104 protein-coding genes and 3 pseudogenes (2 of these 107 only partly in view) are annotated in these 112,894 nt (G+C 73.5%); 51 read left to right on the forward strand and 56 right to left on the reverse strand.

Going from position 1 to position 112,894, the window contains the following annotated elements; translation table 11 throughout:
- Together AC5L34_RS00785 and AC5L34_RS00790 are read right to left on the reverse strand one after the other, a co-directional pair.
- Positions 1–608, reverse strand: partial view of a UPF0182 family membrane protein gene (locus AC5L34_RS00785; RefSeq protein ID WP_494823634.1) — the start only. The gene continues 2,437 nt to the left of window position 1, outside the view; 608 of the gene's 3,045 nt are visible here — the first part of the coding sequence; it begins with the start codon at positions 606–608; the stop codon falls past the left edge of the window.
- Between the two features lie 178 nt (positions 609–786).
- A complete protein-coding gene (locus AC5L34_RS00790; RefSeq protein WP_441175671.1) occupies positions 787–1,800 on the reverse strand; it encodes a YlbL family protein in 1,014 nt (337 codons plus the stop codon).
- Positions 1,801–1,913: 113 nt separating this feature from the next.
- On the opposite strand from AC5L34_RS00790, the gene AC5L34_RS00795 reads away from it, so the two are divergent.
- Positions 1,914–3,221 (forward strand): zinc-dependent metalloprotease, encoded by a 1,308-nt coding sequence (locus tag AC5L34_RS00795; protein ID WP_441175670.1) that lies wholly within the window; start codon positions 1,914–1,916, stop codon positions 3,219–3,221.
- A 156-nt stretch (positions 3,222–3,377) separates the two neighbouring features.
- On the opposite strand, the gene AC5L34_RS00800 is transcribed toward AC5L34_RS00795, so the two are convergent.
- On the reverse strand, positions 3,378–3,989 hold the full coding sequence (locus AC5L34_RS00800) for a hypothetical protein (protein ID WP_494823635.1): 612 nt from the start codon (positions 3,987–3,989) through the stop codon (positions 3,378–3,380).
- A 230-nt stretch (positions 3,990–4,219) separates the two neighbouring features.
- On the reverse strand, positions 4,220–4,750 hold the full coding sequence (locus tag AC5L34_RS00805) for a M48 metallopeptidase family protein (protein ID WP_088998547.1): 531 nt from the start codon (positions 4,748–4,750) through the stop codon (positions 4,220–4,222).
- A gap of 547 nt (positions 4,751–5,297) precedes the next feature.
- Here AC5L34_RS00805 and AC5L34_RS00810 point away from each other — a divergent pair.
- The 3 genes from AC5L34_RS00810 (at position 5,298) to AC5L34_RS00820 (ending at position 8,212) form a co-directional block, all read left to right on the forward strand.
- On the forward strand, positions 5,298–5,465 hold the full coding sequence (locus AC5L34_RS00810) for a DUF5679 domain-containing protein (RefSeq protein ID WP_012014940.1): 168 nt from the start codon (positions 5,298–5,300) through the stop codon (positions 5,463–5,465).
- Between the two features lie 248 nt (positions 5,466–5,713).
- Positions 5,714–6,766 (forward strand): TOMM precursor leader peptide-binding protein, encoded by a 1,053-nt coding sequence (locus tag AC5L34_RS00815; protein WP_494823636.1) that lies wholly within the window; start codon positions 5,714–5,716, stop codon positions 6,764–6,766.
- A gap of 78 nt (positions 6,767–6,844) precedes the next feature.
- A complete protein-coding gene (locus AC5L34_RS00820; RefSeq protein WP_441175667.1) occupies positions 6,845–8,212 on the forward strand; it encodes an ABC1 kinase family protein in 1,368 nt (455 codons plus the stop codon).
- 467 nt (positions 8,213–8,679) lie between these two features.
- On the opposite strand, the gene AC5L34_RS00825 is transcribed toward AC5L34_RS00820, so the two are convergent.
- The 3 genes from AC5L34_RS00825 to AC5L34_RS00835 all read right to left on the reverse strand — a co-directional run bounded on the left by AC5L34_RS00825 (position 8,680) and on the right by AC5L34_RS00835 (position 11,722).
- Entirely contained in the window at positions 8,680–9,045 is a 366-nt protein-coding gene (locus AC5L34_RS00825; protein WP_088998544.1) for a WhiB family transcriptional regulator, read from the reverse strand.
- 129 nt (positions 9,046–9,174) lie between these two features.
- Positions 9,175–9,432, reverse strand: coding sequence for a hypothetical protein (locus AC5L34_RS00830; RefSeq protein ID WP_441175666.1), 258 nt, complete (start codon positions 9,430–9,432; stop codon positions 9,175–9,177).
- Between the two features lie 127 nt (positions 9,433–9,559).
- Positions 9,560–11,722, reverse strand: a complete 2,163-nt coding sequence (locus tag AC5L34_RS00835; RefSeq protein WP_494823637.1) for an ATP-dependent DNA helicase UvrD2 — start codon at positions 11,720–11,722, stop codon at positions 9,560–9,562.
- A 92-nt stretch (positions 11,723–11,814) separates the two neighbouring features.
- On the opposite strand from AC5L34_RS00835, the gene AC5L34_RS00840 reads away from it, so the two are divergent.
- Positions 11,815–12,057 (forward strand): mycoredoxin, encoded by a 243-nt coding sequence (locus tag AC5L34_RS00840; protein WP_089003216.1) that lies wholly within the window; start codon positions 11,815–11,817, stop codon positions 12,055–12,057.
- Between the two features lie 83 nt (positions 12,058–12,140).
- On the opposite strand, the gene AC5L34_RS00845 is transcribed toward AC5L34_RS00840, so the two are convergent.
- Complete coding sequence (locus AC5L34_RS00845; RefSeq protein ID WP_494823638.1) at positions 12,141–13,499, reverse strand: MFS transporter; 1,359 nt, start codon at positions 13,497–13,499, stop codon at positions 12,141–12,143.
- Positions 13,500–13,727: 228 nt separating this feature from the next.
- On the opposite strand from AC5L34_RS00845, the gene AC5L34_RS00850 reads away from it, so the two are divergent.
- The 3 genes from AC5L34_RS00850 to AC5L34_RS00860 all read left to right on the forward strand — a co-directional run bounded on the left by AC5L34_RS00850 (position 13,728) and on the right by AC5L34_RS00860 (position 15,509).
- Positions 13,728–14,708 carry a helix-turn-helix domain-containing protein gene (locus tag AC5L34_RS00850; protein ID WP_494823639.1) on the forward strand — a complete coding sequence of 327 codons (981 nt, stop codon included), beginning with the start codon at positions 13,728–13,730 and terminating at the stop codon, positions 14,706–14,708.
- 74 nt (positions 14,709–14,782) lie between these two features.
- The gene (locus tag AC5L34_RS00855) at positions 14,783–15,019 is read left to right on the forward strand and encodes a DUF397 domain-containing protein (protein WP_363893944.1); all 237 of its coding nucleotides are present in this window, start codon (positions 14,783–14,785) and stop codon (positions 15,017–15,019) included.
- Between the two features lie 214 nt (positions 15,020–15,233).
- On the forward strand, positions 15,234–15,509 hold the full coding sequence (locus AC5L34_RS00860; RefSeq protein ID WP_101415224.1) for a hypothetical protein: 276 nt from the start codon (positions 15,234–15,236) through the stop codon (positions 15,507–15,509).
- 188 nt (positions 15,510–15,697) lie between these two features.
- On the opposite strand, the gene nudC is transcribed toward AC5L34_RS00860, so the two are convergent.
- From nudC to AC5L34_RS00875, 3 genes are read right to left on the reverse strand one after another with little or no spacing between them, the layout of a single operon-like run.
- Positions 15,698–16,636, reverse strand: coding sequence for an NAD(+) diphosphatase (nudC, locus tag AC5L34_RS00865; protein ID WP_441175662.1), 939 nt, complete (start codon positions 16,634–16,636; stop codon positions 15,698–15,700).
- Positions 16,633–17,976: a M16 family metallopeptidase gene (locus tag AC5L34_RS00870; protein WP_441175661.1), complete on the reverse strand. Its 1,344-nt coding sequence runs from the start codon at positions 17,974–17,976 to the stop codon at positions 16,633–16,635. Before AC5L34_RS00870 ends, nudC begins: the two co-directional genes overlap by 4 nt.
- A complete protein-coding gene (locus tag AC5L34_RS00875) occupies positions 17,973–19,283 on the reverse strand; it encodes a M16 family metallopeptidase (protein ID WP_441175660.1) in 1,311 nt (436 codons plus the stop codon). The genes AC5L34_RS00870 and AC5L34_RS00875 overlap by 4 nt, the downstream gene beginning before the upstream one ends.
- Positions 19,284–19,546: 263 nt before the next feature.
- On the opposite strand from AC5L34_RS00875, the gene AC5L34_RS00880 reads away from it, so the two are divergent.
- Genes AC5L34_RS00880 through AC5L34_RS00895 form a run of 4 tightly spaced genes read left to right on the forward strand, consistent with a single transcriptional unit; the run spans position 19,547 to position 22,712 of the window.
- Positions 19,547–20,611, forward strand: coding sequence for an ABC transporter substrate-binding protein (locus AC5L34_RS00880; RefSeq protein ID WP_494823640.1), 1,065 nt, complete (start codon positions 19,547–19,549; stop codon positions 20,609–20,611).
- Entirely contained in the window at positions 20,608–21,387 is a 780-nt protein-coding gene (locus AC5L34_RS00885) for an ABC transporter ATP-binding protein (RefSeq protein ID WP_441175658.1), read from the forward strand. Before AC5L34_RS00880 ends, AC5L34_RS00885 begins: the two co-directional genes overlap by 4 nt.
- Positions 21,377–22,261 (forward strand): ABC transporter permease, encoded by an 885-nt coding sequence (locus AC5L34_RS00890; RefSeq protein WP_494823641.1) that lies wholly within the window; start codon positions 21,377–21,379, stop codon positions 22,259–22,261. Before AC5L34_RS00885 ends, AC5L34_RS00890 begins: the two co-directional genes overlap by 11 nt.
- A gap of 1 nt (position 22,262) precedes the next feature.
- The gene (locus AC5L34_RS00895) at positions 22,263–22,712 is read left to right on the forward strand and encodes an RrF2 family transcriptional regulator (protein WP_441175656.1); all 450 of its coding nucleotides are present in this window, start codon (positions 22,263–22,265) and stop codon (positions 22,710–22,712) included.
- A gap of 47 nt (positions 22,713–22,759) precedes the next feature.
- Here the strand turns inward: AC5L34_RS00895 and AC5L34_RS00900 are convergent, their stop codons facing one another.
- The 7 genes from AC5L34_RS00900 to AC5L34_RS00930 all read right to left on the reverse strand — a co-directional run bounded on the left by AC5L34_RS00900 (position 22,760) and on the right by AC5L34_RS00930 (position 33,671).
- Positions 22,760–22,948 (reverse strand): hypothetical protein, encoded by a 189-nt coding sequence (locus tag AC5L34_RS00900; RefSeq protein WP_441175655.1) that lies wholly within the window; start codon positions 22,946–22,948, stop codon positions 22,760–22,762.
- A 172-nt stretch (positions 22,949–23,120) separates the two neighbouring features.
- Positions 23,121–24,458 carry a DEAD/DEAH box helicase gene (locus AC5L34_RS00905; RefSeq protein ID WP_441175654.1) on the reverse strand — a complete coding sequence of 446 codons (1,338 nt, stop codon included), beginning with the start codon at positions 24,456–24,458 and terminating at the stop codon, positions 23,121–23,123.
- 222 nt (positions 24,459–24,680) lie between these two features.
- Positions 24,681–24,884, reverse strand: coding sequence for a transcription antiterminator/RNA stability regulator CspE (gene cspE / locus AC5L34_RS00910; protein ID WP_007464836.1), 204 nt, complete (start codon positions 24,882–24,884; stop codon positions 24,681–24,683).
- 205 nt (positions 24,885–25,089) lie between these two features.
- Positions 25,090–28,623, reverse strand: coding sequence for an ATP-dependent helicase (locus tag AC5L34_RS00915; protein WP_494823642.1), 3,534 nt, complete (start codon positions 28,621–28,623; stop codon positions 25,090–25,092).
- The gene (locus AC5L34_RS00920) at positions 28,620–32,177 is read right to left on the reverse strand and encodes an ATP-dependent helicase (RefSeq protein ID WP_494823643.1); all 3,558 of its coding nucleotides are present in this window, start codon (positions 32,175–32,177) and stop codon (positions 28,620–28,622) included. Before AC5L34_RS00920 ends, AC5L34_RS00915 begins: the two co-directional genes overlap by 4 nt.
- Before the next feature lie 88 nt (positions 32,178–32,265).
- A complete protein-coding gene (locus AC5L34_RS00925) occupies positions 32,266–32,811 on the reverse strand; it encodes an LOG family protein (protein WP_494823644.1) in 546 nt (181 codons plus the stop codon).
- Entirely contained in the window at positions 32,811–33,671 is an 861-nt protein-coding gene (locus AC5L34_RS00930; protein ID WP_441175651.1) for an LOG family protein, read from the reverse strand. The genes AC5L34_RS00925 and AC5L34_RS00930 overlap by 1 nt, the downstream gene beginning before the upstream one ends.
- A 290-nt stretch (positions 33,672–33,961) precedes the next feature.
- Here AC5L34_RS00930 and AC5L34_RS00935 point away from each other — a divergent pair, with 290 nt between their 5' ends.
- Positions 33,962–34,123, forward strand: coding sequence for a hypothetical protein (locus AC5L34_RS00935; RefSeq protein ID WP_441175650.1), 162 nt, complete (start codon positions 33,962–33,964; stop codon positions 34,121–34,123).
- An 86-nt stretch (positions 34,124–34,209) separates the two neighbouring features.
- On the opposite strand, the gene dapE is transcribed toward AC5L34_RS00935, so the two are convergent.
- Positions 34,210–35,283, reverse strand: coding sequence for a succinyl-diaminopimelate desuccinylase (gene dapE, locus AC5L34_RS00940; RefSeq protein WP_441175649.1), 1,074 nt, complete (start codon positions 35,281–35,283; stop codon positions 34,210–34,212).
- Positions 35,284–35,412: 129 nt separating this feature from the next.
- On the opposite strand from dapE, the gene dapD reads away from it, so the two are divergent.
- Complete coding sequence (dapD, locus tag AC5L34_RS00945) at positions 35,413–36,369, forward strand: 2,3,4,5-tetrahydropyridine-2,6-dicarboxylate N-succinyltransferase (protein WP_101412659.1); 957 nt, start codon at positions 35,413–35,415, stop codon at positions 36,367–36,369.
- Between the two features lie 53 nt (positions 36,370–36,422).
- Here the strand turns inward: dapD and AC5L34_RS00950 are convergent, their stop codons facing one another.
- Complete coding sequence (locus AC5L34_RS00950; RefSeq protein ID WP_441175648.1) at positions 36,423–39,791, reverse strand: S8 family serine peptidase; 3,369 nt, start codon at positions 39,789–39,791, stop codon at positions 36,423–36,425.
- A gap of 98 nt (positions 39,792–39,889) precedes the next feature.
- Between AC5L34_RS00950 and AC5L34_RS00955 the strand changes: the two genes are divergently transcribed.
- Positions 39,890–40,447 carry a sugar O-acetyltransferase gene (locus tag AC5L34_RS00955; RefSeq protein ID WP_441175647.1) on the forward strand — a complete coding sequence of 186 codons (558 nt, stop codon included), beginning with the start codon at positions 39,890–39,892 and terminating at the stop codon, positions 40,445–40,447.
- 80 nt (positions 40,448–40,527) lie between these two features.
- Complete coding sequence (locus tag AC5L34_RS00960) at positions 40,528–43,182, forward strand: hypothetical protein (protein WP_494823645.1); 2,655 nt, start codon at positions 40,528–40,530, stop codon at positions 43,180–43,182.
- 74 nt (positions 43,183–43,256) lie between these two features.
- Here the strand turns inward: AC5L34_RS00960 and AC5L34_RS00965 are convergent, their stop codons facing one another.
- From AC5L34_RS00965 to fdxA, 5 genes are all read right to left on the reverse strand, one after another.
- Positions 43,257–43,907 carry a nucleoside/nucleotide kinase family protein gene (locus AC5L34_RS00965; protein ID WP_441175645.1) on the reverse strand — a complete coding sequence of 217 codons (651 nt, stop codon included), beginning with the start codon at positions 43,905–43,907 and terminating at the stop codon, positions 43,257–43,259.
- A complete protein-coding gene (locus tag AC5L34_RS00970) occupies positions 43,907–44,551 on the reverse strand; it encodes an SIMPL domain-containing protein (RefSeq protein ID WP_441175644.1) in 645 nt (214 codons plus the stop codon). Before AC5L34_RS00970 ends, AC5L34_RS00965 begins: the two co-directional genes overlap by 1 nt.
- Before the next feature lie 158 nt (positions 44,552–44,709).
- Positions 44,710–45,762: a prephenate dehydrogenase gene (locus AC5L34_RS00975; protein ID WP_494823646.1), complete on the reverse strand. Its 1,053-nt coding sequence runs from the start codon at positions 45,760–45,762 to the stop codon at positions 44,710–44,712.
- 5 nt (positions 45,763–45,767) lie between these two features.
- Positions 45,768–46,874 carry a succinyldiaminopimelate transaminase gene (gene dapC, locus AC5L34_RS00980; RefSeq protein WP_441175782.1) on the reverse strand — a complete coding sequence of 369 codons (1,107 nt, stop codon included), beginning with the start codon at positions 46,872–46,874 and terminating at the stop codon, positions 45,768–45,770.
- Positions 46,871–47,197 (reverse strand): ferredoxin, encoded by a 327-nt coding sequence (fdxA, locus tag AC5L34_RS00985; RefSeq protein WP_091422126.1) that lies wholly within the window; start codon positions 47,195–47,197, stop codon positions 46,871–46,873. The genes dapC and fdxA overlap by 4 nt, the downstream gene beginning before the upstream one ends.
- Positions 47,198–47,276: 79 nt before the next feature.
- On the opposite strand from fdxA, the gene AC5L34_RS00990 reads away from it, so the two are divergent.
- Positions 47,277–48,236 (forward strand): GNAT family N-acetyltransferase, encoded by a 960-nt coding sequence (locus AC5L34_RS00990; protein WP_441175642.1) that lies wholly within the window; start codon positions 47,277–47,279, stop codon positions 48,234–48,236.
- Positions 48,237–48,260: 24 nt separating this feature from the next.
- Here the strand turns inward: AC5L34_RS00990 and AC5L34_RS00995 are convergent, their stop codons facing one another.
- The 3 genes from AC5L34_RS00995 to mshB all read right to left on the reverse strand — a co-directional run bounded on the left by AC5L34_RS00995 (position 48,261) and on the right by mshB (position 50,188).
- On the reverse strand, positions 48,261–48,728 hold the full coding sequence (locus AC5L34_RS00995; protein WP_441175641.1) for a hypothetical protein: 468 nt from the start codon (positions 48,726–48,728) through the stop codon (positions 48,261–48,263).
- Between the two features lie 78 nt (positions 48,729–48,806).
- Positions 48,807–49,244, reverse strand: coding sequence for a hypothetical protein (locus AC5L34_RS01000; protein WP_441175781.1), 438 nt, complete (start codon positions 49,242–49,244; stop codon positions 48,807–48,809).
- Between the two features lie 17 nt (positions 49,245–49,261).
- Positions 49,262–50,188, reverse strand: a complete 927-nt coding sequence (mshB, locus tag AC5L34_RS01005) for an N-acetyl-1-D-myo-inositol-2-amino-2-deoxy-alpha-D-glucopyranoside deacetylase (protein ID WP_494823647.1) — start codon at positions 50,186–50,188, stop codon at positions 49,262–49,264.
- Between the two features lie 87 nt (positions 50,189–50,275).
- On the opposite strand from mshB, the gene AC5L34_RS01010 reads away from it, so the two are divergent.
- Complete coding sequence (locus AC5L34_RS01010; RefSeq protein WP_441175640.1) at positions 50,276–52,417, forward strand: S9 family peptidase; 2,142 nt, start codon at positions 50,276–50,278, stop codon at positions 52,415–52,417.
- A gap of 175 nt (positions 52,418–52,592) precedes the next feature.
- On the opposite strand, the gene AC5L34_RS01015 is transcribed toward AC5L34_RS01010, so the two are convergent.
- The 5 genes from AC5L34_RS01015 to AC5L34_RS01035 all read right to left on the reverse strand — a co-directional run bounded on the left by AC5L34_RS01015 (position 52,593) and on the right by AC5L34_RS01035 (position 58,640).
- Entirely contained in the window at positions 52,593–54,338 is a 1,746-nt protein-coding gene (locus AC5L34_RS01015) for an ABC transporter substrate-binding protein (protein WP_494823648.1), read from the reverse strand.
- Between the two features lie 108 nt (positions 54,339–54,446).
- The gene (locus tag AC5L34_RS01020) at positions 54,447–55,433 is read right to left on the reverse strand and encodes an ABC transporter permease (protein ID WP_494823649.1); all 987 of its coding nucleotides are present in this window, start codon (positions 55,431–55,433) and stop codon (positions 54,447–54,449) included.
- Positions 55,434–55,445: 12 nt separating this feature from the next.
- A complete protein-coding gene (locus tag AC5L34_RS01025; RefSeq protein ID WP_151455021.1) occupies positions 55,446–56,447 on the reverse strand; it encodes an ABC transporter permease in 1,002 nt (333 codons plus the stop codon).
- Positions 56,444–57,529: an ABC transporter ATP-binding protein gene (locus tag AC5L34_RS01030; RefSeq protein WP_441175637.1), complete on the reverse strand. Its 1,086-nt coding sequence runs from the start codon at positions 57,527–57,529 to the stop codon at positions 56,444–56,446. Before AC5L34_RS01030 ends, AC5L34_RS01025 begins: the two co-directional genes overlap by 4 nt.
- Positions 57,530–57,584: 55 nt before the next feature.
- Positions 57,585–58,640: an ABC transporter ATP-binding protein gene (locus AC5L34_RS01035; protein WP_441175779.1), complete on the reverse strand. Its 1,056-nt coding sequence runs from the start codon at positions 58,638–58,640 to the stop codon at positions 57,585–57,587.
- Between the two features lie 275 nt (positions 58,641–58,915).
- Here AC5L34_RS01035 and AC5L34_RS01040 point away from each other — a divergent pair, with 275 nt between their 5' ends.
- The 4 genes from AC5L34_RS01040 to AC5L34_RS01055 all read left to right on the forward strand — a co-directional run bounded on the left by AC5L34_RS01040 (position 58,916) and on the right by AC5L34_RS01055 (position 63,618).
- A complete protein-coding gene (locus AC5L34_RS01040; protein WP_494823650.1) occupies positions 58,916–59,464 on the forward strand; it encodes a Uma2 family endonuclease in 549 nt (182 codons plus the stop codon).
- A 304-nt stretch (positions 59,465–59,768) separates the two neighbouring features.
- Complete coding sequence (gene sdhC, locus AC5L34_RS01045; RefSeq protein ID WP_441175635.1) at positions 59,769–60,575, forward strand: succinate dehydrogenase subunit SdhC; 807 nt, start codon at positions 59,769–59,771, stop codon at positions 60,573–60,575.
- A gap of 12 nt (positions 60,576–60,587) precedes the next feature.
- Positions 60,588–62,516: a fumarate reductase/succinate dehydrogenase flavoprotein subunit gene (locus AC5L34_RS01050; protein ID WP_441175634.1), complete on the forward strand. Its 1,929-nt coding sequence runs from the start codon at positions 60,588–60,590 to the stop codon at positions 62,514–62,516.
- A 4-nt stretch (positions 62,517–62,520) separates the two neighbouring features.
- Positions 62,521–63,618 carry a succinate dehydrogenase/fumarate reductase iron-sulfur subunit gene (locus AC5L34_RS01055; protein WP_441175633.1) on the forward strand — a complete coding sequence of 366 codons (1,098 nt, stop codon included), beginning with the start codon at positions 62,521–62,523 and terminating at the stop codon, positions 63,616–63,618.
- 77 nt (positions 63,619–63,695) lie between these two features.
- Here AC5L34_RS01055 and AC5L34_RS01060 read toward each other — a convergent pair whose 3' ends face one another.
- Entirely contained in the window at positions 63,696–64,133 is a 438-nt protein-coding gene (locus AC5L34_RS01060; RefSeq protein ID WP_441175632.1) for a (deoxy)nucleoside triphosphate pyrophosphohydrolase, read from the reverse strand.
- A 183-nt stretch (positions 64,134–64,316) separates the two neighbouring features.
- Here AC5L34_RS01060 and AC5L34_RS01065 point away from each other — a divergent pair, with 183 nt between their 5' ends.
- A complete protein-coding gene (locus tag AC5L34_RS01065; RefSeq protein WP_441175631.1) occupies positions 64,317–64,622 on the forward strand; it encodes a 4a-hydroxytetrahydrobiopterin dehydratase in 306 nt (101 codons plus the stop codon).
- Between the two features lie 207 nt (positions 64,623–64,829).
- Positions 64,830–65,168 (forward strand): hypothetical protein, encoded by a 339-nt coding sequence (locus AC5L34_RS01070; RefSeq protein ID WP_441175630.1) that lies wholly within the window; start codon positions 64,830–64,832, stop codon positions 65,166–65,168.
- A 113-nt stretch (positions 65,169–65,281) separates the two neighbouring features.
- Here the strand turns inward: AC5L34_RS01070 and AC5L34_RS01075 are convergent, their stop codons facing one another.
- Both AC5L34_RS01075 and AC5L34_RS01080 read right to left on the reverse strand, forming a co-directional pair.
- Positions 65,282–65,674 carry a VOC family protein gene (locus tag AC5L34_RS01075; RefSeq protein ID WP_441175629.1) on the reverse strand — a complete coding sequence of 131 codons (393 nt, stop codon included), beginning with the start codon at positions 65,672–65,674 and terminating at the stop codon, positions 65,282–65,284.
- Positions 65,671–66,033: a DUF1801 domain-containing protein gene (locus tag AC5L34_RS01080; RefSeq protein WP_441175628.1), complete on the reverse strand. Its 363-nt coding sequence runs from the start codon at positions 66,031–66,033 to the stop codon at positions 65,671–65,673. The genes AC5L34_RS01075 and AC5L34_RS01080 overlap by 4 nt, the downstream gene beginning before the upstream one ends.
- Before the next feature lie 86 nt (positions 66,034–66,119).
- On the opposite strand from AC5L34_RS01080, the gene AC5L34_RS01085 reads away from it, so the two are divergent.
- The 4 genes from AC5L34_RS01085 (at position 66,120) to AC5L34_RS01100 (ending at position 69,150) form a co-directional block, all read left to right on the forward strand.
- On the forward strand, positions 66,120–67,004 hold the full coding sequence (locus AC5L34_RS01085; protein ID WP_494823651.1) for a LysR family transcriptional regulator: 885 nt from the start codon (positions 66,120–66,122) through the stop codon (positions 67,002–67,004).
- 33 nt (positions 67,005–67,037) lie between these two features.
- Positions 67,038–67,775: a class I SAM-dependent methyltransferase gene (locus AC5L34_RS01090; RefSeq protein WP_494823652.1), complete on the forward strand. Its 738-nt coding sequence runs from the start codon at positions 67,038–67,040 to the stop codon at positions 67,773–67,775.
- A 34-nt stretch (positions 67,776–67,809) separates the two neighbouring features.
- Positions 67,810–68,172, forward strand: a complete 363-nt coding sequence (locus AC5L34_RS01095; RefSeq protein WP_494823653.1) for a PH domain-containing protein — start codon at positions 67,810–67,812, stop codon at positions 68,170–68,172.
- Positions 68,173–68,421: 249 nt separating this feature from the next.
- The gene (locus tag AC5L34_RS01100; RefSeq protein ID WP_441175626.1) at positions 68,422–69,150 is read left to right on the forward strand and encodes a class I SAM-dependent methyltransferase; all 729 of its coding nucleotides are present in this window, start codon (positions 68,422–68,424) and stop codon (positions 69,148–69,150) included.
- A gap of 156 nt (positions 69,151–69,306) precedes the next feature.
- Here the strand turns inward: AC5L34_RS01100 and AC5L34_RS01105 are convergent, their stop codons facing one another.
- The 3 genes and pseudogenes from AC5L34_RS01105 to AC5L34_RS01115 form a co-directional block, all read right to left on the reverse strand.
- The gene (locus AC5L34_RS01105; protein ID WP_494823654.1) at positions 69,307–70,542 is read right to left on the reverse strand and encodes an RNA polymerase sigma factor; all 1,236 of its coding nucleotides are present in this window, start codon (positions 70,540–70,542) and stop codon (positions 69,307–69,309) included.
- Positions 70,535–70,870, reverse strand: a complete 336-nt coding sequence (locus AC5L34_RS01110) for a YciI family protein (protein WP_441175777.1) — start codon at positions 70,868–70,870, stop codon at positions 70,535–70,537. The genes AC5L34_RS01105 and AC5L34_RS01110 overlap by 8 nt, the downstream gene beginning before the upstream one ends.
- Before the next feature lie 105 nt (positions 70,871–70,975).
- Positions 70,976–71,210: pseudogene (locus tag AC5L34_RS01115) on the reverse strand (hypothetical protein); the annotation flags it as partial.
- A 196-nt stretch (positions 71,211–71,406) separates the two neighbouring features.
- Between AC5L34_RS01115 and AC5L34_RS01120 the strand changes: the two are divergent.
- Positions 71,407–71,613: pseudogene (locus tag AC5L34_RS01120) on the forward strand (hypothetical protein); the annotation flags it as partial.
- On the forward strand, positions 71,529–71,774 hold the full coding sequence (locus tag AC5L34_RS01125) for a hypothetical protein (RefSeq protein WP_494823807.1): 246 nt from the start codon (positions 71,529–71,531) through the stop codon (positions 71,772–71,774). The pseudogene AC5L34_RS01120 and the gene AC5L34_RS01125, both read left to right, overlap by 85 nt.
- A 142-nt stretch (positions 71,775–71,916) precedes the next feature.
- Here AC5L34_RS01125 and AC5L34_RS01130 read toward each other — a convergent pair whose 3' ends face one another.
- From AC5L34_RS01130 to AC5L34_RS01140, 3 genes are all read right to left on the reverse strand, one after another.
- The gene (locus AC5L34_RS01130) at positions 71,917–76,206 is read right to left on the reverse strand and encodes a DUF5005 domain-containing protein (protein WP_494823655.1); all 4,290 of its coding nucleotides are present in this window, start codon (positions 76,204–76,206) and stop codon (positions 71,917–71,919) included.
- A gap of 1,902 nt (positions 76,207–78,108) precedes the next feature.
- On the reverse strand, positions 78,109–78,624 hold the full coding sequence (locus AC5L34_RS01135; protein WP_441175622.1) for a DUF3995 domain-containing protein: 516 nt from the start codon (positions 78,622–78,624) through the stop codon (positions 78,109–78,111).
- Positions 78,611–79,072, reverse strand: coding sequence for a hypothetical protein (locus AC5L34_RS01140; RefSeq protein WP_441175621.1), 462 nt, complete (start codon positions 79,070–79,072; stop codon positions 78,611–78,613). Before AC5L34_RS01140 ends, AC5L34_RS01135 begins: the two co-directional genes overlap by 14 nt.
- Positions 79,073–79,402: 330 nt before the next feature.
- Here AC5L34_RS01140 and AC5L34_RS01145 point away from each other — a divergent pair, with 330 nt between their 5' ends.
- From AC5L34_RS01145 to AC5L34_RS01175, 7 genes are all read left to right on the forward strand, one after another.
- The gene (locus tag AC5L34_RS01145; protein ID WP_441175620.1) at positions 79,403–80,029 is read left to right on the forward strand and encodes a superoxide dismutase; all 627 of its coding nucleotides are present in this window, start codon (positions 79,403–79,405) and stop codon (positions 80,027–80,029) included.
- Positions 80,029–80,292, forward strand: a complete 264-nt coding sequence (locus AC5L34_RS01150; RefSeq protein WP_334606875.1) for a superoxide dismutase — start codon at positions 80,029–80,031, stop codon at positions 80,290–80,292. Before AC5L34_RS01145 ends, AC5L34_RS01150 begins: the two co-directional genes overlap by 1 nt.
- Before the next feature lie 30 nt (positions 80,293–80,322).
- Entirely contained in the window at positions 80,323–80,658 is a 336-nt protein-coding gene (locus tag AC5L34_RS01155) for a YnfA family protein (protein ID WP_121399763.1), read from the forward strand.
- A 41-nt stretch (positions 80,659–80,699) separates the two neighbouring features.
- Positions 80,700–81,095 (forward strand): hypothetical protein, encoded by a 396-nt coding sequence (locus AC5L34_RS01160; protein WP_441175619.1) that lies wholly within the window; start codon positions 80,700–80,702, stop codon positions 81,093–81,095.
- Between the two features lie 131 nt (positions 81,096–81,226).
- A complete protein-coding gene (locus AC5L34_RS01165) occupies positions 81,227–81,721 on the forward strand; it encodes a GNAT family N-acetyltransferase (protein ID WP_441175618.1) in 495 nt (164 codons plus the stop codon).
- Positions 81,722–82,054: 333 nt separating this feature from the next.
- Positions 82,055–82,240 carry a hypothetical protein gene (locus tag AC5L34_RS01170; protein WP_441175617.1) on the forward strand — a complete coding sequence of 62 codons (186 nt, stop codon included), beginning with the start codon at positions 82,055–82,057 and terminating at the stop codon, positions 82,238–82,240.
- A 51-nt stretch (positions 82,241–82,291) separates the two neighbouring features.
- Positions 82,292–82,501: a hypothetical protein gene (locus AC5L34_RS01175; protein WP_441175616.1), complete on the forward strand. Its 210-nt coding sequence runs from the start codon at positions 82,292–82,294 to the stop codon at positions 82,499–82,501.
- A gap of 39 nt (positions 82,502–82,540) precedes the next feature.
- Here AC5L34_RS01175 and AC5L34_RS01180 read toward each other — a convergent pair whose 3' ends face one another.
- From AC5L34_RS01180 to AC5L34_RS01195, 4 genes are all read right to left on the reverse strand, one after another.
- Positions 82,541–82,996: an Rv0361 family membrane protein gene (locus AC5L34_RS01180; protein WP_441175615.1), complete on the reverse strand. Its 456-nt coding sequence runs from the start codon at positions 82,994–82,996 to the stop codon at positions 82,541–82,543.
- A gap of 638 nt (positions 82,997–83,634) precedes the next feature.
- Positions 83,635–84,720: a redox-regulated ATPase YchF gene (gene ychF, locus AC5L34_RS01185; RefSeq protein WP_441175614.1), complete on the reverse strand. Its 1,086-nt coding sequence runs from the start codon at positions 84,718–84,720 to the stop codon at positions 83,635–83,637.
- 135 nt (positions 84,721–84,855) lie between these two features.
- Positions 84,856–85,623, reverse strand: coding sequence for a Type 1 glutamine amidotransferase-like domain-containing protein (locus AC5L34_RS01190; protein WP_441175613.1), 768 nt, complete (start codon positions 85,621–85,623; stop codon positions 84,856–84,858).
- Between the two features lie 91 nt (positions 85,624–85,714).
- Positions 85,715–86,218, reverse strand: coding sequence for a MarR family winged helix-turn-helix transcriptional regulator (locus AC5L34_RS01195; RefSeq protein ID WP_441175612.1), 504 nt, complete (start codon positions 86,216–86,218; stop codon positions 85,715–85,717).
- Positions 86,219–86,311: 93 nt separating this feature from the next.
- On the opposite strand from AC5L34_RS01195, the pseudogene AC5L34_RS01200 reads away from it, so the two are divergent.
- Positions 86,312–87,079: pseudogene (locus tag AC5L34_RS01200) on the forward strand (EamA family transporter); the annotation flags it as partial.
- A gap of 128 nt (positions 87,080–87,207) precedes the next feature.
- Here AC5L34_RS01200 and AC5L34_RS01205 read toward each other — a convergent pair.
- Complete coding sequence (locus AC5L34_RS01205) at positions 87,208–87,690, reverse strand: hypothetical protein (RefSeq protein ID WP_441175611.1); 483 nt, start codon at positions 87,688–87,690, stop codon at positions 87,208–87,210.
- A 141-nt stretch (positions 87,691–87,831) separates the two neighbouring features.
- On the opposite strand from AC5L34_RS01205, the gene AC5L34_RS01210 reads away from it, so the two are divergent.
- The 6 genes from AC5L34_RS01210 to valS all read left to right on the forward strand — a co-directional run bounded on the left by AC5L34_RS01210 (position 87,832) and on the right by valS (position 98,026).
- Complete coding sequence (locus AC5L34_RS01210; RefSeq protein ID WP_441175610.1) at positions 87,832–89,382, forward strand: DNA-3-methyladenine glycosylase 2 family protein; 1,551 nt, start codon at positions 87,832–87,834, stop codon at positions 89,380–89,382.
- Positions 89,379–89,879, forward strand: coding sequence for a methylated-DNA--[protein]-cysteine S-methyltransferase (locus AC5L34_RS01215; RefSeq protein WP_441175609.1), 501 nt, complete (start codon positions 89,379–89,381; stop codon positions 89,877–89,879). Before AC5L34_RS01210 ends, AC5L34_RS01215 begins: the two co-directional genes overlap by 4 nt.
- Before the next feature lie 48 nt (positions 89,880–89,927).
- Positions 89,928–91,745: an ABC transporter ATP-binding protein gene (locus AC5L34_RS01220; RefSeq protein ID WP_441175608.1), complete on the forward strand. Its 1,818-nt coding sequence runs from the start codon at positions 89,928–89,930 to the stop codon at positions 91,743–91,745.
- The gene (locus AC5L34_RS01225; protein ID WP_441175607.1) at positions 91,742–93,613 is read left to right on the forward strand and encodes an ABC transporter ATP-binding protein; all 1,872 of its coding nucleotides are present in this window, start codon (positions 91,742–91,744) and stop codon (positions 93,611–93,613) included. Before AC5L34_RS01220 ends, AC5L34_RS01225 begins: the two co-directional genes overlap by 4 nt.
- A 131-nt stretch (positions 93,614–93,744) precedes the next feature.
- Entirely contained in the window at positions 93,745–95,373 is a 1,629-nt protein-coding gene (locus AC5L34_RS01230) for a trypsin-like serine protease (protein WP_441175606.1), read from the forward strand.
- An 88-nt stretch (positions 95,374–95,461) separates the two neighbouring features.
- Positions 95,462–98,026: a valine--tRNA ligase gene (valS, locus tag AC5L34_RS01235; protein WP_441175605.1), complete on the forward strand. Its 2,565-nt coding sequence runs from the start codon at positions 95,462–95,464 to the stop codon at positions 98,024–98,026.
- 22 nt (positions 98,027–98,048) lie between these two features.
- Here the strand turns inward: valS and AC5L34_RS01240 are convergent, their stop codons facing one another.
- Positions 98,049–98,762: a TetR/AcrR family transcriptional regulator gene (locus tag AC5L34_RS01240; RefSeq protein WP_441175604.1), complete on the reverse strand. Its 714-nt coding sequence runs from the start codon at positions 98,760–98,762 to the stop codon at positions 98,049–98,051.
- 98 nt (positions 98,763–98,860) lie between these two features.
- Here AC5L34_RS01240 and AC5L34_RS01245 point away from each other — a divergent pair, with 98 nt between their 5' ends.
- Entirely contained in the window at positions 98,861–99,613 is a 753-nt protein-coding gene (locus tag AC5L34_RS01245; protein ID WP_494823656.1) for a siderophore-interacting protein, read from the forward strand.
- 55 nt (positions 99,614–99,668) lie between these two features.
- Entirely contained in the window at positions 99,669–100,151 is a 483-nt protein-coding gene (locus tag AC5L34_RS01250; RefSeq protein WP_494823657.1) for a DUF6640 family protein, read from the forward strand.
- Between the two features lie 131 nt (positions 100,152–100,282).
- Here the strand turns inward: AC5L34_RS01250 and AC5L34_RS01255 are convergent, their stop codons facing one another.
- From AC5L34_RS01255 to AC5L34_RS01275, 5 genes are all read right to left on the reverse strand, one after another.
- On the reverse strand, positions 100,283–100,933 hold the full coding sequence (locus AC5L34_RS01255; RefSeq protein ID WP_441175601.1) for a hypothetical protein: 651 nt from the start codon (positions 100,931–100,933) through the stop codon (positions 100,283–100,285).
- 91 nt (positions 100,934–101,024) lie between these two features.
- Entirely contained in the window at positions 101,025–101,735 is a 711-nt protein-coding gene (locus AC5L34_RS01260; protein WP_494823658.1) for an ABC transporter permease, read from the reverse strand.
- Between the two features lie 4 nt (positions 101,736–101,739).
- Positions 101,740–102,699 (reverse strand): ABC transporter ATP-binding protein, encoded by a 960-nt coding sequence (locus tag AC5L34_RS01265; protein ID WP_441175599.1) that lies wholly within the window; start codon positions 102,697–102,699, stop codon positions 101,740–101,742.
- Positions 102,696–103,574, reverse strand: a complete 879-nt coding sequence (locus AC5L34_RS01270) for an ABC transporter permease (RefSeq protein WP_441175598.1) — start codon at positions 103,572–103,574, stop codon at positions 102,696–102,698. The genes AC5L34_RS01265 and AC5L34_RS01270 overlap by 4 nt, the downstream gene beginning before the upstream one ends.
- On the reverse strand, positions 103,567–104,481 hold the full coding sequence (locus tag AC5L34_RS01275; protein ID WP_088998477.1) for an ABC transporter ATP-binding protein: 915 nt from the start codon (positions 104,479–104,481) through the stop codon (positions 103,567–103,569). Before AC5L34_RS01275 ends, AC5L34_RS01270 begins: the two co-directional genes overlap by 8 nt.
- A 201-nt stretch (positions 104,482–104,682) precedes the next feature.
- Here AC5L34_RS01275 and AC5L34_RS01280 point away from each other — a divergent pair, with 201 nt between their 5' ends.
- The 4 genes from AC5L34_RS01280 (at position 104,683) to galT (ending at position 108,875) form a co-directional block, all read left to right on the forward strand.
- Positions 104,683–105,234: a DM13 domain-containing protein gene (locus AC5L34_RS01280; protein WP_494823808.1), complete on the forward strand. Its 552-nt coding sequence runs from the start codon at positions 104,683–104,685 to the stop codon at positions 105,232–105,234.
- Between the two features lie 109 nt (positions 105,235–105,343).
- Complete coding sequence (gene cysC, locus AC5L34_RS01285) at positions 105,344–106,873, forward strand: adenylyl-sulfate kinase (protein WP_494823659.1); 1,530 nt, start codon at positions 105,344–105,346, stop codon at positions 106,871–106,873.
- A gap of 104 nt (positions 106,874–106,977) precedes the next feature.
- A complete protein-coding gene (locus tag AC5L34_RS01290; protein WP_441175595.1) occupies positions 106,978–107,802 on the forward strand; it encodes a DeoR/GlpR family DNA-binding transcription regulator in 825 nt (274 codons plus the stop codon).
- Positions 107,799–108,875, forward strand: a complete 1,077-nt coding sequence (gene galT, locus AC5L34_RS01295) for a galactose-1-phosphate uridylyltransferase (RefSeq protein WP_494823660.1) — start codon at positions 107,799–107,801, stop codon at positions 108,873–108,875. Before AC5L34_RS01290 ends, galT begins: the two co-directional genes overlap by 4 nt.
- A 578-nt stretch (positions 108,876–109,453) precedes the next feature.
- Here galT and AC5L34_RS01300 read toward each other — a convergent pair.
- Positions 109,454–110,671: an NADP-dependent isocitrate dehydrogenase gene (locus AC5L34_RS01300; protein ID WP_101412708.1), complete on the reverse strand. Its 1,218-nt coding sequence runs from the start codon at positions 110,669–110,671 to the stop codon at positions 109,454–109,456.
- Positions 110,672–110,808: 137 nt separating this feature from the next.
- Here AC5L34_RS01300 and AC5L34_RS01305 point away from each other — a divergent pair, with 137 nt between their 5' ends.
- Positions 110,809–111,615, forward strand: a complete 807-nt coding sequence (locus AC5L34_RS01305) for an MBL fold metallo-hydrolase (RefSeq protein ID WP_494823661.1) — start codon at positions 110,809–110,811, stop codon at positions 111,613–111,615.
- Between the two features lie 56 nt (positions 111,616–111,671).
- Here AC5L34_RS01305 and mdh read toward each other — a convergent pair whose 3' ends face one another.
- Complete coding sequence (mdh, locus tag AC5L34_RS01310; protein WP_088998471.1) at positions 111,672–112,622, reverse strand: malate dehydrogenase; 951 nt, start codon at positions 112,620–112,622, stop codon at positions 111,672–111,674.
- A 168-nt stretch (positions 112,623–112,790) separates the two neighbouring features.
- Positions 112,791–112,894: the end of a bifunctional methylenetetrahydrofolate dehydrogenase/methenyltetrahydrofolate cyclohydrolase gene (locus AC5L34_RS01315; RefSeq protein WP_441175592.1), read on the reverse strand. The gene runs 757 nt beyond the window's last position; 104 of the gene's 861 nt are visible here — the last part of the coding sequence; the start codon falls outside the window, past its right edge; it ends in the stop codon at positions 112,791–112,793.

Consider the following 112,894-nt stretch of genomic DNA (forward strand, 5'->3'; position numbering starts at 1 on the left):
ATCCGGTCGCCGACGCCCTGGAGTCGGACGCCGCCGAAGATGTAGTGCACGGCGAGCGCGCCGATCACGGAGAGCACCACCGCGGTGAAGCCCACCCCGAGCAGGTAGCGCAGGAACGGCAGCTGGAAGACGTAGAAGCCGACGTCGACGCCGAACTCCGGGTCCTTCACGCCGAAGTCCCCGCCGTTGCGGAAGAGCAGCCACTGGTTCCACCGGCTCTGCGCCGACAGCCCGGCGAAGAGGCCGACCACGGCGGCGACCAGCGCGATCCACAGGCCGAGCCGGGGGCCCAGCAGCATCCGGTAACGCTCCAGGGTGGCCTGCTCGGGCGAGTGCGGGCGCATGCGCGGGCGCAGCCGTTGGGCCAGCCAGAGGTTGCCGCCGACGATCAGCGCCATGCCCAGGCCGACGACGAAGAAGAGCAGCAGCCGGGTCGTCAGCACCCCCGTGAAGACCCCGGTGTAGCGGACCTCGTCGAACCACAACCAGTCCGTCCACGCCTGGACACCCCAGCCCAGCAGGGTGAAGAGCACGAACACCCCGACCAGGACACCGATCGTGACGCGTCCGCGTCGGCTCATCCTCGGCAGGGGGCTGCTGCTCTTCATGACCACTGTTGGCTCCGCACGCTCGATGTGATCGGCTCCGACCAGGCACCCAGAGTACGGGGTGTTTCTGAACGTGTCGGTCCAAGGTCACACGGCGTCGCGCCGCGCGGCGGAAGAGTCGATGCACGGGCGGCCGGTGCGGGCCCGCCACGTACGCCGGGAGCGCCCGCGCGCGTGGTCAGCAGCGGGCCGGCTGGCCCCCGGCGCGCAGCGCCTCCAGCGCGGTCAACGCCTCGTCCAGCGAGCCGACCCTGAGCAGGGGCAGCCCGGGCTGCGGGTTGCGTACGGCCTCGGCGCAGTTCGCCGCCGGCACCAGGAACGCCACCGCGCCGGCGTCCTTCGCGCCCACCAGCTTCTGGGCGATGCCGCCGATCGGGCCGACCTGCCCGGAGTCGTCGATCGTGCCGGTGCCAGCGATGATCTTCCCGCCGGTCAGGTCCTCCGGGGTCAGCTTGTCGACGATGCCGAGGGCGAACATCAGGCCGGCGCTCGGCCCGCCGATGTCCTCCAGGTCGATGTTCAGGGTGAACGGGTGCGGCTGCTGCTGCTCGATCTCCACGCCGATGCGGGGCCGGTTGTCCTGCTCCCGGCTGGTGACCTTCGCCGTCGCGGCGACGCCGCCGCGGGTGTAGCCGATCTCCAGCGCCGTCCCGGCTGGCTTCGCCCGGATCAGCTCCGTGAGGCGGACGGCCACCGGCACCGGCTGCCCGTCGACCGAGGTCAGCACGTCGCCGGGCTTGAGCACACCGGCCGCCGGGCCGTCGGCGGCGACGGTCTTCACGACCACCTGCACCGGGTAGCCCAGTTCGCGCAGCGCCGCGGTCTCCGCGCTGGTCTGCGAGGTCTTGAAGTCCTCCGCGTTGCGCTCCTCGACCTCCTCGCGGCTCTCCCCCGGCGGGTAGACCAGCTCGCGCGGCACGACCGCCTCGTCGTCGGAGAACCAGCCCTGGATGGCGGAGCGCAGCTTGACCGAGGGCTGCACGCCGACCGTGGTCAGCCGCAGCTGCCCGGCGGAGGTGGACGTCTCCCGGCCGGTGATCTGGATGACCTCCTTGCCGTTCTCCTTGCCCAGCGTGTTGACGGTCGGCCCGGGGCCGAGCACCACGTACGGGATGGGCGCGCCGAGCACGCCGATGCTGAGCAGAGCGGTGAGCAGAGCACCGAGCAGGACGGTCACGCCGCGACGTCTCATGCGGCAGAGCGTACCGACCGGGATCGGGGCCTCCGGCGGGTGAATCGCGACTTCGCCCTCAGCGCAACGCCAGCGGCGGCTACCTGGGGCGCGGCGCGCGTACCGTAGACGTCGTGCCTGATATTCCGTTCGGTTTCGCGCTCCCGGGTGGGCAACCACCAGACCCCAACGATCCCGCGCAGATGCAGCAGTTCATGTCGCAGTTGCAGCACCTGCTCTCCGCGTCGGGCAGCGGGCCGGTCAACTGGGACCTGGCCCGGCAGGTGGCCGCCAGCCAGCTCGCCGCCGCGGGCGACCCGGCGGTGTCGCCCTTCGAGCGCAACGCGGTGGAGGAGGCGTTGCGGCTCGCCGACCTGTGGCTGGAGCCGGCCTCCGCCCTGCCCTCGGGGATCCAGACCTCGCTGGCCTGGAACCGCAACGAGTGGATCTACAAGACGCTCGACGTCTGGCGCAAGCTCTGCGACCCGGTGGCCAGCCGGATGGTCGGCGCGATGGGCGACCTGGTGCCGCCGGAGGCGCGCGCCCAGCTCGGCCCGATGCAGTCGATGGTCGCCACCCTCGGTGGCGCGCTCTTCGGCGGCCAGCTCGGCCAGGCGCTCGGCTCGCTCGCCGCGGAGGTGCTCTCCGCCGGCGACATCGGGCTGCCGCTCGGCCCGGCCGGCACGGCCGCGCTGATCCCGGCCAACATCCGGGCGTACGGCGAGGGCCTGGAGCTGCCCGAGGACGAGGTACGCCTCTACGTGGCCCTGCGCGAGGCGGCCCACCAGCGGCTCTTCCAGCACGTGCCGTGGCTGCGCGGGCACGTGCTCAACGCCGTGGAGATGTACGCCGCCGGCATCCGGGTCAACCGGGAGGCGATCGAGGAGGCGATGGGCCGGGTCGACCCGACCGATCCGGAGTCGATGCAGGCGATCGCGCTGGAGGGCATCTTCACGCCGGAGGACAGCCCGGCGCAGAAGGCGTCCCTGGCCCGGCTGGAGACCGCCCTGGCCCTGGTCGAGGGCTGGGTGTGCCACGTGGTGGACAGCGCGGCGAGCGGCCGGCTGCCCAACGTCGTGAGCCTCGGCGAGGCGTTCCGTCGTCGCCGGGCCGCCGGTGGCCCGGCGGAGCAGACCTTCGCGGCGCTGGTCGGCCTGGAACTGCGTCCGCGCCGGCTGCGCGAGGCGGCGGCGCTGTGGGCGGCGCTCACCGAGCACCGGGGCATCTCCGGCCGGGACGCCCTGTGGGGCCACCCCGACCTGCTCCCCTCCGACGACGACTTCGCCGACCCGGTGGCCTTCGCGATGTCCGAGTGGGACCTCGGCGAGTTGGAGAACTTCGACTTCAGCGCGCCGGGCGGCCCGGAGGAGAAGTCCCCGGGCGAGCCGGGGCAGCGGCGCCCGGACGACGGCACCGAGGACGGCGACACCAGCCGCCCCTGATCGCGTCGACGACGAGGGCCGCCCGACCCACCGGGGTTCGGGCGGCCCTCGTCGCGCGATCCGGCAGCCCACGTCGGGCGGCCCTCGTCGCGCGGTCGGGCAGCCCGGCCGTGGTCCCGAGCGGGTCAGCGGGGGCCGAGCCCGGTCAGCGCTCGGTCAGGACCGGGCGGCGCCGGAGAGCAGGGCGCGGGTGGTCTCCCACCCCTCCACCGCCGGGTCCAGGAAGGCCAGGTCGTCCGGCCCGCGCAGGCGCCGCCAGGTGGGGGTGACCGCGAGGTCACCGGGTCGCGGCGCCGCCGCGCGCACGGCCGCGGGCCGGGCGGTGTCCAGGTCCAGCGCCGGGAGCCAGCCCGGTACGGGCAGTCGCGCGGCCACGCCGAGCAGCCCCGGTGCACCGCCCTCGACCGGCGCGACCGCGACCGGCCGGGTGGTGAGCGGGCGCAGCAGCTTGCCGATGGTCAGGCCCGGCACGTCGGGCGCGTCCCCGGCGATCACCGCCGCCTGGTCGTAGCCGGCGCCGGCGAGGGCGGCGAAGACGGCGTTCGGCGTCGCCTCGGGCACCTCGTACACGGCCGTGTCCGGCCAGATCACCGCGTCGGCCAGCGACCGGTCGGCTGCGGTGACGGCGACGGCCGTCTCCACCTCGTTGAGCGTGGCGAGCAGGTCCACCACGTCCTCGGCGAGCGCGGCCCGCCACTCCACCGGGTCGGTGCCGGGAGGCGCCCAGGCCACCGGTCCGAGCAACGCCACCACCACACGTCGGGCCACGCCCCGACCCTAGCCGGCTGCCCGGACGACGGCCGGACCGACGTCCGGCTGCCCGGCTGCGCCGGCTGTTTGCCGCGCGACGCGTGCAGAACGAGTCTTCGAGATCTTGGTAGGAACCGGCCCCTGGAGGGGCCGGTTCCTACCAAGATCTGCCGTCTCCGTGGAGCGAGCCGGCGCTGAGCGAGCCGACGCGGAGCGAGCCGACGCGGAGCGAGCCGGCGCAGACGGCGTCAGTCCGATGGCGGGGTGCCGGAGGCCGCTGCCACGCCCTCCAGGTAGCCGCGCGCCCGCTCGGTCTTCGGGTAGCGCGCGACGAGCGCCCAGAACCGGGCGTTGTGGCTGGGCACGATGAGGTGCGCGAGCTCGTGCATGAGTACGTAGTCGATCACCCAGTCGGGCATGTCCCGGACGCGGTGCGAGAGGCGGATCGTGCCGTCGTCGGGGGTGCAGGACCCCCACCGGCCGTTCTGGTTGGTGACCCAGCGGACGCTCGTCGGTACGGCCTGCGTGCCGTGCTCGGCGAGGTAGAGCTTGATCAGTCGGGTGGCCCGGGCCAGCAGTTCGGCGTCGGACCGGGCGAGGCGCCCCTCCCGGGCGGCGAGCCGGGCGAGCATCCGGTCGACCCACTCGCTCTCCTCGGCGCGGGAGAACTGGTCGGGGATGAGGACGACAACCCGTTCACCGTCGCGGTACGCGGACACCGTGCGTCGCCGACGCTGGCTGCGCCGCACCTCGACGACCGGCTTCCGCGTCCCTGCCATCAGTGGGCCGCGCAGCCTCGGATTCCTGTCACGAAGGAAAGCTAATGCGTACTGACCAGGGGTCCGCAAGGGTCAACACCCCGACACTCGCCCGGAAAATGGTGATTGGTCGGCAGGAGTCCCAAAAAATCTTTTGCCGGGCCCTCGCAATACGCCGCCGTCACCCTTCGTGGCGGCCGATTTCGGCGCGACGGGTCGGACCTGCGGTTGCCGCCGGCGGGAGCGGGGCGACACCTCCACCGTAGGTGATCTCCGCAGCGCGCGCAGCTCGGGGTGCCCCGCACGGGGCATCTGACCGGGTTCGGTCGGCGTGTCCCCGCCAAACTGACTTATCCGACGTAATTCGCCGTGCACACTCTCGACGTCGACTTGCTCACAGTGACGAAGCACAGCTGACATGGAACTGCCCAGACCTGGGTAGGGTCCGCGGACCAGCGGTCACGAGCGTGGCCGTGGGAGAACGACCCAGCGCCGGTGCCCGAGTGGCCCCGCCGCCGGGAACCCCGCCGGGACGGCATCGGCCGGCGGACGAGACGAGGAGGGCACCGTGGCCGACCAGGCCCAGACCTACAACGGTTACTGCGTCAAGTGCAAGGAGAAGCGGGACTTCGAGGGCCGCGTCGAGGTGTCGAAGACCGGGATGAACATGGCCAAGGGCAAGTGTCCGGTCTGCGGCACAACAGTGAACCGCATCCTGGGCAAGGCGAAGGTCTGACCCGTACGGATGCGTCGGAGAGGGCGGCCGTCGGCCGCCCTCTCCGGCATGGCCACACCTGATCCGGGTCGGCCGCCCGGCGGCCGGCTCACCCCGGGCGAACCGGCCGGGAACACTGTCGGCTCGCCGACATGGTTACCGGCGAGTTGTGGATATCCCCGGATTTCCTGTGGACAGCCCTGGACAGGGCACCGCGCACCTGTGGACAACGATCGACGGTCAGCACGGACACGGTCACGATTCGTGTCATGCGCCGTGCCACGCTGCCCCGGCCCACGCTGCTGCCGGGCCTCACCAGACTCTGGCGGGACCGCCACACCCTGCAACTCGGCGTCGAGCCCGGCCGCGCCGTACTGCTGGAGATCGCCGATCCCCGGGCCGCCCGTCTGCTCGACCTGCTCGACGGCACCCGTAGCGAACGGGTCGTCCTGGCGCACGCCGTCGCCGCCGACGTGGCGCCGGACGAGGCCCGTACCCTGCTCGACGCGCTGCGGGCCGCGGGCCTGGTCGTACCCGCGCACACGCTGCTGCCGAAGGACCTGGCCGGCCCGCCCCGGGCCCGGCTCACCGCGGAGGCCGGGGCGCTCGCCCTGGCCGCGCCGCGGCTTCCCGGCACCCCCGCCCAGGTGTTGCGCCGGCGGCTGGCCGCCCGGGTGGTGGTCAGCGGCACCGGCCGCCTCGGCGCCCCCGTCGCCCTCGCGCTGGCCCAGGCCGGGGTCGGGCACGTGCACGCCGACCTGGCCGGCCCGGTGCGGCCGGCGGACCTGGTCGGCACGGGCATCCCGGCCGCCGCGCTCGGCCGCCCGCTCGCCCCGGCGGTACGCAACGCCGTCGAGCGGGCCGCCCCGGGCACGGCCACGGGCCCGCTCCGGCGGGCGCGGGTCGACCTGGTCGTCCAGCTCGGTACGGACCGGCCGGCCGCCCTGCTCGCCGCCGGCCACGCCCAGCGCCGCCAGCCGCACCTGCTGCTCGGCCTGCGCGAGGGAGTGCCCGTCGTCGGCCCTCTCGTCCGCCCGCCCGCCGGGCCGTGCCTGCACTGCCTCGACCTGCACCGGACCGACCGGGACCCGGACTGGCCGGCGCTGGCCGCCCAGCTCGCCTCGGACGCCGGCGAGCAGGCGTGCGCCACCGCGACCCTCCTGGCCGCCGGGGCGTACGCGGCGGCCGAGGCGCTGGCACAGCTCGACGGGGGCACCCCGGAGACCCTGGGCTGCGCGGTGGAGATCACCGGGGCGGGACGGTTCCGCCGCCGGGCGTGGCCGCCGCACCCCTCCTGCGGATGCTCCCGACGACGCCGGTGACGCCCCGGAGAGCGGGGCCGGGCAGCCAGCCCGCCGGCAGAGCAGCCGCGGGACCCCGGAGTCGGTAACAATGGCCGGGTGACCGACATCCCGCGCCGGGCCGTGTCCCGGACCGCCAAGCTCGCCGCTCTGCCGCTCGGCTTCGCCGGTCGGACCGTCCTCGGCATGGGTAAGCGCGTCACCGGGCTCGCCTCCGACGTGATCTCCGCGGAGATCCAGCAACGCACCGCCGAGCAGCTCTTCAGCGTGTTGGGGCAGCTCAAGGGCGGTGCGATGAAGTTCGGCCAGGCGCTGTCGGTCTTCGAGGCCGCCCTGCCCGAGGAGATCGCCGCCCCCTACCGGCAGGCGCTGACCAAGCTCCAGGAGGCCGCGCCGCCGCTCCCGGCGGCCAGCGTGCACAAGGTGCTCGCCGAGCAGCTCGGCCCGGACTGGCGGGACCGGTTCGTGGAGTTCGACGACACCCCCGCCGCGGCGGCCAGCATCGGTCAGGTGCACCGGGCGGTGTGGCGGGAGCCGGGCTACGGCCCCTCGGGCGCGCCGAACACCCGCGACGTGGCCGTCAAGATCCAGTACCCGGGCGCCGGTGAGGCTTTGCTCGCCGACCTCAAGCAGCTCTCCCGGCTCGGCGGGATGTTCCGGGCGATCCAGCCCGGGCTGGACGTCAAGCCGCTCCTGGCGGAGCTGCGGGAACGGATCACCGAGGAACTCGACTACGAGCTGGAGGCGGAGTCGCAGCGCGCCTTCGCCGCCGCGTACGCGGACGATCCGGAGATCCACATCCCGGCGGTGGTCTCGGCGTCGCCCCGGGTGCTGGTCACCGAGTGGGTCGAGGGCACCCCGCTGGCGGAGATCATCCGCGAGGGCACGGAGGAGCAGCGCGACGAGGCCGGTCGGTTGATGGCCATCCTGCACCTGTCCGCGCCGCAGCGGGCCGGGCTGCTGCATGCCGACCCGCACCCGGGCAACTTCCGGCTGCTGGCGGACGGTCGCCTCGGGGTGATCGACTTCGGCGCGGTGGCCCGGATGCCGGAGGGCACGCCCGAGCCGATCGGGCGCATCGCCGGGCTGGCGCTGCGGGGCGACGCCGACGGGGTGGTGGCGGGCCTGCGCGCGGAGGGCTTCATCGGCTCCACCGAGGAGATCGACGCCCAGGCGGTGCTCGACTTCCTGCGTCCGATGCTGGAGCCCATCGCCGCCGACGAGTTCCGGTTCACCCGGGCCTGGCTGCGCGCGGAGGCGACGCGGTTGGCCAGCCCCCGTTCGCCCGCCTACCAGTTGAGCCGCCAGCTCAACCTGCCGCCGTCGTACCTGCTCATCCACCGGGTGACGCTCGGCTCGATCGGCGTGCTCTGCCAACTGGAGGCGAAGGCGCCCTACCGGGGCGTCCTGGAGCGCTGGCTGCCCGGCTTCGCCCCGTCGACCGAGCAGCCCTCGACGGGCGGCTGAGGGACCGTCCCGCACCGGCGCCGGATCGACCGAGCCAAGACTGCGGCGCAGTCGGCCGAGCCAGGCTGCGGCGGAGTCGGCCGAGCCTCAGGCGGGGTCGACGGGCGGCGGCCGGGTCGACTCGGCCACGCAACGGCCGCGTCGGCCGGGCGGGTCGGTCCGCTGCGGACGCGTCGAGGGGCGGTGGCCGGAATCCGGCCACCGCCCCTCGACATTCGGTGGGGTACTAGAGAACGCCCAGGTCGCGCGCCGCTCGGTTGCGGCTGTTCATGGCGACGGTACGGGCGGAAAGGGTTGCCTCAGTGCTCGCGGTGGTACGACCGGCCTGAGGCTGGCGCATTCGAGCCCGGGACAACGCTTCGTGAAGTAGTTGCATCTCGGCGACTCCGTCAAGAACGTTCAGCATGGTGGTCAGCTCTCTCGTCGCCGGCGTGACACCGGCGTGGGTGGATTGGATCGGGTGCATGTCAGGCCGCCAGCCGGACCGTGGTGCGCGACTCGGACAGCCCACTGGCCGCCAGTCGTGCCTCGGCCTCGACCCGGAGCGCCGCGTCGCGGGCGAGGTCCTCCTTGCGCGGGCGGCCACGGGGCCGCTTGCGCGGGACGACCGCGCCACGCTCGAAGATCTCGCCGCCCCAGACGCCCCAGGGCTCGGCCCGCTCCACCGCCCCGGCGAGGCACTCGACGCGCAGCGGGCAGTCCCCGCAGAGCGACTTGGCCAGCTCGAGCTCGGCGGGCGAGTCGGAGAACCACAGGTCGGGGTCGAACTTCCGGCAGGGCAGGTTCGCCTCCACTTCGACGCTCACGTCGAGCGGGGCCAACGCCAGACTCATCGCCCGGTCACCTCTCTCTCACTTCGATCTCGTGGATCGCATTTCCGACGTACTTGGCGGGCAAAAAACTGAGGCCGCGGATCCCGGTAGCGGGTTCCGCGGCCTCGAGGTGAGCCGGTGGTCTGAGGATCAGACCGGTCTACCTCGAGGTGGAACTCCGCGGACGTCCATGTGACGCTTGGCAGCATCGACGCCCTTGCCCGTGAAGCCACTGGTGCCCTGGATTCCGTTCGGCGCGGGGGCGAGGATCAGCTCGGCCTGAGCCTCGACCTGGCGCACCTGGGAAACCGACGGTCGCGCAGCGGCGAGGGCCACCCGGACAGCCGACAGCGGAGCGACGACAGCGGGCAGCGCCGCCGGACGCTCGCAGATGTAGACGATCTCCATGGGGGCCACCTCCTCTGACGTTCACTCGTGCCGATACGGTCTCTACCCCTCGTGAGCAGCCGAAATGGCGCCGCTCGCGAGGTGTGCCATGAGGCTATTCCTCGTCACGGGGCGAGGGCAAACGAATTTACGGCGAGATTTCGAAAGTTTTCTCCGAGCAGACGTCGTCGACCGCCGCGCCCGCCACCAGGGCCAGCACCGCCTCCCCGTAGAGGCCGAGCTTGCGGGGCCCGATGCCGGCGATGGCGATCAGCTCCTCCGCCCGGCCGGGGCGCCGCTCCGCGAGCGCCACCAACGTGGCGTCGGTGAAGACCACATAGGCCGGCACCCGCTGCCCGCCGGCCACCCGCTGGCGCCACTCCCGCAGCCGCTCGTGCAGCTCCTCGTCGATGTCCGAGGGGCAGGTGGGGCAGCGACCGAGCTTGCGGTCCGGCCCGGCCAGCAGGGTCGCGCCGCAGATCCGGCAGGAGACGATCTGGGTCCGGCGGCGCTCCGGCCGGCGCGCCGCCGGCGAGGCCCCGGCCCGCTCCGCCCCGCCGGAGCGGTCGAGCTGCGGCAGGAACCGCGAGGGCCGCCGGGCCCGCCCGCCCGGGGAGCGGGCCGAGGCGTACGACAGCCAGAGCCACTCCCGTGCCCGGGTGACGCCGACGTAGAGCAGCCGGCGCTCCTCCTCGACCTGTTCGACGGTCTTGGCGTACGTGGTGGGCAGGGTGCCCTCGGAGAGGCCGACCAGGAAGACCGCGTCCCACTCCAGGCCCTTGGCGGAGTGCAGCGAGGCCAGGGTCACCCCGTCGACCGTCGGCACGTGCTGCGCGGCGGCCCGGCGGGCCAGTTCCTCGTTGAAGTCGGCCAGGGTGACCGGGCGCTCGACCGAGGCGGCGGGCCCGATCGGCAGCACCTGCGGGGTGGCCGCGTACTCCTCGGCGAGCTGCACCAGCGCGGCCAGCGCCTCCCACCGCTCGCGGACGGCGCCGCCGGACGGGGCCGCGTCGGGGGCCCAGCCGACCGCGGTGAGCGCCTCCACGACGGCGGCGGGCAGCGGGGTCTCCCCGGGGATCGACCGGGTGGCGGCCCGCAGGGCGACCATCGCCTGCCGGACCTCGACCCGCTCGAAGAACCGCTCCGCCCCCTGCACCACGTACGGCACCTGCGCCTCGGTCAGCGCCTTCTCGTACGCCTCGGACTGCGCGTTGGTCCGGAACAGCACGGCGATCTCCTTCGCCGGGGTGCCGGCGTCGACGAGGGCGCGGCAGCGCGCGGCCACGGCGTTGGCCTCGGCCGGCTCGTCGGTGAAGATCCGCAGCTCCGGTTCGGGGCCGGGCGGACGCTGGCCGACCAGTTCGAGTCGCAGCCGCGCCTCGGCGCCCCGCGCCTGGGAGATCACCGCGTTGGCCAGCCCGACGACCTGCGGGGTGGAGCGGTAGTCGCGGACCAGCCGGACCACCGTCGCGCCCCGGTGCCGGCGCGGGAAGTCGACCAGGTAGGACGAGGTGGCCCCGGTGAAGGAGTAGATCGTCTGGCTGGCGTCGCCGACCACGGTCAGGTCGTCCCGCCCGCCCAGCCACGCGTCCAGCAGCCGCTGCTGGAGGGGGTTGACGTCCTGGTACTCGTCGACGACGAAGTGCCGGTACTGGGCGCGCACCTGCTCGGCGACGTCCCGGTGCTCCTCGATGCCCCAGACCGCGGCGCGCAGCATGTCCTCGAAGTCGATCACACCGTTGGAGCGCTTGAGTCGCTCGTACGCCGCGAAGACCTCAGCGACCCGGGCCGGCTCGTGCGGGGTGTCCCGCATCGCCTTGGCCGCCGCGACGACGTACTCCCCCGGCTCCACCAGCGACGACTTCGCCCACTCGATCTCGCCGGCGAGGTCGCGCGCGGCCGCCCGGTCGGTACGCAGGCCCGCCTTGGCCGCGGCGAGGGTGACCAGCCGGACCTTGCTGTCCAGCAGCTCGGGCATCGCCCGACCCTCCAGCAGCCGGGGCGCGAAGTAGCGCACCTGGCGCAACGCGGCGGCGTGGAACGTCCGCGCCTGCACGCCACCCACCCCGAGCGCGGTGAGCCGGGCCCGCATCTCGGCGGCGGCGCGGGCCGTGAAGGTCACCGCGAGCACGTGCCGGGCGGAGATGTCGCCGGAGAGCGCCCGATGGGCGATCCGGCAGGTGACCGCGCGGGTCTTGCCGGTGCCGGCGCCGGCCAGGATGCAGACCGGACCGGCGGGGGCGGTCACCGCCGAGCGCTGCTCCGGGTCGAGCCCCGCGAGCACGCGTTCGGATGCTGAGTGAACCGCCACAGCGAGGAATTGTCTCAGCTCCGCCGGACGTTGCAGCGATTAGCCTGGGCTTGATCGGCAAGCCGCCGTGCGGACCGTTGGAGGACCTGACCATGCTGACGATGTATTCCACCCCCTGGTGCGGCTACTGCCACCGGCTGAAGTCGCAGCTCGACCGGGAGGGCATCGGCTACGAGGTGGTCGACATCGAGCAGGACCCGAAGGCCGCGGAGTTCGTGATGAGCGTCAACGGCGGCAACCAGACCGTCCCGACGCTGCGTTTCGCCGACGGCAGCGCCCTGACCAACCCCTCGATCACCCAGGTCAAGCAGCACCTCGCCACGATCGACGCCTGACCGACGCAGCACCGACGACGAGCGGCCGCCCACCCGGGCGGCCGCTCGTCGCGTTCCCGCCGCGGCGGGGAGGTCAGGACGGCTCAGCGCCCCGGGCTCGGTGGCGTGGTGCCGACCACCTCCTGCCCCCCGGCCTCGCCCCGCCACCCCTCGGTCCCGGCCCGCTGGCCCCCGGCCCCGCGCCACTGGCTGCCGGCCCCGGCCGGGTCGGCGGGGGCCGGCCCGTCGGCGGGCCGGCGGGGCGCCGGGATCCTCGCGGGCGGCGGAGGGCTGAGCGTACGGCCGTGCCAGAGGTAGCCGCCGGCGAGCAGGGTGGCCACCCCGATCAGGGCGAACAGGACTCGGTAGTCCAGCACCCCGACGAGCAGGGCCCCCGCGCCGATGGAGAGCGCCTGCGGGCCGCTCACCACCGCCTCGGAGGCCGCGGCGACCCGGCCGAGCAGCCCCGGCGGGGTGCGCCGCTGGATCAGCGTGTGCAGCCCGACCATCGTCAGCGGCAGCGAGACGCCGGCCAGCAGCACCGCGACGAAGCCGAGCCAGAGGTTCGGGTACACCAGCGCCAACGAGGCCGGACCGAAGAACGCCACCCCGGCGGCGAGCGTGCCCACCTCGCCGGCGCGGCGCACCACGGCCGGGGAGAGCAGCCCGCCGACCAGTCCGCCGACGCCCTGCACGGTGACCAGCACGCCGACGAACGCGGCGTCGCGGCGGAGCCCCTGGTCGACGTACGCGAAGATCAACGACTCGCTGAAGCCCATCGCCAGCGACCCCAGCCCGTAGCCGAGCAGCGCCCGGCGCAGCGCCGGCTCCCCGGCCAGGTGCCGCAGCCCGGCGCTCACCTCGGCCGGCCAGCTCACCCCGGCCCCGGCCCGCGGCGTCTCCGTCGTGCGGATCAGGCCCACCACGACGGCGGCCGACAGGAAGCCGACCATCCCGATGACGGCCAGCATCCAGCCGCCCACGGCGGCGTAGAGCCCGGCACCGGCCAGCGGGCCGACCAGGCGCAGCCCCTGGCGCACGGTCTGGAGCACGCCGTTGGCCTCGGCCAGCAGCTCCACCGGCACGAGCTGACGGATCAGGCCGCTGAGCACCGCGCTGAGGGTGATGTACGACAGGCCGTAGAGGGCGGCCACCACGTAGATGATCCACACGTCGGTCCGGTCGCGCACCGCGAGGAGCGGGGTGAGCAGCACGGCCGTCGCCAGGTTGGCCGCGACGAAGAACGGGCGGCGGGGATAGCGGTCGACGATCCACCCGACCAGCGGGGCCAGGGTCATCGGGGCGATGACGGCGAAGATGGTGGCGCCGGCCAGCCCGTCCGATCCGGTCAGGTCCTTCACCCAGATGGCGAGGGCCAGCAGCAGGATCGACTCGGCGGCCATGCTGGCCAGCAGGCCGCCGAAGAGCAGACGGAAATCCGGGCGGCGCAGGACGGTGCGCATGGGGTCCCTCCGGCGGGGGTGGTGCGCGGCGTGGCGCGGTCGGGGGTGGCGCGGGCGGGCCGACGGCGTCGTACGGGCCGCCGCACCCTTCCCACGGTCCTCTTTTCTGCGAGACACGCCCCCCACCGGGGCCTCCGACGGGAGGCGCGCCGTCCATACTGACCGTGGGGGGCGAATTTCATACAGTTACCGTCGCGTCTGCGGCGGTCCACGGGAAAAGAGGACGTCGTGCCTCCTGCCTCACCCAGCCCGATCCTGCGCCGACGCAGGCTGGGCACCGAACTGCGCCGACTGCGCGAGGCCGCGGGTCTCACGGGAGACCAGGTCATCGAGCGGGTCGGCTGGGCGTCCGCGTCCAAGTTGTCCCGGCTGGAGAACGGCCGCAGCCGCCCGGACCCGGACGACGTCCGCGCGCTGCTGGATCTCTACGGCGCCGACGAGGCGCTTCGCCGGGAGCTCCTCGGCATCACGCAGGAGGCCGGCGACATCCGCGGCTGGCTGCGGAACTACCCGGTGATGACCCAGCAGCAGCGCAGCTTCGCCGAGCTGGAGGCGGGCTGCGCGGAGATCTCGGAATACAACCCGGTCCTGGTGCCGGGCCTGCTCCAGACGGCGGCATACGCCTCGGTGCGGATCGCCTCGGCCCGCCAGGTCGGCGAGGAGGCCGGTGATCCGGAGGCCGGGGAGGACATCGACACCGAGGTGCGGGCCCGGCTGGCCCGCCAGTCGCTGCTCACCCGCGCCGTCGACGCGCCCCGCTACACGGCGGTGCTGGAGGAGGCGGCGCTCGGCGGCCGGACCGCGCCGCCGGAGGTGCTGCACGAGCAGCTCGTGCAGCTCTGCGAGCTGGCGATGCTGCCGAACGTCACGCTGCACGTGCTGCCGCGCGACACCCAGATCGGCGACTGGTACCTCCCGCCGACCGCGTTCTCGGTCTACCGGTTCGCCGATCCGCTCGATCCGGAGACGCTCGCGATCGAAGGGGGGTTCACCGACGTCATGTCGACCGAGGTAAACGCCCTAAATCGCTATAAAGTGGTGTTCGAGTGGCTATGCACGGCAGCGCTCTCCGAGTCGGACACCCTCTCCTGGCTGATCGAGGCGACGGGGCGGCTGCCCGGCACGGCGACCGCGTCCACGGTGGCGTACGGGTCGGCAACGGCGCCGACCCAGCGTCGCCGGCACTCCGGGCGCCTGACGGAGCGGTGATCACGGGGGACCCAACCGCCGGGTCGTGCGGCGCCACTCGTTCCATCGGAGCAGTTCACCTCAGGAGTGGCACGATGAACGAGATCCGCAACACGCCGGCCGTGATCAACCAGCTCGCCGACGCCCCGTGGCGTAAGAGCACGCGCAGCCAGACCTCGAACTGCGTCGAGGTCGCACCACTGAGGACCGGGCCGGCCGCGGTGGCCCTGCGCGACAGCAAGGACCAGTGCGGTCCGGTGCTGCTGTTCAACCGGGCGGGCTGGCTGGGCTTCATCGCCGGCGCGAAGAACGGACAGTTCGATCTGAACTGATCCGTCGACCGTCGCGGGGCCGCCGGCAGGGTGCCGGCGGCCCCGCCGTGTCTACGCCGTACCACCCCGCCGACCAGGCATCCGCTGATCGGACGAGCCTCCGGACCAATCGTCGCGTTTCACTTGATGAGACGACCGCGCGGCGTAACATGACGGCAGAGTGACGTGGAACTTCCACCCGTTCCCCACCGTCGCGACTCATCCGGAGACCCGCATGCGGTTCCTGATCGTTCGCACCGACATCCGCGCCGCCGCCGACGTGGACATCGCCGCCGCCTGGGCGTGCGGTGGCCGCCTGCGGGACGAGACCACGGCGCCCGAACCGCGCCGCCAGATCGTGCACGCCGAGGAGCGCGACGCCGCGCTGCTGCTGGCCCGGGCCCTCGCCACCGTCGGCGCGGTCCGCTCCGGCAGGCAACGGGTCAAGGTGCTCCCGCTCGACGAGCCGGGCGGCGGGCTCCGGGCCGCACCCGACGACCGGGGCAGCTGACCCCGCACCCAGACGTCCGTCGTGGTCGGACCGGCTCCCCCGCCGTGTTCCTTGCCCCAGCCGACCACGACGGCCCGTGTTCCCGGTCCGTGACCGTCGCGGCAACGGCGGCCACGGGCCGGGACCGCACGACCTCCCGGCCACCGACCGGCCTCCGGCGGTCCGGGCCACCACCGGCGGCACCGGGTTCAGCAGTGCCCGTCGAGCCAGCGGTGGATCAGGAAGAGCGCGATCGACGACGGCGGCGGCAGCACCAACCGGGCCCCGCCGACCTCCACCGGCCGCCCCGCCAGGGCCGTGCCGATCTCCCGGCGCGAGAACCAGCGGGCGTACGCGATCTCCGTCGGGTCCACCTGCACCGGATGCGCCGGGTCCGCGGTGGCGAGGAAGCCGAGCATCAGCGAGCCGGGGAACGGCCAGGCCTGGCTGCCCACGTACGCGATGTCGTCGACCGGGACGCCGACCTCCTCGCGGACCTCGCGCAGCACGGCGGCCTCGGCCGACTCCCCCGGCTCGACGTAGCCGGCGAGGCAGGAGAAGCGCCGCTCGCCGGCGGTGTGCGGCCAACTCGCGTTGTTGCCGAGCAGGCACCGCCCGTCCAGGCCCGGGACGCCGTCGTGCACCAGCACGATCATCGCGGGATCGGTACGCGGCCAGATCCGCTCCCCCGCCGGGTCCACCCGGGACCAGCCGGCCTCGTCCACCTCGGTCGGGTGCCCGGTGGCCGATGAGTAGCGGTGCCGCAGGTGCCAGTTGACCAGCGCCAGCGCGGTGGTGAACAGACCGGCGTCGCGATCGCCGAGCAGGTGCCCGACCTCGCGCAGGTGCGTCGCCCGGGCCCCCGGCACCGCCGGCAGCGGGGCGTCCACGGCGAAGACCGGCACCCCGTCCGGCTCGACGCCGAGGAAGATCGGTGCCGTCGGCTCGGGCAGCCCGGCCGGATCGAGCAGCACCAGCGTCGGCGGCGACGTGTCGGTACGCACCAGGGCCCGGCCGCCGTCGCCGGAGTCCAGCACCAGCACCCGGGCCTGATTCCATGCCTGCGCCAGCCAACCCGGGTCGGTACGCCGGTGGGCCGCCCGGTCCAGGGTGGACCGGGCCAGCGGCGGGGCGGCCTCCCCGTTCACGGCCGCGCCGGCTCGGTGGTCACCGGGACCAGCGCCGCGAGCTGCGGCCCGATCCGTTCGGCGTCCCCCAGCACCACCGTGGCCCCCCGGGCCGGGGCGAGGTAGCGGGCCGCCACCTCGGCCACGTCCGCCACCGTCGCCTTCGCCAACCGGGCGGCGTGCTCGGCCAGGAACTCCAGGCGCAGCCCGCTGCCGGCGTACGCGCTGGTCAGGGAGGCGAGCCCGGCCTGGGTGGAGATTCCGAGCTGGAGGGTGCCGAGAGCGTACTGGCGGGCCTGCTCCAGCTCGTCCTCGCCGGGCGGGAGGGTAGCCAGCCGGCCGAGTTCGTACGTCGTCTCCAGCAGCGCCGGCCCGGTGACCTCCGTCGCCACGTCGGCGGCGGCGACCAGCACGGATCCGGCCACCGAATGCTCGACGACGGAGTGCCCCCCGTACGTGTAGCCCTTGTCCTCGCGGATGTTCTCCGTCCAGCGGGAGGAGAAGTAGCCACCGAAGATCAGGTTGGCCAGTTGCAGCGCGGCGTGGTCGGGGTGGGTGCGGGGCACCGCCGGCAGCGCGATCCGCAGCGAGGACTGCACGGCCCCGGGGCGGTCGACCAGCAGCAGCGGCCCCGGCTCCAGCGGCGGGGCGGGCGGCAGGTCGGCGGTGTGCCCGGCGCCGTTCCACCCCGAGAGCGCCTTCTCGGCGGCGTCCAGCGCCCGCTCCGGCTGCACGTCACCGACCAGCACCAGCACCGCGTCGGCGGGGTGCACCCGCTGGGCGTGCAGGGTCCGCAGCACCGCCGGCCGGACCGCCCGGACCGCCTCCGGTTCGGGGGTCTGCACCGCGTACGGGTGCGCGCCGTAGACCCGCCGCAACAGGGCGGTGCGGGCCAGGTGCGCCGGCTGGCTGCGCGCCACCTGGATCCGGTCGACCAGCCGGTCCCGCTCGGTGGCGACGTCGTCGTTCGGGTAGCTCGCGTCGGTCAGCACCTCGGCGAGGATCTCCAGCATCCGGTCCAGCCCGGTGACCAGCCCGGCGCCGGAGAGCATCAGCCGGTCCGGGTCGATCCCGGCGGAGAGCCCGCCGCCGACCTTCTGCAGCTCGGCCGCGATCCGCACGCTGGACATGGTCCGCGTGCCGGAGAGCAGGGTCTGCGCGAGCATGGCGCCCCGGGCGAGGTGGGCGCGGCCGAACGGCATCCACAGCCGCACCTCCACCAGCGGCACCGCCGGCCGGCGTACGGCGATCACGGTCAGCCCGTTGCCCAGCGTGCGCTCGGCCTGCTTCGGCAGCTTGAGCCGACGGTTCGGGCCGAGCGGCGGCAGCGCCCGGGGCGCGGCCTGTGCGGTTGCCGTCACTGGTGACCTCCGGCGATGACCTCGATGGACGCCCGGCGCTCGGGCCGCAGGCTGGCCGCGGCGGCGCGGACCTGCTCGTCGGTGACCTCACCGACGAGCCGGGGCAGGTCGTTGAGCAGCCCCGGCTCGCCGCGCTGCTGCTCCAGCACGGCCATCTGCAACGTCCGGCCGAGCACCGCGTCGGTGTCGCGCAGCAGGTGGGTCGCCATCCGGGCCTGGGTACGGGCCAGTTCGCCCTCGGCCAGGCCGTCGGTGGCCAGCCGGTCCAGTTCCTCGTCGACGGTGCGCAGCACCTTGTCGACGTCCCCGCTCGGTGGCAGGTGTGCCTGGAGCAGCAGCGCCGTGGGGTCCCGCACGTCGAACGGGTCGCCCATGAAGCCGACGTAGCCGCCGAGGCTGGTCACCGCCCGGTCGCGCTGGACCAGCCGCTCGACCAGCCGGGACGCGTCGCCGTCGGTGAGCACCTCGGCCAGGACGACGTAGGGCAGGTAGGCGGCGAAGTCGGTGATCGGGTCGGGCACCCGCCAGGCGCCGGCCACCGCCGGCAACGGGGCCAGCTTGTCGGTGTACGAGGTGCGCCGCTCCCCGGTCAGGTCGGGCTCGGCGAAGTCGGGTCGCTGCGGGGCGGGGCGGGCCGGCACGTCGCCGAAGTGCCGCTCGATCAGCGTGGTCGCCTCGGCGACGTCGATGTCCCCGCCGACCGCCAGGACCGCGTTGCCGCTGGCGTAGTAGCGGCGGAAGAAGTCGGCCGCGTCGGCGACGGTGGCCGACTCCAGGTCGACGAAGGAGCCGTAGCCGTCGTGCGCGTTCGGGAAGGTGTCGAACAGCACCGGCGGCAGGGTCAGCCAGGGGAAGCCGCCGTACGGGCGGTTGAGCACGTTGACCCGGATCTCCTCCTTGACCACGTCGACCTGGTTGCGCAGGTTCTCCTCGGTCAGCCGGGGGCCGCGCATCCGGTCGGCCTCCAGGAACAGCGCCCGCTCCAGGGCGTTGCTCGGCAGGGTCTCGAAGTAGTCGGTGTAGTCCAGGTGGGTGGAGCCGTTGAAGGTGCCGCCCGCCCCCTGCACGTGCCGGAAGTGCGCCAGCTTCTCCAGGTTCTCCGAGCCCTGGAACATGAGGTGCTCGAAGAGGTGGGCGAAGCCGGTGCGCCCCTCCGGCTCCGAGCGGATGCCGACGTCGTAGACGACCGCCACCCCGATCACCGGGGCGCTGCGGTCCGGCGTCAGCACCACCCGCAGGCCGTTGTCGAGGGTGAACCGCTCGACCGGGTACTTCGTCGTTGGAATTCTCGATCTCCGGGCCGCCACGGGATCGACCCTAGCGCGTCGGCACCTCCGCCACCGGCGACCTGTCGCCAGCCGCCCCGGCCGGCGCCCCGGGGGCCGCGACCGCCGTTCCCCCCGACCGTTGGCGGCGCCGGGGACAGTAGCCGCATAACCCACTCAATCAGTAGGGATTGCCGCCTTTTCTGGGATGCCGGTCCCGGCATGTGGTTGCCCCTTGACGCCAGTCCACCGCCTCACCCAGTCTTCCTACCAACTAAGTAGGAATACTGCGGATTGGATGGACGATGAGACGGCTCCCCCTGCGTCGGTGGGTCTCCCTGGCCACCCTCGCCGTCGTCGGCGCGGCGACCCTGGGCACCGCCGCCGCCTGCGGCGACGACAGCGAGAGCGCGGGCGGCGGCTCCGGCCCGACGACGCTGCGGCTCGGCTACTTCCCCAACATCACCCACGCGCCGGCCGTGGTCGGCGTGGAGAAGGGCATCTTCGCCGAGAGGCTCGGCGGCGACGTCAAGCTGGAGACGAAGACCTTCAACGCCGGCCCCGCCGCGATCGAGGCGATCTTCTCCGGCGCTCTCGACGCCACGTACATCGGCCCGAACCCGACCGTGAACGCCTTCTCGAAGTCCAAGGGCGAGGCGGTCCGGGTCATCTCCGGCGCGGCCTCCGGCGGCGTCGCGCTCGTGGTCAAGCCCGAGATCACCTCGGTGGAGCAGCTCCGGGGCAAGAAGATCGCAACCCCGCAGCTGGGCAACACCCAGGACGTGGCCATCCGCTACTGGCTCAAGGAGAAGGGCCTCACGACGACCAAGGAGGGCGGCGGCGACGTCAGGATCATTCCGCAGGAGAACGCCCAGACGGTGGAGACGTTCAACAGCGGGGCCGTCGACGGCGCCTGGGTGCCCGAGCCGTTCGTGTCCCGGCTGGTCAACGCGGGCGGCAAGGTGCTCGTCGACGAGCGCGACCTCTGGCCGGACCGGAAGTTCGTGATCACCAACCTGATCGTCAGCACCAAGTTCCTCAAGGCCCACCCGGACGTGGTCAAGAAGCTGGTCGAGGGCCAGGTGGCGGCCAACGAGTTCGTCAACACCAAGCCCGACGAGACGCACCAGGCCATCTCCGACCACATCGGAAAGATCAGCGGCAAGCCCCTCGACCTCAAGCTGATCAAGCAGGCCTGGCCGACGCTGGAGTTCACCAACGACCCGATCGCCTCGTCGCTGAAGACCGGGCTCGACCACGCCGTCGCGGTCGGCCTGACCCAGCCGGTCAGCCTCGACGGTCTCTACGACCTGACCCACCTCAACGAGGTGCTGAAGGGCCACGGCAAGCCCGAGGTCGGCCAACCATGACGTCGACCACGACGACGCCACGCAGCGCGACCGGCTCGGTCGCGCTGCACGGCGTCACCAAGGTGTACGGGCGCGGGGCGAACGCCGTCGTCGCCTTGGACGGGGTCTCCCTCGACGTCGCGCCCGGCGAGTTCGTCTGCCTGGTCGGTGCCTCCGGCTGCGGCAAGAGCACCCTGCTCAACCTGGTCGCCGGCCTGGACCGGCCCAGCGGCGGACGGATCGCCCTCGACGAGGGCGTCGACCCGGGACTGATGTTCCAGGAGCCCGCCCTCTTCCCCTGGCTCACCGTCGAGGGCAACGTCGAGGTGCCGCTGAAACTGCGCGGGCTGCCCCGGGCCGCCCGGCGGGAGCGGGTCGCCGAACTGCTGGCCGCCGTGCACCTGGCCGACTTCGGCCGCAAGCGCCCGCACGAGCTCTCCGGCGGCATGCGCCAGCGGGTGGCGCTGGCCCGCACCCTCGCCCTGGACACGCCGGTGCTGCTGATGGACGAGCCGTTCGGCGCGCTCGACGCGATGACCCGGGACATCCTGCACGACGAGCTGGAACGGATCTGGACCGAGCGGCGGCTCACCGTGCTCTTCGTGACGCACAACGTCCGCGAGGCGGCCCGGCTCGCCGACCGGATCATCCTGCTGTCCAGCCGGCCCGGCCGGATCATCTGGTCCACCCCGGTCGACGTGCCCCGGCCGCGCCGCATCGACTCCCCCGAGGTCGCCGCGATCGCCGCCGAGGTCACCGACCGCCTGCGTACGGAGGTGGGCCGCCATGGCCGGTGACACCCTCGCCACCGCCCCGCGTACCGACGCGGAGATCTCCGGGCTGGACGCCCTGGAGCTGGCCGGGCGGGATCAGAGCCGCACCCGGGCCAGCCGCCTCTGGGCGGCGACCTGGCCGAAGCTGGCCGCCCTCGCCCTCGCCCTCGCCGCCTGGCAGGTCGTGGTCTGGACCGGCTGGAAACCCGAGTACTCGCTGCCCGGCCCGGCGGCCGTGGGCCGGGAGCTGCTCCGGCAGGTCAGCGGCGTACAGCTCTGGGACGGGTTGGCCACCACCCTGCGCCGGGCGGCTCTCGGCTACCTCTTCTCGGTCGCCGTCGGCCTGCTGCTCGGCCTGGCGGTGGCCCGGTCGCGCATCCTGCGGGCGGCGATCGGCTCGATGATCACCGCGTTGCAGACCATGCCGTCGATCGCCTGGTTCCCGCTGGCGATCCTGCTGTTCGAGCTGAGCGAGAAGGCGATCTTCTTCGTGGTGGTGCTCGGTGCCGCGCCGTCCATCGCCAACGGCGTCATCGCCGGCGTGGACTACGTGCCGCCGCTGCTGCTGCGGGCCGGCCGCAACCTCGGCGCCCGGGGGCTGAACCTGTACCGGTACGTCATCGCCCCCGCCGCGCTGCCGGCCATCGTGGCCGGCCTCAAGCAGGGCTGGGCGTTCTCCTGGCGCAGCCTGATGGCCGGCGAGCTGATCGTGGTCGGCATCTCGCAGACCTCGCTGGGCGCGCAACTGACGTACTCGCGGGAGCTTTCCGACTCCCCCTGGCTGATCTCCACCATGATCGTGATCCTGGTGCTGGGCCTGGTGGTCGACGCCGCGTTCGGGGCGGCGGACAAGGCGATCCGGCGGCGCTGGGGCGTGCTGGACCAGGCGGGTCAGTGACGTGTACGTCTCCGCGCGCAGCGACTACGCGCTCCGGGCCATGCTCGCCGTCGCCGCCTCGGCTCCGGTCGGCGGCGGCGAGCTGGTCAAGGCGGGCACGCTGGCCGACACCCAGGGCATCCCGCTGAGCTTCCTCCAGGGCATCCTGGTCGATCTGCGCCGGGCCGGCCTGCTGGTGAGCCACCGGGGCACCGAGGGCGGGTACGCCCTGGCCCGGTCCGCCGTGGAGATCAGCGTCGGCGACGTGCTCCGCGCGGTCGGCGGGTCCCTGACGACCGTCCGTGGCCTGCCGGCCGAGCTGGCCGGCTACGCGGGTGTGGCCACCGGACTGCGGGACGTCTGGCTGGCCGTGCACGGCGCGATCGCCCTGGTGGTCGACCGGACCACCCTCGCCGACCTGCTGAACGCGGAGCACCGCCCGGCCGGCGCCGGGGAGACCCGCGCCCGCTGACCGCGCACCGGCTCCTCCGGCGACGGGCAGGCGGGGCCTCGTGACGGTCAGCCGGTGGTGGTGGCCGGCTGCTCTGTCGGGCTGCGTAGCTCGACGGGAGCGGCGGGCGCGGCCCCGTCCGGGGCCGCGTGCCACGGTGTGAACACCGCGACCACTGCGAGCAACAGCCCGGCCAGCGCCACCGCGAGCACCAGCAGCAGTTCCCGCGCCGCGCCCGAGCCGGCGTCGCCCACCATGGTCACCCCTCCCCGCCGGGCGCTTCCGCCCGGGTCTTCCCCCGCACCAAGCCTTCACCACCCGGGGCGACGGAAACAGCCGCCGATCGGACGCAACATGTGCTGATTCCAGACTCAACCGGCTCCGGGCACGGGTGCCCGGAGCCGGTGGGAGGAGCGGGGAGAACGTCGATCAGGAGGCGTGCGGGGCGCGGGGACGGCGGGAGCGGCGCGGCCGCCCCGAGGCGCGGTGCGGAGCCCGAGCGCCCTCGCCGGCACGACCGCCCTCACCGCCCCGGCCGGTCGACCGGCCCCCGGCGGAGGCGGCCTGCGGCGGCGGCGCGATCGTCACCGGCACGCCGGACGGTTCCCGGGCACCGGTCACCCGGGCCAGGGACTCGTCGCCGAGACGCACCTGGACGGACTCGGGACGGATACCGGCGGTCGACATCAGCCGGGACACGTCCCGGCGCTGCTCCGGCAGGACCAGGGTGACCACGGTGCCGGACTCCCCCGCCCGGGCGGTACGCCCACCACGGTGCAGGTAGTCCTTCGCCTCGGTGGGCGGGTCCACGTTGACCACCATGTCCAGCCCGTCGACGTGGATGCCCCGGGCCGCCACGTCGGTGGCGACCAGCGCCGTCACCTGTCCGGTGCGGAACTGCTCCAGGATCCGGGTGCGCTGCGGCTGCGACTTTCCGCCGTGCAGTGCGGCCGCGCGTACCCCCTTGGACAGCAGCTGCCGGGCGAGCCGGTCGGCACGGTGCTTGGTGCCCATGAACAGGATGGTGCGGCCCTCGCGGGCGGCGATCCAGGTCAGGGCGGTCGGCTTGTCCACCGCGTCCACGTGCAGCACGTGGTGGGTCATCGCGGTCACCGTGGCGGTGCCCGGGTCGACCGAGTGCGAGACCGGGTTGCTGAGGAAGCGCCGCACCAGGCGGTCCACGCCGCCGTCGAGGGTGGCCGAGAAGAGCATCCGCTGCCCGTTCGGGGCGACCTGCTCCAGCAGCTTCGTGACCTGCGGCAGGAAGCCCATGTCGGCCATCTGGTCGGCCTCGTCGAGCACGGTGATGCCGACCTGGTCCAGCCGGGCGTCCCCGCGGTTGATCAGGTCGTGCAGCCGGCCGGGGGTGGCCACGACCAGCTCGGCGCCCGCGCGCAGGGCGTCCGCCTGGCGTTGCAGCGAGAGCCCGCCGACGACGGTGGCGCAGCGCAGCCCGACGGCGCGGGCGTACGGGTCGAGCGCGGTGGTGACCTGCTGGGCCAGCTCGCGGGTCGGCACCAGCACCAGGGCCAGCGGTCGGCCCGGGCGGGCCCGGCGGCCGGCGGTGCGGGACAGCAGGGGAAGCCCGAAGGCGAGCGTCTTGCCGGAGCCGGTGCGGCCCCGGCCGAGCACGTCGCGGCCGGCCAGCGAATCAGGCAGCGTCGCCGACTGGATCGGGAACGGCTCGGTGATGCCCTGGGCGGTCAACTCGGCGAGGAGCGCCGGGGCCAGCCCGGTGAGGGCGAACGAGGGTACGACGGTGGTCATGCGGAAGCCTTCCTCGACGCGGCACGTGTCGAGGGAGGGCGCCGGAGGCGGCGCTGTCACCGGCGGACCAGGCCGCGGGTGACTCACAAGCACGAACCGAAAGGGGTACGGGCCCCGGCCCGCCGCCGTTCGCCGCCTGCTCACGCAGGTCGACGGTGCGGCGGGCCGGTCCCGTCACCGCGCCCGGAGGGCGCGGTGGGTGTTACCTGGAAGATCCGGAGATCAGAGCGGGCGGATGTTCTCCGCCTGCGGGCCCTTCTGGCCCTGGGTCACCTCGAACTCGACCCGCTGGTTCTCGTCCAGGCTCCGGTAGCCGGAGGACTGGATGGCCGAGAAGTGGGCGAAGACGTCGGCGCCGCCGCCGTCCGGGGTGATGAAGCCGAAGCCCTTGTCAGCGTTGAACCACTTGACGGTGCCAATAGCCATTTTTGTTTCGTCTCCTTGACGGAACGTCGAACCCGCACTTGTTGCGGGCTCGAAGAGGAGCGCGCCACGCGGAACTGCCTGGCTCGCTTGTCGCTTCTGGTCGCCCCGCCCGGAGAACTCCGGACACAACAAAGAGCGCCTGGGCCACAATCCTCCAGGCGCACACAGAGTCTCTGGGAACCATAACTGCAACGCGACCAACCTATCACGGATTCGGCCGGGCACCACCGTCTGCCGCAATTTCCGGTACGGAGGCGATCAGCGCGGTCAGGCCGTCCGCGTCGAGCAGGTCCGCCGGGCGGACCGTGACCCCGTCCCGCACGTAGTGGAACGCCGCGCCGACCCGCTCCACGGGCACGCCGGCCAGCTCGGCCCAGGCCAGCCGGTAGACCGCGAGCTGCACGGCGGCCACGTCGGCGGCGGTGCCGGCGGGCTGCCGGCCGGTCTTCCAGTCGACCACGTCGAACCGCCCGCCCGGCCGGGCGAACACGGCGTCCATCCGCCCCCGGACCACCACCTCGGCGATCACTGTGGCGAAGGGCACCTCCACCTCGACCGGCACCCGGTCGGCCCACTCGCTGGCCAGGAAGCGCTCCTGGAGCTCGGCCAGCGCCTCGTCGGGCGCCGCGTCCGCGTCGGCCGCACCGGGCAGCTCGTCCAGGTCGAGCAGCCGGTCGGCACCGAAGCGCTGCTCCAGCCAGGTGTGGAAGGCGGTGCCCCGGCGGGCGTACGGGTTGGGCTCGGTGGGCACCGGGCGGCGCAGCGCGCGGGCCAGCGCCGCCGGATCGCGGCGCAGCGCGACCAGCTGGGTGACCGACAACTGGCCGGGCAGCGCCACCACGATCGCGCCGGACTGCCGGGTCAGCTCGGCCCGCTCGGCGAGCAGCAGATCGGCCTCCCGCCGCCACCGTGCCACGTCCGCGTCACCCACCGACGGGTCCGCGCCCGCCCCGGCGGTGTCGTCGCCGGCCACGGGGCGGGCGGGCGTCTCGCCGTCGGGCAGCGTCCGTCCGGCGGTGTCGTCGCCGGACAGCGTCCGTTCGGCCGGGTCGCCATCGGACAGCGTCCGTTCGGCCGGGTCGCCGTCGGACAGTGGGCGGGCCGCCGGGTCGCCGTCGGTGAGGAAGCGGCGGACCAGGGCGGCCGCCTCGGCCAGCGCCGGCCTGCGGGCGCCCAGCGGGTCGGCCGGCCACTCGGCGCGCAGCACCACCTCGGTCGTCGGGTTGACCGCGTCGCCCGGCGGCTCCGGCGTCCACTCGTCGACCAGGTGCCCCGCGCCCCCGTCCAGGCAGGCGTCGTGCACCTCCCGCAGCAGCACCGACGGGCCGCGCGGCCGTTTGGTGCCCTCCCCCCACCAGTAGCCGGAGCAGAGCAGCAACCGCCGGGGGCGGGTCACCGCCACGTACGCCAGCCGGCGCTCCTCCCGCTCGTCGTGCGCCCGCCAGGCGTCGGTGAAGTCCTCCAGCGCCCGGGCCACCCCCCGCTGGTCCTCGGCCTCGGCCAGGCCCAGCTCGGGCAGCCCGTCGGCGTCGCCGCGCAGCGGGAACGGCAGCACGCCCAGCCCGCCGAGCCAGTGGTCGGAGTTGCGTACCGGCCCCGGCCAGACGCCCCGACTCAGCCCGGCCACCGCGACCACGTCCCACTCCAGGCCCTTCGCGGCGTGCGCGGTGAGGATCTGCACCGCGCCCTCGACCACCTCCACCTCGCCCGGCGTGAGGCCGCGCTCCTCGTCCTCGGCGGCGGCCAGGTAGGCCAGGAACCCCGACAGGGTGGCGCCCGGCGTCTCCCCGCTGAACCGGGCGGCCACGTCGCCGAGCGCGTCCAGGTGGCCCCGGGCCAGGCCGGCGTCCCCGGCCCCGTCCCGGCCCGCCCGCACCGCCACCTCCACGTCCAGGCCGATCGTCCGCTCGATGTCCGCGATCAGCTCCGGCAGCGACTGGTCCAGCCGGTAGCGCAGCAGGCCCAACTCCCGGGCGTACGCGCGCAGCCGCGCGTAGCCCTCCGCCGAGTACGCATGCGCCGGGCCCAGGTCGGCCAGCGCCTCCACCAGGGTCGCCTCGTCGAGCAGGTCCGGGCTGATCTCGGGGGTGCCGTCGTCGGCGAGCCTGCGCCGGGCCGCCGCGATGGCCTTCGCCCGGCGGTGCAGCGCCACCAGGTCGCGTGGCCCGATCCGCCAGCGCGCGCCGGTCAGCAGGCGCAGCAGCGCGGCCCCGTCCGTGGGATCGGCCAGCACCCGCAGGGTGCATACCACGTCGCGTACCTCGGGGGTGTCCAGCAGGCCACCCAGGCCGACCACCTCGACGGGCAGGCCGCGCTCGCGCAGCGCCGACTCGATCGCGGGGATCTGGCTGCGCAGCCGTACGAGCACGGCGGTCGTGGGCCGCAGCGGCACCGGGATGTGCTCGGGCAGCACGCCGGGCATCCCCGCAGCTCCCCGCCAGGCGTGCAGCACGCTGTCGGCGATCCAGTCGGCCTCGTCGGCGTACGTCCGCAGGAGGGCGCAGTGGACGGTGCCGCCGGCGGCACCGCGGGCGCTACGGTGCGGGACCGGCTCCCGGACGCTCATCGCCGCGTGCAGCTCCGGCACCCGGGCGCCGGCGGCCCGCAGCGGGGTGGCCAGGGCGTTGGCGACGCCGAGGATCTCGGGCCGGTTGCGCCAGCTCGTCGTGAGGCTGAGCACCTCGGCCGGCGCGCCGTCGGCGCGGGCGAACTCCGTGGGGAAGCGGTCCAGGGTGCCGGCGCTCGCGCCGCGCCACCCGTAGATCGACTGGCACGGGTCGCCGACCGCCGTCACGGGGTGCCCGCCGCCGAAGAGCGCGTTGAGCAGCACCACCTGGGCGTGGCTGGTGTCCTGGTACTCGTCGAGCAGCACCACCCGGAAGCGGTCGCGCTCGATCTCGCCGACGCCCGGGTGGTCCCGGGCCACCCGGGCCGCCCGGGCGAGCTGGTCGGCGAAGTCCATCGCCTCGAAGTCCTCCTTGCGCCGGGCGTACGCACGCACCAGCGGGAGCAGCTTCAGGCGGGTCTGCTGGATCTGCAGCGCCTTGCGCACGTCGGCGTAGACCCGGCCGGGCCGCGCCTGCACCTCGGCGAAGAAGCGGCCCGTCCACGCGGCCAGCGCGTCCGGGTCGACCAGGTGCTCGTCGAGTTCCCCGGCGAGCGCCAGCACCGCGTCGGTGACGGTGCTCGGCATCCGGTCCACCTCGGACATGTCGCCGTCGTAGTTGCGTACCAGCAGGTCGACCAACTGCCAGCGGGACGCCTCGGTGAGCAGCCGGGTGGACGGCTCGTAGCCGGCCCGCAGCCCGTGCTCGGTGACGATCCGGCCCGCGTACGAGTGGTAGGTGGAGACCGTCGGCTCCCCCGCCAGCGGGTCGTCGAGCGGGTCGCGCCCCCGCCGCCCGAGCCGCCGCACCAACTGGTCCAGCCGCGTACGCACCCGGTGCGCCAGCTCCCCGGCGGCCTTGCGGGTGAAGGTGAGCCCGAGCACCTGCTCCGGCCGCACGTACGAGTTGGCGACCAGCCAGACCACCCGCGCGGCCATCGTCTCGGTCTTGCCCGAGCCGGCGCCCGCGACCACCAGCAGCGGCTCGACGGGGGCCGCGATGATCGCCGCCTGCTCCCGGGTCGGCGCGGGCAGCCGCAGCAGCTTCGCCAGCTCCACCGGCGTGTACCGGGGACCGGCGTCGGCGACCCGGGGCGCCGGGGTCACGCCGCTGAACAGGGCGGGCTGCGTCAAGGCGTCTCCGGGCGGCGGGCGGTCGGCGGCTCGACCACCTGGCGGCCCTGCCCGGAGACCGGGCAGCTCGTCCGCACCGGGCAGACCCGGCACTTCGAGTTGGCGACGGCAGCGAAGGTGGCGGCAGCCATCGTATCGGCGGTGCGCCGCACCAGCGCGGTCGCCCAGCCGGCCTCCGGGCCCTCCCCGGCCGGCGGTTGGCTCTGCTCCTTCGCGTCCTTCGCACCCGTGCCGAGCTGCACCAGGGCCGCCCCGCCGGACTCCTCGCCGAAGTCGGCGAAGGCGCCCGCCTCCACCGCCGCCTGGTAGGCGCCGAGCTGCGGGTGCTCGGCGAGGTCGTGGGCCGTGACCGCCGTGGACTTGCCGGTCTTCAGGTCGATCACGACCAGCCGGCCGTCCTCGTCGACCTCCAGCCGGTCCACCCGGCCGGCCAGCTCGACCGGCCGCTGCGGGTCGTCGAGGCGTACGGCGAACTCGTGCTCGATGGCGAGCAGCCGGCGCGGGTTCGCGGCCAGCCAACGCAGCAGCTTGTCCACCATCGCCTCGGCGCGGCTGCGTTCCGGCCCGACCATCCAGCGGGCCGCCAGCTCGATCGCGTCGAACCGGGCGGCGACGTAGTCCAGCAGCGCCCCCCGGTCGGCGCTGGCGTCCTCGGCGAGCATCGCGGCGGCGTGCACCAGGTTGCCGACCCCCTGGGCGGCGCTGGCCGGCGGGCTGCCGCCGTGCCGCTCCAGCAGCCAGCGCAGGCTGCACCGCAGCGCGCTCTCCATCGCCGACGGCGTGACCCGGACCGGCGCCCCCTCGTCGACCAGCGGGCGGTCGTCGGAGAGCTGCCGCAGCCCCCACCAGTCGTCGGGGTGCGCGCCGGCCACCCCGGCGGCGGCGAGCCGGGCCAGCTCGGCAGCCGCCGCCTGCCGCCGGGCGTACGGCGCGGCGGGGTCGCTGACGGCCGTACGCAGCTCCGCCACCAGCGCCGGCAGGGTCAGCGCCCGGGGCGGCCGGCTCACCGGCAACGCGCCCGGTCGGTCCGGTTCCTCCTCGACGTCGGCGCTCCCGTCGCCTCCCGGCCGCTGCGGCGCGTCCCGATCGGGCCGGGCCGGGTCGGGGCCGTCAGGGCCGTCGCCGGACGGCGGAGGGCCGTCGCCCGGGGAGGGCGGGCCGGGCGGCGCGGTCGGGTCCGTCGGGCCCAGCTCGTAGAGGAAGCGGCTCGGTTGCTCCTCGTGGTCGTCGCCGCCGACCGCGGCGGAGGCGACCGCGCTGACCAGCAACCGTCGTCGGGCCCGGGTGACCGCGACGTGGAACAGCCGCCGCTCCTCGTCGAGCAGCGCCGAGCTCTGCCCGACCAGGGTGGCCACCACGCCGGCCCCGGCCGTCCGGCCGGCGAGCACGTCGACCAGACGCTCCGAGCCGAGCAGGCTGCCGCGCAGCCGCAGGTCGGGCCAGACGCCCTCCTGCACCCCGGCGACCGCCACGAGCTCCCACTCCAGTCCCTTCGCGGCGTGGGCGGTGAGCAGCCGCACCGCCTCCCCCCGGTCGGCGGTCGGGGCGAGGGTGTCGGCCGGCAGGTCCTGCGCGAGGACGTGGTCGAGGAAGACCTCCGTACGCGCGCCGGGCAGCCGGTCGGTGAAACGGGCCGCCGCGTCGAACAGCACCATCACGGCGTCGAGGTCGCGGTCGGCCGCCTCGGCGCGGCGACGCCGCGCGACGTCGCCCTCGCCGGCCACCGTCTGGCCCCGGCCGGTCGCCGCCGACCACAGCTCGGCGAGCCCGCTGGCCCGCCAGACCGCCCAGAGCACGTCCTCGGCGGTGGCCCCGGGCCGCTCGGCGGCCTCCCGGGCGACGGCCAGCAGGCCGGCCACCGTCTGCGCCGGCTCCGCCCAGTGCCGCTCGATCCCGGCCAGCTCGGCCGGGTCGCGCAGCGCCTGCACGATCAGCTCGCCGGAGGGCCGCCGGTCGCCGCCGGCCAGCGCCAGGGCCCGCAGCCCCTGCCGCAGCCGCCGCTCGGCCAGCGGATCGGCGCCGCCGAGCGGTGAGTGCAGCAGGGCCACGGCGGCCTCCTCGTCGAGCCGCTCGGGCTCCAGGGCGCAGCGCAGCAGGAGCAGCAGCGGCGCGACCGCCGGTTGCAGGTGCAGCGGCAGGTCCTCGCCGTGCACGACGGTGGGCACCCCGGCGGCGTGCAGGGCGCGTTGCAGCGAGGGCAGCTGCCGCCCGGTGGAGCGCACCAGCACGGCCATCTCCGACCAGGGCACGCCGCCGAGCAGGTGCGCCTCGCGCAGCGCGTGCGCCAGCCAGGCCGCCTCGCTGGTGGCCGAGCGGAAGGTGCGTACCTCGACCGCGCCGGGCGGCGCGTCGGGCAGCGGGTGCAGCCGGCGGTGCGCCGCCGGGCCGCGCAGCCGACGCGCCAGCCGGCCGGACGCGGCGAGCAGCCGGGCCCCGGCCCGGTAGGAGGTGGTGAGCACCACCTGGGCCGCGGGAGCTCCGGAGGCGGTGCGGAAGCGGTGCGGGAACGTGGTCACCCCCGCCGGGTCCGCGCCACGGAAGGCGTACGTGGACGAATCCGGGTCGGCGAACGCGACCAGGGGCTTGCCGCCGCCGGCCACCGTCGCGAGCAGGTCCTGCTGGGCCGGGTCGGTGTCGGCCAGCTCGTCGACGTAGACGTACGCCAGCCGGCGGCGCTCGGCCGCGAGCAGCTCGGGATCGTCGAGCAGCATCCCGGTGGCGGCCCGCACCAGTTCGGCCGGGTCGTACGCGACGGAGCCCCGGTTGCTGACGTCGCGCAGGGCGAGCACGGCCACGTACTCCCGCAGGAAGCGGGCGGCGGCGGGCCAGTCGGCGCGGCCGAGCTTCTCGCCCAGCCGGGCCAGCTCGACGGGGCCCACGCCCCGCTCGGCGGCGCGCATCAGCAGGTCGCGCAGCTGCGCCGCGAAGGCCCGCGTACGCAGCGCGGGGCGCAGGTCCTCCGGCCAGCCGACCGGGTCGTCGTCGGGCTCCTCGCCGACCACGTCGAGCAGCTCACGGATGATCAGATCCTGTTCCGGGCCGGTGAGCAGCCGGGGCGACGGCTCGCCGCGCTCGGCCGCGGCCCGGCGCAGCAGCCCGAAGGCGTACGCCGGAAGGGTGCGCACCAGCGGCTCGCGCAGCGCGCGGTGGCCGTCCTCGGCGACCCGGGCCTCGATCCGCTGGCGTAGCGCGGTGGCGGCCCGGCGGCCGAAGGTGAGCACCAGGATCCGCTCCGGGTCGACGCCCTCGGCCACCCGGGCGGCGACCGCCTCGACCAGCGTGGCGGTCTTGCCCGTGCCGGGGCCACCGAGCACCAGCATCGGCCCGTCGGTGTGTGCCACGATCTCGGCCTGGTGCGGATCGGTCAGCCGCGCCGCCGCGCGCCGCGCGCCCGTGGACTCTCCGGAGCGCCGCTCGCCGCCGATCGGCCCCTCGGAGCGCCGCTCGTCACCGGTCGGCCCCTCGGACCGACCGTCCCCCCGGGCCGGCCCGCCGGGCCGCTGGTCCCCCCGGACCGCCTCGGCAGGCCGGCGCACCAGCCGGTACGCCTGCATCCGCCCATCCCACCACGCCGGTACGACACCCCCGCCCCGCCACCCCGCCCTCTTCCGGCGCGGGGGCACGGGGGCGGGTGGGGTGGGGTCAGGTCAGCTGGCGTTCCATGGCGTCCAGGGCGGCGGGGACCGTGTCGGTCACGGTGAGCAGGCCCAGGCCGGCGGGCTTGAGGAAGGTCTGGTCGGCCAGCGCGCCCAGCCAGTCGAGCACCGGGCGGTAGAAGCCGTCGGTGTCGACCAGCACCATCGGCTTGGCGTGCAGGGCGAGGGTGGCGGTCGTCCAGACCTCGAACAGCTCGTCGAGGGTGCCGAGCCCGCCCGGCAGGGTGAGGAACGCGTCCGACTTGTCGATCATGACAGTCTTGCGGCTGGCCATCGAGTCGGTGATCAGCAGCTCGTCCGACGCCAGGTCGGCGACCTCCAGGTCGACCAGCGACTGCGGGATCACCCCGACCGTCCGACCGCCGGCGGCCCGCGCCCCGTCCGCCAGCGCGCCCATCATGCCGACGCACCCGCCGCCGCTGACGAGCGTGTGCCCGCGCCGGGCGATCTCCGAGCCCGTCTCGGCCGCGAGGTCCAGCCAGCGCTGGTCGAGCGTACGGGAGGAGGCGCAGAACACGCAGATCGCCGCCATCAGCGCTCCCGGTTCTCGTCGCCCGCCTCGGCGGCGGCCTGCTGGTCGGCGGCGGTGACGGCGACGGCCTCCTCGCGGACCGCCTCCTGCTCGACGTTGAGGGCGGCCTCGGCCTCCACGATGTGCCGGACGGCCGCGTCGACGTCGTCGGTCACGCGAATCAGGTCCAGGTCGACCGGACCGATCTTGCCGTCGGCGGCCATCGTGCCGCGCAGCCAGTCGAGCAGGCCGCTCCAGTACTCCGCGCCCATCAGCACCACGGGGAAGCGGGTGACCTTGCCGGTCTGCACCAGCGTCAGCGCCTCGAAGAGCTCGTCCATGGTGCCGAACCCGCCGGGCAGCACGACGAACGCCTGGGCGTACTTGACGAACATGGTCTTGCGGGCGAAGAAGTAGCGGAAGTCGATGGCCAGGTCGACCCAGTCGTTGAGGCCCTGCTCGAAGGGGAGCTCGATGCCGAGACCAACCGAGAGCCCCCCGGCCTCGCTGGCGCCCCGGTTGGCCGCCTCCATCACGCCCGGCCCGCCGCCGGTGATCACCGCGTAGCCCGCCCGGGCCAGGGCGGCGCCCAGCGCCTCGGCCAGCTGGCACTCCGGGCTCTCCGGCCGGCTGCGGGCGGAGCCGAACACGCTGACCGCCGGGGGCAGGTCGGCGAGGGTGTCGAAGCCCTCGACGAACTCGGAGAGGATGCGCAGCGCCCGCCAGGCGTCCTTGGTCTTCCAATCGCCACGCCCCCGCGAATCGAGCAGGCGCTGATCGGCCGTGCTACTCGTGATCGCCTGTCGGCGCAGCGTCACGGCCCCCCGGTGCCGTTCCTGTCCCGGCTGGCGGCCGGACTCCCGCCCGTTGCTCTGACCCATGGGAGCCACCGTAGTGGAGCGGCACCCGCCAGGTGCGGGCACCACGAGCCGGACCTGCGCCGACCGGCGGAGGCGGCTCTCGGGCGACGCTCGGCGACGCGCCGGACGACGGCGGTGCGGCGGACGACGGCGGTGCGGCGGACGACGGCGGTGCGGCGGACGACGGCGAGCTCCGGCGGCGACGACCGGAAAATAATCTCCGATCTTGGGCAACTAATTCGGTCGCACGGACGTCTTACTATTCACATACCGGGTATGCCCCGGCGCGCGCCTTCGGGGGAGGAGTCAGCGTGATCAGCAACAGCGAGATGATCCGGATCCGGCGGCAGATGCAGCGCCGCATCCGCGACGTGGTGGCCGAGCGCCGCCGCGCCCGCCTGATGGAACCGTCCACCGATCAGGGCGGCCAGACCGACGCCCGGCCCGCCGCCGAGGCGTCGACCACCGTCTGAGCCGCACCGGCAGCACCGTGAGCGGAGGGTCCGCGTCGTCCGACGCGGACCCTCCGTCCATGCGAGGAGGCCACCCGCCCCGGGCGTCAGGCGGAGGCGAGCCAGCGGTGCAGCGTGGCGGCGCCGTCCCGGATCTTGCTGATCTCGACGTGCTCGTCCGGGTGGTGGGCCAGGTTCGGATCGCCCGGGCCGAAGTTCAACGCCGGGACGCCCATCGCGGCGAACCGGGCCACGTCCGTCCAGCCCAGCTTGCCGATCGGCTTCGCGCCCACCGCCGCCACGAACTCCTTGGCGGGTGCCGCCTCCAGCCCGGGCGGGGCGCCGGCGGCCGAGTCCGTGACCCGCACGTCGAAGCCGGCGAAGACCTCGCGCAGGTGCGCCTCGGCCTCGGCCGGGGTCCGGTCCGGCGCGAAGCGGTAGTTGACCTCGACCTCGCACCGGTCGGGCACCACGTTGCCGGCCACGCCGCCGTGGATGCGGACCGCGTTCATCCCCTCGCGGTAGTCGCAGCCGTCGATGGTGACCCGCCGCGCCTCGTAGTTGGCCAGCCGGTCGAGCACCTCGCCGGCCGCGTGGATCGCGTTCACGCCGTGCCAGGAGCGGGCCGAGTGGGCGCGTACGCCGGTGGTGGTGACGACCGAGCGCATGGTGCCCTGGCACCCGGCCTCGACGATGCCGTACGTCGGCTCCAGCAGCAGCGCGAAGTCCGCCTCCAGCCACTCCGGGTGCGCCTCGGCTACCAGGAAGAGGCCGTTGTACTTCGACTCGATCTCCTCCGCCTCGTAGAAGAAGTACGTCACGTCGTAGCGCGGGTCGGGCAGGCTCACGGCCAGGTGCAGCGCGTACGCCACCCCGGACTTCATGTCGGAGGTGCCGCAGCCGTACATCAGGTCGCCGCGCATGGTCGACGGGAAGTTGTTGTTCAGCGGCACCGTGTCCAGGTGACCGGCGAGCACCACCCGCTGGTCGCGGCCCAGGTCCGTCCGGGCCATCACCGTGTTGCCGTGCCGGTACGTGCTCAGGTGCGGTACGCCCCGCAGCACCTGCTCCACGCAGTCGGCGATCGCCTTCTCGTTGAGGGACACGGACTCCATGTCGACCAGCGCTCGGGTCAGCGCCACCGGATCGGCCAGGACCTCGGGGGTCAGCGGGTTCTCCATGGTTCGCACGGTACCGTCAGGTCGGGCGCGTGAGGAGCGAGCGTTCCGGGCGGCCGGCGTCAGAGCGCGCGGCCGCGCGGGGCACCTGGTGACCCGCCCGCCCGGCAGCCACGAACGAGAGGTGAATCAGTGACGTCCGAATCCGCCTGGGGCATCGGCCTGGCCACCGTGACCGCTGACGACCAGGTGCTCGACACCTGGTACCCGACCGGCAAGCTGGGCCTCGGCAAGCTGCCGCTGGTCGCCGGCGAGGACGAGGCGGACGTGCTGGACCTGCCGCCGGGAGCGGTCGGCGACCGGGCGCTGCCCGGGCTGCGTACCGTCCAGGTGGTCACCGTGATCGACTCGCTGGACGACCCGATCAAGGATGCCGCCGACGCGTACCTGCGGCTGCACCTGCTCTCCCACCGCCTGGTGCGACCCAACGAGCTCAACCTCGACGGCATCTTCGGCAAGCTGGCGAACGTGGCCTGGACCTCCGCCGGGCCGTGCCCCCCGGAGCGGGTGGACGAGCTGCGGGTCATCGAACGGGCCGCCGGCCGCCACCTGGCCGTCTACGGGGTGGACAAGTTCCCCCGGATGACCGACTACGTGGTGCCGTCGGGCGTGCGGATCGCCGACGCCGACCGGGTCCGGCTCGGCGCGCACCTGGCGGCCGGCACGACGGTCATGCACGAGGGCTTCTGCAACTTCAACGCCGGCACGCTCGGCACCTCCATGGTCGAGGGGCGGATCGTGCAGGGCGTGGTGGTCGGCGACGGCTCCGACATCGGCGGCGGCGCCTCGATCATGGGCACCCTCTCCGGCGGCGGCACCGACAAGGTCCGCATCGGCGAGCGCAGCCTGATCGGCGCGAACGCGGGCGTGGGCATCTCGCTCGGCGACGACTGCATGGTGGAGGCCGGCTGCTACATCACCGCCGCCTCCAAGATCACCCTGCCGGACGGCCGGGTGGTCAAGGCCCGCGAGCTGTCCGGGGTGGACAACCTGCTGTTCTGGCGCAACTCGGTGACCGGTGCGCTGGAGGCGAAGCAGCGCGCGGGCCGGGGCATCGAGCTGAACGCCGCGCTGCACGCCAACGACTGACGGGTCGCCCCCGCCGGGCCCGCGATCGGCCGCGGACCCGGCGGGGGTACGCCTCAGCGCAGGCGGTACGCCTGGATGACGCGCTGGGTGACCGTGTTGCCGGCGGTGTCCCGGGCGGTGGCCCGCAGCGAGACGTGCCCGGTGCCGTCTGGGTGCCGCACGGTGGCCGTCCAGCCGTCCCCGCCGGGGCGGACCCGGGCCCGCTGCCAGGTCTTCCCGCCGTCGTAGGAGGCGTCGACGGTCAGCGCGGCGATCCGGGTCCTGGGCGCGCCCGGCTGCCGCTGCACCTCCACCGGGATCGCGAAGCTCCGGCCCGCCGGGGCGGCATTGTCCCGGTCCAGCCGGGGCGCGAACCGGATCGCCGACGCCGGCAGCGCGACCGGGTCGTCCCCGCCGACGTGCCGCGACCGGAACGTCCACGTGGCCGCCACCTCGGTGGCGAGGTCGGTGAAGCTCCGCTTCGACGACACCTCCAGCCGGTAGTCGGCCGCGCCCGGCGGCACGTCGAACCCGCCGTACGCCGGCTCGGGCGTCTCCCCGACCAGCACGCCGTTGCGGTAGAGGGCGGTGCGGGCGGTGTCGGCGACCGAGCCTCCCGCGTGCCCCTCGGCGTCGCTGTGCAGCGGCAGGCCCACCTCGATGCGGTCGCCCTGCCGGGTGATCCCCGCCGCCGGGAACGACGGCCCGTACGGCGCGCTGTTCCAGCTCTCCCGGTAGTGCCGCCCGGGACGCAGGCTGCGCGCCTCGGAGAAGAGGATCGCCTTGAGGTCGGCCCAGCCCTCGTCGGTCGGCACCCCGAAGTCCAGCTCGGAGGACCAGCGCACGCCCCGGGTGTTGTAGTGCTCGACCCGCTGCCCCGGCGTGGCGGTACGCAGGCCGACCGCCCAGCCGCCGAGGTCGGGATCCCGGTGCGCGAAGACCAGCCGGTCGGTGACCAGCCCCGGGCTGCCGCCGTTGAACCGGTGGGTGACCGTGGCCAGGTCCTTCGCCCGGTAGTGCCGGACGAAGCCGGTCGGCATCCGGCCCGGCACGGCCTCGCTGAGGGCGTAGAGGTAGGGGCTGCTCGCCGCTTCCAGGTCGGCCCACTGGCTGCTGACCGTGGCGACGAACCGTTGTGCGGGCACCGGTTGCCCGAGCCCGGCGGTGAAGAGACCGCCGAAGTCGGAGTCCAGCAGGCCGAAGGTGTAGCTGCCCGTCTCGGCGAGGAAGCTCGCCTCGGTGACGACGAGCGCCGGGGTGGCCGAGCGCTGCGGGACGCTCATCCGGACCGGCTTGCCCCGTCGGGCGTCGAGGGTGATCCGCGTGTCCCCGCCGACCACCAGCTCCGGCTGGACGAGCTGGGTGGCCGCGGTCAGCTCCTCGCCGTCCACGTCGAACACGTAGCTGACCAGCCCGTACCGGCCCTTGGGGACCCGCAGCTCGGCGGTGCCGTCCGGGTCGTACAGGTCGAACGGGTTCAGCTCGTCCAGGGAGACCAGCGTGGTGCTGTGCTCACCGGCGGGCGCGCCGGCGCGGTTCAGGTGCCGGGCGGTCACCGTGTAGCTCTCCACCTCCCGGTGCACCGCCACGGGGGTCACGGCCACCACCGCGCCGCCGGAGCGGGCCACGATCCGGCCGGTGTAGTGACCGTCCGGGCCGTCGACCCGGGTGTCGGCGGTGATCGTGGCGCTCGCCGTGCCGCCGCCCGGCACGCTGATCCGGCTCGCGCCGAGGGTGAACATGCCCACCGGGGCGGGCCTGCCGTCCGGGCCGGTCGCCTCGACGGTCAGCTCCAGGTCGGTGGCGGCGCCGTCGTTGCGCCAGGTCACGGTGCGGGTGATCGGGGTGTCGTCGTGGTGCGGCCAGAGTGCCCGTCCGAGCGACACGCTCGGCGGGTCGCTGGTCACCGTCTGCCGGACCGCGCTGGCCAGGTCGACCCGCCCGGCCCCCTGCTCGTACGCGGTCAGCTCGGGGTTCGGCTTCGCCGAGGACATCAGGAGGGCCTTGAGCCGGTCGGCCTTCCAGTCGGCGTGCTGCTGGGCCAGCAGCGCCGCCGCGCCGGTGACGTGCGGGGCGGCCATCGAGGTGCCGGAGAGCGAGACGTACCCGTCGCCGGCCGGCTCGCCGATCACGCCGTCACGGCTGCGCGCCGCCACGATGTCCACCCCGGGGGCGGTGATGTCGGGCTTGAGCGCGTCGTCACCGGTGCGGGGGCCACGGCTGGAGAAGTCGGCGAGGCTGTCGTCCCGGTCGACGGCGCCCACCGAGAGGGCGGCGTCGGCGGTGCTGGGGGAACTGACCGGCGCGAACCGGCCGGAGTTGCCGGCGCTGATCACGAAGAGGGCGCCGGTCTGCGCGGTGAGCGTGTTGACGGCCTCCTCCAGCGGGTCGACCTCCGGGGTGTCGTAGCCGCCGAGGCTGAGGTTGACCACGTCGGCCCGCTGCTCCACCGCGGCCCACTGCATGCCGGCGAGGATCGCCGACTCCGGGCAGCCGTACGTCTCGCAGACCTTGCCGTCGAGCAGCGTCGCGTCGGGGGCGACGCCCCGGAGGCGACCGCCGGAGGCGGCGCCGCTGCCGGCGACGATCGAGGCCACGTGGGTGCCGTGCCCGACCACGTCGCCCGCCGCCGACTCCTCGGTGAAGTTGCGCACCTCGGCCACCCGGCCGGACAGGTCGGGGTGCGTGGCGTCGATCCCCGTGTCCAGCACGGCGACCCGCACGCCCCGACCGGTGAATCCGGCCCGGTGGGCCTCCGGCGCGCCGATCTGCGGCACGCTGCGGTCGAGCGTGAGCTGACGCCGGCCGTCGAGCCAGATCCGGTCGGCGCCCCCTGCCGCGCCGACGCGTGCACCGGCGGCGGTGACCGCCGCCCAGACCTCCGTGGCGCGCCGCTTGCTCGCCGTGGCGGCGAGGCCGCCGACGGCGGGCAGCTCGCGGGTGACCGTCACCCCGCCGGGCACGGCCGAGCGCCGGGCCGCCCCGTTGCCGCCCGTGATCAGCAGGGGCAGGTGGTCGCGCCGGGCGTCGTCGTAACCGGCGGCGACCAGCTCGGTGACGTCGAACAGCCGCCGGTCGACCCGTCCCTCGCGGATCGGCGCCACGGCGTCCTCGGGCACCACCGAGAGGTGGCCCCGATCGCGTCGGGTGAGGAAGCGGACGTCCTCACGCCCTGGCGCGGGGCGCACGCTGGCGCGGGAGCCGGTGACGGTGACCCGGTCGCCGGTGAGCAGGGTGACGGTGACCGGGCGGTTGCCGGTGCCCGCCGCCGGGGCCGACGGGGCCGGGACGGGACGGGGGGCCGGATCGGCGGGCGCCTGGGCAACGGCCATGCCGGGGGTGCCGAGCACCACGCCGAGCACCAGACCGAGACCGACCAGTTTTCTTCTTCGCTGCAACGGATCCTCCTCGTCGGGCGTTACTACCTGTAGGGATGGACGCATTGACAGTCATCAGGATTGCATACCGAGTATGCAAAATGAAGACACGAAGATGACGGACCAGCCAACGATCGGGCCCCGTCATCGGGGATGATCGGCCGGTGACCTCCATGAAGGAACGCATGCTGGCCGGCGAGCCCTACATCGCCGAGGGCCCGGAGATCGCCGCCGACCTGGACCGGGCGACGCGGCTGATGGAACGCTTCAACCGCAGCCCCGCCGCCGATCCCGAGGCCCGGCTCGCCGCCCTGCGCGACCTGCTCGGCGAGGTGGGCGAGGGCACCCACGTCCGACCGCCGCTGTACGTCGACTACGGCCGGTACGTCCGGATCGGACCGCGCAGCTTCGTCAACTTCAACGCGGTCCTCCTCGACGTCGCCCCGATCACCATCGGCGCCGACGTCCAGATCGGACCGAACGTGCAACTGCTCACCCCCACCCACCCCGTCGAGCCCGGGCCCCGCCGCGACAAGTGGGAGGCGGCCAAGCCGATCACCATCGGCGACAACGTCTGGCTCGGCGGCGGGGCCATCGTGCTCGCCGGCGTCACCATCGGGGAGAACACCGTCGTCGGCGCGGGCGCCGTGGTGACCAGGGACCTGCCGGCGAACGTCGTCGCCGTGGGTAACCCCGCCCGGGTCGTACGCCAGCTCGACTGACCACGATCAAGCCCACCACCTGCACAAACACCCTCCAAGCCCTGGCGTTTCGCACCCGGCACCCGGCACTGTGGGTGGTGATGTCGTCACCAGGGGGCGAGATGGTCGGTCGGGTTCTCGAACTGCGCGTGCACGGGGTCTCCAACACTCCCCCGGGCCAGATCCTCGGCCTGCGCCCGGCCCCCGGCGAAGACGCGCCCCTGCCGCCCTGGCTCGTCGCGGGCGGCCCGGTCACCGGCTTCTACCGCTCCCCCGCCGCCGAGCCCAACGACCCGGTCGTCGTCGAGGCGTACAGCTGGGGGCAGTTGACCTCCGGCGCGCGTACCGCGCGCGACGTCGAACGCGCACTGTGGACGCTGCTGCTCCCGTTCACGCTGGCCAACGTCGCGCTGCACGCCCGGCCGTCCATCCCGGCCGACCCCGGCACCGAACGCTGGCACAGCACCTCGGGGATCACGGCGTGGTTCATCCGGCTGTTCTGCCTGAGCCTCACCGGCACCCTCGCCCTCACCCTCACCGCCGTCGGGGTCGACCTCGTGGGCTGGCAGTGCGTCGACCAGGACTGCCTGCGCCGGATCCCGGGCCCCTGGGAGTTCCTCGGACGGGGCTGGTGGAGCGAGGGCACCAGACCGATGGCCGTCGGCCTGATCGTGCCCCTCGGCGCGCTGGCCCTGCTCGGCCTGGTGAGCTGGCGCACCTACCAGTACGAGGCACAGATGCCCGCCGAACCGGTGCCCCCACCGAGGGCTCCGCGGCCCGCCGACGCACCGCCGGACGGACCGCAGCAACCCGAGGCGGGCCCGGCCGCACCGGACCCACCCCCCGGCCCGCCCGCGAACCCGTTGCAGGACCGCACCTTCTGGATCGGCGAGGGTCAGCTGCGCAGGGGCGCCGTGCTGCACCTGTGCACCGGCGTGGTCGTCGCCGCCGCCGTACCGCTGGGGGTGGTCCTCGCCCTGGACCCGCCCCGGGGCGCGCGGGCGGTCGTCGCCTGGTCCACCGTGGCGGCCCTCGCCGCAGTCGTGGTCGTCGCGGTCGTGGCCCTCGCCGGACCCGACCTGACGCGGCGCGCGGGGGCCACCCCGCTCGGCCGGTGGAGCATCACGGTCGCCGCGCTCACCGGGGTCGGGCTGGCCGGCACGGTGCTGATCCTGCTGCTGCCCGACGGCCCCGCCGGTACGCCCCTGGCCGACCTGCGCCCGGCCCGCGGCTGCGCCCGCACCGCCGGCGCGCCGGCCTGCCCGGCCGACCGGTCGCTGCCCGGTCTGAACTGGATCGTCGCATGGCTGGGCACGGGACAGTTGCTGCTGCTGATCGCGATCGGCGCGGTGGCCCGGTCCGGGCGGCGGGCGCTGGCCGCGCCGGCGGCGGCCGCCCTGCTGCTCGTTCCCGGGTTCGCCTGGTTCACCGGGTGGCTGCCCGGGCTGCCACCCGCGCCCGCCGCGCTGGAGTTCTGGACGGTCGTCGTCCTGATCGTCGCCCTGGCCGCCACCGGGCTGCTGCTGCCGCGCGTCCCGGTGCCGCTCGGGCGACAACCCCTGGGGCCCCACACCGACCTGGCCTGGGGCGGGCGCGCGCCGGCGCTCCTCGCCGGCTTCGGCTGGATGCTCTGCGTCTCCTACAGCGCCGGGCTGCTCTACTGGGTCACCGGCCGGCTCAACGGCGGCCCGGCCACGGGCGGGTCCTCCCCCGTCGCGCCCCCGGTTCCGGTGCTGTGGGCCGGGCTCGTCTTCGCCGCCGCCCTGCTCGCGCTCGCCGCCACCGTCGTCCGGGCCGCGCTGCTCTACCTGCGCCTGCGCCGCCACGAGTACGCGGAGGCGACGGCGCGCACCGGCGTCCCCCTCTCCGCGCACGAGCTGCGGCGCTGCCGCGACGTCGCCGCCTGGCGCGCGCTGCACCGACTGGTCGGCGAACACGCCGTACGGCTGGTCGGCTGCTACGCAGCCGTGTCGCTCGTGCTGGCGACCCTCTCCTGCGCCGCCCTGCTCAACCACAGCCCACCGCACCCCACGGTGGCGACCGGCGGCGCGGCGGTGGTCGAGTGGATCTCCGAGATGGGTGGGCGGCTGCTCGGCTGGCTGCCGGTGCTGATCGCCACGGTGGGCATGCTGGTCTACCGCAACGACGTCGTCCGCCGCTCCGTGGGCGTGGTCTGGGACGTGGGCACCTTCTGGCCCCGGACGGCGCACCCGCTGGCCCCGCCCAGCTACGCCGAGCGGGCCGTACCCGAGTTGCAGACCCGCGTCGCCGGACTGCTGGCGCTCCCCGAGCACGACCCCCGGGGCGTGGACGGGATCATCCTCTCCGGGCACAGCCAGGGCACGGTGCTCTGCGCGGCGGTGCTCCTGCAACTGCCGGCCCGCGCACGCCGGCGGATCTGGTTCTTCTCGTACGGCTGCCAGCTGACCCGGCTCTACGGGCGGGTCTTCCCCGGCTACTTCGGCCCGGACCGGCTGCCCGTACTCGCCGACGCGCTGACCCCGCCCGGCGACAAGGTCCGCTGGACCAACTTCTGGCGCGACACCGACCCGCTCGGCTGGCCGGTCACCGCCGGGGAACGGGACCTGCCCGTACGCGACCCGGAGGCGCTGCACCCCAGCGACGGGGAGGTGGCGGACCCCCCGATCCGCAACCACAGCGGCTACCCCGAGGCGCCGGAGTTCCACCGGGAACGCTCGCGGGTGGCGTGGCTGCTGCGCCGGGGCGTCCCGGTACCCCGGCCCGGCTCCGGCTGACGCCGCGTCGACGCCGTCGGAGCGCTGTCAGGGCGTCGCCGGGGAACGGCGACGGCGCTGAGCGTGGATCCCCGTCAGGGCGTCGGTGGCGGCTCGGCGAGGCGGACGACCAGGTCGGCGCGGTGCGCGGTGCCGGCGACCAGGGCGGCGTTGGCCTCGTCGCTGCCCGTCGCCCACGCCCGGGCCTGTTCCGGCGACCGCCCGTACGCCTCGTGCCGGGCGGTCAGCCGGCGCAGCCGCAGCTCGGCGTCCAGGTCGAGGAACCACGCCTCGTGCAGCAGCTGCCGCACCTCGTCCCAGGGGGTCGCGTCCACCAGCAGGTAGTTGCCCTCGGTGACCACCAGCCGCACCGACGGCGGCACCTCGATCGAGCCGGCCACCGGCTCCTCCAGGTCCCGGCGGAACGCCGGCACGTAGACCGCCGTCGGCTCCAGCCGCCGCAGGCGGCGCAGCATCGACACGTAGCCGTTGGCGTCGAAGGTGTCCACGGCACCCTTGCGCTCCGCCCGGCGCAGGCGGCGCAGCTCGGCCTGAGCGAGATGGAAGCCGTCCATCGGCACCAGCCGGGCCGTCGGGCCGACCTCCTCGACGATCCGCTCCGCCAGCGTCGACTTGCCCGCGCCGGGCGGCCCGGCGATGCCCAGCAGCTGCCGCGGGCCGGCCTCGGCGAGCGCGCGCGCCCGCGCCACCAGCTCGCCGGTCCCGACGACCCGGCCGGCGGCCATCAGCCGAGGACCGGCTCGCTGATCGCGAACCGCGCGTGCACCGCGGCGTGCACGGTCTGCGGCTGCGGGTCGAGCTCCAGCTCCGGCGGAGCGCTCTCCGCGCCGTCGGCCGCGTACGCCATCCGGCTCATCATCGGCTGCTCCGCCGCGCCCGCGTCGGCCAGCTCGATCAGGGCGGTGACCCGGGCGCCGAGGGCCTCCGCGTACTCGCGGGCCCGCAGCAGGGCGTCGGCGAGCGCGGCGTGCCGGGCCTCCCGGTGGGCCGGGCTGCCCGGCCGCAGCGCCCACCACGGCCCGGCCACCTCGATCTGGTCCTGGTCGGCCAGGCGCAGCATCAGCTCGCCGAGCGCGGTGAAGTCGCTGACCGTCACGGTGGTGGTCACGCTCCCGCTGTACGCCACCACCCGCTCGCCGGAGCGTCGGGTCTCCGGCCGTACCCGCAGCTCACCGGTCTCCCGCCGGTCGATGCCGGTGCCCTCGGCGTCGAGCAGCACCCGGACGGCGGCGGCCCGCTCGGCCAGCCGGGTCAGGGTGGCCTCCCGTTCGCGGTCGCGCGCCCTGGCGGTCACCGCGAACCGGGCGATCTCCGGAGCCACCTCCCGGTACGCCTCGCCGCGCACCGCCACCACCGGTCCGTCCACCATGCCCTCACCCTAACCGCGCACCCACCGACCCGCCCGCCGTCCGGAGCACGCCGGACGGGGGCTGGCCCTGCACGTCGGCACGTACCGGCTGCCCCACGGGTCGCGGGCGGCGGGGACGTCGACCGTGCCCGCGCCACGGCGGCGGAGCCGGTCGCGGGTCAGGCCGGCGCGGTGCCCGCCGGGGCGTGCGCGGTGTAGGAGACCGTGCCGGCCGCGACCCGACAGGCGCTCAGGTGCCCACCGCCCGCGCCCAGCCGCCGCAGCCAGGCGACCTCGGCGGCGTGGTCGCCGCCCGCCGGGAACTCCCGTACGGAGGTGTCGAACGGGCGGGCGAGCAGCGCCGAGCGGGTCGCCTCGGCCTCGGCGTACAGGGCGGTGAGGGAGGCGGCGTCGCCGGCCCGCAGCGCGCCCGCCAGCCGGTCGAGGAAGGCGGTGACGCCGACGAGGCCGTCCAGCACCCGGTCGCGGTTGCCGAGCAGCATGCTGGCGGTACGCGCGGCCGGGGTGCCGGCGACGCGGGTGCCGTCCCGGAAGCTGCCGGCGGCGAGCGCGAGGACCGCGTCGCCCAGGGCGGCGTGCCGGGCCGCCCCCGCCAGCGCCCCGGCGAGCAGGTGCGGCACGTGGGAGGCGAGCGCGGCGGCCTCGTCGTGCTCCTGCGGGGACATCGGCACCACCCGGGCGCGGAACACGTCGACGACCAGGGCCGCGAGCCACCGGAACGCGGCCGTCGCCGGGCCGTCGGACGGGCAGAGCACCCAGGCGGCGGAGTCGAGCAGCGCGGCCGTGGCGGAGGTGAGCCCGGCGGAGTCCGCGCCGGCCATCGGGTGACCGGGCACGAACCGGTCGACGAGGCCGTGCCGCGCGGCGAAGGCCGCCAGCTCGGCCTTCGTGCTGCCGACGTCCGTCAGTACGCAGTCGGGCGGGGCCGCCCGGGCGACCCGCAGCAGGGTGTCCGCAAGGGTGGGCAGCGGGCCGCAGAGCAGCACCACGCGGCGCCCGGCCACCGCCTCGTCGAGCGTCTCCGGGGCCTCGACGCCCTGCCGCCGGGCGTACCGGCGGGTCGCGGGGTCCGGGTCCCAACCGGCGACGTCCAGGCCGGCCGCGCGCAGCCGGAGCAGGACGGAACCGCCGATCAGGCCGGTGCCCACGACCGCCGCCCGGACCCCGGCCCAGCGCCCGGCCGGGTCCGGCGCCGACGCGTCGGTCGTCATCGCGCTCAGGCGCGCAGCCGGCCGGCGACCGCCGCCACGTGCTCGTCGGACTCGGTCAGCGCCACCCGCACGTGCTGCCGACCGCCCGGACCGTAGAAGACGCCGGCGGCCGCGAGGATGCCCCGCCGGGCCAGCCAGTCGACCGTCTCCCAGCAGTCCTCGCCCCGGGTCAGCCAGAGGTAGAGCCCGGCCTCGGAGTGCTCGACGGTGAAGCCCGCGCCGGTGAACGCGGCGTGCAGGACCTCGCGCCGGGCCCGGTAGCGCTCCCGCTGCTCGTCGGCGTGCCGCCCGTCGCGCAGCGCGGCCACCATCGCCGCCTGCACCGGCGCCGGCACGATCATCCCGGCGTGCTTGCGGACCTTGAGCAGCTCCGCCACCAGCGCCGGGTCGCCCGCCACGAAGCCCGCCCGGTAGCCGGCCAGGTTCGACCGCTTGGAGAGCGAGTGCACGGCCAGCACCCCGTCGTACGAGCCGCCGCAGACCTCGGGCGAGAGCACCGAGACGGGCTCGGCGGACCAGCCCAGCGGCAGGTAGCACTCGTCGCTGGCGACCACCGCGCCGCGCTCCCGGGCCCAGTCGACCACCTTGCGCAGGTGGGCCGCCGGCAGCACCCGGCCCGTCGGGTTGCCGGGCGAGTTGACCCAGACCAGGCGTACGCGTGGGGTGGGGCCGACGGCCGTCAGCGAGTCGGCGCGTACGACGGTGGCACCCGCGAGCCGCACCCCGTCCTCGTACGTCGGGTAGGCGATCGAGGGCACCACGACGACGTCGCCGGGGCCGATCCCGAGCAGGGTCGGCAGCCAGGCGACGAGTTCCTTCGAGCCGATCGTCGGCAGCACGCCGAGGCCGTCGACGCCGGCGCCGCAGGCCCGCGCGACCCAGGCCGCGATCGTCTCGCGCAGCACCGGCGTCCCGGCGGTCAGCGGGTAGCCCGGGGCGTCGGACGCGTCGGCCAGCGCCCGCCGGATCACCTCGGGCACCGGGTCGACCGGCGTACCCATGGAGAGGTTGATCAGACCCTCAGGATGCGCCGCGGCCAGCGCGGCCGCGGCGTCCAGGGTGTCCCAGGTGAACTCCGGCAGCCGCGACGAGACCGGCGCCGGCCGGTTCAGTGGCCCTCGCCGCGCGGCGGCTGCGCGGCGACGAAGGTCGCGTCCTTCTCCACCTTGCCGATCTTCGAGGCGCCACCGGGCGAGCCCAGCTCCTCGAAGAACTCGTAGTTGGCGCCGGTGTAGTCCTTCCACTGCTCCGGCACGTCGTCCTCGTAGAAGATCGCCTCGACCGGGCAGACCGGCTCACAGGCACCACAGTCGACGCACTCGTCGGGGTGGATGTAGAGCATCCGGTTGCCCTCGTAAATGCAGTCGACCGGACATTCCTCGATGCAAGCCTTGTCGAGCACATCCACGCACGGTTCGGCGATGATGTAGGTCACCGGTCTTCTCCTCCGCAAGACACGCCGCGATCACCCGCGACGGTAAGAGCCTAGTATCTCGCCGGGGAGGGGGTCGATCGTGCTCCGACAGCAGGATGTGGGACACCGGATCGTGGTTCGCCGGATCGTGGGCATCCGCGAGGGCCGGCCGCTCTTCTCGGACGCCCTCGGCGAGCTGGTCGAGCTGAGTGAGACCCACCTCACGCTCGCCACCGAGCAGGGCCGGCTGCGGGTCCCGGTGGCCGAGGTGCACCGGGCCAAGCGGGTGCCGCCGGCCCGCCGGCCCACCGCCGCGGCGGTGGTCGAGCTGGAACTGGCCGCCGACGAGGCCTGGCCCGCAGCCGTACGGGGTCGGCTCGGCGACTGGCGGCTGCGCGCCGCCGACGGCTGGACCGGCCGGGCCAACTCGGCGCTGCCCGTGGGCGACCCGGACCGGCCCCTGCCCGCCGCGCTGGACGCGGTGGAGCGCTGGTACGCCGACCTCGGGCAGCCGCCGATGGTCAACACCCCGCTGCCGCTCGCCGCGCCGGTCGGCGCGGAGCTGGACGCCCGCGGCTGGGTCGGCCGGCCGCCCGTACTGGTGCAGACCGTGCCGCTGGCGGGGCTGCCGCCGGCCGCGCCGGAGCACGCCGGGGCGCCGCCGGTCGCGCTGGCCACCGCGCCGTCGGACGACTGGCTCACCGTCGCCGCCGGCCGCAAGGGCGGGCTACCGGACGCCGCCCGGCACGTGCTCACCGCCGTGGACCAGGTCCGCTTCGCCCACGTGTACGCCGACGGCGCGCTGCTGGCCATCGGCCGGGGCACGGTCACCGGGCCGGGACGCTGGCTCGGGCTCAGCCTGATCGAGGTGCTGCCGGAGGCGAGGCGGCAGGGCCTGGCGGGCCGGATCATCCGCGCCCTCGTCGACTGGGGCGCCGCGGCCGGCGCCTCCCGCGCCTTCCTCCAGGTCGAGCAGCGCAACACGCCGGCCGTGGCCCTCTACCGCTCCCTCGGCTTCACCACCCACCACACGTACCTGACCCGCACCCCACCGGCCTGACCCGTCCGGCCACGGCGGGGCGGGTCAGCGGCGGACCACGCGGCGGGGCTTGGTGGCCCGGAGTTCGGCGTAGCGCTTGAGGGACTGGGAGCGGTGGTCCAGGCCGAGCGCCGTGAGCAGCAGGTAGCCGAGCAGCACGCCCACGCCGGCCGCCGCGAGGTAGAGCCAGATCTGGGCGAAGAAGGTGCCGGCGCCCCCGCCGAACGGGTTGTCACCGACCAGCAGCGGCCCCACCAGCACCGTCAGCAGCAGCGCGACCCCGACCGCGGCGGCCAGGTCCGCACCCCAGGCGGCCACCGGCTGACGCCTGCCCCAGACGAAGGCGACCGCGGCCAGGACCAGCCCGATCACCACGAACATCCCCAGCGACACCCGGTCGGCGGCGGCCGTGTCGTCGCCGTCGAAGCCGAACCGGGTGACCAGCCGGGCGACCACGTTGACCGCGAACAGCGCGACCGCGAGAACCGCCGTCCCGCGCCACCGCTCACTCATCGCACGCCTCCCGCCGTACCGCCCGCCCCGGCGGCGGGCCTCCTGGCAGGAATGTCTACCACCGGAACCGGTGCGGCGTCAGTCCCCCGAAGGGACCGGCGGCGGCGCCAGGATCTGCCGGAAACCCATCACCGCGAAGGTCATCGCGCCGGCCACGATCATCGCCAGGCCGACCCAGTTGTCGCCGGAGACCAGCAGGTCCCCCTCGGCGGTGCGGACCGCCGCCACCGCCATCAGGACGAACCAGGGGGTCGCGGGCAGCGCCACCGCCCACCGGCGGCCGACGGCCTCGTGCGCGAACCAGCTCAGCGCGATGTTCGCGCCGATGGCGACCAGCACCGAGACGCCGATCAGTTGGCCGCCGACCCGGAGCGTGGCCAGCAGCAGCTCCAGCACCGCGGTGAGCGTCCCGCCGAGGACGGCGATCAGCCCGCCGGCCACCCGCAGGGCGAGGTCGAGCAGCCGCCGGGACCGCACGGGCGGCGGCGGGGCGGTCTCCTCCGGGGCGGCCGACATCGACGCGACGGGCAGAGTCACCGGAGACCGGCAGCCGCGACCGGGGACCGGTCCGGGCCGTCGGCGACGTCGAGCCCGGCGAAGAGGTCGTCCTCCCAGCCGTACGGGCCGCTGCCCGGCCCCTTCTCCCCCAACGCGAGGGTGTAGTACTCCACGCCCATGAACTCGCTGCCGAAGTTGCCGGCGATCGAGTAGAGCCAGGAGGCGTCGGGGATCTGGGTGGCGTGCGCGCGCATCGCCGCCTCCTTGGCGGCGTGCTGCTCGGTGGCGTCGATCCGGGCGGCGATCTGCGCGTCCGGGGTGCCGAAGGGCAGCTCGGAGATGTCCTGGATGCCGGCGAAGGGGTTGTCGGCCGCCTCGGCGAAGTGGGTCAGGCCGGCCTCCAGCACGCTGAGCGGCATCGCGGTCCAGTAGACCTTCGCCGGGGCGAAGCCCTCCGCGCCGGCCAGCTCGTACGCGCGCATCGCGACCCGGTGCGCCTGGATGTGGTCCGGGTGGCCGTAGAAGCCGTTGTCGTCGTAGGTGACCATGACCTGCGGGCGTACCTCCCGCATGATCTCCACCAGGTGCCCGGCGGCCTCGTCGAGGTCGGCCTGCCAGAATGCCCGGGGGTGCTCGTTGGTGGCGAGGCCCATCATGCCGGAGTCGCGGTAGCGGCCGGCCCCGCCGAGGAAGCGGTGGTCGGTGACGCCGAGCGCGGCGCAGGCGGCGTTCAGCTCGGCGATCCGCCAGCCCCCGAGCTGGTCGGCCTCGGCTGCGGCGAGCTGGGCCAGCGCCGGTACGTGGATCTCGCCCTCCTCGCCGAGGGTGCAGGTCACCAGGGTGACGTGGGCGCCGGCGGCGGCGTAGTGCGCCATCGTCGAGCCGGTGCCGATGGACTCGTCGTCGGGGTGCGCGTGGACCAGCAGGAGGCGGCGGTCAGGCAGCGTCGTCACGCCGGTCACTCTATCCGGCGGTTCTCCTCCGCCGACCCTGACGCGTCCGCGCAGGTCGGCCACATCACCCCCGGTCACCGCTCTACGATCTGGTCTGTGGACTTTCCGGAGCTGGCTGCCCGCACCCGCCGGTTCAGCCGCGGAGCGCCGCGGGCGGTCACCGTGGCCGACGACGGCTCCCGGGTGGTCTTCCTGCGCTCGGCCGGCCCGGAGGACCCGGCCGACGCCCTCTGGCTGCTCGACGTGGCAACCGGCGAGGAGCGGCTGGTCGCCGACCCGGCGACGCTGCTCGGGGCCGACGCCGATCCCGCCGCGCTGAGCCCGGGCGAGCGCGCGCTGCGCGAGCGGCTGCGGCTGAGCGCCTCCGGCATCGGCTCGTACGCCCTCGACGGCGCCGGGCGGGTGGCGGTCTTCGCGCTGGCCGGGCGGCTGTTCCGCGCCGACCTGGTGCACGGCGACGTGGTCGAGGTGGCCACCGTCGGTCCGGTGCTCGACCCCCGGCCCGACCCCACCGGGCAGCGCCTGGCGTACGTCACCGACGCCGCCGAGGGGGTCCGCCGGGGGCAGCTGCGGGTGGTCGAGCACGACGGCACGGACACGCTGCTGGCCGGCGAGGACTCCGGGGTGACCTGGGGGCTGGCCGAGCACATCGCGGCCGAGGAGTTCCACCGCTTCCGCGGCTACTGGTGGGCGCCGGACGGCCGGTCGGTGCTGGCCGCCCGGGTGGACGAGTCCCGGGTCGAACGCTGGCACCTGCACGACCCGGCCGACCCGGCGAGCCCGCCGACCACGGTCGCGTACCCCCGGGCGGGCAGCGCGAACGCCGAGGTCAGCCTGCACCTGCTGGACCTCGACGACGGCTGGGTCGACGTGCACTGGGACCGGGAGACCTACCCGTACCTGACGGCCGTGCACTGGGCCGAGGGCGGGCCGCTGATCACCGTGCTGCGCCGTTCCCAGCAGCACGGCCTGGTGCTGGCGATCGACCCGCGTACCGGCGAGACCCAGGTGCACGCCGAGCTGGCCGACCCGCGCTGGGTGGAGCCGGTCCCCGGCACCCCGGCGCACCTGCCGGACGGCCGGGTGCTGGTCGGCGGCGAGCTGGCCCACGACGGGTACGACGCCCGCTGCCTCTTCGCCGACGGGACGCTGCTCACCCCGCCGTCGCTCTACGTGCGGCGGGTGGTCGGGCGGCTGCCGGACGGCACCGGCCCGGCCGACCTGCTGGTGGAGGCGAGCGACGGCGAGCCGAGCGAGCGGCACCTGTTCCGGGTGCGCACCACCATCGGCGGCGGCGTGGACGCCCGTCGGATCACCACCGACCCGGGCTGGCACACCGCCGCCGTGGGCGGGGACGTGCTGGTGGTGGGCAGCGCCTCGCTCGACCATCCGGGCACCCGGTGGACGGTGCGGCGCGGCGGGCAGGAGGTGGCCGTGCTGCGCTCGCTCGCCGCCACCCCGCCGTACTCGCCGCTGCCGCTGCTGGAGCGGGTCACCGACCGGCGGCTGCCGACGGCCGTGCTCTACCCGGACAACTACGTCACCGGCCGGCGGCTGCCGGTGCTGCTGGACGTCTACGGCGGGCCGGGGCACCAGGAGGTGCTGGCCGCCCGTGGGGCGTGGCTGGAGCGGCAGTGGTGGGCCGACGCCGGCTTCGCGGTGGTCACCATCGACAACCGCGGTACGCCGGGCGTGGCCCCCTCCTTCGAGAAGGCGATCCACCGCCGGGTGGCCGACGTGGTCCTGCTCGACCAGGTGGACGCGCTCACCGCGCTGGCCGGCAAGCATCCGGACCTCGACCTGGAGCGGGTGGCGGTGCGGGGCTGGTCGTTCGGCGGCTGGCTGGCCGGCCTGGCGGTGCTGCGGCACCCGGAGCTGTTCCGGTGCGGCATCGTCGGCGCACCGGTCACCGACTGGGCGCTGTACGACACCGCCTACACGGAGCGCTACCTGGGCCTGCCGGACGACGGCACGGACATCTACGCGCACCACTCGCTGGTGGAGCTGGCCGGCGAGCCCGTGCCGGCCGGGGAGGCGGCCCGGCCGCTGCTGCTGGTGCACGGCCTGGTCGACGACAACGTGGTGGCCGCGCACACGCTGCGGCTGTCCGCCGCGCTGCTGGCGACCGGCCGGCCGCACTCGGTGCTGCCGCTGACCGGGGCCACCCACATGGCCGCCGGCGGCATCGCCGAACGCCTGCTCAGGCTCGAACTCGACTTCGTCCGCCGCCACCTCTAGCCGCGCCCCGACGTGGCCGTCCCCGCCGCCGGCCGGCTCCCGCCGGGCGGTGGCGCCGCCGAGCAGGTCGCGGGTGGGCGGCCCACAGACACGGCGACCCCCGGCCGACGACGTTGTCGACCGGGGGTCGGTCCGTGCGTGTCACCGCTGGGGTGTCATCGCGGCACGGGCGGTGTCACTGCTTGACGTACGCGTCCACGAAGCTCGGCCAGCCGAAGATGCTGCCGATGAAGACGCCGCCGGCCTTCTCGCCGTGCGCCAGGGAGACCACCTCGACGTAGAGCGGCACCGCCGGCGCCGTCTCCTTCATCAGCCGCTCGTCGATCTTGCTCCACTCGTCGGCCTGCTTGGCCGGGTCGAGCGCGAGGATCCGGTCGAACTCCGCGTTGAGCGCCTCGTTGTTGAGCTGCGAGGTGTTGCTGTTGCCCTCGGCCTTGATGCCACGGCCGTCGAAGAGCACCGGCAGGATCGACGCGCCGCTGGGCCAGTCGGCCGCCCACGAGTCGACCCAGATGTCGTACGGGTTGTCCTTCTTCTTCACCGTGTCGAGGTAGCCGTCCTCGGGGATCGTCTTGATCGTGACGGTGAAGCCGGCCTTCTCCAGCGCGTTCTTGATCTGGGTGGCCCGCTCCTGGGAGCTGGTCACGTCGGAGGTGAGCAGCACCAGGTTCTGCGTCTTGCCGGCGAGCAGCTCCTTGGCCTTCTCCGGGTTGCCGCTGTCGCCGGCCGGGTAGGCGTCGAACTGCTTGTAGCCCAGCGTGGTGGGCGGCAGCAGCGTGGTCATCGGCACGGCACCGTAGGGGCCGCCGAGGTTCTTGGTGATGCTGGTGCGGTCGATCGCGTGGTTGATCGCCTGGCGCACCGACAGGTCGGTGACCCGGGCGGTGTTGATGCTCAGGCGGTACGCGTTCGGCGTGGCCGCGACGATCATCCGCTCCTTGAGCTTGGGGTCGCCGGTGACCTTGGCGATCAGCTCCGAGGGGACACCGCCGGTGGCGACCGCCGCGGCGTCGTTGCCGGTGCCGGCGAGCACCCGGTTGGTCTGGGCGGCCTGGTCCGCGCCGAGCGACCAGACGAACTTGTCCGGGTACTGGTGGCGCACGGCGTCGGTGGCCGGGTCCCAGTGCTCGTTGCGCTCGAGCACGATCTCGACGCCCGGGGTGTGCTTGGTGAACTTGTACGGGCCCGACGAGAACGGCTGGTTGTCCAGGTTGACGCCGGTGTCCTTGTCGGCCGGCAGCGGCGCGGTGGCCGGCAGCGAGACGGCGAACGGCAGGTCACAGCGGGGCTTGTTGAACTCGAAGCGCAGGGTGCGCTCGTCCGGCGTGGTCAGCCCGGGCGGCAGCGAGGTCTTGTTGGCCTTGAAGTCCCACTTGGTGTCGTACTGCGGGCTGTCGACCAGCCACTCCTGGAGGTAGGTCGGGCCGCCGGTGAGGTCCGGGTCGAAGGACCGGGCGATGCCGTACGCGATCTCCTTGCTGGTGATCGGGCGGCCGTCCTCGAACTTCACCCCCTGCTTGACCTTGAACTCCCAGACCTTGCAGTCGTTGTTGACGTTGGTGCCGGGGGTCTCGGCGAGGTCACCGACCAGGGTGACGTTGCCCTTGCCGTCGTCCTTGAAGGTGGTGAGGAAGCGGGCGTAGAGCTGGCTTCCCATCAGCCCGGCGAACGAGTAGATCCGCTGCGGGTCCATGTGGGAGATCTTGTTCTCCCGCAGGATGTAGAACGTGCCGCCCTTGGCCGCGCCGGGCACCTCCGGCGCCGGGCCGAGGGAGTCCTTGGGGTCGGTCGCGATGGCGCCGGTGCGCGGCTTGGCGGTGTCCACCCCGCCGGTGTCGTCACCGGTGTTCTCGCTGCACGCACCGAGGGAAACCATCAGTGCGATCGCACCGCCCAGGGCGGTGACGCGTCTTGCTCGCATACTCACTCCTCCGGATCGCCGATGAAGGAAAGCTTCGCTCAGCCTTCAATGACGGTAAATTTCGAGCAGATAACGGGGCTACAACGATCGGCCCCGAGGCCCCGCGGGTCAGCCGAGGCGCACCCGGGGGTCGATGAACGCGTAGAGCAGGTCGACGACCATGTTGGCGACGACCACGAACAGCGCGGCGATCAGCACGGTCGCCATGATGGTCGGCAGGTCCCCCTGGCGGACCGCCTCCACCGCCGTACGCCCCAGCCCCTGGATGCCGAAGGTGGTCTCCGTGATCACCGTGCCGCCGAGCGCCGCGCCCACGTCGAGACCGGCGATGGTGACGATGGGAGTGATCGCCGCGCGCAGCGCGTGCTTGCCGTACACCTGCCGCTTCGGCATGCCCTTGGCCCGCGCCGTGCGGACGTAGTCCTCCGAGAGCGTCTCCAGCATCTGGGCCCGGGACAGTCGGGCGTAGATCGCGGAGAACAGCAGGGCCAGGGTCACCCAGGCCAGCACCAGCCCCCGCGCCCACTCCACGGGATTCTCGAACAGCGACGTGTAGCGGGGCGTGGGCAGGATCTTCAGGGTGTAGACGAAGACCAGCAACAGGACCGCGCCGACGAAGTAGAGCTGGAGCGAGGCGAAGGTCAGGGTGAGGCCGATCGAGATCCGGTCCAGCAGCGAACCGCGTCGCAGGGCCGAGACCATGCCGAGCCCGACGCCGATGGCGAGCCACAGCACCGCTGCGGGCAGGACGATGCTCAACGTCACCGGCAGCACCCGGGCGAAGGTGTCGGTGACCGCCTCGCTGTTGACGTACGAGTAGCCGAGGCAGGGCGCCGCGCACTCGCCGCCCTGCGCGCTGCCCAGGTCGCGGCCGACGAAGATGCCCTTCATGTAGTCGGCGTACTGCTGGACCTTCGGCTCGTTGAGCCCCAGCTCCGTCCGCACCCGCTCCAGACGCTCGGCGTTGCAGTTCTTCGGGCACATGCCGGTCACCGGGTCAGCGGGCAGCGCGAAGAACAGCAGGAAGCTGACCACACTCACCGCGAACAGCACCGAGATCGCCAGCAGCACCCGCTTCAGCAGGAAGCGCAGCATGCGCAGTACCCCTTACCGTGACGACTTCGGGTCGAGCGCGTCACGCAACGCGTCGCCGAAGAGGTTGAACGCCAGCACGAGCGCGAAGATCGTGATGCCGGGGAAGAACACGTAGGCCGGGTCGGTCTGGAGGTAGTCGATGCTCCGGTAGATCATCCGGCCGAAGCTGGGCACCGACTCGGGCAGCCCGACGCCCAGGAAGGACAGCGCCGCCTCGCTGGTCACGTACGACGGCACCAGCAGCGAGAACGACACCAGGATGGGGGCCCAGATGTTCGGCAGCAGCTGCCGGAAGAGCATGTGCCCCAGCCCCGCGCCGCTGGCCTTGGCCGCCTCCACGAACTCGCGTTCGCGCAGCGAGACCACCTGCCCCCGGACCAGCCGGGCGGTGCTGGTCCAGCCGAAGGCGGTGAAGACCACGATCAGCGTGGTGACCGCGAACCAGGTCGGCACCTCGTCGCGCGGACCGTAGAAGCGCAGCGAGAACGTCGGCACCACGGCCAGCGCGAAGATCAGGAACGGCATCGCCAGCGCCACGTCGGTGATCCAGCTGATCACCGCGTCCACCACCCCGCCGAGGTAGCCGGCGAGGATCCCGAGGACCACGCCGATCGTGGTGGTGATCAGGGCCGCGCCGAGCGCGATCAGCAGCGAGGTGCGGATGCCGTAGATCATCCGCATGAAGATGTCCCGGCCCAGGCCGGGCTCCAGGCCGAACCAGTGGTCGCCGCTGATCCCGCCGACGTAGCCCAGCGGCATCCCGGTGCTGTCCAGCAGCTCGCCGAACTGCTCGTTCGGCGTCACCCCGTAGAGCCGCTGGACCAGGGGCGCGCCCACCGCCAGCAGTACGAAGAAGACCAGCACCACGCCGCTCACCAGGGCGGTGCGGTCGCTGCGCAGCCGGCTGCGGACGAGCTGGCCCGGCGAGCGGCCGACCAGCGTCTTCCCCTCGCCGGCGTCGCCGCCGGACTCGATCTCGGCCAGCGCCGTGCCCTCGACCGGGGACAGGCTCACTTCGACACCTCCTCGACGGTCGTGCCGGCCCCGGCCGTCCCGGGGCCCGCCGGCGCCGCGTCGTCACCGGCCGGTCCGGTGGCGGCGCCGACCGGCCCCGTCTCCGGGAAGTGGCAGGCGGTGGCCTGGTCGCCGCCGCGCGGCACCAGCGCCGGCTCCTCGGTGGCACACCGCTCCTGCGCCTTCCAGCACCGGGTGCGGAAGCGGCAACCCGACGGCGGGTCCAGCGGCGTGGGGACGTCCCCGGAGAGCCGGATCCGACCGGCCGCGCCGAGCTGGGTGACGTCGGGGATCGCCGAGAGCAGGGCCCGGGTGTACGGGTGCTGCGGGCGTTCGTAGATGTCGTTCCGGTCGCCGATCTCGACGACCTTGCCGAGGTACATGACGGCGACCCGCTGACAGAAGTGCCGCACCACGGCCAGGTCGTGGGCGATGAAGACGAACGCCAGGCCCAGATCGCGTTGCAGGTCGCGCAGCAGGTTGACCACCTGCGCCTGGATCGACACGTCCAGGGCGGAGACCGGCTCGTCGGCGACGATCAGCTTCGGTTGCAGGGCGAGCGCGCGGGCGATGCCGATGCGCTGCCGCTGGCCGCCCGAGAATTCGTGCGGGTAGCGGTTGTAGTGCTCGGGGTTCAGCCCGACCAGTTCCAGCAGCTCCTGGACCCGCTTCTTCACCCCGCCCGGCGGGTCGATCCCGTTGACCTGCAACGGCATCGCCACGATCCGACCCACCGTGTGCCGGGGGTTCAGCGACGCGTACGGGTCCTGGAAGATGATCTGAAGGTCCTGCCGCAGCGCCCGCAGGTCGCGGCGGCCCACGTGCGTGATGTCCCGCCCGGCGAACTCGATGCTGCCCGCCGTGGGCTCCAGCAGGCGCACCAGCATCCGGCCGGTGGTCGTCTTGCCGCAGCCCGACTCCCCCACCAGGCCGAGCGTCTCGCCCGGGCGCACGTCGAAGTCCAGCCCGTCCACGGCCCGGACCAGCCCGCCGCGCCGCAGGCCGTCGCGCACCGGAAAGTGCTTGGTCAGCCCGCGTACGCGCAGCAGCGGCTCCACCGGCTCCTCGATCTCCACGTTCATCGGGGCCAACCTCCGTTCGCGACTGCGCGACTCCGCTGCGCTACGTTCCTCGCGCTCACCGGGCGACTCCCACGTGGGCGATGTCCTCCGCGTACAGCAGCGTCCGGTCGTCGGCGGAGAGGTGGCAGGCCACCAGGTGGCCGGGCGCGCCGGCGGGGCGCAGCTCGGGTACCTCCGTGCGGGACCGGTCGCCGTTGCGGTCGGCGTAGCGGCAGCGCGGGTGGAAGGCGCAGCCGGACGGCAGGTTGATCAGGCTCGGCGGGTTGCCCCGGATGGGCACCAGGTCCGCGTCCGCGTCGCCGTGCAGCGACGGCACGCTGGAGAGCAGACCCCAGGTGTACGGATGCTGCGGCCGGCGGAGCACCTGCTCGACGCTGCCGTGCTCGACGGCCCGCCCGCCGTACATGACCAGCACCTCGTCCGCGACCTGGCTGACCACGCCGAGGTCGTGGGTGATCAGGATGATCGCGGAGTTGAACTCGGCCTGGAGGTCGGCCAGCAGGTCGAGGATCTGCGCCTGCACCGTCACGTCCAGGGCGGTGGTCGGCTCGTCGGCGATCAGCAGGTCGGGGTCGTTGACCAGCGCCATCGCGATCATCGCCCGCTGGCGCATGCCGCCGGAGAACTCGTGCGGGTACTGGTCGAAGCGGCGGGCCGGCTGCGGGATGCCGACCCGGCCCAGCATGTCGACCGCGCGCTGCCGGGCCTCGCGCTTGCCGGCCTTCGGGTGGTGCACCCGGTACGCCTCGACGATCTGCCGGCCCACCGTGTAGTAGGGGTGCAGGGCGGACAGCGGATCCTGGAAGATCATCGCCATGTCCCGGCCGCGCAGCCGGCGTACCTCCTCGTCCGGCAGGCCGACCAGCTGGCGGCCGCCGACGGAGATCTCCCCGGTGATGCTGGTCCGCTTGGCGCTGTGCAGCCCGAGGATGGCCAGCGAGGTGACGCTCTTGCCCGAGCCGGACTCACCGACGATGCCGAGGGTGCGTCCCCGCGCCACCTCGAACGACACCCCGTCGACGGCGCGCACCACGCCGTCCTCGGTGTCGAAGCGGACCCGCAGGTCGCTCACCCGCAGGTAGGGATCCCCGCCGGAGCGCTGCTCCGGCACGTTGGGGCGGTCCGGTTTCCCGGACGGCGCCGACTCCGACCTGTCCACGACCGCCTCCCTCAGTGACGAAGAGAACTTACAGGAAAGCACTGAGGGTGAAAATAAGCTACATAGCCGGGGGCTGTCAGCGGGCCACAGCGTAACGACTCTGCAACGGGCCCGCACCCCCTCACCTCGGCATTCACCGGTGTTGACCTCCCGCGCCCGGACAGCGGGTGCGACGATGGGCGCGGCAGTCCCGCAAGGATGTCCCCCGGCACGAGGTGGAGGTGACGATGACCGCGGCGGTGTTCGGCCACGACGGCCCGTGGAGCGAAGAGGAGTACCTCGCCCTCGACGAGACGCAGCAGCGCGTCGAACTCTTCGACGGGAGCCTTCACGTGACCCCAGCCCCCACACCCCGCCACCAGAACGTCTCCGGTGAGCTGCGGGCCGCCCTGCGAGGCCCGACGCGGGAAGCCGGCCTCCGCGTCCTGGAAGCGGTGAACGTCCGGCTCCGGCCGGGGCGCATCCCCGTTCCCGACCTCGTCGTCACGGGCCCGATCGACCTCGACGACCCCTGGATCGAGGCGGCCGACGTGAAGCTGGTCTGCGAGATCATCTCGCCGGGCAACGCGGCCACCGACAAGGTGCTCAAGATGCACTACTACGCGGCGGCCGGCATCGAGTGGTATCTCCTGGTGGAGCAGGAGACGCTGACCGTGCACGTCTACCAGCGGCAGGGCGCCCACTACGTCGAACGGTCGGTGACCAAGGCCGGCGAGGCGCTGGAGCTGACCGAGCCGGTCCGGGCCACGATCCGGCCGGCGGACCTGCTCGCCTGACGGGCCACCGCCCCGGGACGCTGTCGGGTGAGCCGCTCCGGCACCCCGGACAGGCGTCCGGTGAGGTTCTTAACATCCGGACATCGATCATCGTTCAGGGCTTTCCACCGGCCGGGACACACGGGACACTGCCTTGCGCGGACGGCTCGCGAAGATCGGCGTAACGTGTGTCACTTAGCTGCGCCGTATCACCGGCGCGGTCGTTGGTGTGCGCATGACGTGGCAAGCGGGTGCGGGTTCGCCGGTCCGCGTGCCGACCGGAACTTGATCCGCCCGTGAGGGTCCTGTCAGGGAGACGACTCGAATGACATCAACGGCAACGAGGCCGCTGGGGGCGCGGGCGCGCGCCGCCATCGCGGCGAAGACGTTGCGTACCGACCGCTGGTGGCTCGCCCCGCTGATCACCGTGATCGGGCTCAGCGCGTGGGTGGCGTACGCGACGGTCCGGGTCTTCATGCACAAGTGGTACTGGGTCGAGGACTACCACTACCTGACCCCGTTCTACTCCCCCTGCGTGACCGACCGGTGCCTGCCGGAGGCCTCGCACTTCGGCCAGTTCCTGCCCGGCTGGTGGATCATCCCGGACGCGGCGCTGACGCTGCCGTTCCTGCTGCTGTTCCGGCTCACCTGCTACTACTACCGCAAGGCGTACTACCGGTCGTTCTGGCTGTCGCCGCCCGCCTGCGCGGTCCCGGACGGGCACAAGTCCTACAGCGGCGAGACCCGCTTCCCGCTGCTCGGCCAGAACCTGCACCGCTACTTCTTCTACGCCGCCGCGATCATCTCGCTCATCAACACCTGGGACGCCATTCTGGCCTTCCACTCCCCCAGGGGCTTCGGCTTCGGGCTGGGCAACATCATCCTGCTGTTCAACGTGGTGATGCTGTGGGCGTACACGATCTCCTGCCACTCGTGCCGGCACATCATCGGTGGGCGGCTGAAGCACTTCTCCAAGCACCCGGTGCGCTACCGGGCCTGGACCTTCATCTCCGCCCTGAACGTCCGGCACATGCAGCTCGCCTGGATCACCCTCGGCACGCTGGCCCTGACGGACTTCTACGTCATGGCGGTCGCGGCCGGTTGGTTCAACGACCTGCGGTTCATCAACTAGAGGGCCCCTGACATGACGAACACAACGCGAATCGAACGACACCACTACGACGTCGTCGTGATCGGGGCCGGCGGCGCCGGCCTGCGCGCGGCGATCGAGGCCCGCCTCGCCGGCAAGAAGACCGCGATCATCTCCAAGTCGCTCTTCGGCAAGGCGCACACGGTGATGGCCGAGGGCGGCGCCGCCGCCGCGATGGGGAACGTGAACAGCCGGGACAACTGGCAGGTGCACTTCCGCGACACGATGCGCGGCGGCAAGTTCCTCAACAACTTCCGGATGGCCGAGCTGCACGCGAAGGAGTCGCCGCAGCGGATCTGGGAGCTGGAGACGTACGGTGCGCTCTTCGACCGCACCAAGGACGGGAAGATCTCGCAGCGCAACTTCGGCGGCCACGAGTACCCCCGCCTCGCGCACGTCGGCGACCGGACCGGCCTGGAGCTGATCCGTACCCTCCAGCAGAAGATCGTGTCGCTCCAGCAGGAGGACAAGCGCGACCACGGCTCGTACGACGCCCGGATCAAGGTCTTCGCCGAGACCACGATCACCGAGCTGCTGCTCGACGGCGACCGGGTCGCCGGCGCGTTCGGCTACTACCGGGAGTCCGGCGAGTTCGTCCTGTTCGAGGCGCCGGCGGTGGTGCTGGCGACCGGCGGCGTCGGCCGCTCCTACAAGGTCACCTCGAACTCCTGGGAGTACACGGGCGACGGGCACGCGCTCGCCCTGCGCGCCGGCGCCACGCTGATCAACATGGAGTTCCTCCAGTTCCACCCGACCGGCATGGTCTGGCCGCCGTCGGTGAAGGGCATCCTCGTCACCGAGTCGGTACGCGGCGACGGCGGCGTGCTGAAGAACTCCGACGGCAAGCGGTTCATGTTCGACTACGTCCCCGACGTCTTCCGCAAGCAGTACGCGGAGACCGAGGAGGAGGCGGACCGCTGGTACACGGACCCGGACAACAACCGGCGTCCGCCGGAGCTGCTGCCGCGCGACGAGGTGGCCCGGGCGATCAACAGCGAGGTGAAGGCCGGGCGGGGCACGCCGGCGGGCGGCGTCTACCTGGACATCGCCTCCCGGAAGCCGGCGGAGGAGATCCGCCGCCGCCTGCCGTCGATGTACCACCAGTTCAAGGAGCTGGCCGACGTCGACATCACGAAGGAGCCGATGGAGGTCGGGCCCACCTGTCACTACGTGATGGGCGGCGTCGAGGTCGACCCGGACAGCGGGGCCGCGTTCGGCCACGTGCGGGGGCTCTTCGCCGCCGGTGAGGTGTCCGGCGGCATGCACGGTTCCAACCGGCTCGGCGGCAACTCCCTGTCCGACCTGCTGGTGTTCGGCAAGCGCGCGGGCGGCCACGCCGCCTCGTACGCCGACAGCCTCCCCGCGCGCCCGAAGGTGGGCGTCGCCGCCGTGGAGGCCGCGGTGGAGACGGCCCTGGCGCCGTTGCAGCGGGACACCGGCGAGAGCCCGTACACCCTCCAGCAGGACCTCCAGGCGGTGATGGGGGATCTCGTCGGCATCATCCGCCGCGAGAGTGAGCTTGCGGACGCGCTGGTACGGCTGGCGGAGCTGCGGGAGCGGGTGGCGAAGGTCAGCGCGAGCGGCGGCCGGCGCTACAACCCGGGCTGGCACCTGGCGCTCGACCTGCGCAACATGCTGGTCGTCTCGGAGTGCACCGCGAAGGCGGCGCTGGAGCGGCGGGAGTCGCGCGGCGGCCACACCCGGGAGGACCACCCGGCGATGGACCCGTCGTGGCGCCGGGTCAACCTGGTCTGCTCACTCGACGGCGACACGGTGCGCCTGGAGCGCAAGCCGCTGCCGAGGATGCGCACGGAGCTGATCGGCCTCTTCGACCGCGCGGAGCTGGCCAAGTACCTCACGGACGAGGAACTCGCCGAGTTCGACGCCCAGGTCGCCGACGTCGAGACCGAGAAGGAGCGCTGACGTAATGGGTAACCAGAACCCCCAGGGGCCCGGGAAGTCGGGCGCGAAGCGCCAGTTCCGCATCTGGCGCGGCGACGAGAGCGGCGGCGACCTCCAGGACTACACGGTGGAGGTGAACGAGGGCGAGGTCGTCCTCGACGTCATCCACCGGCTTCAGGCAACCGACGCCCCCGACCTGGCCTGCCGCTGGAACTGCAAGGCCGGCAAGTGCGGCTCCTGCTCGATGGAGATCAACGGCAAGCCGCGGCTGAGCTGCATGACCCGGATGTCCACCTTCACGGAGGACGAGACGGTCACTGTCACCCCGCTGCGCACCTTCCCGGTGATCCGGGACCTGGTCACCGACGTCTCGTTCAACTACGAGAAGGCACGGGAGACGCCGGCGTTCGCGCCGCCGGCCGACGTGGCGCCCGGCGACTACCGGATGCAGCAGGTCGACGTGGAACGCTCGCAGGAGTTCCGCAAGTGCATCGAGTGCTTCCTGTGCCAGAACGTCTGCCACGTGATCCGGGACCACGAGGAGAACAAGCAGGCGTTCTCCGGGCCGCGGTACTTCATCCGGGCCGCCGAGCTGGACATGCACCCCCTGGACGCCAAGAGCGACCGCAAGGAGTACGCGCAGGCCGAGCAGGGCCTCGGGTTCTGCAACATCACCAAGTGCTGCACCGAGGTCTGCCCGGAGCACATCAAGATCACGGACAACGGGATCATCCCCATGAAGGAGCGGGTCGTCGACCGCAGGTACGATCCCCTCGTGTGGCTTGGTAGCAAGATCTTCCGGAGGGGTCAGGTGCCTCAGACCAGCGTGACCAGCGAGCACGTCAGCGGTGCGGTGCGCGGCAGCGCGGCGCACGGGGGCGTGCACTCGCACGCGGGCGGCTCCCACGACCCGCGGGCCGAGGTGCAGGCGCAGCGCGGCGTCAACTGGGACCGCGAGGTGCCGAGGCCGACCGCCCCGGCCGTCGACGACCACGGCAAGCTGCCGCTGACGGAGCTCACCTTCGACCGGGCGGCGGCGCCGTCGCCGTTCGGGGACGACGTGACCTTCCCGCTGCCTCCGGAGCACCTGAACTTCGCCCACCCGGAGCAGGACAAGCACTGAGTGTGCCTGGTGAAGACGGGGGCCGCGGCTTGTGCCGCCGGCCCCCGTCCCCTTTCGACCCGGCTGTCCGCTTCCGCTCAGGTTGACAGCATCGGCCTGAGGGCGGCGACGATGGGCGCATCGGCGGGCAGCCAGGTGACGCTGTCCAGCTCGTCGGCGGAGAGCCAGCGCAGCGCCGAATGCTCCAGGGCCTTGGGCTCGTCGCCGTGCAGCAGGCGGGCCGCGTACACCTTGAGCACCGAGCGGCCGTGGGCCATCCGGACGTTGCGGCCCACGCGGTCGCCGATCTCCACGCGGACGGCCAACTCCTCGGCGCACTCGCGGGCGAGCGCGGCGGTCTCGCTCTCGCCGGGCTCGACCTTGCCGCCGGGGAACTCCCACATGCCCGCCACCTCGGGCGGGGCGGAGCGGGCGCAGGCGAGCACCCGGCCGTCCCTGATGATCGCCGCCCCGACGATCACCCTGAGGTCCCGTCGCTCGGCCTGCCCGCCGCCATTAGCCCGTTCGGTCCGCACGGGCGTCCAGCGTGCCAGATCAATAGGCGGTTTGGGTACCGTGGCCGACCGTCAGGGCAGGAGAACCCGGAAGTGTGGGCGTGGACACACCCAGCATGCGAGGACAGACTAGAAGGCACCGACAAGACACGGGACGGCGACGATTTGGCCACAAGCCGGCAACGGCGCCTGGGAGGTGCGGTGATGCGCGCGCTGTTCAGCAGTCGATCCAAGCACGACTACCTCAGCGACGCTCTCACCCTCCTCACCGGCTGGATCCGCGAGGGTGAGCAGATCCGACGCACCCTGACCCTCGACGAGACCCAGCACGCGGCGCTCACCGAGCGCGTGAAGGTCGTCGCGGACGCGCTGCACCAGCGGCCGGAGATCAGCCGCCGGGCCGACCAGACCCAGATCCGGGTCGGGCACGGCGACGCGCCGCTGACCGAGGGCGAGGTCCTCCTGGCCGCCCGCATCGAGGACGCCTACCGGGCCGTCACCCAGCCCTGACCCCCTCCCGACCGTCGCCGCCAAGGGGCCCCGCCGTACGCGGTGCCCCTTTTCCGCCCAATCCTCGTGGCGACCGGGTGCGGCGGAGAAAGAGGCTGGTAAGGCTGATGTTTCCCTGAAAGGCGCGTGGGTATCAATTCGGTGCGGGAATCAGACAACAGACCCGTAACGGACTGAACTTATGATAACGCACTTTTGGGAGCTGACATGACCACCCCCATCGCGAACCGCGCGACCGACCGGCTGACCGACCACGACGGCCACCAGGTGGAACACCACGACGTACGGCACGCGCAGCGGCACGGCGACGAGACCAAGCCGTCGTGGAAGACCACCGAGCTGGCGGTCTACGTGCTCTCCGTGATCGGGGTGCTGATCGCCTCGAACGCCGTCGGCGACGGTGCCGCCAACGACGGTGGCGACTACTTCGCGGCCGACAAGGCCTGGTGGTACATCACCCTGCTGACCATCGGTTACCTGGTCAGCCGGGGCCTGGCCAAGTCCGGCAGCCGCAGCCGCGACAACGACCCGCGCACCAGCCGGTAGTCCCGCACCGCGCCCCGAAGCCCCGCCGACCGCATCCCTCGATGCGCGGCGGGGCTTCGCGCGTATGGCCGCGGGCCGGGACGCGGGCCGCCGGGTTCCGTGCCGCCTACCGCTCACGCATCGTCTCGGGGGTAACAGCGCAGCTCGACGACGTTGCCGTCCGGGTCGCGGACGTAGAGCGAGGTGGCGTCGCCGCGCGCCCCGAACCGGCCCACCGGGCCCTCGATCACCGCGAAGGCACCCGAGGCGACCACCTGCGCCCAGTCCAGCGGCTCCACCACCAGGCAGAAGTGGTCGACGTTGGTTCCGTGCCGGTCGCGGCGCACGAGGTCGATGATGGTCCCCGCGTCGACCCGTACCGAGGGGAACGGGACCGCGCCGGCCCGCCACCGGTCGACCCGCACCGGCGCCAGGCCGAGCTGCCCGCAGTAGAAGTCCAACGCGCGCTCGACGTCGGTCACGTTGAGCACGAGGTGGTCGAAGCCCGCGACCCGCACCGCGCTCACCTCGCCTCCAGGGCGTGGGCCTGGCGCAGCCAGTCGGTGAACAGGGCGGGGTCGACGTCGGCGAGCGTCCGCAGCTTCACGGCGGCCATCCGCCGGGCCCCGGGAACGAGCCGCCCCGAGGGGTCGGTGACGTCGGCGCCGCGCCACAGCCCGAAGGTGACGTACGCGGCGTACGCCTTCACCAGGCAGACGGGGTGCCGGCCCGGACGGTCGCCGAGACCCCAGACCGGGTGTCCGTGCCACATCGCGCCCGTCGCGCCCGGCAGGGCCGCCTCGATGACGGGGCGGAGCTTCTCGCCGACCTCCCGCAACGGGGTGTCGAGGGCGGCCAGGTAGTCGGTGACTGTCGTGGTTTCCATGCCCCTCACGATCCGCTGGCGGGCGGGGCCGACCAAGACGCGATCGCACTACCATCGTTGAGCCGGATTCAACGATGGGGCGGGACGTGCTGGAACGACACGAGCTGGAGACCTTCCTGACCCTCGCCGAGGAGCTGCACTTCGGCCGGACGGCGGCGCGGCTGCGGGTGACCACCGGGCGGATCAGCCACGTGGTGAAGAAGCTGGAACGCCGCGTCGGCGCCCCGCTGTTCGCCCGCACCAGCCGCGTCGTGCAGCTCACCCCGATCGGCCGGCAGCTCGCCGCCGACCTGGTGCCGCTGGTGGCCGGCATCGACGACGCGGTACGCCGGGCCGTCGAGGCCGGGCGGGGCGTGACCGGCCGGCTGCGGGTCGCCTTCCTCGGCGAGTGGACCGCGCCCACGCTGCTCAAGGCCGTCGCCCTCTTCTCGCAGCGCCACCCCGAGTGCCAGGTCGAGGTACGGGAGGCGCAGCTCTTCAACTCCCGGCAGAGCCTGCTCGACGGCTCCGTCGACGTCCTGATGGCCGCGTACCCCTTCGACGGGATGGCCTGCGGGCCGGCGCTGCTGGAGGAGCGGCGATTGCTCGCGGTGGCCGCCGGGCACCCGCTCGCCCGGGAGGATTCCGTCCGCCTGGAGACGCTCGGCGACCACCCGGTGGTGCAGTACCCGGCCGTGACCTCGGCGGAGTTCAAGCGTGACCGCACCCCCGGGCGCACCCCGTCGGGCCGGCCGGTGCCGAAGGGGCCGGCCGGCAACACGTTCTCGGAGATGCTGACGCTGGTCGCGATGGGGCGGGGGGTGCTGCCGGTCGGCGAGCACACCCGCCGCTACTACCCGCGCCCCGACGTGGCGTACGTGCCGATCCGCGACGCGCCACCGATCCGGCGGGGCCTCATCTGGCGGGAGAGCAACGCCACGGCCCGGGTCCACGAGTTCGTCCGCGCCGCGACCGACGCGAACGCGGCCTGACGGATGCCGGCCCGGGTGGCATGATCGGCGCCGATGAGGCACGGGGAGTTCCGCCATCCACGGCTGGTCGCGGTCTACGACGCCGAGTGCTCCTGGGGGCGTGACGACGACTGGTTCCTCGCCGTCGTCGGCGGGACGCCCGCCGCACGGGTCCTCGACCTGGGCTGCGGCACGGGCCGGCTCACCCTCGCGCTGGCCGCGGCCGGCCACACCGTCACCGGCGTCGACCCGGCCGGCGCGTCGCTGGACGCCGCCCGCGCCAAGCCGGGCGCCGAGCGGGTGACGTGGATCGAGGGCACCTCGGCCGTACTGGCCGACCGGGTGTTCGACGTGGCGGTGCTGACCAGCCACGTCGCGCAGTTTTTCGTGGCCGACGACGAGTGGGCGCGTACGCTCGCCGACCTGGCGCGGGCGCTGGTGCCCGGCGGCCTGCTGGCGTTCGACACGCGCGACCCGGCGGACCGACGGTGGGAACGCTGGAACCCGGTCGAATCGCGGCGGCGCGTCGTGCTGCCCGGCGGCGAGGTGGTCCGGGCGTGGACTCGGGCGCACGCGGCGGCCGGCGGCCGGGTCGACCTCACCCACCACTACCGCTTCGGCGACGGCGAGGAACTGCTCAGCTCGGCCACCCTGCGCTTCCGCACCGAGCAGGAGTTGCGCGGCTCGCTGCGGGCGGCCGGGTTCGCCGTGCAGCGGATCGACGGCGGCTGGGGCGGGGAGCCGGTGGGCCGGGGCGACGGCGAGTTCCTCGCCCTGGCCCAGCGGCAGTGATCTTCGGCTGGCGGGCCCGACCTACCGTGGGGGCATGGCGAACGCGACATACGACCGCAAGGAGCAGTTCCAGCAGATCCAGAGCGGCCTGCTCCACGGAGAACAGATCATCGCCGTCTACGACGCCGTCGGCACCGGCACCGGCTTCGTCGGCCTGACCGACCGGCGCGTCATCATCCAGGACCGCTCCTTCGTCGGCAAGCGGTACGCCATCACCAGCATCCCGTACTCGAAGATCACCAGCGTCAGCGTGGTCAGCAACAAGTCGTGGGGTGGCTCGTTCTTCTCCACCGGCGCCATCGCGATCCACGTCGGTACGCACACCTACGAGGTGGAGTTCCGGGGCGCCGACAAGAGCCACCACGTGCACAACGTGATCCTGCACCACATCAGCTGAGCCGGTCGGCGGGGCACCTCGGCCCGGAGCGCGGCGCGGGGCGGCGTCCACGGGTGGCGGTAAAGCGGTTGCCGGCGCGCTGCGGGGGCGGTTGGGTGGGGTCAGGCCGAGTGAAGGGAGACGACGATGTCCGATGCGTCGAGGTCCGCCCAGGCAGGAACCCCCGACCAACCGGAATCGAGGCTTCGTGAACACCCGCACTCCGGCGCCGCAGGGCGCCACTGACCGCGTCACCCGGGGAGGCCGATGATGTCGGTCTTCGACGATCCCGGCCTCTTCGGCCGGCTGTGGGCCGACACCTACGACGGTCCCGGCAACCCGGACCCGGCTCCGGCCGTCGACTTCCTCGCCGATCTGGCCGACGGCGGCCCGGTCCTGGAACTCGCCATCGGCACCGGCCGGGTCGCGCTGCCGCTCGCCGGGCGGGGCGTCGCCGTCGAGGGCGTCGAGGCGTCACCCGAGATGGTGGCGAAGCTGCGCGCCAAGCCCGGCGGCGACATCCCGGTCGTCATCGGCGACATGGCCGACGTGCCGGTCACCGGCCCGTACCGGCTGGCGTACCTGGTGTTCAACACCCTGTTCAACCTGGTCGACGCCGAGCGGCAGGCGGACTGCTTCCGCAACGTCGCCCGGGTGCTCGCGCCGGGCGGCGCGTTCGTCATCGAGACGTTCGTGCCGGACCCGGCCGACTTCGACCGGGACGAGCAGGTCCAGATGCGGGCGGTGACCGAGGACTCGGCCACCATCCGTGTGCACCAGTACGACCGGGCGGCGCAGACGTTCGTCCGGCAGACCATCACGTTCGACCGGGACGGCGTCCACCTGCGTCCCTTCGCGATGCGCTACCTGTGGCCGGAGCAGGTCGACGAGCTGGCGGAGCGGGCCGGTCTCCGGCTCGCCGAGCGGTACGCCGACTGGCACCGGTCGCCCTTCGGGGCGGACAGCGCCTCGCACGTCTCGGTGTACCGCAAGGGGTAGGCACACCGGGACGCAGCACCCGCACAGGGAGGGAGCGACCGATCCGACCCGGGACGGCCGCTCCCTCCCCGGGACAGCCCGGCCCGCCGGTCTGGCCACCGGGTCAGGGGCCAGGCTCCGCCGGGCCGGTACCCGGTTTCCCTGGTCGGTGTCGGGTCAGCGGCCGGGCAGCAGGGTCGCCGCGCGTTCCAGGAGGGCGCGCCGGGCGGCACCGGAGTGCGCCTCGGCCGCCCGGCGGAACAGCTCTGCGGCCCGGTGACGATCGCCCTGCCGGGCGGTCAGCTCCGCCTCGGCGGCGACGGCGAGCGGATAGCCGTCCAGCGCCCCGCCGGCCCGGGCGGCCGCCAGCAGCGCCAGCCCTGCCGCCGGCCCGTGGGCGTAGCCGTGGGCGACGGCACGGTTCAGCTCCACCACCGGCGACGGCTGCCGCCGGACGAGCCGGTCGTACGCCTCGGCGATCCCCGCCCAGTCGGTGGCCTCGGCGGACGCGGCGGTGGCGTGGCACGCGGCGATCCGGGCCTGGAGGGCGTACGGGCCGTCCGCCGCGACCCGCGCGAGCACGCCGACGCCCTCGGCGATCGCGTCGTGGTCCCAGCGGGCGCGGTCCTGCTGGTCGAGAGTGAGCAGGTTGCCGTCGGGGTCGCGGCGGGCGTCCCGCCGTGAGTGCTGGAGCAGGAAGAGCGCCAGCAGGGCGGCCACCTCCGACTGCCCCGGCATCAGCCGGTCGAGCAGCCGGGCCAGCCGGATCGCCTCGTCGGCGAAGGCGGGCTCGCCGTCGGCGTCGTAACCCCTCGTGAAGAGCAGGTACAGCACGGCGAGGACGCCCGGGAGCCGCTCGGCGAGCATCGGGCCGGTCGGCACCCGGTACGGGATGCCGGCGGCGGCGATCTTCGCCCTGGCCCGGGTGAGCCGCCGGGTCATGGTCGACTCGGTGACCAGGAAGGCCCGCGCGATGTCGGCGGTCGACACCCCGCAGACCGTACGCAGCGTCAGGGCGACCCGCGCCTCCGTTGACAGGGCCGGGTGGCAGCAGGTGAAGACGAGCCGCAACCGGTCGTCCACGATCTCCCCCGCCCCCGCCCCGGGTTCCGCTTCGGTCAGCGTCAGCACGGCCAGCTCACGCAGCTTGCGTCGCTCGACCGAGGCCCGCCGGAGCACGTCGATCGCCCGGTTGCGGGCCACCGTCATCAGCCAGCCGCCCGGGTTGGCGGGCACGCCTTCGGCCGGCCACCGGGTCAGCGCGAGCGCCGACGCCTCCTGGGCGCAGTCCTCGGCCAGGGTCCAGTCGCCGGTCACCCGGATCAGCGTGGCGACGATCCGGGCGTACGACCCGGTGCTCGCGGTGGCGACGGCTGCCGCCACCGCGAGCGGGTCGGCGGGGCCGTCAGCCATCCAGACTGACGACCGGGCGCAGTTCGAGCCGCCCCTCGCGGGCCATCGGGTGGGCGCGCGCCACCTCGATCGCCTCGTCCAGGTCGGCGCACTCCAACAGGTCGAAGCCCACGATCACCTCCTTGGTCTCGGCGAACGGACCGTCGGTGACCAGCAGCTCCCCGTTGCGGACGCGGACCGTGGTGGCCGCCGTCGTCTCCGCGAGGGCGTCGCCCGTCAGCCGCCGGCCCCGGGCGTCGTTCTCCTCGACCCATGCCTCGATGTCCGGCCAGTCGGCCCGGTCGGTGTCCGGCTCGCTGTCGGTGCAGACGAACATCAGGTACTTCATGCCGCTCCTCGGTGTCGGGTTGTCACCAGGGTGACGAACGGGCGGCCCGGTTCCGGACAACCCGCGTCCGGCGATCCCAGAATCTCGCCGGACGGCGGGTGCAGGGCCCTCGTGGCCGGCCCGCAGCAGGCAGCGCCGGCCCTCGGCCAGCAGCGTGTCACAGAAGACCCGGTGCCGCAGGTGCTGCGCCTCCTCGGCGGAGATCGTGGTCTCGCCGGGGTCGGTCTGCGCGAGCACGCTCGCCCACCGCGCCACCACCCGAGCCAGGCGTACGGCGGAGAGCAGGGTCTCTCGTGACCACGGGCAGGTGGATGACGAAACGCTCCCGGGCGGCTCTCATCGGCAGTGACCTCGGACGGACGGGCACATGACGCACACGGCCGGCTGACCCGCAGTCGACACCGGCGGCATGTCCCGCCTCGCCCGCGAGTGGGACAGCATGGCTGTCAACGTACGTGTTTGACGCACGTGGTGTTCCACTCGCCGCGTCGGGCGACGAGGGCGACGAGCGGCAGCCGGGTACGCGCCGTCGCCACGTGACGGCAAGGTCTACCCGTCCTGAGTCCTCGTCGACTGCTGTGGGTGGCGGGCGGGTCATCGCCCTCGGGAGCTACGGTTTCGTGGCCGCCTTCAGCCCAACCCGACCTTCGGCCGGATCCTGGCCGCCTATGGCGGCGTCTTCGTCGCCGGCTCCCTGGCGTATGGCATGGGCGTCGAAAAAAATCCGCCCCGACCGCTACAACGTCGTCGGCGCGGCCAGTTGCCTGGTCGGGGTCGCCATCATCATGCACGCCCCGCGCGGAGGCTGACCGGCGGCGCTAGCGTGCCGTGCGCCCGCCGGCTCGCGCCGAGAAACCCCTGGACGCGGGCCTCACGCACCTGGCACGGCGCCTCCCGAGACTGAGGCCGACCCATCGGCACCGGGACGGCTTCCGCCGCGACCGCCACTGAGCGCCGCCTTCCCGACGCGGGGACGCACGCGGCCGACGTGACATCGCCTGTCACGTCGGCCGCGCTCGCCGGGCTGGGTCAGGGCCGCCGCCCGGTCAGCACCTCGATGCGCCGTACTTGACCTTGTAGCCGCCCCAGTAGAGGTTTGCCCCCTCCTCGAAACGCATGTGATCGTTGAAGTAATCCCACAGGAAGGCCTCCCAATCGCTGTACTTTGACCATTGAACGGAGTGGATCTGCTCGTGCCAGAGGAGGTCCGGGCCCTCGTTGTTCGCGGTCGCCGCCCCGTACATCCGCCGCAGGATCAACCGCTGCCGGACCTCGCACACCAACTCCTCTTCCAGCCGCTGCGGGCCGCCTTTCGCGTAGAAGAAGAAGTCACCCACCGTCACCGGGTTGGTCTGGCCGGCGTACATGATCGGCGTCATGCCGAAGCAGATGGTCTGGAACCAGTCCCCCTGGCATGAAGTGCTGTGGGCCAGCGAGAATATGCCAGCCCAGTCGTTGCTGCCGTTATCCTGATTCCCTCGCCGCCGGACGCCACTGTTGTACGGCACCACCCGATAGGGGATGGCCTCCACCGTGGAACTCGACGACACCTCACCGGAAATGTTCACCGCCGAGACCTTGAACTCGTAGGCTTTCAGCTCGCGCAGGAAATCGTAAATGATTACTTTGGTTTCGGCGATCGGGCTCCGGTACTTCGACCAACTGGTCTGCCCATCGCTGAGGTTTCGGTAATGGACCTGGTAAAACGTGTCGAGCTTCGAGTTCCCGCCATCTCCCCAGGTGAACGTGACCCGGTTGACGTCACCCCAGGCCAACAGCCCGCCGGGCGCCTTCGGCATCGGGGGCATCGGACGGGCGCTCACCGTGTTCGAGAACCCGCTCGAACCCGTGATGTTCGACGCCAGGACCTTCCACTCGTACGTGTGCCCGTTGATCAGCAGGGCCCCGTTGAAGGTGCAGCAGCTCACGCCGAGCGGCAACTTCTGCCACGACTGCCCCGTCGTCACGTCCCGCTGGTAGATCGAGTAGGAGACGTTCGACGGCGTGCTGGCCGTCCACTTAAGGGTGACGCCGTTGCTCTTCGGAGTAGCGGTGAGACCGGAGGGGGCCGACGGCAGGGGTGGCATCGGACGCCCACTGGCGGTGTTCGAGAATCCGCTCGAACCGGTCATGTTCGTCGCGCTCACCTTCCACTCGTACGTGTGCCCATTCGTGAGAAGGCCACCGTTGAACGAGCAACAGCCCACCGCGTACGGCAGCTTGCGCCAGGACTGTCCGGCCGTCACGTCCCGCTGGTAGACGTCGTACGAGACGTTCGGGCTCGGGCTGGCCGTCCAGGTCAGCCGGACCGTTCCGTCACCCACCGTCCGGGCCAGGTTCGAGGGGCTGCCCGGCAGTGGCGGCATCGGGCGGCCACTAACCACGTTCGAGGCGGCGCTGGAACCGTGGACGTTGGTGGCGACCACTCTCCACTCGTAGGTGTGCCCGTTGGTGAGCAGCGAGCCGCTGAACGCGCAGCAGGTCGTCACCGGGTAGGGCAGCTTCTGCCAGGACTGCCCGGCCGTCACGTCCCGCTGGTAGACGTCGTACGAGACGCCGGAGGTGGCGCTCGCCGTCCAGGTCAGGCGCACCGTGGCGTTGCCCACGTCCGCGCTCAGGTTGGCGGGACGGGCGGGAAGCCCACCCAGGGCGGTGACGCGTACCGCGGCCGACGTGGCTCCTTCCCCGCCCTGGTTGGATGCGCTCACCTTGAACTCGTATTGGTGGCCGTTGGCCAGGAGGCCGGCGCTGAACGCGCTGTCGGTCAGCGGGAGCGGCAGCTTCTGAAAGGACGTCTGACCCGCGGTCACGTCACGCTGGTAGATCCAATAGTCGATGTTGGGACCGACCGGATCCCAGTCCAGATCCACGCTGCCGTCACCAGCCGCCCTCGCGCGCAGGTTCTGCGGGGCCGGCGGCGGCGAGTAGTTGCTGGTCGCCTGGACGATGTCGCTCGCCGGGCCGTCGGTGCCGTTGTTGGCGACGACCTTGTAGGCGTACACGTGGCGGTGTACCAGCAACGAGTCCGTCATGGCGCAGCAGGTCGTCACCGGCAGCGGAAGTTTGGTGAAGCTGCCGCCGGCGGTGACGTCACGCCGGTAGACGTCGTACCAGTAGTTGCCCGTCGGCCCGGTCCACTGCAGCCGGATCGAGCCGTTGGACTGTGGCGTCGCCGTCAGGCCGGTCACCTTGGCCGGCGTCGGCGCCCGCGGGGTGACCTGGATGGCGGTGGACGCCGCGCCCGTGCCCCCCTGGTTGCTCGCGGCCACCTTGAACTCGTAGGTCTCGTTGTTGGTGAGGAACTCCGGCGTCATGGTGCAGCACTCGGTGATCGGCAGGGGGAGTTCGGTGAACTCCCCCTCCCCGGTCGTGACGTTGCGTTGGTAGATGTGGTAGAAGACGTTGTCGCTCGGCGCGTCCCAGACGAGGGTGACCTTCCCATCTCCCACGGTTGCCCGGAGGTTCGTCGGGGCAGCCGGCGGCGCCATCGTCGACGTGGCCTGTACCACGCCGCTGGCCGGCCCCTCGCCTCCCCGGTTGGTGGCGCTGACCTTCCACTCGTAGGTGTGCCCGTGGTGCAGAAAATCGGCGGTTATCGCGGTGCCCTCGACGGGGAGGGGCAACTGCGTGAAGGCCGCCTCGCCGGCCGTCACGTCCCGCTGATAGACCATGTACCACAGCAGAGGGGCCGGCGCCGTCCATGCCAGGGCAACGCTGCCGTCGCTGCGGGGGGTGGCGGTCAGGCCGGTCGGCGCGGGCGGGAGCGCGTACCGTGCGGTCGCCGTGGCGATCGCCGACCGGGGTGACTCGCCACCACCGTTCCTGGTGACCAGGGCGAACTCGTACAGGTGACCGTGCTCGAGGTTCTCCCGCCGGACCTGGGTGTCGGTGCTGCCGGGTCGGAGGGCGAGGTTGAACTCACTGTCACCCGCGGTGAGATCACGCTCGAGCAGGTCGTAGCCCCAGGCGTCAGGCACCTGATCCCACGAGACGGTGATGCTGCCGGCATCGTCGGCGACCGCCGTGACGGATGCCGGGGCCGGCGGCGGGGCGATCCGGGGCACCGCGGTCACCGTGGTCGACGGCGTGCCCTCGCCTGCCGTGTTGACGGCACTGACCCGGAATTCGTAGGTGTGCCCGGAGTACAGGAAGCCGATCTTCGCGGACGTCCCTGTGGCGACCGCGCTCTCCCGGCTGAAGTGCGTCTGGCCGGTTGTCACGTCACGCCGGTGCAACCGGTAGCCGGTGGCGCCGGCGACCGCCTGCCACGCGAGTGTGACGTCGCCCTTGTCGTCCGGGGTCGCGGTGACCGCCTGCGGTACTCCGGGGAGCGCCGCCGGGTCGGGGACCGGCCGAGGCCAGGCGAGCTCGATGAACCGGGGACGGTACAGCCGGGCGTCGCTGAGGTTGTCGGCGTTGTCGAGGCTGTTGACGTTGTAGGAGAACAGCAGCTTGCCGCTGGTGGTGAGCTCGGGATGGACACGGGCGTCGTAGACGATCTTCGGAGTGCCCGGTACGGCCTCGGGCGCGTCGAACAGGGGCGTCGGCCCGGTGAACGGACCAGTCGGCGAGTCGGCGGTGTAGGTCACGAACTGCGGGTTGAAGACCATGTTGTTGTCCTGTGTGAGCAGGACGTACTTGTCTCCCGACCGGAAGACGCCATAGGTCGTGCCGACGCCGCTGAGCAGCCGTGCGGCCGAGGATTCCGTGCTCGACCAGGCGCTGCCCGTCCAGTACTGCCATGCGCCGCCGAAGCCTCCTGCGGGTGCGCGGGCGACGTGTCCGAAGCGCATGCCGCCATCACCGGCTGACGTGCCGTAGATGTAGGTGTATCCGCTGTCCTCCAGGATCGCCGAGCCCCAGCCGACCGAGTCACCGACGGGCAGATCCACGACGGATGAGACTGTGAGTCCCGGCAGGGCGAAGGTCACCAGTGAGGTTCCCTTGAGGATGAAGTCGAGATTGTCGTCGCTCCCACCGCGCTGCATGCGGTTGTAGAGCACCTTGAGGGCACCGCCCTCGACGACGCCGTCCGCCGCCCAGAAGTACTGGTCGGCCTGGGTTGGAACGACCAGGGCGGACGGTGCCGACGCTGAGCCACCGTGGCGGGTGGACACCAGGCTCGTGTTCTCCTGCACGACGAGGGTGTTGTTCACCATCGGCGTGCCGGCCGGACGGGTGCCGTCCGCGTTGACCGTGCCCAGGTACGTGTCCGAGAAGAGCCACGCGACCCGCCCGTCGGGTAGGGCCACGGAGGCGGTGTTGTCACCTCCCGTCCAGTGCCCGCCCTGATCGCCGTACGTCTGGAACATCGTGTTGAGCGCCGTCGCCGACATTCCCCCGGCCGGTACCGCAGCCGCGGGCGTGGGAGCAAGAGCGAGGGTGATTGCGAGAGCCACGGGCAGCCCGCCGGCGAGCCGCCGCAGCGACCTGGTCGGTCTGGAAGATGTGCGCATCAAGCGACCTCTTGAAGGAGAGCAGGGGGGAGGTAAGCAGCGGATCGATGATCACCGCTGAGGCGGGACAGTATCAGCGGCGGCCTTACTCGGCTGCCCCCGTGCGCGCCGTGGCGGAAGGAACAAGGCCGTGGCGCAAGGTGCAAGAAGGACTCCGAACGGAGCACAAACCTCCGCTCCTGCAGCGGCAGCCGCCGGGCACCACGGATAGGCGGCGGGGCTATCCTGTACCGCACTGTGACAGGGGGTGGGCCGGTGGTCACCGGCTGCGGCGCGTCGCGATGCTACTGCTCGGCGCGGTGCTGCTGGGCACGGTCGGCCTGAGCGTCGGCTCCTGGTACGGCGGTCGCGGCGTCACGCCGCCCAGCTACGACCGGGCGCGGACCCTGGCGGCGGAACTGCTCCCCGATGCGGTGCCGTACGACTCGGATCGGGTCGTGCATGGCTCCCGGTGGGGCGTCAGTTTCGCCGCCGACTACCTCGGATCGGGTCAGGTGGCTTCTGGTACGACGACCGTGCCGACTGTGTGCTCTCCGAGCAACTGCGACGCAACGCCACGAAGCAGGGGTGGCAGAGCCTCCGCCGCGTGCCGGGCATCCCGTGCGACGGCTGGCGGGCCGAGCGGGACGGGCTGACGGTCACGCTCGCCCACTCGGCGAGCGGGTCGAGCTTGACCGTCGCACCGGCCGCGCCCGACAAGTTCCTCGCCACCACGGTCACTGGCACCCTCCTCGGCGCCGCCGCCGGCGCAGCGCTGTTCCGGCTGCTGGCACGGCGACGTCCACCCGTACCCCTGCTGATTGGCACCCTGGTGATGGTCGGCCTACTCCCAGGCGTGGCCCTCACCTGGGCGGTCCTGGACATGAACAGGCTCACCGAGCCGGTTTGGCCCATCTGGCCGGCGCTCGCTCCCCTGCTGGTGCCGCTGTGGCTCGTACTCCTGGCGGTGGGCGTGTACGTCCTCCCAGAGCGACAGAACCGGACCGACCCCGCCACCGGCTCTTCTGGCATGAGTGCTGAAGCGGGGACCAAGACTCTGGAGCCTTCTCGCAACGGCACTCGGATCGCAGTGGTGGTAGCTGTCGCGTGCGTCCTGACTCCCTTAGCGACGGCTGTCGCCCTACCCCTCTTATTCCTTCGAGCGCAGCCCGATCGTGCAGCTCCCGAGCCCGTTGTGCCGTGGCCGATAGAGGCGACTGCAAGTATCACTTCCAACACGTCTCCGACCGCCTCGCAGCCGGGAACCAGCCCAAGTGCCAGCAGGGTTGGCTAAGCCGGCCTGCCGCGCCCGGGTGCAAGCGTGAGGGATGATCGCCGGCCAGCACCATCGTGATCAGCAGGGCCAGGCCGGCATCGGTTCTGGCTGAGGCGGCCCGCTGGCCTCGAACTCGTGGCGCAGGCACTCGCCGTACATGAAATCCCAGGTCGACGGGAACCGCCACAGGCGCACTTCCGCCTGAACGACCACGGCGAGTTCAACGGGGCGAGCCTGGTTCGGGGAGCCGCAGATTCTCCAGAGGCACCTCCTCGTGCACCAGGTGCGGCGTCGCAGGTGGGCCAGGGCTCGTCGGCCGGCCACAGCAGCGGCCCGCCGACGTGGCTCTCGGCTGCCGGAACCGCCCCGGGGCGCGGGTGCAGCCGGGTCGCCGTGCGGCCGAGTGTCTCCAGCCCGGGATAGCGGGCGAGGATGGACGAGTGATCATGGCGAGATCGTAGGCGGGTGCGGGTCGCCCGGTCGGACGGCGCTCGGGGGACCGGGTCGGGACGTCCGGTCGCCCCAGGTCACCCGGCGGCCCGGTGCCGCCTGCCCAGCCGCCATCCCGCCGTCGCCCAACACACCCCCCAGAGCAGGAAGAACGGCGACCACAGCAGCAGGTCCCACCATGCCAGGTCGCGGGCCAGGGCGGCGTGGGTGGCCGGCGGTGGCCGGAGGCCCGTCAGCAGCAGCGCGTCACCGACGAGGCCGTGCCCCAGCGCCCCGACCGCCCGGACGATCATGAGTACGCCGAGCGTCCAGGCGACCGTCGACAGCAGCCGGCGCGGCAGGGCCGCCCGCCAGGGGCGCAGCGTGGCCAGCGCGACCACGACGCCGACGACCGCGGCGGCGGCCAGCACCCAGTGGCTCGCCACGAACAGCGGATCACGGGCGAGGAGCCGTTCGCGCAGCTCCGGCGGGAGCGGATCCTTGTCGGCCAGCGCGTTGGCCCCCAGTGCCTGCGCGAGCTTCATCGCCCCGTAGGCCGAGGCGCACGCCGCCGCGCCGTACGCACCCACCCGGGCCCGGTCAGTGCGCGGCACGTCTCGTCGCCACCACGTAGGACCGGATCATCGCCACGAGCAGCCCGATCACGACGAGCCCGAGGACCCCGTGGTACCACTGCCAGCCCACGCCGATGCCCACGAACCCGTCCACCACCATGATCGTCGCGCCGGCCCCGACGGCCAGCAGCATGCCGGCCAGCGCCAGCAGCATCAGGGGCCTCGGCACCCGGCGCCCCGGCGCCGTGACCGTGGCGAGGGCGAGGCAGGCCCCCACCACCCCCGACACGACCGCCGACCACTGCGCCGTCGCCACGCCCATCACGTCGCGGGCGTACCGTTCGTGCTCGGCGGCCGGAACGACCGGGCCGCCCGGAAAACCGAGCCGGGAGTCGAGCGCGAAGGCGGCCTTGCCGACGGCGTACGCGAGGAAGAGCGCCGCCACCGCGTAGGCCGGCCATCGCCGCGCACCAGGAGAAGCATCCATGGTCCCGACGCTAGGTCCGGCGGACCGCACGCCGACTCCCGAGCGCGAGGGGACCGCCTCCCCCGTGGAGGGGAGCCCGGTGTGGTTCCCGGGTCGAAGCCGGGCACCGGTCGCGCCCCTCCTCCGACCACGGCGACAGGGCCGGGAGGAAGCACGTGCGGGCGCGCCTCCACCGTTGATCATCGCGGCGCGGAGGCGCGCCCTGCCGACAGCGTCGGCGGTGGCCGGAGTCCCGTGCGACTCCCGGTCAGTTGCCAATATTACGTAGTTGCCATCACTTTGCAATAAGGCATACTGGCCGGGATACCGTCCACTCGCGAAAGGGTCCCCATGGCCGTCTACCAGCTCCCCGACATGCCCTACGACTACGGGGCGCTCGAGCCCGCCATGAGCGGTCAGATCCTGGAGCTGCACCACAGCAAGCACCACGCCGCGTACGTCAAGGGCAGCAACGACGCCCTCGACCAGCTCGCCGAGGCCCGCGACAAGGGTGACTACTCGGCGCTGGTCGGCCTGGAGAAGACCCTGGCCTTCAACCTCTCCGGGCACGTCCTGCACTCGATCTTCTGGAACAACCTCTCCCCGGAGGGCGGCGACCGCCCCGACGGCGAACTGGCCGCCGCCATTCAGGAGCACTTCGGCTCGTTCGACGGCTTCGCCGGGCAGCTCTCCGCCGCCACGAAGAGCGTGCAGGGCTCCGGATGGGGCGTCCTGGCGTGGGAGCCGCTGGCGCAGCGCCTCATCGTCGAACAGGTCTACGACCACCACGGCAACGTCGGCCACGGCTCGACGCCGATCCTGGTCTTCGACGCCTGGGAACACGCCTACTACCTTCAGTACAAGAACGTGCGTCCGGACTACGTCGACCGCCTCTGGGACCTGGTCGACTGGGCCGACGTCGCCAGGCGCTTCGACGCCGCGCGCGCCGCCGGCAACCCGCTCACCGTGGCGCCCTGATGGCGGCCGACCCGGGGTCGGCCCTCATCGCTGCACAACGCGCCGCCGGGGTCATCGCCGCCAGGCACCGCGGTGACCTCGACGGCGCCGAACGGCTGCTCGCCATGTTCCCCGACGAGGCCGCCCGCAGCCGCGGCTTCATGTTCCTGGCCGAGCTGGCACTCAGCCTCGTAGGGACCCGTACCGGCCAGAGCATGGAGGACGTCGCGCAGGAACTGGCCCTGCACATCGCGGCCGTCAGCGGCGGGCCGCCCGCCCGCTGACCAGGTGAGGCTCCGGCTACCTTCGACCCCATGACGGTGGCCCGCTCCATCCTGCTGTTCCTGCTCGCCGCGCTCGCCGAGATCGGCGGGGCCTGGCTCGTGTGGCAGGGCTGGCGCGAGAACCGGGGGCTGCTGTGGGTGGCCGCCGGGGTCATCGCCCTCGGGTTCTACGGCTTCGTCGCCACCTTCCAGCCCGACCCGAACTTCGGCCGCATCCTGGCCGCCTACGGCGGCGTCTTCGTCGCCGGCTCCCTCGCGTGGGGCATGGTCGTCGACAAGTTCCGCCCCGACCGCTACGACCTCGTCGGCGCGGCCCTCTGCCTGGTCGGGGTCGCCGTCATCATGTACGCCCCCCGCAGCGGCTGAACCAGGCGGCGGTGTCGGACTCCGACGCTACGCTGCGCGCCATGATCACGAGACCCACCGAGAAGTGGGGCCGCAGCGTGCGGGAGCAGAGGGCAGCGATCGCGGCGGGCACCCTCACCGAGGAGGCCGCGTACGCCCTCCGCCTCTGGCCCGAACCCTTCATCACCGCCGTCGACACCGTTCTCGACGCCTACGAGGCGGACGTACGCTCGCTCTCATCGCCGTCCGACGAGGAGGTCTTCGCCGCGGTGGAGCGGGTGGTCACCGCCCTCAACGCCGTCAACGACGAGCACGGCAGGATCGAGACGGGAGAACGCGAGGACCTGTGCGAGCACATCGACGTCGTGCTGACGAGCGCGGGCCAGGACGTCGAGGCGCTCACCTCCCGGCGCGGCGTCGGACGCCACGAACTCACCGACGAATGGCGCGACTGGTAGGGCGGCCGATCCTGCTGCGCGACGGGGGACGGGAGCCGTACGGCCGTCAACCATCCTCGGCGGTCGGCAGGTTCTGGTAGTCACCGGATACCGGGTTGCGTGCTTCCCATGCCTGCGGCAGCCTCCATCGCATGATCGAGACGCATGTCCTCAGCGAGCACGATTGGAGGATGTGGCGGGAACTGCGGCTCGCCGCGCTGGGGGAGGCGGCGTACGCGTTCGGCTCCCAGTTGGCGGACTGGCAGGGCGACGGCGACCGCGAGGAACGCTGGCGCGGTCGGCTGGCCATCCCCGGCTCCCGCAACATCCTGGTGATGCTCGACGGGCAGCCCGTGGGGATGGCCAGTGGGGTGCCGACCGGACAGGACGGCGTCGTCGAGCTGATCTCGATGTACGTGGCGCCGGCGGGACGTGGCCGGGGCGTGGGCGACCACCTCGTGCGGGCGATCGAGCAGTGGGCGCGGCAGGTGGGCTCGGAAACGCTGCGGCTGGCCGTGGTGGCGGGCAACAGGAACGCCTGGGCGCTCTACCAGCGGCATGGCTTCAAGGACACGGGTGAACTGGGTGACCTCATGCCCGACGGCGTGCGCCGGGAGCACATCCTGACCAAGAGCCTCGTCAGCTAGCGGTCGGCCGTCGTCCGGCCGGCCGCAGCGCGGAGCGGGCCGAGCTGAGCCGAGCCGAGCGTCAACGGCACCCGCCGGCCGCCCGCGCGGAGGCGCCCGTGGTGCCCCCGGCCAGGGCCGCCGCCTACCGGTGCGGTGAGGCGTGGTCGGTGTTCGTCGCGCACACGAGCGGCCGGACGGCCCTGGTCCAGGGCAGCGCCGGCTACCTGCCGGGAGCGCTGGCCGGATGTCGGGCCGACGTGGTCTACCTGGGCGTCGGCCAGCTCGGCGCAGGACGAGGACTACATCCGCACCTACTGGGTCCAGACCGTACGGGCCGTCGGGGCCCGGCGCGTGGTCCTCATCCACTGGGACGACTTCTTCCGTCCGCTCGACCGGCCGCTCCGCGCCCTGCCGTACGCGGGCGACGACCTCGACCGCACCGTGCGCGTCCTCGCCCGGCTGGCCCGCCACGAGGGGGTCGCTCTGCACCTGCCGACCCTGTGGCGCCGTGAGGATCCCTGGGCGGGACTCGGTTGACCTCCCACACCGGGGACGGCCGGCATCCGGAACCGCTGGCAGACTGCCGGCATGCCGTCTGAACCGGATTCGTGGACCATCAGGCACTTCTCGCAGGCCAACCCGGCCGGCCCAGGCCAGGACAGCGTCCCGGCGCTGCTGCGCCGCGTCGCGGACGGCATCGAACACCGGCCCGGCATCGAGATCCAGGACGTCGTCCTGCACAACGAGGTCACGGCCGACGGTGACTGGTGGTCGGCCACCGTCTACTTCCACGACTGATCAAGCTGACGGAATCCAGCGTACGGGCTCGCCCCGCACTCAGTACGGCTGGCCGCACACCTTCCAGGCCCCGTCCTCCTTCACCAGCATGAACGTGTGCCGGTCGGTGAAGCCGCTGTCCAGCGTCAGGGCCATGTTCACCGTCGCCGACGTGCGGCCGTTGACGCTCGACACGTTGACGCCGTTGACCTTGTGACCGCGGATCTTCGGCTGCTTGGCGACGCCCTGGGCGAACGCCTCCCTCGTGTACCCGCCGCGCGTGTCGCCGCACAACAACTCGTACGCCGCGTCCGGCTCGCCCGCCTCCAGGTGGCTCACGAACGACTCGGCGGCCTGCCGCGCCGGGTCCGTCGCGCCCTTGACCCCCTTGTACAGGAAGAAGCCGCCGACGCCGGCACCGCCGCAGCACAGCACGACGACCACACTGACGACGATCAACACGGTGCGCAGCGTGCGCCGCTTCGGCGGTTGGGGCACCTGGTACGGGTGGGTCATGGCTCGTGAGGGTAGGGGATGCGAGCAATCCCTCGCGTCGTGGATAAGTCCGGCAGGCATCACCCTGCCTGCTGACTCATCGCGCCCAGGGTCGGGTACGGGCCCTCGATGAAGCGATGGCCGTACCCGGTTCGGATGTTTCTCACCCTTCTTGCCCGCGTACCGCTCGCGGTGCTGATCAACAAGCTCTTCCACGACTCCTGGCGTGCGGCCCTCGTGACGTCGGCGTCTCCGCCTCCGCAGGGCGCGCCGGCACGTCGACTACCCGACGCAGCGGTAGGACGACGTCGCTCTCGTGCCGGCATCCGGACTGTCGGGCTCAGGACCTGCGACCGTGTCTCCCGGCGGCATTGATCGAGGCTCGTCCACCTACAGTCGGCCGGTGGAGTTCGGAACCTTGGCCGGCTTCGGCCTGCTGCTCTGTACGGGATTTACCTGTCTCTTCCTCGTCGCCGTCGTAGGGCTGCTCGCGGCCTGGTGGAAGCCACAGGGCTGACGGGGGCCCTTCGTCAGGGTCTCCGCCGGCACTTCGACGTCGAGCCGAACGAAGTGGCGCCCTCTGCTGTAGTCGACGACCCGGCGTGGGGCTGTGCCCCAGGGCCAGGGCACAACACCTCGACCAGGGCGAACAGGGAATTTCAGACGTTGAAGCGGAACTCCACGACGTCGCCGTCCTGCATGACGTACTCCTTGCCCTCGATCCGGACCTTGCCGGCGGCCTTGGCCGCCGCCATGGACTTGGCCGCGACCAGGTCGCCGAAGGAGACCACCTCGGCCTTGATGAAGCCGCGCTGGAAGTCGGAGTGGATGACCCCCGCGGCCTCCGGCGCGGTCGCGCCGACCGGGATGGTCCAGGCGCGCGCCTCCTTGGGGCCGGCGGTGAGGTACGTCTGGAGCCCGAGCGTGCGGAATCCGACCCGGACGAGCTGGTCCAGGCCCGGCTCGGGCTGGCCGATCGACTCCAGCAGCTCGCGGGCCTCCTCCTCGGGCAGGTCCACCAGCTCGGACTCGATCTTGGCGTCCATGAAGACCGCCTCGGCCGGGGCGACCAGGGCGCGCAGCTCGTCGAGGAACTCGGCGTTGCCCAGCTCGGCCTCGTCGACGTTGAAGACGTACAGGAAGGGCTTGGTGGTGAGCAGGTGCAGCTCGCGCAGGTGCTCCAGCTCGATGCCCGCGTCCTTGGCGCCCGCGTAGAGGGTGACGCCGGTGTCGAGCAGCTCGACGGCCTGCTTGGCGGCGGTGACGGCGGCGGCCCGGTCCTTGCGGAGCTTGGCCTCCTTCTCCAGCCGGGGCAGCGCCTTCTCCAGGGTCTGGAGGTCGGCGAGGATCAGCTCGGTGTTGATCGTCTCGATGTCGTCGGCCGGGGAGACCTTGCCGTCGACGTGCACCACGTTGGGGTCGGAGAAGGCCCGGACGACCTGGCAGATGGCCGAGGCGTCGCGGATGTTGGCCAGGAACGCGTTGCCCCGGCCCTGCCCCTTGGAGGCGCCGCGCACCAGGCCGGCGATGTCGACGAACGACACCGGGGCGGGCAGCACCTTCTGCGAACTGAAGATCTCGGCGAGCGTGTGCAGCCGCTCGTCCGGCAGCCCGACGACGCCGACGTTGGGCTCGATGGTGGCGAACGGGTAGTTCGCCGCGAGCACGTCGTTCTTGGTCAGCGCGTTGAACAGGGTGCTCTTGCCGACGTTGGGCAGGCCGACGATGCCGATGGTGAGACTCACGACGAGCCAGCTTACGCCGGTGCCGTCCCACCCCGGCACGCGGTGCGTCGTCGCCGGGTCGGGCAATACCGGATCTTGGTACGAAACGGCCCCCGGAGGGGCGTCACCGTACCAAGATCGGCAGCGGGGGTCGGGTCAGGCGAGCAGGCGGGGGGCGATCGGGGTCTCGCGGGCCGTGCCGTCCTCGGCGCGGCTGACCTCGTACGCCGAGACGCCCGCGCGGTCCGCGACCGCCTCGACCAGCCGGGTGCCCCGGTAGAGCAGGCCGGTGCCGTCGTCGGTGCAGTGGGCGGTCGGCAGCGTGCCGTCGGCGACCAGCCGGTGCATCAGCGGGCGGCGCTGCTCCTCGCTGTCGTAGTGCACGCCGTTGCCGTAGGGCAGCCAGCCCAGCCCGTCGGTGAAGCCGCGCAGGGTGGTGCCGAAGCTGTCGGTGGCCCCGCCGGCGTGCCAGCAGATCGAGCCGGCGGAGACGCCGCCGAGCACCACGCCGGATTCCCAGCACTCGCGCAGGATCTCGCCGAGGCCGTGCACCCGCCACACCGCGCAGAGGTTGGCGACGCTGCCGCCGCCGACCCAGATCACGTCCTGGGCGAGCAGGTGGGCGCGGACGTCGTCGACGTTGGGCATCGGGAACAGCGCCAGGTGCGTCATCCGGAACCGGCTGCCGGCGAACGCCTCGTAGACCCGGGCGAGCGTGGTCGGCTGGTCCCCCTCGGCCTGGTTGAGGAAGCAGATCCTGGGCTCCGGCCCGGCCCCGGCCAGCTCGGCGGCGAGGTCGAAGACGGGGTTGACCCGCCGGGGCCCGCCCTCGTGGCGCGGCGCGTAGATGCCCATGCTGGTGGCGAGGATGGTCGGTTCGCTGGCGGGCACGGTCGTCCTTCCGTCGGGGTCGGCGCTGCCCATCCTGCCCGAGGACGGTCCCCCGCCGCTCAGCGCCCGGGACGGTCGCCCGCCCGGGGCTGCCGCCCGTCGCCGCCGGGGTCCGCGCCGCCGCTCAGCGTCCGCCGTCGGTGACCGCGCCCAGCAGCGTACGCAGCAGGTCGGCGAGGCGCCGCTGGTCCTCGGCAGGCAACGCGTCGAGCAGCCGGCGCTGGACGGCCAGCCCGGCCTCGGCGGCCTCCTCCACGAGGTCGAGGCCGGCGGGGGTGAGCGTGACCTGGAGCCCGCGCCGGTCGGCCGGGTCGGGTGAGCGGCGGACCAGCCCGGCGCGCTCCAGCCGGTCGAGCCGGCCGGTCATCCCGCCGGAGGTGAGCATCAGCGAGGCGGTGAGCGCCTTCGGCGCCAGCGTGTAGGGGGCGCCGGCGCGGCGCAGGGCGGCGAGCACGTCGAACTCGCCCCGGCTGATCGACCAGCGGGCGTAGGTGCGCTCCTGTTCGTCGCCGACGAGGCGGGCCAGCCGGTAGATCCGGCCGAAGACCGCCATCGGCTCGGGACGCATCCCGGGTCGCTCCCGCCGCCACTGCTCGACGATGCCGTCGACGTCGTCCCGCTCGGTCACCCCCGGATTGTGCCGCACCTCGCACTCCCCTCTTGTCTCGCCGCAAAGTAGCTTAGTAACAAGATACTTGGCATCAAGCATTCAGGGGGAACCGTGGACCGACGCTGGACCGACGTCCTGCTCACCGCCGCCGCGCCGACCGCGTGGGGCACGACCTACCTGGTCACCAGCGAGCTGCTGCCGCCGGACCGGCCGCTCTGGTCCGGCGCGATCCGGGCCCTCCCGGCCGGCCTGCTGCTGCTGGCGCTGACCCGGCGTCGCCCGCGCGGCGTCTGGTGGTGGCGTGCCGTGGTGCTCGGCGCGTTGAACATCGGTGCGTTCTTCCCGCTGCTCTTCTTCGCCGCCTACCACCTGCCCGGCGGCACCGCCGCCGTGCTCGGCGCCACCCAGCCGCTGCTGGTGGCGGGGTTGACGGTGCTCGCGCTGCACGAGCGGCCCCGCCCCCGGGCGCTGGCCGCCGCGCTCGCCGCGCTGGCCGGGGTCACCCTGGTCGTGCTGCGCCCCGACGCGGGCCTCGACCCGGCCGGCGTCGCCGCCGGGCTGACCGCCACCGCCGCGATGGGTGCCGGTCTGGTGCTGACCCGCCGCTGGGGCCACCCGCCGGGCGTCGGCACGCTCACCGCCACCGGCTGGCAGCTCACCGCCGGCGGGCTGATGGTGGTGCCGGCGGCCCTGCTCGTCGAGGGGACGCCGCCCGTGCCCGACCCGCCGGCGCTGGCCGGCTACGCGTGGCTGACGCTCGCCGGGACGGCGCTGGCGTACGCGCTGTGGTTCCGGGGCGCGGCCCGGCTGCCGGTCACCCAGGTCTCGCTGCTCGGCGCCCTCAGCCCGCTGACGGCCGCCGCGCTCGGCTGGGCCGTGCTCGGGCAGGCGCTGACCGGCTGGCAGCTCGTCGGCTTCGCCGTGGCGGTCGGCGCCACCGTGGCCGGGCAACTGCCGGCACGCCCGCCCCGCCCGGCGGGTCGGTCGCGGGAGCCCGGACCGGCGGGTCAGTCGCGCGGGCCCGCCTGGCGGGGAACCACGGCCTCGATGCGCAGGGCGCCGGGGGCCAGCTCGCCGGCGGCGGCCAGCGGCAGGGTGAAGCGGGCCTCGGCGGCGGGGCCGGCCGCGTACGACTCGCGGAGCATCCAGCGCACCTCGTCGGCCGTCCAACCCAGCCCGGGGCGGCCGGCGATCTCCCGGACCAGTCGCAGCGCCACCCGGGTGTCGTCGTCGTAGAACCGCATGCACCAGTGGTGCACCCACATGCCCAGCGCGCGGAGGCCGTCGGCGTCGAGCGACCGCACGAGCCGACCGCAGGCCGTGTCGCCGAACGCCCGCCCCGGATCGCCGGCCCGGTCCCGTTCGATCGCGCCGACGGCGGCCGGGGCGACCGCGCGCATCCGCTCGTAGAAGCGCTGCACCACCACGCTGTCCAGCGGTGGGTGCCCGTCCCGTGCCGACGCCGCCTCCCGACCCGCCACGCTCGCCATCGCCGCACCCCTTCTTGAGTTGGTGGCCGGACGGTACCGGCCACAACCGACACTTTCGGCGCCGGACGTCCCGTTCGCGCCCGCACGGCCACGTCCGATTCCCGCGCGCCGTGGGCACCGAGCAGGGGCATCATCGGTGACGTGGAGTTGGACTTCGAGCGGTGCTACCGGGCGGTCGACAGCCGCGACCAGCGATTCGACGGCTGGTTCTACACGGGCGTCACGTCGACCGGGATCTACTGCCGGCCGTCCTGCCCGGCGACGACGCCGAAGCGGCAGAACGTCCGGTTCTTCCCGTCGGCGGCCGCCGCCCAGACGGCGGGGCTGCGCGCCTGCCGGCGCTGCCGGCCGGACGCCGTCCCGGGCTCGCCCCAGTGGGACGTACGGGCCGACGTGGTCGGCCGGGCCATGCGGCTGATCGCCGACGGGGTGGTGGACCGCGACGGCATCCCGGGGCTGGCCGCCCGGCTCGGCTACACCGAGCGGCACCTGCACCGCATGCTGCGGGCCGAGATGGGCGCCGGCCCCCTGGCCCTGGCCCGGGCGCAACGCGCGCAGACCGCGCGCACCCTTATCGAGACGACCGGGCTCGGCATGGCGGAGATCGCGTTCGCCGCCGGGTTCGGCAGCGTCCGGCAGTTCAACGACACGGTCCGGGAGGTGTACGGCAGGGCCCCGTCCGAACTGCGCACCGCGCGCGGGCGGTCCGTGACGCCGGGCGGGGCGGGCACGATCACGCTGCGGCTCGCGTACCGCCCGCCGTTGCACGCCCGGGCACTGCTGGACTTCCTCGCGCTGCGCGCGCTGCCCGGCGTCGAGGAGGTGCGCGACGGGACGTACCGGCGCGGCCTGCGGCTGCCGCACGGTCCGGGCGAGGCGGCCCTGACCCCGGCGGACGGGCACGTGAGCGCGACGCTGCGGCTGACCGACATGCGCGACCTCGCCCCCGCCGTGGCCCGCTGCCGCCGCCTGCTCGACCTCGACGCCGACCCGACCGCCGTCGACGGCACCCTCGCCGCCGACCCGGCGCTGGCCGGGGCGGTCGCCGCCGAGCCCGGGATCCGGCTCCCCCGCTCGGTCGACGGCTTCGAGATGGCCGTACGCGCGGTCGTCGGCCAGCAGGTCTCCGTCCGCTCGGCCCGCACCACCCTCACCCGCCTCCTGACCCACCTGCACCCACCCATCCCCAACCCCGGCCCCGGCGACGTTGATCAAGAGGTTCGGGCACCCGGTGAGCGGTCTCGGGAGCCCGAACCTCTTGATCGACCAGCCGAGGGCGTGGGGAGTGGCGAGGGGGCCGAGCGGGTGGGCCGGTTGCGGGGGTTTCCCACCGCCGAGGAGGTGCTCGGGGTGCCGGACGAGGTGTTCGGGATGCCGGCGGGGCGGCGGGAGACCGTCCGGGCGCTGGCGGGGGCCGTCGCCGACGGGTCGCTGGACCTGGCGCCGGGCGGCGACCGCGAGGAGACCGTACGACGGCTGCTGGCGCTGCCCGGGATCGGCCCCTGGACGGCGGGCTACGTGGCGATGCGCGCCCTCGGCGACCCGGACGTCCTGCTCCCCACCGACCTCGCCGTGCGCCGGGGCGCCGCCGCCCTCGGCGTCCCCGCCGACCCCCGGACCCTCGACACGTACGCCGACCGCTGGCGCCCCTGGCGCTCCTACGCGGTGATCCGACTCTGGAGAGCAGGATGAGCATGAACGACAGCACCGTCATCGACACCCCCGCCGGGCCGCTCAGCATCGTGGCCGGCCCGGACGGCGCGGTCCGGGCGGCGGGCTTCACCGGCGACCCGGAGAGCCTGCTCCCCCTCGTGCACCCGACCCTGCGGGCACCGCTGCGGCACCGGGGCGACCTCGGCCCGGTCAGCGCCGCCGTGGCGTCCTACCTGGACGGCGACCTGGCCGCGATCGACGCCGTGCCGGTGCGGCAGCACACGGGGGGCGCGTTCATGGCGCACGCCTGGCAGGTGCTGCGCGAGGTGAAGCCGGGTGACCCGGTGACCTACACCGGTTTCGCCGGGCTGGCCGGCCGGCCCGCCGCCGTACGCGCCGCCGCCGCGGCCTGCGCCCGCAACGCCGCCGCCCTCTTCGTCCCCTGCCACCGGGTGCTGCGCACCGACGGGACCCTCGGCGGCTACCGGTGGGGGCTGGACGTGAAGAAGTGGCTTCTCGGGCACGAGCGACCATGACGGGAAGCCGACACCTGCGCCGGGGCCGTTTGAGGCTACCGTCGGGTAGTGCCTGCGGAAGGTGACGGCAACCCGGCCTCCCGGGTGGAGGCCGGCCGGCATTCCCTGCACAATCTCTGGCGACTGCGCCACTACCTGCGCCCGCACGCGGCGGAGTTCGGCTGGCTGCTGCTGGCCGGCCTCGCCGCCACCGGGGCGGGCATCGCCGTACCGCTGGTCGCGCAGCGGGTCGTGGACGGCCCGGTGGCCCGCCAGGACCCGGCCGGGCTGTTCCGGCTGGCCGGGCTGGCGCTGCTGCTCGGCCTGGTCGAGGCGCTGCTGATCTTCATCCGGCGCTGGGTGCAGTCGTCGTCCTCGATGCGGATCGAGGCGGCCATCCGCGAGGACGTCTACGCCCACCTGCAACGGCTGCCGGCCAGCTTCCACGACCGCTGGCAGTCCGGCCAACTGCTCTCCCGGGTCACCAGCGACCTGTCGGTGCTGCGCCGCTTCCTCTCCTTCGGCCTCTTCTTCCTGATCCTCAACCTGGTGACCTACCTGGCCGTGGTGGTGCTGCTGATCCGGCTGCACCCCGCGCTGGGGCTGCTGGTGGCGGGCAGCGCGGTGCCGCTGTTCCTGATCAGCCGCCGCTTCGCGCGGCACTACCACGCGGCCTCCCGCCGGATGCAGGACCAGCAGGGCGACGTGGCCACCCTCGTCGAGGAGACCGCGCAGGGGCTGCGCACGATGAAGGCGTACGGGCGGGGGCCGGAACTCGCCGCCCGCTTCGGCGTCGACGCGCGGGCGCTGCACGACACGGGGGTCGCCAAGGGCCGGCTGCTGGCCCGCACCTCCGCCCTGCTCGACCTGGTGCCCAACCTGACCCTCGGCGTGGTCCTGGTCGCCGGCGCGGCGGCCGCCGCGGGCGGGGTGCTGACCATCGGCGAACTGGTCGCCTTCGTCAGCCTCCAGCTGATGCTGATCTGGCCGGTGCAGTCGCTGGGCTGGATCATCGCCAACGGCCAGGAGGCGGCCACCGCGGCCGACCGGGTGCGGGAGGTGCTGGACACCCCGCCGGCCATCGAGGACGCCCCGCACGCGCTGGCCCCCCGCCGCGCCGACGTACGCGGGCGGCTCCGCTTCGAGCGGGTGTCGTTCCGCTACCCGGGCACCGCCGCGCCGGTGCTGCGGGAGATCGACCTGACCGTCGAGCCGGGCGAGACCGTGGCGCTGGTCGGGGCGACCGGCTGTGGCAAGAGCACCCTGCTCTCCCTGGTGCCCCGGCTGCACGAGGTGACCGGCGGGCGGATCACCCTCGACGGGCACGACCTGCGCGAGCTGCGGCTGTCCGCCCTGCGCCGGCTGGTCGGGGTGGCCTTCGAGGAGCCGACGCTGTTCTCCATGTCGGTCTGGGAGAACGTCACACTCGGCCGGCCGGAGGCCGGCGAGGACGAGGTGCGCGCCGCCCTCGCCCTCGCCCAGGCCGACTTCGCGTACGAGCTGCCGTGGGGGCTGGCGACCCGCGTGGGCGAGCAGGGGCTGTCGCTCTCCGGCGGGCAGCGGCAGCGGCTGGCGCTGGCCCGGGCGGTGCTCGGCCGACCCGCCCTGCTCGTGCTGGACGACCCGCTCTCCGCGCTCGACGTGCACACCGAGGCGCTGGTCGAGACGGCGCTGCGGCGGGTGCTGCGCACCACCACCGCGCTGCTGGTGGTGCACCGGCCCTCCACGATCGCCCTCGCCGACCGGGTGGCGCTGCTGGAGGAGGGCCGGATCACCGCCGTCGGGCGGCACTCGGAGCTGCTCGCCGGTGTGCCGGCGTACCGCGCGGTGCTCTCGGCCGAGCCCACCCCCGCACCGCCCGGCGACCGCGGCCTGGTGCGTTCGTGACCGGCGACGCCGTCCGGCCCCCGGGCGGGGCGGGCCTCGCGCGGTGGCGCGGCGTCGCCACCGACCCGGACGCGGACCGCAGCCACGCCGAGGACACCGCCCCCGAGGCGGTCGCCCGCCTCCGGGCCCGCAGTCGGGTGCTGCTGCGCGACCTGCTGCGCCCGCACCGGCGCCGCCTCGGGCTGGCCGTCGCGCTGCTGCTCGCCCAGAACGCCGCCGCGATGGCCGGGCCGTACCTGGTGATGCTCGGCATCGACCGGGCGATCGCGCCGCTGCGGGCCGGCGAGCCCGGCCCGCTGATGGCCGTCGCCGCCGGGTTCGCCGCCGCCACCGCCGTCGAGTACGTCGCCCGCCGGGGCTTCCTCACCCTCTCCGCGCGGATCGGCCAGGCCGTCCTGCTCGACCTCCGTCAGCGGGTGTACGCGCACTTCCTGCGCCTGTCGGTGGCGTTCCACGAGCGCTACACCTCCGGCCGGATGGTCTCCCGGCTCACCAGCGACCTGGACTCCATCGGCGAGCTGGTCGGCGGCGGCATCGACGGCGTGGTGCTGGCCGTGCTGTCGATCCTGTCGATCGCCGGCATCCTGCTCTGGCTGGACCTGCCCCTGGCCGCGGTGACGCTGCTCGCGTTTCCGTTCCTGATCTGGCTGAGCCGCTGGTTCGCGCGGGCGTCGGCCGACGCGTGGCGGCGCACCCGGGAGACGGTGGCGCTGGTCATCGTCCACTTCGTCGAGTCGATGCGTGGCATCCGGGCGGTGCAGGCGTTCCGCCGGGAGCCGCGCAACCAGGAGATCTTCGGGACGGTCAGCGACGACTACCGGCGGGCCAGCCGCGACGCGTTCCGGCTGATCGCGACGTACTCGCCGGGGATCAAGGTGATCGGCAACGTCACCGTGGCGGTGGTGCTCTGCTACGGCGGCTGGCGGGTCCTGGGCGGGTCCACCGGGATCGGGGTGCTGGCGGCGTTCCTGCTCTACCTGCGGCGGTTCTTCGAGCCGATGCAGGAGCTGAGCCACTTCTACAACTCGCTCCAGTCGGCCACCGCCGCGCTGGAGAAGCTGGCCGGGGTGCTCGACGAGCGGCCGTCGGTGGCCGACCCGGCCCGGCCCGTGCCGCTGCCCACCGGGCCGGGCCGCGGCGCGGTCGCCTTCCGGGCGGTCACCTTCGGCTACCGGCCGGACGCGCCGATCGTCGCCGGACTGGACCTCGCCGTCCCGGCCGGCCAGACCGTGGCGCTGGTCGGGGCGACCGGCGCCGGCAAGTCGACCGTCGCGAAGCTGCTCGCCCGGTTCCACGACCCGGTGTCGGGGGCGGTCACCCTCGACGGGGTCGACCTGCGTGAGGTCGCCGACGCGGAGCTGCGGCGCGCCGTCGTGCTGGTGACCCAGGAGACCCACCTGTTCGGTGGCACGGTCGCGGAGAACATCCGCTTCGGCCGTCCCGGCGCCGACGACGCCGCCGTGGAGGCCGCCGCGCGGGCCATCGGCGCGCACGACTTCATCGCCGCGCTCCCCGACGGGTACGCCACCGAGGTGCGGCGGCGCGGCGGCCGGCTCTCCGCCGGGCAGCGGCAACTGGTCGCGTTCGCCCGGGCGTTCCTGGCCGACCCGACGGTGCTGATCCTGGACGAGGCGACCTCGTCGCTGGACGTGCCCACCGAGCGGCTGGTGCAGCACGCCCTCGGCACCATCCTGGCCGACCGCACCGCGCTGGTGATCGCGCACCGGCTCTCCACCGTGGAGACGGCCGACCGGGTGCTGGTGCTCGACGCCGGCCGGATCGTCGAGGACGGCCCGCCCGCCCGGCTCGCCGTCGCCGACGGCCGGTATGCCGCCCTGCACCGGCAGTGGCGCGACTCCCTGGTGTGAGCCCCGGTCGGTCGCGGTCGCCCACGGTCGACGGCCCCCACCATGATCGTCGATGCCACTAGACTCAGCGCGCCGAGCGGAGCGGTCCACCGGGTGGTCGTCCCGACGGCGGCGACGAGGGGGGTTGCGACGTGCGGTTCGGACGACGGGTGATGGTGGCCGGGGTGGTCACCGCCTGCGCGCTGGGTGCGGCGGCGGTCGCCGGGATGCCGTTCGGCGACGCCGGCCGGACACCGGCCACGCTCACCGCCGGGGAGGCCCCGGCGTCGCCGGGCGACGACGGCGCCCCGACGGGCGCACCGGTCCGCGCCGACAGCGGGCCGGTCCGCGCCGACAGCGGGCCGGTCCGCGCCGACAGCGGGCCCGGCAGCCGTCCCCGAGGCGGCGCGACGCCGGGCGCGGCGACGACCCTCCGGGCCCGGCCGGCCGCCGAGGTCGCCGCCGGCAGCCCCGCTTCGGTCTCCTACCTGCGCGACCGCTACCGGGTCGACGCCGACGAGGCGGCCCGGCGGCTCGCCCTCCAGGAACTGTCCGCGCCGCTGGCCGCCCGGCTCGCCACGGAGTTCCCCGCCGCGTACGGCGGGATGTGGCTGGACCAGGCCGCCGGCGGCGTGCTGACCGTCGCCGCCACCAGCGTCGAACCGGTCCGGGCGGCGCTGGCCGGCATGCCGGACGCGGCGCGCGTCCGGGTGGTGCCGGTGCGCCACCCGCTGCGGCAGCTCACCGAGGCGGCGACCCGGCTGGCCACCACGCTCGACGCCACGGCCGGCGCCGACGTCCTGGTGGACGAGCGGGCCAACGAGGTCGTCGTGCTGACCGGCGACCGGATCGCCACCGACGACCCCCGGTTGGCCGGGGCGCTGCGCGCCGCCGGGGTGCCGGCCCGCGCGCAGGCCCGGATCGCCGGGACCGTGGTGCAGAAGGCCTGCGACCCGCGCGACTGCGCGCAGGCACCGATGCGCGGCGGCATCCGGCTGGACGTGCCGCGCGACGACGACACCGTGGGCGGCTGCACGACGGGCTTCAACGTGGTCGCCGGGCTGCGCGACCCGTACGTGCTGACGGCGGGGCACTGCGTCGTCGGGGGGCGGCACCAACTGGTGGACCGCACCTGGCACCGGTTCCTCGGCCCGAAGGTGCCGGTGACCGTCGAGTCGTCGAGGCCGGGGCTGGCCGAGAACGCCTACCCGTACGACTACGCGATCATGCCGTACCAGGCCGGGGCGCTCGGGCTGTGGGCGTACCCGGCGGGGGCCACGCAGGTGCCCAGCCTGGTCAACTACTGGTGCGTGCCGGACAGCACCGGATGCGCCACCCGGGGCAGCCGCGACGTGGCGGTCACCGGGCACGTGCCGTGGAGCGCCATCCAGCCCGGCTGGGTGGTCTGCGCCACCGGGGCGGCGTACACCCCGAAGGACGGCGAGCAGCACGTCGACTCGGGCGCCGGCGCCGGCTACGTGCCCGGCACCCGCTGCGGGGAGATCATCGGCAAGAGCAGCGGCGGCATCGACGTGCGCATCTGTGCCCGCCCGGGCGACAGCGGCGGCCCGCTCTTCACCGAGGCCGACGGCAAGGCGCTGGGCATCCTGTCGCACGGCGACCCGGGACAGGGCCCCTGCACCAACCCGAACGAGCGCAACTCCTACGCCCCGGTCTCCACGATCCTCGATCGGGCGAACGCCCGCACCTACGGGGGCCTGCGGCTCCGGCTGGCCACCAGTGGCCCGGTCCCCCCGCTGACCCGGCCGGTCATCCGCTGACCCGCCGACCGGGCGCCTCGGACGGCATCCGTCGTGGCGCGCGGGTTATCCCGTGGTCCGGCCGTCGGCCGGTGCCTACCATCGACGGATGACTGATACGGCGAGGACGGCCCGCGCCGGCGTCCCCGAACGTCCGACCCTGGACGGCATCGAGGAGACCTGGGCCCGCCGCTGGCAGGAGGAAGGCACATACGCGTTCGACCGCGCGAAGAAGCGGGCCGACGTGTACGCGATCGACACCCCGCCGCCGACCGTATCCGGCGAGTTGCACATGGGGCACGTCTTCTCGTACACGCACACGGACGTGGTGGCCCGGTTCCAGCGGATGCGCGGGCGGACGGTCTTCTACCCGATGGGCTGGGACGACAACGGCCTGCCCACCGAGCGCCGGGTGCAGAACGTGTACGGCGTGCGCTGCGATCCGGCGCTGCCGTACGACCCGGACTGGCAGGCCCCCGAGACCCCGGTGAGCGAGGCCGCCCGCAAGGACCCGACCCCGGTCTCCCGACGCAACTTCATCGAGCTGTGCGAGCGGCTGACCGGCGCCGACGAGCAGGTCTTCGAGGCGCTCTGGCGGCGGCTCGGGCTGTCCGTGGACTGGTCGTCGACGTACACCACGATCGGCGCGACGGCCCGGGCGGTGTCGCAGCGGGCGTTCCTGCGGAACCTGGCCCGGGGCGAGGCGTACCAGGCGGAGGCGCCGACGCTGTGGGACGTCGGCTTCGCCACCGCCGTCGCCCAGGCCGAACTGGAGGACCGGGAGCGGCCCGGGGCGTACCACCGGCTGCGGTTCGCCGGGCCGGGCGGGCGCGAGATCCTGATCGACACCACCCGACCGGAGCTGCTACCGGCCTGCGTGGCCCTGGTCTGCCACCCCGACGACGAGCGCTACGCCGACCTGGTCGGCGGCAGCGCGCGTACGCCGGTCTTCGGGGTCGAGGTGCCGGTGCGGGCGCACCCGCTGGCGGACCCGGCCAAGGGCACGGGCATCGCGATGGTCTGCACCTTCGGCGACCTGACCGACGTGACCTGGTGGCGGGAGCTGCGGCTGGACACCCGCGTGGTGATCGGCCGCGACGGCCGGCTGCTGCCCGAGCCGCCGGCCGGCGTGCCGGCGCAGCCGTACGCGAAGCTGGCCGGGCAGGGCGTCAACGGCGCCCGGCGGACCCTGGTGGAGATACTGGCCGAGGCCGGCGACCTGGTCGGCGAGCCGCGTCCGATCACCCATCCGGTCAAGTTCTACGAGCGCGGCGACCGGCCACTGGAGATCGTCTCGACCCGGCAGTGGTACCTGCGCAACGGCGGACGCGACGCGGGCCTGCGCGAGGAACTGCTCGCCCGGGGCGGGGAGCTGCGCTGGGTGCCGGAGCACATGCGGCACCGCTACGCGCACTGGGTCGGCGGCCTGACCGGTGACTGGCTGGTCAGCCGGCAGCGCTTCTTCGGCGTGCCGGTGCCGGTGTGGTACCGGCTCGACGACGCTGGCGAGCCGGACTGGTCCCAGCCTCTCACGCCGGCGGAGTCCGCGCTGCCGGTCGACCCGTCCACCGACGCCCCGCCGGGGTTCGAGGAGGAGCAGCGGGGCCGCCCGGGCGGCTTCGTCGGCGACCCCGACGTGCTCGACACCTGGGCCACCTCATCGCTGACCCCGCAGATCGCCGGCGGATGGGAGACCGACCCGGACCTGTTCGCCCGGGTCTTCCCGATGGACCTGCGCCCGCAGGGACAGGAGATCATCCGCACCTGGCTGTTCTCCACGGTGGTCCGCTCCCACCTGGAGCACGGGGTGCTGCCCTGGCGGGACACGGTGCTCTCCGGCTGGATCCTCGACCCCGACCGGAAGAAGATGTCCAAGTCCAAGGGGAACGTGGTCACCCCGATGGCGCTGCTGGAGCAGCACGGCTCCGACGCGGTGCGCTACTGGGCGGCCAACGGCAGGCCGGGCATGGACCTCGCTTTCGACCCGGCCCAGATCAAGGTCGGTCGGCGGCTGGCCACCAAGCTGCTGAACGCGTCGAAGTTCGCCCTCGGGCTGGGCGCCGCCGACGCGTTGCGGGCCCCGGCCACCGAGGCGCTGGACCGCGCCATGCTCGCCGAACTCTCCGGCGTCGTCGCCGCCGCGACGTCGGCGCTGGAGGCGTACGACCACACGGCCGCCTTGCAGGTCGCGGAGAGCTTCTTCTGGCGGTTCTGCGACGACTACATCGAGCTGGTGAAGGAGCGCGCCTACGGCTCCGGGCCGGGGGCGGACTCCGCCCGGGCGGCGCTGGCCACCGCGCTGTCGGTGCAGTTGCGGCTCTTCGCCCCCGTGCTGCCGTACACGACCGAGGAGGTGTGGTCGTGGTGGCGGTACGGGTCGGTGCACCGCGCGACCTGGCCCACCACGTACGAGGTGGACCGGGCCATCGAGGGCGCCGGCGAACCGGAGCTGCTGCGGCTGGCCGGCGACGCGCTCAGCCAGGTGCGCCGGGCCAAGTCGGAGCGGAAGCTGTCGATGAAGGCGGAGGTGCCGCTGGCGGAGGCGCTCGGCCCGGCCGCCCTGCTGGAACAGTTGAGCGTGGTCGCCGACGACGTGCGGGCCGCCGGCCGCATCGCCAAGTTGGACCTGCTCCCCGACCGCACCCCGGAGCTCGTGGTCGCCTGCGCGTTCTGACCGTGGCTACCCGCCGCGCCCCCTACGGCGCGGCGGGGTCCAGGGCGAGACGGGCGGAGAGGTCGCGCAGACACTCCTCGAAGACGGGCTCCACGTCGGTGTAGGCGAAGTCCAGTTGGTGCAGGACCTCCATGCACAGCAGCCCGTAAAGACGGATCCAGCAGTCGAGGAAGACGTGCGCGGCTTCGGGCGGCAACTGCCCGTCGACGGCGGCGGAGTAGGCGACGAGCTGCTCGCGCAGGGACGGGGGCAGGGCGGCCAGGTCCGGCACCGGGAATGGCCGCGTCCGCCACAGTTCGACGGTCAGGTCGAGCAGGACCTGTTCGAACCGTAGGGCCGCCTGGTGTCGTGCCGAGTCCAGCCGGCGGTTCGGCGCGGCGATCGGGCTGGCGAAGATCCAGCCGAACTCGGCCGGATGGGCGACGGCCCAGGCTCGCATGGCTCGGCAGGCCGCCAGGATGCGGTCGCCGACCGAGGCGTCGGCACGGGCGTCGCGGGCCTCCTCCATCGCGGCGGTCATCTCGCGGAAGAAGCCGGCGGTCACCGCCCCGACCAGCTCGTCGTGGCCGGCGAAGTAGTGGTAGAGAGCCGGCCCGCTCATGCCCACCTGGCGGGCCACCGCGTTGATCGTCACCGCAGCCGATCCCTGCTCGACGAGCAGCTTGCGCGCGGCCGCGTGGATCTCCTCCAAGGTTGCCTGGCGCAGTCTCTCCCGCCTGCTCACCGGTGCCGGCATCGCCACCCTCTCCCTGTCGCCCGCCTCGCTGGTTGACAGCCTAGAGCACATATGATTACTTAGGACCTCTAAATAATCTAGAGCCACTAGGAAGAACCATGGTCCGTACGACGCGCAACCCCCTGACCGCCGTCTTCGGCAAGTACGCCCACGAGGCGACCGTCACCGTCGCCGAGCAGGTCACGCCCACCATGCGACGCCTTCGGCTGGAGGCCGACCAGCCCGTCGCCTTTCCCTACACCCCGGGTCAGCACATCCGGGTCCAGCTGATGGACCCGCTGTCGGTGGCGGGCATCCTGCGTCCGTCCGAGACGCTGCGCACCTACACCATCTGGGAGTTCGGGGCCGACCGGCGGGCCATCGAACTCCGCGTCCACCTGTACGCGGGCGACGGCATCGGGCTGCGGTGGGCCCGGGCGGCCCGGGCCGACGACCGGGTGACCTTCTGGTGGGCACAGGGCCACTTCTTCACCCACCCGGCGCCGTACCACGTGTTCGTCGGGGAGGAGACCGCCAGCGCCGCGTTCGGGCCGATGATCCGGGCGCTGGACGCCTCGGCCAGGGTGTACGGGGTCCTGGAGAGCGAAAGCCCGGAGCACGACCTGCCCATGCCCGGAAACCGGGCGTTGCGCCGCGTCCACCGGCACGGGCGGCCGGCGGCGTCCTCCCAGGTGCTGCTCGCGGCCGTGGCCGATCTCGACCTACCGGCCGACGCCGGGGCCGCCTACGTGGCCGGCGAGGCCAGGACCTGCCAGCTGGTGCGCGACTTCCTGGTCCGCGAGCGCGGCTGGCCGCGCACCTCCGTCAAGGTCAAGCCGTTCTGGGCCCCCGGCAAGCGGGGCCTGCACTGAGTCGGCGTCGCCGCCGACGCCCTGACGAGACCGACCGCCGAGAGGTGGAACCGCCATGACCCTGCCACGAACCCTGACCATCCTCGTCGCGACAGTGACGACGATCAGCGCCGTCCTCGCCGACCTGGTCGTCCCCGACCTGGCGGCACAGCACGTGCACAACCCCGGTTGGCCGCCGCACGCCAAGTTCCATGACGCCCAGTACGTGGTGATGACCGTCCTTCTCGGCCTCGTCGGCCTGGCGCTCGCCGCCCGGCCGGGCCCGACCCTGCGTGCGCGGCTGCTCTGCGCCGACGCGGTCGTGGCCACCCCGTGGCTCGGCATGCTCGGTGCGCTGCTGTTCCCCGGGACGGCCGCCTACGATCCCGAGTTCGCCGACCAGACCGTCTTCGTCCTCGGCCTGCACGGGCAGATCTTCATGGCCGTCGTCCTGTTGCTTGTCCTGATCGGCTCGGCGGCGGGGGCCCTGCGCATGCCCGTCCACCATCCCGTCGTGCCAGTTTCCGAGGGAAGCAGCCGTGCCACGCTGTCGAGCTGAGCCGCCTGCGACATCAAGCGGCGACCGGGCCGCCGCGGCAGCCAGCCGAACCGCCGTGAGTCGCCTGCGACATCAGCTCGAAAGCCCGCCGGTGCGGGTAGGCCCCCACCGGCCGCGGTCACCGGCCGGGGTCACCAGCCGCGCAGCAGCCGCAGGCCGAGCAGGAAGGCGACGACGGCGGGGCCGACCAGCAGGGTGATCGCCTGGAGGCGGTACGGCATCCGGTGCCGGGTCAGCTCCACGGCGTTGCCCAGCACGATCACCCCGGCCAGCATCAGGAACGCGCCCCACATCGGGGCCGCCCCGACGTCGACCAGGCCGACGCGGACCAGTTGCAGCGTCCCGCCGAGCAGCAGGGCGCCGGCCAGCGCCAGCAGGGCGACCGCCCGGTGCAGCCCCCGGGCCAGCGGGTGGACCAGCCGCCAGTGGTAGGTGCCGGCGACCGCGAGGCACGGCAGGACGACCATCAGCGGCCAGCCCCGCCCGAACGCGCCGAACATCAGCAGCGCCCCGACCGCGAAGACCAGCGCGCCGAGGCAGGCGACCACGTAGCCGGCGAAGGCCCGCCCGCCGCCCCGGGCCAGCAGCGGCCCGCCGGTGGCAGCGATCAGCGCGCCGGGGATCAGCACGAAGCCGGCCCACCAGTGGAAGTGCCCGGTGGCCTGCGCGGCCGTGGTGGTCGCCGCCGCCGCGAGCCCCGCCACCGCCAGGCTGACCATCCAGTGCCGGCCGGCTCCCGGATGGGACTCCCGCGACATCACCAGCCCCGTCTCCGCGCTCACGCCGTCAGCCTCGCGCAGTCGTCCGAACCGGTCCATCCGGCCAGCCCTACCATCGCAGGTGGGGCCGCCCGGACGACCGCCATGGCGAAGATCAGCTCGTCTCGCCGGCCACGCTGAACGAGCGGAGCCGGTCGATCGCCAGCGCGGTGAACCCCACGCTGATCAGAGCGGCCATCACGGCCGCCACCGGCACCGAGACGCCGGCCTCCAGCAGCCCGGTGGGGGCCATCCGGTCGGCGAGGCTGATCACGTACTGCTGGATGGAGAGCACCTTGGTGCCGCTGACGACGTTGCCGAGCAGCCCCTCCCAGATCAGCACGTAGACCAGGCCGAGCAGCACCGGCCGCCGGGTGAGGAGGCTGAGCGCCACGAACAGCGCCGAGTACGCCAGCGCACCGACCGCCGACGCGGCGGCGAGCGACAGCCCGAGGCGTACGGAGTCGGCCAGCACGCCCGCCACGTAGAGCGGCACGGCGACGGTGACCGCGGTGACGCCGGCGGCTACCGCCAGCTTGGGCAGCACGATCTGCCAGCGCGGCAGCGGCTTGGTCAGGATGTGCACGACCGTGCCGTCGTCGATCTCGGCCCCCAGCACGCCGGTACCGACGATCAGGGCGACCACCGGGAGCACCACGGCCAGGCCGAGGCCGACCAGCACCGGCGGACCCCACTCGCCCGGGTCCACCCCGAGCGCGCGGGAGAGCACGGCGAGCAGCACCAGCACCACGGGCAGCGGCAACAGCAGCAGGAACCGGCGACGCCCGAACAGCCCCCGCACGGTGATCCAGGAAACGGTAGACATGGGTTCAGGCCTCCACGAGGTAGGAGAAGACGCTCTCCAGGGATTCGTCCTCGGGCACCAACTGCCGCACCCGGATGCCCTCCGCCAGGGCGATCTTCGGCAGGACGCGGGTGAACGCGCCGTAGTCGCCGGCCCGCACGGTCAACCCGGTGCGGCCCAGCTCGACCCCCGTCACCGACGCCTCCGCCATCAGCGCCACGGCGAGCGCCCGGTCGTCGGTGGAGTGCACGGCGAAGACGTGCGGCCGGTTGGTCATCAGCCGGCGGATCGTACGGAAGTCGCCGGAGGCGGCCAGCCGGCCGGCGACCATCACCTGGACGGTGCCGGAGACCTGCTCGACCTCCTCCAGGATGTGCGAGCTGAACAGGATGGTCCGGCCGGCGTCGCCGAGGCGGTGCAGCAGCTCCATCATGTGCAGCCGCTGGCGCGGGTCCATCCCGTTGAACGGCTCGTCGAGCAGCAGCACCTGCGGCTCGTGCACCAGCGCCGCGGCCACCCGGGCGCGCTGCCGCATGCCCTTGGAGTACGTGCCGATCCGGCGGCCCTGCGCGCCCTCCAGCTCCACCAGGGCGATCGCCCGACGGGCCGCCTCCGCCGGGTCCGGCAGCCGGTGCAGCTTCGCGCTGGCCAGCACGAACTCGTAGGCGGTGAGGAAGCTGTGCACCGCCTCGCGCTCGCTGACCAGGCCCAGCCGCCGGTAGACCTCCGGGTTGCGCCAGGTGGGCCGGCCGTCCAGGCTCACCGCCCCGCGCGACGGGGCCAGGAAGCCCGCCATCATGTGCAGCAGGGTGGTCTTGCCCGCGCCGTTCGGGCCGAGCAGCCCGGTGACGCCCGGGCCGAGGCTCATGCTGACGTCGTTGACCGCCACCACGTTGCCGTACCAGCGGGAGACGCCGGCGAGGTCGAGGGTGCTGACGGCGGCGGTCGGCGTCCCCGCCACCTGGTCGGCGCTGATCGTGGTCATCGGGCGGCCACCTTCCGGTATCGCAGCATCAGCAGGGCGACGCAGCCGGCCACGAGCAGCACGGCGGCGACCGCGTAGACCGGGCCGAAGTCGCCGATCAGGATCCCGCCCTGCCCCTCCGGCAGCAGGTCGCCGAGGGCCCAGTCACCGACGCCCTGCACCAGGGTGGAGGGCGAGGCGAGGAAGGCCAGTTCGTTGACCGTCCGGGACGGCATGATCGACAGGGTGCCGACGACCGGGGTGGTCATCAGGAACACGGCCACCACCCCGCCGGCCGCGAACGCCCGCTTGCCGGTGAGGGAGGCGACCAGCAGGCCGACCGAGGCGAAGACGACCGCCCAGAGCCCGGCGTAGAGCAGGCCGGGCAGCAGGTCGAGCAGCTCGTTCCAGACCCCACGCATGCCGTCGCCGGTGGTGAAGGCGGCGCCCAGGAACATCAGCAGCTGCGGCCCGCCGAGCAGCAGCCAGAGCGCGGTGGCCAGCGCCAGCAGCTTGGCCAGCGGATAGTCCGACCTCGGCAGCGGCCGGGAGAAGTAGAGCGGCAGCACCCCGCTGCGCAGGTCCCGCGAGACCAGCTCGGGGGCGACCACCGCGACGAAGAAGATGACCAGCCAGCTCATGTTGTCGGCGAACTGGGCGTACGTCATCACCGTCTCACCGACCTGGCTGCGTACCGCGGTGATCCCCGCGGCCACCACGCTGACGATGGCGACCACCAGCCAGGGGAAGATCTTGGCCTTCGCACTGCGGCCCAGCCCGAACGCCGTACGCAGGCCGTGCAGGTAGAGCGCGCCGAAGACGGCCCGGCGGCCCAGCCGGGGGCCGGTGTAGCGCTGGTAGCCGATGTCGTGGATGACGCCGGTCGGCTCAGGCATGGCTGGGCTCCCTCGTGGCGAAGAGTTCGGCCACCCGGTGCCGGCGCTGGTCCAGCCGGTGCAGCGGCAGGTCCAGCTCGGCGACCGCGCCGAGGATCAGGTCGTAGGTGGCGTCGTCGGCGAGCTCGACGAGCAGCAGCCGGCCGTCCCGGCGCACCGGCAGGTCGAGCGCGGCCAGCCGGGTGGCCAGCTCGTCGGTGCCCTCGCTCACCTCGACGGCGAGCACGTCGGTGGCCGAGGTCATGGCGGAGATGTGGTCGGCGCGCAGCAGCCGCCCGCCGTCGATGGCGACCAGGGTGTCGCAGATGCGCTCGACCTCGCCCAGCAGGTGCGAGCAGACCAGCACGGAGATGCCGAACTCGGTGCCGATGCGGTGCACCAGCGCCAGCATGGCGTCGCGACCGGCCGGGTCGAGGCCGTTGGTCGGCTCGTCGAGCAGCAGCAGGTCGGGGTCGTGCACCAGGGCCTGGGCGAGCTTGACCCGCTGCTTCATGCCGGTGGAGTAGCCGCCGACCGGACGGTAGCGCTCCTCGTAGAGCCCGACGTGGCGCAGCGCCTCCGAGGCCCGTTCGCGGGCGACCGTACGCGGCAGGCCGCTGATCCGGCCCAGGTGGGTGACCAGCTCGGCGGCGGAGAGGTCCGGCGGCAGGGCGTCGTGCTCGGGCATGTAGCCGACCCGGGCGCGGACCTGGGCGGCGTCGGTGGTCGGGTCGAGGCCGAGCACCCGGACCCGTCCGCTGGTCGGGGCGAGGAGGCCGAGCAGGATCTTGATCAGGGTGGACTTGCCGGCGCCGTTCGCGCCGACCAACCCGATGATCCCCGGCTCGACCGCGACGGTCAGGTCGGCCAGCGCGGTGACCCCACCCCCGTACGTCTTGGTCAGCGACTCGGTCGCGATCAGTGTCACGTCGTACAGCGTAGGAGGCGACGACCGCCCCGGGCAGCGGCTCGCCCCCGGGCGCTCCCCTGATCCTGGCGGTCCGCGTCCCCTAGGGTCCGGTGCGGCCCCGGCGCTGGCGGGCGGCGGGCCGGCACCGCCGGCACGCATCCGCCTCCGCCATGCCGCACGGGACAGACAGGACGCGGCCGGGACCGACACACTGTGGGCATACCCCGACTTCTACGCGCGCCGCTGACGTGGGTGGTGGTCGCCGTCCTCGCCGCCGGGTCGGCGTTCGGCCTCTACTGGTTCCAGCCCTGGAAGCTGGTCACCGACGCCGAGGTCGACGAGACGCTCTCGAGCGTGGCGGCCACGCCGGCGCCGACGGGTTCCGCCACGGGCGCGGCGCCCGCCCCCGCCGGGCCGGTCCTCGTCGGGCAGGGCGACTTCGTGACCCACGAGCACGACACGTCGGGCAGCGCGCGGATCGTCCGCGCCCCCGACGGGCGGCACCGGCTGGAACTCGTCGGCCTGGCCACCTCCAACGGCCCGGACCTGCGGGTCTGGCTCACCGACCAGCCGGTGCGCAACGGCACCGCCGGGTGGCGGGTCTTCGACGACGGCCGGTGGGTCGAGCTGGGCCGGCTCAAGGGCAACCGGGGCGACCAGGGTTACGACATCCCGGCCGACGTCGACCTGACGGGCCTGACCAGCGTCTCCATCTGGTGCAAGCGGTTCGCCGTCTCCTTCGGGGCCGCGCCCCTGGCCCCGCCCCGCTGACCCGCCGGCCGCCGTCGCCCACCGGCTGAGCCGCCGGTGGAGTGGCGCTCTCGACCGATCGCCGGCCGGCTGAGAAACTGTGTGCCGGCCAGTGTCGTTTGGGGGATGGATGAGCAACAGCTGGGTGCTGCCCGACGAGGTGCTCCGGGATGCGCCGGCGTACACGCCGCGCCCCGGCGAGCTGGCCGACCTGGAGCTGCTGCTGACCGGGGCGTACGCGCCGCTGGCCGGCTTCATGACCCGCGCCGACCTGGTCTCGGTGAGCCGCCGGGGCCGGCTCTCCGACGGCTCGCCGTGGCCCGTGCCGGTGACCCTCCAGGTGCCGACGGCGCTCGCCCAGGGCCTCGACCCGCGCGACGAGGCACGCCGGGCCCTGGTGCTCACCGACGGCGAGGGCGCGCCGGTCGCGGCGCTGGCGGTCGCCGACGTGTGGCAGGTCCGCGACGGGGTGGCCGGCGTCGGGGGCACCGTCCGCCGGCTCGGCGACGGCGGGCACGGCCCGTTCCAGCGGCTGCGCCGCACCCCGGAGGAGGTACGCCCGCTGCTGCCGTCGGGGCGGGTACTCGGGGTGATCGCCGACCGCCCGCTGCACCGGCCGCAGCTCGCCCAGATCGCCCACGCGGTCCGCACGCTCGGCGCCCACCTGCTGGTGATGATCCCGGTCGGTGAGGACGGCCTCGGCGGGCTGCCGCCGGAGGCGCTGGTGCGCAGCGTCTTCGCCGCCCGCGACCGGATGCCGCCGGCCACGCTGGTCGCCGTGCCGCTGTCCCGGCGGCGCGACGAGATCAGTGACGCGCTGCTGCGGGCCCGGGTGTCGGCGGCGTACGGCGTCACGCACCTGCTCTCCACGGGCGAGATGCTCTCCGGCGCCGGCCTGCGGGTGCTGGTGCCGCGCGAGCTGGCCTACGACAACCGCGACGGGCAGTGGCGCTGGCGGGAGGACATCCCGCCGCGCAACCGGCGCCTGGCCCTGACCCAGCCGGAGATCGACGACCTGCTGGACCGGGGTTTCCCGCTGCCCGAGTGGCACACCCCGCCGGCGGTGGCGAAGGAGCTGGCCCGGGCCCGGCCGCCGCGGCGGCACCGGGGCCTGGTGATCTTCCTGACCGGGCTCTCGGGCTCCGGCAAGTCGACGATCGCCCGGGGCCTGGCCGACGTGCTGCGCGAGCAGGGCGACCGGAGCGTCACGCTGCTCGACGGGGACGTGGTGCGCCGTGAACTCTCCGCCGGGCTGGGCTTCAGCAAGGCCGACCGGGATCTGAACGTCCGGCGCATCGGCTGGGTGGCGGCGGAGATCGCCCGGCACCACGGCGTCGGCATCTGCTGCCCGATCGCCCCGTACGCCCAGGCCCGCGCCACCGCCCGCGAGATGGCGCTGGCAGCCGGCGCGGGCTTCCTGCTGGTGCACGTGGCGACCCCGCTGGAGGTCTGCGAGCAGCGCGACCGCAAGGGCCTCTACGCCCGGGCCCGGGCCGGCCTGCTGACCGGGATGACCGGCATCGACGACCCCTACGAGGAGCCGACCGACGCCGACCTGGTGGTCGACACCAGCGACCTGTCGGTCGAGGAGGCGGTCGAGGCCGTCCTGCACCACCTGAACGAGACGGGTTGGGTCGAACCCCGCCTCCCGTCCCTCTGACAGCCCTCCGCCTACCGGTGGTCCCCTCCTTCACGCTAGTGTTCATCTTTGTTCGAACACGTTCGACCGCGTGAGAGTGCGCGGCTGGCACGGAGGTGCGGCGGATGCTCGCTCAGCAGCGACAGGCGGCCATCCTGGAGCGGGTCCGCGCCACCGGGGGCGTACGCGTCACCGAGCTGGCCGCCGAGTACGGCGTGTCGGACATGACCATCCGCCGCGACCTGGAGGCGCTGCACGAACGCGGCCTGCTGGCCAAGGTGCACGGCGGCGCGACGGTGGCCGGCCCCGGCTCGACCGACGAACCCGGCTTCCGGGCCAAGTCGGTGCGGCAGCTCGCGGAGAAGGCGGCCATCGCGGGCCGCGCCGCCGAGCTGGTCCGGCCCGGGGCGGCGGTGGCCCTCTCCGCGGGCACCACCACCGCCGAGCTGGCCCGCCGGCTGGTCGACGTGCCGGGGCTGACCGTGGTCACCAACTCGCTGCCGGTGGCCGAGATACTGCACGCCGGCGGCCGGTCGGACCAGACCGTGGTGCTCACCGGCGGGGTCCGTACGCCCTCGGACGCGCTGGTCGGGCCGCTCGCCGTCGCCGCCATCCGGTCGCTGCACCTGGACCTGCTCTTCCTCGGGGTGCACGGGATCACCGAGCGGGCGGGATTCACCACCCCGAACCTGATGGAGGCGGAGACCGACCGGGCCCTGGTGGCCGCCGCCGACCGGCTGGTCGTGCTCGCCGACCACACCAAGTGGGGCACCGTCGGCATCTCCTCGATCGTTGAGCTCTCCGCCGCCCACGTGCTGGTCACCGACGACCGGCTGCCCCCCGACGCGCGGCAGGCGCTCGACGAACGGGTGGGCGAGCTGGTCGTCGTGCCCGCCTCGGCGGGCGCGGGACGGGCGGCCACGACGACAGATGAGGGGATGGCGAGGTGAAGCGCACCGCTATCGCGCTGGCCGACGGCCGGGAGCTGATCTACTTCGACGAACGGGACGACGCCGTCCGGGACCAGCCGGACCGGCGCGAGCTGCCACCGCCACCGCCCGCGTCGCAGCTGCGCCTGGACCCGCTGACCGACGAGTGGGTGGCCGTCGCCGTGCACCGGCAGACGCGCACCTTCCTCCCGCCGGCCGACCAGTGCCCGCTCTGCCCCAGCACCGACGGTCGGCGGAGCGAGATCCCGGCGCCCGACTACGACGTCGCCGTCTTCGAGAACCGGTTCCCCTCGCTGAGCGGCCGGGTGGCCGACGAGCCCGCCGAGATCACCCCGTACACCCCGGTCCGGCCCGGCCGGGGCCGCTGCGAGGTGGTCTGCTTCACCGACGACCACAACGCGTCCTTCGCCGCCCTGCCGCCGCGTCGGGTGCGCACCGTCCTCGACGCGCTCGCCGACCGTACGCAGGTGCTCGGCGAGCTGCCGGGGGTGGAGCAGGTGTTCTGCTTCGAGAACCGGGGCGTGGAGATCGGCGTGACCCTGCACCACCCGCACGGCCAGATCTACGCGTACCCCTTCGTGACCCCGCGGACCCGGGCGTTGCTGGCCGCCGCCCGCCGGCACGCGGAGGGCACCGGCGGGCGCAACCTCTACGCCGACGTGCTCGCCGCCGAGCGGGCCGCCGGCACGCGGGTGGTCGCCGAGAACGACCACTGGACGGCGTACGTCCCGGCGGCGGCCCGCTGGCCGTTCGAGGTGCACGTGGCCCCGCACCGGCCGGTGCCGGACATTCCCGCGCTCGACCACGCCGAGCGGGACGCCTTCGGGCCGCTCTACCTGGACCTGCTGCGCCGCTTCGACGGGCTGTTCGACCTGCCGATGCCCTACATCGCCGCCTGGCACCAGGCGCCGGTACGCCTCGACCGCGAGCTGGGTCACCTGCACCTTCAGCTGTTCAGCATCCGGCGCGCGAAGGACAAGCTGAAGTACCTGGCGGGCTCCGAGTCCGGGATGGGCGTCTTCATCAACGACATCGCCCCGGAGCGCGCCGCCGAACTCCTCCGCGCCGCCTGAGCCACGGCACCGCGCCCACCGAACTGGGCTCAGCAACCGCGAGAAGGCCGCCGGCGTGACCCCGCCGGCTCGACCGGCTAAAGCGGTACCGGTGGGCGCGGGCGGTCGGATGGTCGCCGGTGCCGGGGTGGAGACAGGGCGCGGGGGGCCCGGGACAGGGCCCCCCGCAGGGAAGGGACGGCTGGCTGTGCGCGACAGCCGGGAAGGCTGGCTGATCGGCGCGCTTGCCGCGAGGCGACCGCGGTCAACCTTCCTGGACGCGACTGGCATCTCGTCCACCCAGGTCAACGAGGCGCGCCGAAGTAGGTGACGCCAACGGCGTGTCACCCCCCGACACGCCGCAAGCACGTGCGCCGGAAAGCCGAGCAGATCGATCTTGGTAGGAATGGGCCCCTGGAGGGGCCGTTTCTCACCAAGATCTCAGGCGCTCGGCGAGCGGCCACCGTCAGACCGCCGCTCGGCGGGACGGCAGGACGGCGGGAGCGAGTGGAACGGCGGGAGCCCGCCGGCGGGTGCCGGCGGGCTCCTGGTGATGCGGCGGCAGCACCGTCAGGTGCCGCCCGAAGGCGCAGAGAGGATCAGGCGGAGAGCTTGCGCGCCAGGTTCTCGTCGAGCGCGTTCATGAACTCGTCGGTGGTCAGCCACGGGGCGTCCCGCGAGATGAGCAGCGAGAGGTCCTTGGTCATCTGGCCGCCCTCGACGGTGTCGACGATGACCTGCTCCAGCGTGTTGGCGAACTCGGTGACCGCCGGGGTGCCGTCCAGCTTGCCCCGGTGGGCCAGGCCCCGGGTCCAGGCGTAGATCGACGCGATCGGGTTGGTCGAGGTCTTCTCGCCCTTCTGCCACTGCCGGTAGTGCCGGGTGACCGTGCCGTGCGCGGCCTCGGCCTCGACCGTACGGCCGTCCGGGGAGAGCAGCACCGAGGTCATCAGGCCGAGCGAGCCGAAGCCCTGCGCGACGGTGTCGGACTGCACGTCACCGTCGTAGTTCTTGCAGGCCCAGACGTAGCCGCCCTCCCACTTGAGCGCGGCGGCGACCATGTCGTCGATCAGCCGGTGCTCGTAGGTGATGCCGGCGGCGTCGAACTCGGCCTTGAACTCGTTCTCGAACACCTCGGCGAAGATGTCCTTGAACCGGCCGTCGTACGCCTTGAGGATGGTGTTCTTGGTGGACAGGTAGACCGGGTAGTTGCGGTCCAGGCCGTACCGGAACGAGGCGCGGGCGAAGTCCCGGATCGACTCGTCGTAGTTGTACATGCCCATGGCGATGCCGCCGCCGGGGAAGTTGGCGACCTCCATCTCCATCGGGGCGCCGCCGTCGGCCGGGGTGTAGGTGACGGTCACCTTGCCCGGGCCCGGCACGACGAAGTCGGTGGCCTTGTACTGGTCACCGTGGGCGTGCCGGCCGATGATGATCGGCTTGGTCCAGCCGGGGACCAGCCGCGGCACGTTGGACATGATGATCGGCTCACGGAAGACGACGCCGCCGAGGATGTTGCGGATCGTGCCGTTCGGCGACCGCCACATCTTCTTCAGGCCGAACTCCTCGACCCGGGCCTCGTCCGGGGTGATGGTCGCGCACTTGACGCCGACGCCGTGCTCCTTGATGGCGTTGGCGGCATCGACGGTGACCTGGTCGTCGGTCTCGTCGCGGTGCTGGATCGACAGGTCGTAGTAGTGCAGGTCGACGTCGAGGTAGGGCAGGATCAGCTGCTCCCGGATCTGCTTCCAGATGATCCGGGTCATCTCGTCGCCGTCGAGCTCAACGACCGGGTTGTTTACCTTGATCTTCGCCATCGGCCGGCGCTCCTCTCGGGGGACACGTGCTCAAGCAGTACGAGCGTACTGGAAACTGGTCGGCAGTCCCCAGCCGGCCTCGGTCGGGCCGGAACAAACGAGGTGCACGGCGCAGGGACCGCTGGCATGATCGCCCGATGCCGCTGAGCCGCATCCTCGGGTCTATCACGGTCACCGCGCTCACCGACGGCGAGGGGCCGTTCTTCCAGCCCCGGGCCGAGGCGTTCCCGGACGCCACGGCGGAGCACTGGCGCGCGGCCGACCAGCGGGACCCGGGCACGGTGACCGCCGACGGGCGCTGGTGGTTGCCGTTCCGCAGCTTCGCCATCCGCGCCGGGGACGGGCCGGTGACCCTGGTCGACGCCGGAATCGGCCCGGCGGGCTCCCCCGCCGCGAGCTGGGCGCCGGTGCCCGGCCGGCTGCCGGCCGAACTCGCCGCCGCCGGCATCGACCCGGTCGACGTCCGCGCGGTGGTGCTCACCCACCTGCACAGCGACCACGTCGGCTGGGCGGTCACCGGCTCGCCGGGCACGCCGTACTTCCCCAACGCCGACTACCTGCTCCAGCGGGCCGAGCTGGCCGCCGTGGGGCAGCTCAACCCGGGGCTGTCGGCCGGCCTGGTCGCGCCGTTGCGCGCCGCCGGCCAGCTCCGGGTGGTCGACGGCGGGGAGAGGCTCGATCCGGGCGTACGGCTGCTGCCGACGCCGGGCCACACGCCCGGGCACCAGTCGGTGCTGCTGGAGGTCGGCGACGAGCGGCTGCTGCTCACCGGCGACCTGCTGGTGCACGCCGTGCAACTGGTCGACCCCGAGCTGGCGTACGCCCATGAGGAGGACCAGGCCACGGCGCGTGCCTCGCGGGTGGGCCTGCTGCGGGACCTGGCCGCGCGCGGCCCCACGATGCTCGCGACCCCGCACCTGGGCGAGGCGTTCGTCACGCTGTAGCCGGATAGGACGCGAGGGGGCCCGCCGGCGACCGGCGTGCCCCCTCGACGGGTGGATCACATGCTGGCGACGTCGCCCTGCTTGGCGCGGACGGCCTCGGCGGCCTCCTTCAGGCTGGCCAGCTCGTCGGCGTCCAGGTCGGTCTCGACGACCCGCTTGACGCCCTCGGCGCCGATCGCGGCCTCGACACCCAGGTAGACGCCGGAGATGCCGTACTCGCCGTCGACCCAGGCGCAGACCGGCATGACCTCGCCGGAGTCCTCCGCGACGGCCTTGGCCATCCGGGCGGCGGCGGCCGACGGCGCGTAGTACGCGGAACCGGTCTTGAGCAGCGCGACCACCTCGGCGCCGCCGTTGCGGGTCTTGACGACCAGCTCCTCGATCTGCTCGGCCGGCATGGCCTCACGCAGCGGCTTGCCGTCGACGGTGCTCTGCGACGGCACCGGCACCATCGTGTCGCCGTGCGAGCCGAGGGTCAGCGTCTTGACCGACTTCACCGGTACGCCCAGCGCCTCGGCCACGAAGTTGGTGAACCGGGCGGTGTCCAGCATGCCGGCCTGGCCGAGCACCCGGTTCTTCGGGAACTGGGTGGCGAGCTGGGCCAGCGCGGTCATCTCGTCCAGCGGGTTGGACACCACGATGACGACGGCGTTCGGGGCGTACTTGGCGACGTTCTCGGAGACCTGGCGGACGATCTTGGCGTTCGTCTCCAGCAGGTCCATCCGGCTCATGCCCGGCTTGCGCGGCAGGCCGGCGGTGATCACCACGACGTCCGAGCCCTCGATGGCCTCGTAGCCCTCGCCGTTCGGGCCGGTGGTCGCGCCGACCACCTTGGTCTCGAAGCCCTCGATGGCGCGCGACTGGTTGAGGTCCAGGGCGAGACCCGCGGGCTTGCCCTCCACGATGTCGGTGATCACGACGGTGTCGAAGACGTCGTACTCGGCCAGGCGCTGCGCGGTGGTGGAGCCGTAGAAGCCGGCCCCGACGACAGTGACCTTCTTACCCATGGTCGTCCCACTCCCTGCTACCAGTCGGTTTTCCGGACCGTATCAGTCATCCTGGCACCGAACAGGCCAGGGGCGGCGGCCATCGCCGGGATGGGGCGAACGTCACCGCCGTCCGGCTCCGAGCGGGGCCGGCCGGCGACTCACCGGGGCGGGGGCCGGACGGGCGACTCAGTCGCGCTCGGCCCGCTCCACGACGTTGGTCAGCAGCATCGCGCGGGTCATCGGGCCGACGCCGCCCGGCATGGGCACCAGCTTGCCGGCCGCCTCCGCCG

Source organism: Micromonospora sp. ZG13, from assembly GCF_059359355.1.

Coding starts and splice junctions, on each gene's coding strand:
- AC5L34_RS00790 (WP_441175671.1), bottom strand. CDS start 1,800: ATGAGACGTCGCGGCGTGACCGTCCTGCTCGGTGCTCTGCTCACCGCT.
- AC5L34_RS00805 (WP_088998547.1), bottom strand. CDS start 4,750: ATGGCAGGGACGCGGAAGCCGGTCGTCGAGGTGCGGCGCAGCCAGCGT.
- AC5L34_RS00815 (WP_494823636.1), top strand. CDS start 5,714: ATGCGCCGTGCCACGCTGCCCCGGCCCACGCTGCTGCCGGGCCTCACC.
- AC5L34_RS00825 (WP_088998544.1), bottom strand. CDS start 9,045: ATGAGTCTGGCGTTGGCCCCGCTCGACGTGAGCGTCGAAGTGGAGGCG.
- AC5L34_RS00830 (WP_441175666.1), bottom strand. CDS start 9,432: ATGGAGATCGTCTACATCTGCGAGCGTCCGGCGGCGCTGCCCGCTGTC.
- AC5L34_RS00840 (WP_089003216.1), top strand. CDS start 11,815: ATGCTGACGATGTATTCCACCCCCTGGTGCGGCTACTGCCACCGGCTG.
- AC5L34_RS00845 (WP_494823638.1), bottom strand. CDS start 13,499: ATGCGCACCGTCCTGCGCCGCCCGGATTTCCGTCTGCTCTTCGGCGGC.
- AC5L34_RS00855 (WP_363893944.1), top strand. CDS start 14,783: ATGAACGAGATCCGCAACACGCCGGCCGTGATCAACCAGCTCGCCGAC.
- AC5L34_RS00860 (WP_101415224.1), top strand. CDS start 15,234: ATGCGGTTCCTGATCGTTCGCACCGACATCCGCGCCGCCGCCGACGTG.
- AC5L34_RS00880 (WP_494823640.1), top strand. CDS start 19,547: ATGAGACGGCTCCCCCTGCGTCGGTGGGTCTCCCTGGCCACCCTCGCC.
- AC5L34_RS00885 (WP_441175658.1), top strand. CDS start 20,608: ATGACGTCGACCACGACGACGCCACGCAGCGCGACCGGCTCGGTCGCG.
- AC5L34_RS00890 (WP_494823641.1), top strand. CDS start 21,377: ATGGCCGGTGACACCCTCGCCACCGCCCCGCGTACCGACGCGGAGATC.
- AC5L34_RS00900 (WP_441175655.1), bottom strand. CDS start 22,948: ATGGTGGGCGACGCCGGCTCGGGCGCGGCGCGGGAACTGCTGCTGGTG.
- AC5L34_RS00905 (WP_441175654.1), bottom strand. CDS start 24,458: ATGACCACCGTCGTACCCTCGTTCGCCCTCACCGGGCTGGCCCCGGCG.
- cspE (WP_007464836.1), bottom strand. CDS start 24,884: ATGGCTATTGGCACCGTCAAGTGGTTCAACGCTGACAAGGGCTTCGGC.
- AC5L34_RS00920 (WP_494823643.1), bottom strand. CDS start 32,177: ATGCAGGCGTACCGGCTGGTGCGCCGGCCTGCCGAGGCGGTCCGGGGG.
- AC5L34_RS00925 (WP_494823644.1), bottom strand. CDS start 32,811: ATGGCGGCGATCTGCGTGTTCTGCGCCTCCTCCCGTACGCTCGACCAG.
- AC5L34_RS00930 (WP_441175651.1), bottom strand. CDS start 33,671: ATGGGTCAGAGCAACGGGCGGGAGTCCGGCCGCCAGCCGGGACAGGAA.
- dapE (WP_441175649.1), bottom strand. CDS start 35,283: ATGGAGAACCCGCTGACCCCCGAGGTCCTGGCCGATCCGGTGGCGCTG.
- AC5L34_RS00950 (WP_441175648.1), bottom strand. CDS start 39,791: ATGCGTCCATCCCTACAGGTAGTAACGCCCGACGAGGAGGATCCGTTG.
- AC5L34_RS00960 (WP_494823645.1), top strand. CDS start 40,528: ATGTCGTCACCAGGGGGCGAGATGGTCGGTCGGGTTCTCGAACTGCGC.
- AC5L34_RS00965 (WP_441175645.1), bottom strand. CDS start 43,907: ATGGCCGCCGGCCGGGTCGTCGGGACCGGCGAGCTGGTGGCGCGGGCG.
- AC5L34_RS00970 (WP_441175644.1), bottom strand. CDS start 44,551: ATGGTGGACGGACCGGTGGTGGCGGTGCGCGGCGAGGCGTACCGGGAG.
- AC5L34_RS00975 (WP_494823646.1), bottom strand. CDS start 45,762: ATGACGACCGACGCGTCGGCGCCGGACCCGGCCGGGCGCTGGGCCGGG.
- AC5L34_RS00995 (WP_441175641.1), bottom strand. CDS start 48,728: ATGAGTGAGCGGTGGCGCGGGACGGCGGTTCTCGCGGTCGCGCTGTTC.
- AC5L34_RS01000 (WP_441175781.1), bottom strand. CDS start 49,244: ATGTCGGCCGCCCCGGAGGAGACCGCCCCGCCGCCGCCCGTGCGGTCC.
- AC5L34_RS01015 (WP_494823648.1), bottom strand. CDS start 54,338: ATGCGAGCAAGACGCGTCACCGCCCTGGGCGGTGCGATCGCACTGATG.
- AC5L34_RS01020 (WP_494823649.1), bottom strand. CDS start 55,433: ATGCTGCGCTTCCTGCTGAAGCGGGTGCTGCTGGCGATCTCGGTGCTG.
- AC5L34_RS01030 (WP_441175637.1), bottom strand. CDS start 57,529: ATGAACGTGGAGATCGAGGAGCCGGTGGAGCCGCTGCTGCGCGTACGC.
- AC5L34_RS01040 (WP_494823650.1), top strand. CDS start 58,916: ATGACCGCGGCGGTGTTCGGCCACGACGGCCCGTGGAGCGAAGAGGAG.
- sdhC (WP_441175635.1), top strand. CDS start 59,769: ATGACATCAACGGCAACGAGGCCGCTGGGGGCGCGGGCGCGCGCCGCC.
- AC5L34_RS01050 (WP_441175634.1), top strand. CDS start 60,588: ATGACGAACACAACGCGAATCGAACGACACCACTACGACGTCGTCGTG.
- AC5L34_RS01055 (WP_441175633.1), top strand. CDS start 62,521: ATGGGTAACCAGAACCCCCAGGGGCCCGGGAAGTCGGGCGCGAAGCGC.
- AC5L34_RS01065 (WP_441175631.1), top strand. CDS start 64,317: ATGCGCGCGCTGTTCAGCAGTCGATCCAAGCACGACTACCTCAGCGAC.
- AC5L34_RS01070 (WP_441175630.1), top strand. CDS start 64,830: ATGACCACCCCCATCGCGAACCGCGCGACCGACCGGCTGACCGACCAC.
- AC5L34_RS01080 (WP_441175628.1), bottom strand. CDS start 66,033: ATGGAAACCACGACAGTCACCGACTACCTGGCCGCCCTCGACACCCCG.
- AC5L34_RS01090 (WP_494823652.1), top strand. CDS start 67,038: ATGAGGCACGGGGAGTTCCGCCATCCACGGCTGGTCGCGGTCTACGAC.
- AC5L34_RS01095 (WP_494823653.1), top strand. CDS start 67,810: ATGGCGAACGCGACATACGACCGCAAGGAGCAGTTCCAGCAGATCCAG.
- AC5L34_RS01100 (WP_441175626.1), top strand. CDS start 68,422: ATGTCGGTCTTCGACGATCCCGGCCTCTTCGGCCGGCTGTGGGCCGAC.
- AC5L34_RS01105 (WP_494823654.1), bottom strand. CDS start 70,542: ATGGCTGACGGCCCCGCCGACCCGCTCGCGGTGGCGGCAGCCGTCGCC.
- AC5L34_RS01110 (WP_441175777.1), bottom strand. CDS start 70,870: ATGAAGTACCTGATGTTCGTCTGCACCGACAGCGAGCCGGACACCGAC.
- AC5L34_RS01130 (WP_494823655.1), bottom strand. CDS start 76,206: ATGTCGGCGACGGCGCTCAACACGATGTTCCAGACGTACGGCGATCAG.
- AC5L34_RS01140 (WP_441175621.1), bottom strand. CDS start 79,072: ATGGATGCTTCTCCTGGTGCGCGGCGATGGCCGGCCTACGCGGTGGCG.
- AC5L34_RS01145 (WP_441175620.1), top strand. CDS start 79,403: ATGGCCGTCTACCAGCTCCCCGACATGCCCTACGACTACGGGGCGCTC.
- AC5L34_RS01150 (WP_334606875.1), top strand. CDS start 80,029: ATGGCGGCCGACCCGGGGTCGGCCCTCATCGCTGCACAACGCGCCGCC.
- AC5L34_RS01155 (WP_121399763.1), top strand. CDS start 80,323: ATGACGGTGGCCCGCTCCATCCTGCTGTTCCTGCTCGCCGCGCTCGCC.
- AC5L34_RS01160 (WP_441175619.1), top strand. CDS start 80,700: ATGATCACGAGACCCACCGAGAAGTGGGGCCGCAGCGTGCGGGAGCAG.
- AC5L34_RS01165 (WP_441175618.1), top strand. CDS start 81,227: ATGATCGAGACGCATGTCCTCAGCGAGCACGATTGGAGGATGTGGCGG.
- AC5L34_RS01175 (WP_441175616.1), top strand. CDS start 82,292: ATGCCGTCTGAACCGGATTCGTGGACCATCAGGCACTTCTCGCAGGCC.
- AC5L34_RS01180 (WP_441175615.1), bottom strand. CDS start 82,996: ATGACCCACCCGTACCAGGTGCCCCAACCGCCGAAGCGGCGCACGCTG.
- AC5L34_RS01190 (WP_441175613.1), bottom strand. CDS start 85,623: ATGGGCAGCGCCGACCCCGACGGAAGGACGACCGTGCCCGCCAGCGAA.
- AC5L34_RS01205 (WP_441175611.1), bottom strand. CDS start 87,690: ATGGCGAGCGTGGCGGGTCGGGAGGCGGCGTCGGCACGGGACGGGCAC.
- AC5L34_RS01215 (WP_441175609.1), top strand. CDS start 89,379: ATGAGCATGAACGACAGCACCGTCATCGACACCCCCGCCGGGCCGCTC.
- valS (WP_441175605.1), top strand. CDS start 95,462: ATGACTGATACGGCGAGGACGGCCCGCGCCGGCGTCCCCGAACGTCCG.
- AC5L34_RS01240 (WP_441175604.1), bottom strand. CDS start 98,762: ATGCCGGCACCGGTGAGCAGGCGGGAGAGACTGCGCCAGGCAACCTTG.
- AC5L34_RS01245 (WP_494823656.1), top strand. CDS start 98,861: ATGGTCCGTACGACGCGCAACCCCCTGACCGCCGTCTTCGGCAAGTAC.
- AC5L34_RS01250 (WP_494823657.1), top strand. CDS start 99,669: ATGACCCTGCCACGAACCCTGACCATCCTCGTCGCGACAGTGACGACG.
- AC5L34_RS01260 (WP_494823658.1), bottom strand. CDS start 101,735: ATGTCTACCGTTTCCTGGATCACCGTGCGGGGGCTGTTCGGGCGTCGC.
- AC5L34_RS01265 (WP_441175599.1), bottom strand. CDS start 102,699: ATGACCACGATCAGCGCCGACCAGGTGGCGGGGACGCCGACCGCCGCC.
- AC5L34_RS01270 (WP_441175598.1), bottom strand. CDS start 103,574: ATGCCTGAGCCGACCGGCGTCATCCACGACATCGGCTACCAGCGCTAC.
- cysC (WP_494823659.1), top strand. CDS start 105,344: ATGAGCAACAGCTGGGTGCTGCCCGACGAGGTGCTCCGGGATGCGCCG.
- AC5L34_RS01290 (WP_441175595.1), top strand. CDS start 106,978: ATGCTCGCTCAGCAGCGACAGGCGGCCATCCTGGAGCGGGTCCGCGCC.
- AC5L34_RS01300 (WP_101412708.1), bottom strand. CDS start 110,671: ATGGCGAAGATCAAGGTAAACAACCCGGTCGTTGAGCTCGACGGCGAC.
- AC5L34_RS01305 (WP_494823661.1), top strand. CDS start 110,809: ATGCCGCTGAGCCGCATCCTCGGGTCTATCACGGTCACCGCGCTCACC.
- mdh (WP_088998471.1), bottom strand. CDS start 112,622: ATGGGTAAGAAGGTCACTGTCGTCGGGGCCGGCTTCTACGGCTCCACC.